Annotated in this window: 94 protein-coding genes, 2 rRNA genes and 2 riboswitches (1 of these 98 running past the window's edge); of the genes, 61 read left to right on the forward strand and 35 right to left on the reverse strand. The window is 39.1% G+C overall.

The window, feature by feature from the left end:
* Positions 1-13: 13 nt before the first annotated feature.
* From rrf (I6F49_RS08045) to I6F49_RS08075, 7 genes are all read left to right on the forward strand, one after another.
* Positions 14-128 (forward strand): 5S ribosomal RNA (gene rrf, locus I6F49_RS08045).
* Positions 129-191: 63 nt separating this feature from the next.
* A 5S ribosomal RNA gene (gene rrf / locus I6F49_RS08050) occupies positions 192-306 on the forward strand.
* Between the two features lie 911 nt (positions 307-1,217).
* Complete coding sequence (gene glsB, locus I6F49_RS08055) at positions 1,218-2,141, forward strand: glutaminase B (RefSeq protein ID WP_197179672.1); 924 nt, start codon at positions 1,218-1,220, stop codon at positions 2,139-2,141.
* Between the two features lie 119 nt (positions 2,142-2,260).
* Complete coding sequence (locus I6F49_RS08060; protein WP_197179674.1) at positions 2,261-3,571, forward strand: IS4 family transposase; 1,311 nt, start codon at positions 2,261-2,263, stop codon at positions 3,569-3,571.
* A gap of 169 nt (positions 3,572-3,740) precedes the next feature.
* The gene (locus I6F49_RS08065; RefSeq protein WP_197179820.1) at positions 3,741-4,385 is read left to right on the forward strand and encodes a chloramphenicol acetyltransferase; all 645 of its coding nucleotides are present in this window, start codon (positions 3,741-3,743) and stop codon (positions 4,383-4,385) included.
* A 160-nt stretch (positions 4,386-4,545) separates the two neighbouring features.
* Positions 4,546-5,370: a M90 family metallopeptidase gene (locus I6F49_RS08070; RefSeq protein ID WP_197179676.1), complete on the forward strand. Its 825-nt coding sequence runs from the start codon at positions 4,546-4,548 to the stop codon at positions 5,368-5,370.
* Between the two features lie 105 nt (positions 5,371-5,475).
* The gene (locus tag I6F49_RS08075) at positions 5,476-8,655 is read left to right on the forward strand and encodes an amidohydrolase family protein (RefSeq protein ID WP_197179678.1); all 3,180 of its coding nucleotides are present in this window, start codon (positions 5,476-5,478) and stop codon (positions 8,653-8,655) included.
* A gap of 40 nt (positions 8,656-8,695) precedes the next feature.
* Here the strand turns inward: I6F49_RS08075 and I6F49_RS08080 are convergent, their stop codons facing one another.
* Entirely contained in the window at positions 8,696-9,268 is a 573-nt protein-coding gene (locus I6F49_RS08080) for a TetR/AcrR family transcriptional regulator (RefSeq protein WP_197179679.1), read from the reverse strand.
* A 104-nt stretch (positions 9,269-9,372) separates the two neighbouring features.
* On the opposite strand from I6F49_RS08080, the gene I6F49_RS08085 reads away from it, so the two are divergent.
* The gene (locus I6F49_RS08085; protein WP_197179681.1) at positions 9,373-9,849 is read left to right on the forward strand and encodes an HPP family protein; all 477 of its coding nucleotides are present in this window, start codon (positions 9,373-9,375) and stop codon (positions 9,847-9,849) included.
* A gap of 31 nt (positions 9,850-9,880) precedes the next feature.
* Here the strand turns inward: I6F49_RS08085 and I6F49_RS08090 are convergent, their stop codons facing one another.
* Positions 9,881-10,225, reverse strand: coding sequence for a hypothetical protein (locus tag I6F49_RS08090; protein ID WP_166420644.1), 345 nt, complete (start codon positions 10,223-10,225; stop codon positions 9,881-9,883).
* A gap of 150 nt (positions 10,226-10,375) precedes the next feature.
* On the opposite strand from I6F49_RS08090, the gene I6F49_RS08095 reads away from it, so the two are divergent.
* The gene (locus tag I6F49_RS08095) at positions 10,376-11,128 is read left to right on the forward strand and encodes a Nif3-like dinuclear metal center hexameric protein (protein WP_166420645.1); all 753 of its coding nucleotides are present in this window, start codon (positions 10,376-10,378) and stop codon (positions 11,126-11,128) included.
* Between the two features lie 24 nt (positions 11,129-11,152).
* Here the strand turns inward: I6F49_RS08095 and I6F49_RS08100 are convergent, their stop codons facing one another.
* From I6F49_RS08100 to I6F49_RS08110, 3 genes are all read right to left on the reverse strand, one after another.
* Positions 11,153-11,917, reverse strand: coding sequence for a YdcF family protein (locus I6F49_RS08100; RefSeq protein WP_197179683.1), 765 nt, complete (start codon positions 11,915-11,917; stop codon positions 11,153-11,155).
* Between the two features lie 54 nt (positions 11,918-11,971).
* Complete coding sequence (locus I6F49_RS08105) at positions 11,972-12,859, reverse strand: LysR family transcriptional regulator (protein ID WP_197179685.1); 888 nt, start codon at positions 12,857-12,859, stop codon at positions 11,972-11,974.
* Between the two features lie 526 nt (positions 12,860-13,385).
* The gene (locus I6F49_RS08110) at positions 13,386-15,755 is read right to left on the reverse strand and encodes an EAL domain-containing protein (protein ID WP_197179687.1); all 2,370 of its coding nucleotides are present in this window, start codon (positions 15,753-15,755) and stop codon (positions 13,386-13,388) included.
* Between the two features lie 292 nt (positions 15,756-16,047).
* Between I6F49_RS08110 and pyrC the strand changes: the two genes are divergently transcribed.
* From pyrC to I6F49_RS08155, 9 genes are all read left to right on the forward strand, one after another.
* Entirely contained in the window at positions 16,048-17,100 is a 1,053-nt protein-coding gene (gene pyrC / locus I6F49_RS08115) for a dihydroorotase (protein WP_197179688.1), read from the forward strand.
* Between the two features lie 440 nt (positions 17,101-17,540).
* The gene (locus I6F49_RS08120) at positions 17,541-17,744 is read left to right on the forward strand and encodes a cold-shock protein (protein ID WP_002961702.1); all 204 of its coding nucleotides are present in this window, start codon (positions 17,541-17,543) and stop codon (positions 17,742-17,744) included.
* A 1,272-nt stretch (positions 17,745-19,016) separates the two neighbouring features.
* Positions 19,017-19,787 carry a DUF3450 domain-containing protein gene (locus tag I6F49_RS08125; RefSeq protein ID WP_024590812.1) on the forward strand — a complete coding sequence of 257 codons (771 nt, stop codon included), beginning with the start codon at positions 19,017-19,019 and terminating at the stop codon, positions 19,785-19,787.
* Between the two features lie 6 nt (positions 19,788-19,793).
* Positions 19,794-21,158: a MotA/TolQ/ExbB proton channel family protein gene (locus I6F49_RS08130; protein ID WP_166420650.1), complete on the forward strand. Its 1,365-nt coding sequence runs from the start codon at positions 19,794-19,796 to the stop codon at positions 21,156-21,158.
* On the forward strand, positions 21,158-21,682 hold the full coding sequence (locus I6F49_RS08135) for a MotA/TolQ/ExbB proton channel family protein (protein ID WP_002961709.1): 525 nt from the start codon (positions 21,158-21,160) through the stop codon (positions 21,680-21,682). The genes I6F49_RS08130 and I6F49_RS08135 overlap by 1 nt, the downstream gene beginning before the upstream one ends.
* A gap of 14 nt (positions 21,683-21,696) precedes the next feature.
* Positions 21,697-22,101, forward strand: a complete 405-nt coding sequence (locus tag I6F49_RS08140; RefSeq protein WP_007583867.1) for an ExbD/TolR family protein — start codon at positions 21,697-21,699, stop codon at positions 22,099-22,101.
* Positions 22,101-22,718 (forward strand): energy transducer TonB, encoded by a 618-nt coding sequence (locus tag I6F49_RS08145; RefSeq protein ID WP_007583869.1) that lies wholly within the window; start codon positions 22,101-22,103, stop codon positions 22,716-22,718. Before I6F49_RS08140 ends, I6F49_RS08145 begins: the two co-directional genes overlap by 1 nt.
* Before the next feature lie 11 nt (positions 22,719-22,729).
* Entirely contained in the window at positions 22,730-23,989 is a 1,260-nt protein-coding gene (locus I6F49_RS08150) for a tetratricopeptide repeat protein (RefSeq protein WP_166420651.1), read from the forward strand.
* Between the two features lie 61 nt (positions 23,990-24,050).
* The gene (locus I6F49_RS08155; RefSeq protein WP_197179690.1) at positions 24,051-25,094 is read left to right on the forward strand and encodes a hypothetical protein; all 1,044 of its coding nucleotides are present in this window, start codon (positions 24,051-24,053) and stop codon (positions 25,092-25,094) included.
* A gap of 16 nt (positions 25,095-25,110) precedes the next feature.
* Here I6F49_RS08155 and I6F49_RS08160 read toward each other — a convergent pair whose 3' ends face one another.
* Together I6F49_RS08160 and I6F49_RS08165 are read right to left on the reverse strand one after the other, a co-directional pair.
* Positions 25,111-25,437, reverse strand: a complete 327-nt coding sequence (locus I6F49_RS08160) for a TraR/DksA family transcriptional regulator (protein ID WP_197179692.1) — start codon at positions 25,435-25,437, stop codon at positions 25,111-25,113.
* A gap of 61 nt (positions 25,438-25,498) precedes the next feature.
* The gene (locus I6F49_RS08165; protein ID WP_197179694.1) at positions 25,499-26,479 is read right to left on the reverse strand and encodes a tRNA-dihydrouridine synthase; all 981 of its coding nucleotides are present in this window, start codon (positions 26,477-26,479) and stop codon (positions 25,499-25,501) included.
* A gap of 226 nt (positions 26,480-26,705) precedes the next feature.
* On the opposite strand from I6F49_RS08165, the gene I6F49_RS08170 reads away from it, so the two are divergent.
* The 12 genes from I6F49_RS08170 (at position 26,706) to adk (ending at position 39,040) form a co-directional block, all read left to right on the forward strand.
* Complete coding sequence (locus tag I6F49_RS08170) at positions 26,706-27,230, forward strand: HvfA family oxazolone/thioamide-modified RiPP metallophore (protein WP_197179696.1); 525 nt, start codon at positions 26,706-26,708, stop codon at positions 27,228-27,230.
* A gap of 67 nt (positions 27,231-27,297) precedes the next feature.
* A complete protein-coding gene (locus I6F49_RS08175) occupies positions 27,298-28,155 on the forward strand; it encodes an HvfB family MNIO-type RiPP peptide maturase (protein ID WP_231615060.1) in 858 nt (285 codons plus the stop codon).
* A 36-nt stretch (positions 28,156-28,191) separates the two neighbouring features.
* On the forward strand, positions 28,192-28,944 hold the full coding sequence (locus I6F49_RS08180; RefSeq protein ID WP_197179703.1) for an HvfC family RiPP maturation protein: 753 nt from the start codon (positions 28,192-28,194) through the stop codon (positions 28,942-28,944).
* A 72-nt stretch (positions 28,945-29,016) separates the two neighbouring features.
* A complete protein-coding gene (locus tag I6F49_RS20485) occupies positions 29,017-29,139 on the forward strand; it encodes a hypothetical protein (RefSeq protein WP_002962301.1) in 123 nt (40 codons plus the stop codon).
* A gap of 172 nt (positions 29,140-29,311) precedes the next feature.
* Positions 29,312-29,857, forward strand: a complete 546-nt coding sequence (gene apt / locus I6F49_RS08185) for an adenine phosphoribosyltransferase (RefSeq protein ID WP_007375861.1) — start codon at positions 29,312-29,314, stop codon at positions 29,855-29,857.
* A gap of 3 nt (positions 29,858-29,860) precedes the next feature.
* Positions 29,861-32,380 (forward strand): DNA polymerase III subunit gamma/tau, encoded by a 2,520-nt coding sequence (gene dnaX, locus I6F49_RS08190; protein WP_197179705.1) that lies wholly within the window; start codon positions 29,861-29,863, stop codon positions 32,378-32,380.
* Positions 32,381-32,440: 60 nt separating this feature from the next.
* Complete coding sequence (locus I6F49_RS08195) at positions 32,441-32,767, forward strand: YbaB/EbfC family nucleoid-associated protein (RefSeq protein ID WP_002962306.1); 327 nt, start codon at positions 32,441-32,443, stop codon at positions 32,765-32,767.
* Positions 32,768-32,774: 7 nt separating this feature from the next.
* On the forward strand, positions 32,775-33,383 hold the full coding sequence (gene recR / locus I6F49_RS08200) for a recombination mediator RecR (protein ID WP_008165968.1): 609 nt from the start codon (positions 32,775-32,777) through the stop codon (positions 33,381-33,383).
* A 140-nt stretch (positions 33,384-33,523) separates the two neighbouring features.
* The gene (locus tag I6F49_RS08205; protein WP_197179706.1) at positions 33,524-35,425 is read left to right on the forward strand and encodes an MFS transporter; all 1,902 of its coding nucleotides are present in this window, start codon (positions 33,524-33,526) and stop codon (positions 35,423-35,425) included.
* A 16-nt stretch (positions 35,426-35,441) separates the two neighbouring features.
* The gene (locus tag I6F49_RS08210; protein ID WP_197179823.1) at positions 35,442-36,176 is read left to right on the forward strand and encodes an RluA family pseudouridine synthase; all 735 of its coding nucleotides are present in this window, start codon (positions 35,442-35,444) and stop codon (positions 36,174-36,176) included.
* Positions 36,177-36,294: 118 nt separating this feature from the next.
* Positions 36,295-38,208 (forward strand): molecular chaperone HtpG, encoded by a 1,914-nt coding sequence (gene htpG / locus I6F49_RS08215; protein WP_197179708.1) that lies wholly within the window; start codon positions 36,295-36,297, stop codon positions 38,206-38,208.
* Between the two features lie 187 nt (positions 38,209-38,395).
* Positions 38,396-39,040 (forward strand): adenylate kinase, encoded by a 645-nt coding sequence (gene adk / locus I6F49_RS08220; protein ID WP_010553395.1) that lies wholly within the window; start codon positions 38,396-38,398, stop codon positions 39,038-39,040.
* 88 nt (positions 39,041-39,128) lie between these two features.
* Here adk and tpx read toward each other — a convergent pair whose 3' ends face one another.
* Positions 39,129-39,710 (reverse strand): thiol peroxidase, encoded by a 582-nt coding sequence (tpx, locus tag I6F49_RS08225; protein WP_197179710.1) that lies wholly within the window; start codon positions 39,708-39,710, stop codon positions 39,129-39,131.
* A 232-nt stretch (positions 39,711-39,942) separates the two neighbouring features.
* Here tpx and I6F49_RS08230 point away from each other — a divergent pair, with 232 nt between their 5' ends.
* On the forward strand, positions 39,943-40,947 hold the full coding sequence (locus tag I6F49_RS08230; protein WP_010553397.1) for a response regulator: 1,005 nt from the start codon (positions 39,943-39,945) through the stop codon (positions 40,945-40,947).
* A gap of 3 nt (positions 40,948-40,950) precedes the next feature.
* Positions 40,951-41,922, forward strand: coding sequence for a sensor domain-containing diguanylate cyclase (locus I6F49_RS08235; protein ID WP_197179718.1), 972 nt, complete (start codon positions 40,951-40,953; stop codon positions 41,920-41,922).
* A 162-nt stretch (positions 41,923-42,084) separates the two neighbouring features.
* Here I6F49_RS08235 and I6F49_RS08240 read toward each other — a convergent pair whose 3' ends face one another.
* The 4 genes from I6F49_RS08240 to I6F49_RS08255 all read right to left on the reverse strand — a co-directional run bounded on the left by I6F49_RS08240 (position 42,085) and on the right by I6F49_RS08255 (position 47,648).
* Positions 42,085-43,599 (reverse strand): SpoVR family protein, encoded by a 1,515-nt coding sequence (locus I6F49_RS08240; protein WP_197179720.1) that lies wholly within the window; start codon positions 43,597-43,599, stop codon positions 42,085-42,087.
* Positions 43,600-43,618: 19 nt separating this feature from the next.
* Positions 43,619-44,902 carry a YeaH/YhbH family protein gene (locus I6F49_RS08245; RefSeq protein ID WP_197179722.1) on the reverse strand — a complete coding sequence of 428 codons (1,284 nt, stop codon included), beginning with the start codon at positions 44,900-44,902 and terminating at the stop codon, positions 43,619-43,621.
* Between the two features lie 31 nt (positions 44,903-44,933).
* Complete coding sequence (locus I6F49_RS08250) at positions 44,934-46,856, reverse strand: PrkA family serine protein kinase (RefSeq protein WP_197179723.1); 1,923 nt, start codon at positions 46,854-46,856, stop codon at positions 44,934-44,936.
* 210 nt (positions 46,857-47,066) lie between these two features.
* Positions 47,067-47,648, reverse strand: coding sequence for a superoxide dismutase (locus tag I6F49_RS08255; protein ID WP_002960323.1), 582 nt, complete (start codon positions 47,646-47,648; stop codon positions 47,067-47,069).
* A 266-nt stretch (positions 47,649-47,914) separates the two neighbouring features.
* Here I6F49_RS08255 and I6F49_RS08260 point away from each other — a divergent pair, with 266 nt between their 5' ends.
* The 4 genes from I6F49_RS08260 to I6F49_RS08275 all read left to right on the forward strand — a co-directional run bounded on the left by I6F49_RS08260 (position 47,915) and on the right by I6F49_RS08275 (position 56,694).
* Positions 47,915-48,253: a Grx4 family monothiol glutaredoxin gene (locus tag I6F49_RS08260; RefSeq protein ID WP_004335359.1), complete on the forward strand. Its 339-nt coding sequence runs from the start codon at positions 47,915-47,917 to the stop codon at positions 48,251-48,253.
* A 1,171-nt stretch (positions 48,254-49,424) separates the two neighbouring features.
* Positions 49,425-53,882, forward strand: coding sequence for a glutamate synthase large subunit (gltB, locus tag I6F49_RS08265; protein ID WP_197179725.1), 4,458 nt, complete (start codon positions 49,425-49,427; stop codon positions 53,880-53,882).
* A gap of 9 nt (positions 53,883-53,891) precedes the next feature.
* On the forward strand, positions 53,892-55,307 hold the full coding sequence (locus I6F49_RS08270; RefSeq protein WP_007584567.1) for an FAD-dependent oxidoreductase: 1,416 nt from the start codon (positions 53,892-53,894) through the stop codon (positions 55,305-55,307).
* Positions 55,308-55,671: 364 nt separating this feature from the next.
* On the forward strand, positions 55,672-56,694 hold the full coding sequence (locus I6F49_RS08275) for a GGDEF domain-containing protein (protein ID WP_331461448.1): 1,023 nt from the start codon (positions 55,672-55,674) through the stop codon (positions 56,692-56,694).
* Positions 56,695-56,706: 12 nt separating this feature from the next.
* Here the strand turns inward: I6F49_RS08275 and I6F49_RS08280 are convergent, their stop codons facing one another.
* The 4 genes from I6F49_RS08280 to nadK form a co-directional block, all read right to left on the reverse strand.
* Complete coding sequence (locus I6F49_RS08280; protein WP_197179729.1) at positions 56,707-57,030, reverse strand: hypothetical protein; 324 nt, start codon at positions 57,028-57,030, stop codon at positions 56,707-56,709.
* Between the two features lie 34 nt (positions 57,031-57,064).
* Positions 57,065-58,738, reverse strand: a complete 1,674-nt coding sequence (gene recN / locus I6F49_RS08285; RefSeq protein WP_197179731.1) for a DNA repair protein RecN — start codon at positions 58,736-58,738, stop codon at positions 57,065-57,067.
* 75 nt (positions 58,739-58,813) lie between these two features.
* The gene (locus I6F49_RS08290) at positions 58,814-59,371 is read right to left on the reverse strand and encodes a hypothetical protein (protein WP_197179733.1); all 558 of its coding nucleotides are present in this window, start codon (positions 59,369-59,371) and stop codon (positions 58,814-58,816) included.
* Positions 59,372-59,448: 77 nt separating this feature from the next.
* Positions 59,449-60,333, reverse strand: a complete 885-nt coding sequence (gene nadK, locus I6F49_RS08295; RefSeq protein WP_197179735.1) for an NAD(+) kinase — start codon at positions 60,331-60,333, stop codon at positions 59,449-59,451.
* Between the two features lie 154 nt (positions 60,334-60,487).
* Here nadK and I6F49_RS08300 point away from each other — a divergent pair, with 154 nt between their 5' ends.
* The gene (locus I6F49_RS08300) at positions 60,488-61,453 is read left to right on the forward strand and encodes an HrcA family transcriptional regulator (RefSeq protein ID WP_197179737.1); all 966 of its coding nucleotides are present in this window, start codon (positions 60,488-60,490) and stop codon (positions 61,451-61,453) included.
* Positions 61,454-61,511: 58 nt separating this feature from the next.
* Entirely contained in the window at positions 61,512-62,111 is a 600-nt protein-coding gene (grpE, locus tag I6F49_RS08305; RefSeq protein WP_197179738.1) for a nucleotide exchange factor GrpE, read from the forward strand.
* 34 nt (positions 62,112-62,145) lie between these two features.
* Here the strand turns inward: grpE and I6F49_RS08310 are convergent, their stop codons facing one another.
* A complete protein-coding gene (locus I6F49_RS08310) occupies positions 62,146-63,348 on the reverse strand; it encodes a Bcr/CflA family efflux MFS transporter (protein WP_010553412.1) in 1,203 nt (400 codons plus the stop codon).
* Between the two features lie 197 nt (positions 63,349-63,545).
* Here I6F49_RS08310 and I6F49_RS08315 point away from each other — a divergent pair, with 197 nt between their 5' ends.
* Entirely contained in the window at positions 63,546-64,343 is a 798-nt protein-coding gene (locus tag I6F49_RS08315) for a M48 family metallopeptidase (protein ID WP_010553413.1), read from the forward strand.
* A 67-nt stretch (positions 64,344-64,410) separates the two neighbouring features.
* On the opposite strand, the gene I6F49_RS08320 is transcribed toward I6F49_RS08315, so the two are convergent.
* From I6F49_RS08320 to I6F49_RS08330, 3 genes are all read right to left on the reverse strand, one after another.
* Positions 64,411-65,427: an alpha/beta fold hydrolase gene (locus I6F49_RS08320; RefSeq protein WP_165741048.1), complete on the reverse strand. Its 1,017-nt coding sequence runs from the start codon at positions 65,425-65,427 to the stop codon at positions 64,411-64,413.
* Positions 65,428-65,588: 161 nt separating this feature from the next.
* On the reverse strand, positions 65,589-66,377 hold the full coding sequence (locus tag I6F49_RS08325) for a nucleoside-binding protein (RefSeq protein ID WP_165741049.1): 789 nt from the start codon (positions 66,375-66,377) through the stop codon (positions 65,589-65,591).
* A gap of 132 nt (positions 66,378-66,509) precedes the next feature.
* On the reverse strand, positions 66,510-67,823 hold the full coding sequence (locus I6F49_RS08330; protein WP_007584540.1) for a Na+/H+ antiporter NhaC family protein: 1,314 nt from the start codon (positions 67,821-67,823) through the stop codon (positions 66,510-66,512).
* A gap of 364 nt (positions 67,824-68,187) precedes the next feature.
* Between I6F49_RS08330 and dapB the strand changes: the two genes are divergently transcribed.
* The 7 genes from dapB to I6F49_RS08365 all read left to right on the forward strand — a co-directional run bounded on the left by dapB (position 68,188) and on the right by I6F49_RS08365 (position 77,383).
* Positions 68,188-68,991: a 4-hydroxy-tetrahydrodipicolinate reductase gene (gene dapB, locus I6F49_RS08335; protein ID WP_197176506.1), complete on the forward strand. Its 804-nt coding sequence runs from the start codon at positions 68,188-68,190 to the stop codon at positions 68,989-68,991.
* 362 nt (positions 68,992-69,353) lie between these two features.
* Complete coding sequence (carA, locus tag I6F49_RS08340) at positions 69,354-70,490, forward strand: glutamine-hydrolyzing carbamoyl-phosphate synthase small subunit (RefSeq protein WP_197140097.1); 1,137 nt, start codon at positions 69,354-69,356, stop codon at positions 70,488-70,490.
* A 16-nt stretch (positions 70,491-70,506) separates the two neighbouring features.
* Complete coding sequence (carB, locus tag I6F49_RS08345) at positions 70,507-73,725, forward strand: carbamoyl-phosphate synthase large subunit (RefSeq protein WP_197118863.1); 3,219 nt, start codon at positions 70,507-70,509, stop codon at positions 73,723-73,725.
* 48 nt (positions 73,726-73,773) lie between these two features.
* On the forward strand, positions 73,774-74,250 hold the full coding sequence (gene greA, locus I6F49_RS08350; protein WP_165741007.1) for a transcription elongation factor GreA: 477 nt from the start codon (positions 73,774-73,776) through the stop codon (positions 74,248-74,250).
* 352 nt (positions 74,251-74,602) lie between these two features.
* Positions 74,603-75,661, forward strand: a complete 1,059-nt coding sequence (locus I6F49_RS08355; RefSeq protein WP_166420692.1) for a S66 family peptidase — start codon at positions 74,603-74,605, stop codon at positions 75,659-75,661.
* A gap of 76 nt (positions 75,662-75,737) precedes the next feature.
* Positions 75,738-75,923, forward strand: a riboswitch (FMN riboswitch).
* 140 nt (positions 75,924-76,063) lie between these two features.
* Positions 76,064-76,717, forward strand: coding sequence for a 3,4-dihydroxy-2-butanone-4-phosphate synthase (ribB, locus tag I6F49_RS08360; RefSeq protein WP_165728274.1), 654 nt, complete (start codon positions 76,064-76,066; stop codon positions 76,715-76,717).
* Between the two features lie 279 nt (positions 76,718-76,996).
* Positions 76,997-77,383, forward strand: a complete 387-nt coding sequence (locus tag I6F49_RS08365) for a hypothetical protein (protein WP_165728247.1) — start codon at positions 76,997-76,999, stop codon at positions 77,381-77,383.
* Between the two features lie 123 nt (positions 77,384-77,506).
* Here the strand turns inward: I6F49_RS08365 and I6F49_RS08370 are convergent, their stop codons facing one another.
* Positions 77,507-78,160, reverse strand: a complete 654-nt coding sequence (locus I6F49_RS08370) for a nitroreductase family protein (RefSeq protein WP_197118862.1) — start codon at positions 78,158-78,160, stop codon at positions 77,507-77,509.
* Positions 78,161-78,335: 175 nt separating this feature from the next.
* Between I6F49_RS08370 and I6F49_RS08375 the strand changes: the two genes are divergently transcribed.
* The 3 genes from I6F49_RS08375 to rhlP are packed head-to-tail and all read left to right on the forward strand — an operon-like array spanning position 78,336 to position 80,472.
* On the forward strand, positions 78,336-79,271 hold the full coding sequence (locus I6F49_RS08375) for a LysR family transcriptional regulator (protein ID WP_197179740.1): 936 nt from the start codon (positions 78,336-78,338) through the stop codon (positions 79,269-79,271).
* A gap of 13 nt (positions 79,272-79,284) precedes the next feature.
* Complete coding sequence (locus tag I6F49_RS08380) at positions 79,285-79,629, forward strand: lactoylglutathione lyase (RefSeq protein ID WP_197179742.1); 345 nt, start codon at positions 79,285-79,287, stop codon at positions 79,627-79,629.
* Positions 79,630-79,677: 48 nt separating this feature from the next.
* Positions 79,678-80,472, forward strand: coding sequence for a rhombotarget lipoprotein (gene rhlP, locus I6F49_RS08385; RefSeq protein ID WP_197179825.1), 795 nt, complete (start codon positions 79,678-79,680; stop codon positions 80,470-80,472).
* Between the two features lie 68 nt (positions 80,473-80,540).
* On the opposite strand, the gene I6F49_RS08390 is transcribed toward rhlP, so the two are convergent.
* The 3 genes from I6F49_RS08390 to I6F49_RS08400 form a co-directional block, all read right to left on the reverse strand.
* Positions 80,541-81,431 (reverse strand): dienelactone hydrolase family protein, encoded by an 891-nt coding sequence (locus I6F49_RS08390; RefSeq protein WP_197179744.1) that lies wholly within the window; start codon positions 81,429-81,431, stop codon positions 80,541-80,543.
* A 229-nt stretch (positions 81,432-81,660) separates the two neighbouring features.
* Positions 81,661-84,810: an efflux RND transporter permease subunit gene (locus tag I6F49_RS08395; RefSeq protein WP_197179745.1), complete on the reverse strand. Its 3,150-nt coding sequence runs from the start codon at positions 84,808-84,810 to the stop codon at positions 81,661-81,663.
* Positions 84,811-84,812: 2 nt separating this feature from the next.
* Positions 84,813-85,991 carry an efflux RND transporter periplasmic adaptor subunit gene (locus I6F49_RS08400; protein ID WP_197179747.1) on the reverse strand — a complete coding sequence of 393 codons (1,179 nt, stop codon included), beginning with the start codon at positions 85,989-85,991 and terminating at the stop codon, positions 84,813-84,815.
* Between the two features lie 170 nt (positions 85,992-86,161).
* Here I6F49_RS08400 and I6F49_RS08405 point away from each other — a divergent pair, with 170 nt between their 5' ends.
* Entirely contained in the window at positions 86,162-86,425 is a 264-nt protein-coding gene (locus I6F49_RS08405; protein ID WP_197179749.1) for a YkgJ family cysteine cluster protein, read from the forward strand.
* A gap of 645 nt (positions 86,426-87,070) precedes the next feature.
* Here the strand turns inward: I6F49_RS08405 and I6F49_RS08410 are convergent.
* Together I6F49_RS08410 and I6F49_RS08415 are read right to left on the reverse strand one after the other, a co-directional pair.
* The gene (locus tag I6F49_RS08410) at positions 87,071-88,054 is read right to left on the reverse strand and encodes an IS110 family transposase (protein WP_197179751.1); all 984 of its coding nucleotides are present in this window, start codon (positions 88,052-88,054) and stop codon (positions 87,071-87,073) included.
* Positions 88,055-88,266: 212 nt separating this feature from the next.
* The gene (locus tag I6F49_RS08415; RefSeq protein ID WP_197179753.1) at positions 88,267-90,141 is read right to left on the reverse strand and encodes a TonB-dependent receptor plug domain-containing protein; all 1,875 of its coding nucleotides are present in this window, start codon (positions 90,139-90,141) and stop codon (positions 88,267-88,269) included.
* Positions 90,142-90,321: 180 nt separating this feature from the next.
* Here I6F49_RS08415 and I6F49_RS08420 point away from each other — a divergent pair, with 180 nt between their 5' ends.
* Positions 90,322-90,810: a peptide-methionine (S)-S-oxide reductase gene (locus I6F49_RS08420; protein ID WP_197179755.1), complete on the forward strand. Its 489-nt coding sequence runs from the start codon at positions 90,322-90,324 to the stop codon at positions 90,808-90,810.
* Positions 90,811-91,544: 734 nt separating this feature from the next.
* On the opposite strand, the gene I6F49_RS08425 is transcribed toward I6F49_RS08420, so the two are convergent.
* The 4 genes from I6F49_RS08425 to I6F49_RS08440 form a co-directional block, all read right to left on the reverse strand.
* Positions 91,545-92,096 (reverse strand): DUF4136 domain-containing protein, encoded by a 552-nt coding sequence (locus I6F49_RS08425; RefSeq protein WP_197179756.1) that lies wholly within the window; start codon positions 92,094-92,096, stop codon positions 91,545-91,547.
* 140 nt (positions 92,097-92,236) lie between these two features.
* On the reverse strand, positions 92,237-95,011 hold the full coding sequence (locus I6F49_RS08430; protein WP_197179758.1) for an ATPase: 2,775 nt from the start codon (positions 95,009-95,011) through the stop codon (positions 92,237-92,239).
* Positions 95,008-95,556: a condensin complex protein MksE gene (locus I6F49_RS08435; RefSeq protein WP_165739882.1), complete on the reverse strand. Its 549-nt coding sequence runs from the start codon at positions 95,554-95,556 to the stop codon at positions 95,008-95,010. Before I6F49_RS08435 ends, I6F49_RS08430 begins: the two co-directional genes overlap by 4 nt.
* Positions 95,557-95,559: 3 nt before the next feature.
* Positions 95,560-96,831 (reverse strand): hypothetical protein, encoded by a 1,272-nt coding sequence (locus I6F49_RS08440; protein ID WP_165739884.1) that lies wholly within the window; start codon positions 96,829-96,831, stop codon positions 95,560-95,562.
* Positions 96,832-97,053: 222 nt separating this feature from the next.
* Between I6F49_RS08440 and nhaD the strand changes: the two genes are divergently transcribed.
* Together nhaD and lysC are read left to right on the forward strand one after the other, a co-directional pair.
* The gene (nhaD, locus tag I6F49_RS08445; RefSeq protein ID WP_165739886.1) at positions 97,054-98,301 is read left to right on the forward strand and encodes a sodium:proton antiporter NhaD; all 1,248 of its coding nucleotides are present in this window, start codon (positions 97,054-97,056) and stop codon (positions 98,299-98,301) included.
* A gap of 101 nt (positions 98,302-98,402) precedes the next feature.
* A riboswitch (Lysine riboswitch) is annotated at positions 98,403-98,575 on the forward strand.
* 75 nt (positions 98,576-98,650) lie between these two features.
* A complete protein-coding gene (lysC, locus tag I6F49_RS08450) occupies positions 98,651-100,054 on the forward strand; it encodes a lysine-sensitive aspartokinase 3 (RefSeq protein WP_197179760.1) in 1,404 nt (467 codons plus the stop codon).
* An 88-nt stretch (positions 100,055-100,142) separates the two neighbouring features.
* On the opposite strand, the gene I6F49_RS08455 is transcribed toward lysC, so the two are convergent.
* A complete protein-coding gene (locus I6F49_RS08455; RefSeq protein ID WP_197176522.1) occupies positions 100,143-100,901 on the reverse strand; it encodes a 4'-phosphopantetheinyl transferase family protein in 759 nt (252 codons plus the stop codon).
* A gap of 141 nt (positions 100,902-101,042) precedes the next feature.
* Between I6F49_RS08455 and I6F49_RS08460 the strand changes: the two genes are divergently transcribed.
* Positions 101,043-102,365, forward strand: coding sequence for a sodium-dependent transporter (locus tag I6F49_RS08460; RefSeq protein ID WP_197179762.1), 1,323 nt, complete (start codon positions 101,043-101,045; stop codon positions 102,363-102,365).
* Between the two features lie 95 nt (positions 102,366-102,460).
* On the opposite strand, the gene I6F49_RS08465 is transcribed toward I6F49_RS08460, so the two are convergent.
* Together I6F49_RS08465 and I6F49_RS08470 are read right to left on the reverse strand one after the other, a co-directional pair.
* Positions 102,461-103,441 carry a 2-hydroxyacid dehydrogenase gene (locus I6F49_RS08465; RefSeq protein ID WP_197179764.1) on the reverse strand — a complete coding sequence of 327 codons (981 nt, stop codon included), beginning with the start codon at positions 103,439-103,441 and terminating at the stop codon, positions 102,461-102,463.
* 98 nt (positions 103,442-103,539) lie between these two features.
* On the reverse strand, positions 103,540-104,112 hold the full coding sequence (locus tag I6F49_RS08470) for a glutathione peroxidase (RefSeq protein WP_197179767.1): 573 nt from the start codon (positions 104,110-104,112) through the stop codon (positions 103,540-103,542).
* A 122-nt stretch (positions 104,113-104,234) separates the two neighbouring features.
* Here I6F49_RS08470 and I6F49_RS08475 point away from each other — a divergent pair, with 122 nt between their 5' ends.
* On the forward strand, positions 104,235-105,116 hold the full coding sequence (locus I6F49_RS08475) for an NAD(P)-dependent oxidoreductase (protein ID WP_197179776.1): 882 nt from the start codon (positions 104,235-104,237) through the stop codon (positions 105,114-105,116).
* A 782-nt stretch (positions 105,117-105,898) separates the two neighbouring features.
* Here the strand turns inward: I6F49_RS08475 and sbcB are convergent.
* Positions 105,899-107,344 carry an exodeoxyribonuclease I gene (gene sbcB / locus I6F49_RS08480; protein ID WP_197179778.1) on the reverse strand — a complete coding sequence of 482 codons (1,446 nt, stop codon included), beginning with the start codon at positions 107,342-107,344 and terminating at the stop codon, positions 105,899-105,901.
* Positions 107,345-107,579: 235 nt separating this feature from the next.
* Here sbcB and I6F49_RS08485 point away from each other — a divergent pair, with 235 nt between their 5' ends.
* The 3 genes from I6F49_RS08485 (at position 107,580) to I6F49_RS08495 (ending at position 110,442) form a co-directional block, all read left to right on the forward strand.
* On the forward strand, positions 107,580-108,275 hold the full coding sequence (locus I6F49_RS08485; RefSeq protein WP_197179780.1) for a hypothetical protein: 696 nt from the start codon (positions 107,580-107,582) through the stop codon (positions 108,273-108,275).
* A 187-nt stretch (positions 108,276-108,462) separates the two neighbouring features.
* Positions 108,463-108,870 carry a hypothetical protein gene (locus I6F49_RS08490; protein WP_101162764.1) on the forward strand — a complete coding sequence of 136 codons (408 nt, stop codon included), beginning with the start codon at positions 108,463-108,465 and terminating at the stop codon, positions 108,868-108,870.
* A 321-nt stretch (positions 108,871-109,191) separates the two neighbouring features.
* Entirely contained in the window at positions 109,192-110,442 is a 1,251-nt protein-coding gene (locus tag I6F49_RS08495) for a cation:proton antiporter (protein WP_197179782.1), read from the forward strand.
* A gap of 130 nt (positions 110,443-110,572) precedes the next feature.
* Here the strand turns inward: I6F49_RS08495 and I6F49_RS08500 are convergent, their stop codons facing one another.
* Positions 110,573-111,121: a hypothetical protein gene (locus I6F49_RS08500; RefSeq protein ID WP_197118814.1), complete on the reverse strand. Its 549-nt coding sequence runs from the start codon at positions 111,119-111,121 to the stop codon at positions 110,573-110,575.
* Between the two features lie 379 nt (positions 111,122-111,500).
* On the opposite strand from I6F49_RS08500, the gene I6F49_RS08505 reads away from it, so the two are divergent.
* The 3 genes from I6F49_RS08505 to I6F49_RS08515 form a co-directional block, all read left to right on the forward strand.
* Entirely contained in the window at positions 111,501-111,905 is a 405-nt protein-coding gene (locus tag I6F49_RS08505) for a hypothetical protein (protein ID WP_165741922.1), read from the forward strand.
* Positions 111,906-112,256: 351 nt separating this feature from the next.
* The gene (locus I6F49_RS08510; RefSeq protein ID WP_010553497.1) at positions 112,257-112,667 is read left to right on the forward strand and encodes a hypothetical protein; all 411 of its coding nucleotides are present in this window, start codon (positions 112,257-112,259) and stop codon (positions 112,665-112,667) included.
* 556 nt (positions 112,668-113,223) lie between these two features.
* Positions 113,224-115,343: the 5' portion of a pilus assembly protein gene (locus tag I6F49_RS08515; protein ID WP_197179784.1), read on the forward strand. Its footprint extends 973 nt past the window's final position; only the first 2,120 of its 3,093 coding nucleotides appear in the window; the start codon lies at positions 113,224-113,226; its stop codon lies off the right edge, out of view.

Below are 115,343 nucleotides of genomic sequence, written 5' to 3' on the forward strand. Positions count from 1 at the left end.
TGCACCTAATTTGCTTGGTGACAATAGCGTTTTGGACCCACCTGATTCCATGCCGAACTCAGTAGTGAAACGAAACAGCGCCGATGATAGTGTAGCATTTGCTATGTGAAAGTAGGACATTGCCAGGCTTCAAATTCAGTCGAAGGACTTTAATCTTAATAATTAAAAATAAGAAAATTGAAAAGAATTTTCTTGGTGACAATAGCGTTTTGGACCCACCTGACTCCATGCCGAACTCAGTAGTGAAACGAAACAGCGCCGATGATAGTGTAGCATTTGCTATGTGAAAGTAGGACATTGCCAGGATTTAATTAAGAGAAACCCGTTACAGCAATGTAACGGGTTTTTTGCTTTTTGAAATTAGTAAAACTTTGCATACTAAGAGACGATACGATTATTAATAGTGTATTATTTGCTATGTGACTCTTTACCGCTGTGGGCACTACGACATCCTACTGCGTAGCGCACCGACTTCATATTGTAGAGCGCCCGAATTTAAGATTCGGGCTTTTTTATGTCTGCAGAAAAGTGAAATACGCACAATTAATACCAATTCCATTAAGTATGTGATCTGAATTTTACGCCGAAAAAAAATTCAGTTCTAGGCGTAAATTGATGTAATACCAACCTGCATAAATCTTTGATCAATTTAACGAATTAAATTGCACTATAACGTCGTTAAAAATTTTTTATTTACGACTGCATGGATGCAGGAGGTAGAGCAATGCAGGGAGCAATTGCCGAGAACAACTAGATACAAAAATTTTTGCCTAGTTCTAGCATAATTTCCTTAACGTTAAATAGACCCCATACATAAGCAGATTGGTATAAATGGTTGCTCCCTTTACGAAATTGACAACAAAGAAATGGGTTGTTTTAGCAAGTAAAATAGATCAGCTATTTATTGGAATTGGTATAACACCCACTCACATCAATATTCATCACGTAGGTCGGGCGAGCGTAGCGACTCCCGACGCTAAAATTATAAAAATCTCCGCTCGACAACGAGTACGTAGCATTTGCACTGTGACTCTCCACCGCAGTGGGCACCATGACATTACCAGGATTTAATTAAGAGAAACCAGATACAGTAATGTGACGTTTTTTTCTATTTAAATTTTGTAAAATCTCACCGTTAAATTCGACAACAAAACTAGGTGCACTTAATAGCGCGTGTTAAAATCCAATTTTTATGAATGACGATATAGAGGTCTAGATTGCCTACAGCTGATTACCAAAAGGTGCTTGATGAAATAGCACATGAAGTGCGTCCTTTATTATCACAGGGGAAAGTAGCTGATTATATACCGGCACTTGCCGAGGTGGATCCAGAGCAATTTTCTATCGCTATTTATACAACTGATGGTGAAACTGTGTGCGCAGGGGATTGTTCTCAACGCTTTACTATTCAATCAGTTTCTAAAGTTATGACACTTACTATGGCACTACAGCGTTATGGTGATGAACTTTGGCATAGAGTTGGTAAAGAGCCTTCAGGTACAGCCTTTAACTCGCTTACACAGCTTGAGTTTGAAAAGGGGATTCCTCGTAACCCATTCATCAATGCAGGCGCAATTGTAACGTGTGATGCGTTATACAGCCGCTTATCTGCGCCAATGCATTCTATGCTCGAAACCTTCAGGTTATTAGCTGGTAATAGAGGCATAGTAATTGATAAAAAAGTCGCTAATTCAGAGTATGAGTTTAGGCATCGAAATGCTGCGATGGCGCATTTGATGAAATCGTTTGGTAATTTTGAAAATGAAGTTGATGATGTTTTGTGGGCTTACTTTAACTTTTGTTCTATTGAGCTTAACTGTATTGAATTAGCCAAAGCTTATAATTTTTTAGCTAATAAAGGTGTTGATAATCGTTCGGGAAATCGTGTTCTAAGTAGCCGTCAAAACAAGCAGCTAAATTCGCTTTTATTTACGAGTGGTTTATATGACGCTGCGGGTGATTTTGGTTACAGAGTAGGTATGCCAGGTAAGTCGGGAGTGTCAGGGACTGTTTTAGCTGTGTTACCAAATAAGTTTACTGTAGCTGTTTATTCGCCGGGGCTTAATTCGTTTGGTAATTCTGTTGCAGGAATCGCAGCGTTGGAGCTGTTATCTAAAAAACTCGATATTTCTATTTTTTAGCTAAACGAAAGGGAGCAGTAATTGCTCTAATGCCGATCATTTAAGAAATAGTTAATAGCACTTGAACGATCTTCTAGGTATGTAAGAATCCGAATTCTTTTGTAGAATTCGGATTTTTTATGCAACTTTCTAATGCTCTCGATATTATCAACAACATCAAACCTAATGAAGTTGAAACACTCGCAGATTTACTCCCTTTATCCCTTATCGAAGAGGCCTATGCGCTGACCGAAACCGTTACACTACGAAAAAGCAAACTAACCCTAGAATCGATGGCTTGGTTGTTGATCGGGATGGTTATTTATAATGACAAATCGATGGCCGATGTCGTTAATATGCTCGATATTGTTGACCGAGAAGGAAAGCCATTTGTTGCGCCAAGTGCTTTAACTCAGCGTCGTAAAAACCTAGGTGAAGCCGCCATGAAAGCCTTATTTGAATGCACCCAAAGACATTGGAATGATGACGCTAATCACCCTCATTGGAATGGGCTTACTTTACTTGGTGTCGATGGTGTTGTTTGGCGTACGGATGACTCCCCCCAAAATAATGAGGCCTTTACAAAACCGGCCAATACACAATACCCTCAGGGCAGAATGGTGTGTCAAATGGAGCTGAGCAGCCATTTAATAACGGGGAGCGCTTTTGATGATTACAAGGTCAATGAAATGGTGCTGGCTGAAAAGCTTATAGAAACCACACCCGATAACAGTCTCACTTTATTCGACAAAGGCTTCTATTCTTTAGGGCTTTTACATAAATGGCAAACGACTGGCAGTGAACGCCATTGGCTAATCCCCCTGAAAAAAAATGTGCAATATGACGTTATTCAAACATTAGGGCGTAATGATAAATTAGTCCAACTTAGCAGTAACCCAAGAGCAAGAAAAATGTGGCCAATGCTGCCTGACACCTTAATAGCGAGGTTAGTGACTCGAAAAATAAAGGGGAAATCATACAGTGTGATGACATCGATGACAGATCCGATGCGATATCCATCAGCCGATATAGGCGATATATACAGTCACCGCTGGGAGATAGAGCTTGGTTATCGCGAACAAAAGCAATATATGCTGGGTAATCGATTAACATTAAGAAGTCGCTTACCAGCGCTTGTAAAGCAAGAGCTGTGGGGAGTGTTACTTACTTATAATATGGTGCGATATCAGATGGTAAAAATGTGCCACACATTAAAAGGTGATTATTTACCATACCAACTCAGTTTCAATGGTAGTTTAGCTCAAATAATGAGGTTGCTTGTTGGATTACCTTATTCAACACCTGGAGCCATACCACGTCAGTTAAAATATTTTTATGCAATGGCAGAAAGCCTCATTCTAGAGCCTCGAAGGGATCGAAGTTTTCCTCGCTCAGTCAAGCCAAGACCGCAGCGGTACGCTAGAAATAAAAAAGCCGCTCACCTTAAGTGAACGGCATTAGTGCAATTGCACACCTTTTGTTTGTCTGTAAGTTAAAGGGTGTTGATCTTTGCAAATTTAACCTTGAAAGATCAACAGACCCTAATGCAATTACTATTGAACAGCGGTACACTTTATTTTTAATTTTGTGCGGCACATTATGACTCCCTCAACTTCTCTCATGCAGCCTATCGATTTAGATAATTGGCCTAGAAAACAACATTTTGAGTTATTTAAAAACTTCTCTCAGCCTTATTTTAATGTGTGCGTACGTTTAGACGCTCAAGCACTTTACGATTATTGCAAAACCAATCAACTTTCTTTTTTTCAAGCGTATGTATATTGCACTTTAAAAGCGTGCCATAAGGTAGATTCAATAATGCTACGTATTATAGATAGTAAGCCATGGCTACTTAGCAGTGTTCGCGCAAGTGTGGTTGAACTATCTGAAAACGATACGTTTGTTTTTAGTTATTTTAATAGCACAAGCGATTTTAAAGAGTTTGCAAGCCATGCAAATGATGTAAGCAAAAAAGCGAAATTACAGCCGTTATTCTCAGATGCCTTTTCCCAAACAGAAGGGCAGGCCGATTTAATTCATATATCTGTTTTGCCGTGGCTAAATTTTAGTGCGTTTTCGCATGCATTTAGTGAAGGGGAGAGTTTAGGCATTCCTAAATTCGTATTTGGACAGTTTGATAAACACACAGGCACAATGCCTTTAGCTATTGATGTACACCACTCATTAATGGATGGTTTGCACGTAGCAAAATTTATAAACACTTTGCAGGGGACCTTTGACACTTTTTGCAGAGGTTCACTTTAAATACATCATTTAGCGGCAGTGCAAAGCAGTAAACAATTTATAAGTAATCTATAAGCAATACGATGTGAATTACTTTATATTCAAATACATAACTTTATATAGTTGAAAAGCACGCGTGCTGGACATACTTATATACCATACCTTAGCTCAGGAAATCCCCATGATAAATGGACTGTTAATCTTTATTTTAATTCTTTTTGTGGTGATTTTCTGGCGTTGGCCATCAATTCAAAATCGACTATGGCGCAGTAAATATAAAGACTTTGCTTTAAATTCACAGCAAAAAGATATTTTATTGCGTTGTATGCCTATCTATAAAAAAATGACCGATGCAGACAGAGAAAAGTTAGAGCGACACATAACGTGGTTTTTAAACGAAAAACGCTTTGTGGGTTGTGATGGCTTAAAACTAACATCCGCAATGAAGCTAATTGTAGCGGCTGATGCGTGTGTATTAGTGCTCAACAAACCGTGGCCGTTATATAAAAATGTAAAAGAAATTTTATTGTACCCAAGTGCTTATTATGCACCGCAATCAACCCGCGATAGTGCAGGACTTGTTAGTTACCATAATACAGTAAGGTTAGGCGAATCATGGCCTGGTGGCACACTTGTACTCAGTTGGCATGATGTGCTTGAGGGTAATCGTTTACCAAGCGATGGACATAATTTAGTTTTTCATGAATTTGCGCATCAACTTGATCAAGAAACAGGTAAAACGACAGGCACACCCATTTTAAAAAGCTCAGCAGATTACGCTGAGTGGGGGCGAATATTTAGCCGCGCGTTTACTCAGTTAAAAAGTCATGTTGCCTATAGCATGCCGCATGTTATTCACAGTTACGGTGCGACTAATGAAGCTGAGTTTTTTGCTGTTATAACCGAAACCTTTCTTGAAAAGCCTGAGGAGCTGCGCCGGTACGATCCTGAAATTTATAGTATGTTGGTTAATTACTATCAATTTGACCCTATTGTTTGGCATTAAACCTATATAAACCGCGCTTTATCATATAACGCTGGCAAGTTGCGTTTGTTTTTGTTGCAATCATGTAAAATAGTTTTTACTGCAACAATAACAAGCGAGAAACGCATGAAAAAAATGCTTCATACAGTATTGGCGCTATCAGTGTCATTAGCGATAGGGCAAGTGAATGCCGCTGAAAAAGAAGAACAAAAATGGCAAGTAGATTCACCTAAAGGGCAATTTGTTGACGCTGCAATAAGTGTTGAGCAAGGTACATGGATGAATATCGATGTAAGCCCAGATGGTAAAACAGTGGTATTTGACTTACTTGGCGATATTTACACTATGCCAATGAGTGGCGGTACAGCAACAAAACTCACCTCTGATATTGCATGGCAAATGCAGCCTCGCTTTAGTCCCAATGGTAAAAGTATTGCGTTTACGTCAGATCAAGGTGGCGGCGATAATATTTGGACAATGGACTTAGATGGCGAAAATCAACACGCTGTTACTGACGAAACCTTCCGATTACTAAATAGTCCTGCATGGAGCCCTGATGGGGATTACTTAGTTGCACGTAAGCACTTTACGGCGAGTCGTTCACTCGGTGCGGGTGAAGTGTGGCTGTACCACAAAGCGGGCGGCAAGGGCGTACAGCTTACAAAACGAGAGAACGATCAAAAAGATTTAGGTGAGCCTATGTTTTCACCTGATGGTCGTTATGTTTATTTTTCGCATGATGCAACACCCGGTAAAACATTTCATTACTCAAAAGATTCTGTAGCGGGTATTTATAAAATTAAGCGCTACGACCGTGAAACAGGTGAAATTGAAACCGTAATCGATACGATGGGCGGTGCTATTAGGCCTACGCCGTCGCCAGATGGAAAAAAATTGGCGTATATAAAGCGTGATGACTTTCAAACAAGCCTCTATTTATATGACTTAACCAGTGGTGAGCACACAAAGCTTTACGATAAGCTTGAGCGAGACATGCAAGAAACATGGGCTATTCATGGTGTATACCCAACCATTGCATGGACACCCGATAACGAAGAATTGGTATTTTGGGCTGGTGGTACAATTCACAAGCTAGATGTTGCCGATAAATCTGTGAAAACCATTCCTTTTAAAGTACAAACTACTAAAAAAATTCAAAAAGCGGTGCGCTTTACACAAAACTTAGATACTGATGAGTTTGATGTAAAAATGCTGCGTAACGTGCAAGTAAGTCCTGATGGCGAAACGGCCATTTTTGAAGCACTTGGGCACATTTATAAACGCGATTTAGAATCGGGTAAAATTAAGCGTTTAACAAAGCAAACTGATCATTATGAATTATTCCCGCAGTACTCTCGCGATGGTAAAAAAATAGTTTACACCACATGGGATGATAACAAGCAAGGCTCAGTGCGTGTGGTGTCTGCGCGCAGTGGTCGTGGCGATACAATTACGAAAGAGCCAGGTAAGTACGTAGAGCCTACGTTTAGTCCAAATGGTAAAACGGTTGTTTATCGAAAAGCCACCGGTGGCAGTATACTAAATCCTAAGTGGTCACTTAACCCCGGTATATATAGCGTAAGTAGTAAAGGCGGGAAAAGTGAGCTAATTTCAAAAAGTGGTTACCAGCCTCAATTTGGTGATGCAAACGATCGCGTTTTTATAATGAGTCCTTGGCCAAAGCCAACGCTAAGTGTGGTTGAGCTTGAAAGTAAAAAAGTTCGCAAATTATACGAGTCAGAGCATGCGACTGAATTTAGAGTATCGCCAGATGGTAAATACCTCGCGTTTGCGGAGCGATTTAAAGTATTTGTAACGCCGTTTGTCCAAAGTGGTAAAACAATTAATATTGGGCCTAAAGATAGTCAATTTCCAATAGAGCAGCTATCGGTACGTGCGGGTGAAAATATTAGCTGGAGTGCTAAAAGCAACACGCTTTATTGGACATTAGGTGCAGAGCTTTATCATGCAAGCCTTGATGGCATGTTTGCTATTAATAAAGCCGAAGATGCCGATTTTAAAGTAAAAAGTGGCGATAACATCGGTTTTAGTAAAAAAATGGCTGAGCCAAAGGGAATGATTGCGCTTACTGGTGCAAAAATAATAACTATGGATGGCGAAAAGGTTATTGAAAATGGTGTAATTATCACTGATGGCAAGCATATTAAAGCAATTGGTACAGCCAGCGATATAAGCATCCCTAAAGGTGCTGAGGTTATTGATGTAACAGGCAAAACAATTATGCCCGGTATTGTTGATGCTCATGCACATGGCTCGCAAGCAAGTGACGAAATTATACCTGAGCAAAACTGGAAAAACTTTGCAGGTTTAGCGCTGGGTGTAACTACAATTCACGATCCATCAAACGATACCTCTGAAATATTTACCGCAAGCGAAATGCAAAAGGCAGGCATGATTGTTGGCCCGCGTATTTTCTCAACCGGTACTATTTTATACGGCGCAAATATGCCAGGTTATACTTCGCATATTGACTCGTTAGACGATGCAAAATTTCATTTAGAGCGCCTTAAAAAAGTAGGTGCGTTTAGTGTTAAATCGTATAACCAGCCTCGCCGTGAGCAGCGCCAACAAGTTATCGAAGCAGGCCGGATGCTTGAAATGATGGTTGTCCCTGAAGGCGGCTCATTATTACAACATAACTTAAGTATGATTGTAGATGGACACACAGGTATTGAGCATTCAATCCCTGTAGAGCACATATACGACGATATAAAGCAGTTATGGTCGCAAAGTGATGTTGGTTATACGCCAACTTTAGTTGTGGCTTATGGTGGCATTTGGGGTGAGAACTACTGGTACGATAAAACTGATGTGTGGAATCACCCGCGTTTAAGTAAATTTGTGCCTAAAAATCAATTATTACCACGCTCAATGCGCCGCATTAAAGCGCCCGATCATCACTATAATCACTTTAATAACGCACGCGTTGCTGCTGAGCTACAAGATTTAGGTGTATTGGTTAACTTAGGTGCTCACGGTCAGCGTGAAGGCTTAGGTGCTCACTGGGAGATGTGGATGTTTGCACAAGGCGGAATGACTCCACTTGAGGCTATACGTGCATCAACAATCGACCCAGCTAAATACTTAGGGCTTGATAAAAACGTAGGCTCGCTTGAAGTGGGCAAACTTGCCGATTTAATGGTTATAGATGGCGATCCGCTTAAAAATATTCGAGATTCGGATAAAGTAGATTACACCATGATCAATGGTCGATTATTCAATGCAGAAACGATGAATGAAGTGGGTAAAAAAGAACGTCAACCGCTTTACTTCGAAAAGCTATAATTTATTTTAACTTTTTAAGAGCGGCTATTAGCCGCTTTTTTTAGCTTTGTATTATGTGTTTTAGCAACGCAGTGCTTGGCATTACGAGTGATTGATTATGCATAACACGCGCTTGGCATATTAACCCTTCTTTTAAAGTAAATAATGTTTGTGCGATATTTTCGGCTTTAACTTTATTATTTCTTAGCTGAGGAGTGGCAAGTAAAGCATTCAATATAATTTTAAGCACAGCGTGTTTATGTGCTTTACACTGTATTGCAATAGAATGTGCTGGAAATGGATATTCAGCTGCTGCATTTATAAAAAAGCACCCATTAAAATCACCCAATTCAGGCACTGCATTATTAAACCAACTCGTTAACCCTGCAAATAATCCACTAGCTACGTCAAAGGCATTTTGTTTTTCACAGGTTTGTTTTAGCCAATTATTAAAATTTTTATCACGCATGGCTAAGCAAGCAAGTATTAGATCATCTTTGCTTAAGAAGTGATTATAAAGCGTTTTCTTAGCGATACCTGAAACGGCTAGAATTTCATTAATACCCACAGCATGTATACCTTTGTTATAAAAGAGATTAAGTGCTGTTGTAATGATTTGCTCTCGTTTATTCATGAAATCCCTTAAATATTAGCCGAAGTATATCTTGACATAAGTAGACAGACTTGTCTATTCTTGCCAGGTAGACAGGTCTGTCTCCCATTATTTAAAGGTGTAACATGAATATTGAAAATATTAAATCAGCCTGTATTGCTGGCTTTTTTTCAGCGCTGGTATTGGGGTTTTTAGCTTGGCTTAATAATATGGGAGACTACGGGCTATGGTTGATGGCACCTTTTGGTGCAACGGCGGTACTTGTGTTTGGTATTCCAAATAGCCCATTAGCACAGCCAAAAAACGTGATTGTTGGCCATCTTCTAACAGCATTTGTAGGGATTGTTTTTGTTACTTATGTTGGTGATGGTAGTGTATCTATTGCATTAGCTGTTGGTGTTGCAATTACACTCATGATGCTCACTAAAACAGTGCATCCTGCGGCGGATGCTAACCCTATTTTGATTATTGTATCAGGGCAAAGTTGGGACTTTTTGATTATGCCAGTATTAGTCGGGACGATGTTTATTGTTATTTGTGGCTTTGCTGCAAAGTGGTTACTGTCTTCTTCGGTAAATAGCGGGCATAAAAAAACCGCTTAACGCGGTTTCTTTTAAAAATCATAAATGTTGATTAAACAACACCGCGCGGTAAGCGACAGTCATGATCTTTACGTGCTAAAATTACAATCCAAAGTTCTTCCGCTGTGTAACCTTCTTCTTCGTTTTCGGTAACAACAGTGAATGGCGCTTTTTTCTGTGCTTTTACAGGCGCAGCTGCTTTTGGTTTTTTCGTTTTAGTTGTTTTGCCAGAGTTTAACTTTTTAGTTAGCTCTGCTACGTCAGCTAGGCGTAAATTTTTACCACCATCAATGCTGTACCAACCAGGTTTGGTTGTGATTTCAGGTTTTTTACCATTGGCAGTTTCGTACGCTGCTTCAAAGGCAGATAACACTTCTGTTTTGTCTAGTTTGCTCATCAGAGACCCTATACGTTGTGAACACAGATAAAGAAGCCGTATTTATACCTATTTTAAAACAGTTTTTCAATTTTTTGCGATTTTCCTTCCATTTTAAGCCTATAAACGCCAAAATTTGCACAAAATTCAGTGTTAAGTAAGGTAAGTTATATGCAGCGTAGAGAATTTAACCAACTCCTAAATGACATTTTAAAACCGCATTTAATTAAAGATTTTTGCCCAAATGGCTTACAAGTCGAAGGTAAAAACGAAATTAAAAAAATTGTGACGGGTGTAACTGCCAGCCAAGCATTAATAGATGCCGCTATTGAGCAACAAGCTGATGCTATTTTGGTTCATCATGGCTTTTTTTGGAAAGGAGAATCTCAGCCAATAACAGGTATGAAAAAGCGTCGTATAGCTGCGTTACTAGCAAATGATATTAATTTATTTGGATATCACTTACCACTCGATATTCATCCAGCAGTTGGCAATAACGCGCAACTTGCAAAGTTATTGGATATTGAAATTGAAGCAGGGCTAGAGCCAACTTCAAATAGCGTAGCAATGAAAGGGCGTTTAAAAACACCATTAAGTGGTGAAGCGTTTGCAGATAAAATTGCAAAAGTGCTTAACCGAAAACCACTTACAAGCCTCGTGCGCTTAGCTAAAATTGAAACCATTGCACTGTGTACTGGTGGTGGGCAAGGCTATATTGACTTAGCTGCAGAGCAAGGCATTGATGCCTACCTAACAGGTGAGGCATCGGAGCAAACTATTCATAGCTCTCGTGAGCAAAATATTGATTTTTTTGCAGCTGGGCATCATGCAACAGAGCGCTATGGCGTAAAAGCTTTGGGTGAGTTGCTTGCTCAAGAACATGGCTTTGACGTCACGTTTATAGATATAGATAACCCTGTTTAGTAGTATTTGTTTCTTAGTGAAAAACTAAAGCGCTTCTGGGTTTGCCCAGCGGCGCACTGTGATCCATGCATTTCCAATTACTTCATGAGCATACTGCGTTACTACCATTAAAGCCTGAGCATTAGGTATAAATTGTTTATACCACGGTAATACAGCAAAGTTATGGTAATCAGTGGCTGCGGTTATTACTTCAATACCTTGAGCATTAAATAAGTCTTTAGCGCGGGGCATGTGCAGCACAGATGTTACTAGCGCAACTTTAAAATCAACTAATTTAGGTGCTAATAGTTTAGCTTCTGCTGCGGTATCCATCGCTTTAGGATTTTGGAGTATACGACTTTTATTAATTCCTAAACTAATTGCCGTTTGATACATAAGCCCGCTATTAGTGGTATTTTGGTAACCTCCTCCTGAAACGATAAGTTCTGCATTAGGGTAGTGCTTTGCTAGTTTTACACCTTCTACTAAGCGCGTTAGCGCACAATTACCTAATTGATTATTTGAACTTAAAGCCGAATTTGGATTTATATCGCAACCGAGTACGACTATTTTGTCTATTTTAGGATGCTTTAAGGCATTAAATGCAAGCGACGTAGGTTCATTATTGTGGATAATTAAATTGGCAATAAAGGGGGTGCTCAATGCAAGCAATACAACTAAGCTTAAAGTTGATAAGAAGAGAGCTGATTTACGACCTTTAAATGCAAGTAGTAGCATCAGGCACGTAAATAAACCAAATAGGGGCAGTGGCATTAGCAAGCCACCAATCAATTTTTTAATAACAAACATAAGAGTTAAACGCTGTAGAGTTAATTACAGCGATATTACTCATTATATTGATGATTATCGACCGTTATTTAACTTACACGTATTTAAAAAGTGACGATAAACAGGGTTGTCTTTCATGTCTTTTTTCATTGCTAAATACATAGGACGAGTAAGGCCAAGAGCGCCCAAAGGAATTGACTTTATTAGGCCTTGGCTCTCGTAAGGTGTAACTAGCCAATCAGGTAAAGCCGCAACGCCCATTCCGGCACTCACTAGTTGAAAAATAAGTAATCCTTGGTCAACCGTTTTTAACGTACCGTCAAAACGAGCATTTTGAATGAAATGCTTAAATATATCTTGGCGTTCACGCGGGATAGGGTATGAAATAATAGTTTCGTTTTTTAAATCAAGCGCTGTTACATACGCTTTTTTAGCAAGTTCATGATCCGGCGCCACAATCAGCTTTAATTTAAAATCAAATAAGTGCGCGTATTCTAATGTATCGGGTTCACGTATGTCTGATGTTAAAACTAAATCGAGCTCGTCATTTAATAAATCAGGAATTGCGTCGTAACTAAAGCCGCGCTCGTAATCAATTTTTATATCAGGCCAAAAGTTATTAAATTCTTTAATAGTAGGCAATAACCAATGAAAACATGCATGGCATTCCACACTCAAACGCAGTTGAGAAATAGGCTGATTTAAGCTTTCTTTCAAACGACATTTAGTCGCTTCCATTTTTGGCAGTATTTCGTGAGCTAACTCAAGTAATAGCATTCCCTGAGGGGTAAAGCGTACAGGTTGAGTTTTACGCTCAAATAATTGGCAATCCAATTTATTCTCTAAATCTTTGATTTGATGAGATAAAGCAGACTGTGTTAAAAATAACTCTCGTGCTGTATTAACCAAAGATCCTGTTTCTTTTAGGGTTGCTATGGTTTTTAAATGTTTAATACCAATCATCTTTAAAAATTCTCATGGGGAAAGTGAGTTCAGCTCAGATTAATCACATACTACGCCTATGCAACAAACGTTTCAACGTCTAGATGGCTAAAGTTGTGCGATTTATTATAGTTTATTGCTATGAATCGCGAAAATATTAGAATTATTAATGATAGAAGTCATTTAAAAACTGGTTTGATGAGTTTTAGATGAGTTTGCTTCATGTTGTATTTTGAAATGTATTAATTGTGATATGTTTAATCTCTGCGTAAATGTCGACTGTATAGATAATTAAGAGGTGAGGGTATTACGGATAAATTAATTTAGATTGTGATTTTAAAGCTAGGGTTGAGAAATAGCAGGGTAAGTACTTAGTTATATGCTTAAAGTAGTAAAAATCACGTGGAAAACTAAAATAGCTTTTACATGATTTAAGTTTAGATCAATAAAAATTATATACGTAATACCTGAGCCAGCGACATACTCGCTGGCTTTTTATAAGGGCTTTTTATAAGGGCTTTTTATAAGGGCTTTTTATAAGGGCTTTTTATAAGGGCTTATTGATAAGTAATATGGCTTCTTTGGCTGTGACCGGTTTTGACTTTAAAAAGCCTTGGCCGTAATCGCATGCGGTCGATTGTAAAATAGCTAATTGCTCAGGTGTTTCTATTCCCTCAGCAACCACTTCAAGCTTTAACGATTGTGCAAGTGATAAAATAGCTTCAACTAGAGGATTCGTGGAGTCTTGTAGGTGATCAATAAAGCTTTTATCTATTTTTAAAATATGAATAGGCAATTGATGTAAGTAGCCGAGTGCCGAGTAACCCGTTCCAAAATCATCAAGGCATAACTTTACTTTTAGAGGTGATAGCCCCTCGATTATTTGGGTGGCGAGCTCTAGATTTTCTATTAAGCCTGACTCGGTAATTTCTAAGCACAAAGAACCTAGAGGTAATTGATACTTATTATAAATAGAGTGTATTTGGGCTACAAAATCGAGACTTGCAAAGTGTCGTGACGATACATTAACCGTTACTTTTAAAAAACGGTGCCCTTGTTTATGCCAATTTGAAATATGCTGGGCTGCTAAATCGAGTAAATGTAGGTCAAGATTTATAATTTGCCCTGTGGTTTCAGCTATTGGTATAAAGTCATTAGGTGGTACAAACCCTTTTGTAGGGTGATGCCAGCGCACAAGTGCTTCAAATCCGATAACTTCACTTGTGGTTATTGTAAAAATGGGTTGAAAATAGAGCTCAAACTCGTTGTGTTCAATACCGTGTTGTAGGTCGTTTTCAATATCGGCATGAGTTTTAAGTTTTTTACGCATCGCGTTGTTAAAAAACTTAACCTGACCACGTCCAGTCGATTTAGCTTCGTACATAGCAGCATCTGCTTGTTGCAGTAATATATAAGCTTTATCATTTATATCATCAGCATAGGCAATGCCGATACTCGTAGAGGCCTGAAGTAAGTGGCTATCTACATTAAGAGGTTTTGCTAATACGTCTTTGATTCTGTTTAAAGCTTCATTAACTTGGTTTTTATGCGTGATATTTTCCATAAAAATAGCAAATTCATCACCGCCTAAACGTGCAAATGTATCAGTGCTTCTTACTGTGCTTTTAATCAGGTCGCATATTTTTATCAGGAAATGATCGCCTACTTCATGCCCAAGCGAATCATTAATACTTTTAAAACGGTCAAAGTCTAGATACAACAATGCATGGCTAGTGCTTTTTTTTGCACGTGTTAAACACAAAATAGCATGTTTTATTCTCTCAATAAGCAATGAGCGATTAGCAAGGCCTGTAAGCTCATCATGTAATGCTTTATGCTCAAGCTCTTGTCGTGCTAACTGCCTATCTATAGCCATACTTATTTGGCGACTCACATAGGTGAGAAGGGTGCTATCGTGTTCGTTGTAGTGCTGCGTTTTATCATAGCTTTGTACGACAATAACACCACTAATACGATCACTTGTTTTAAATGGAACGCCTAACCAAGACTCAGACTGCCTACCCACCATTTTAAAATCACCGTTATTTATATGACTTTGAAACGCGTCTTTATCGAGTAATAAGGTTTGCTCTGTTTGCAGTAAATAATACGAGGCTGTGTCTTTTAGCTGTTCTTTAGATATTTTTTGATGAGTTTTGGAATTTATGCCTTCTTCGACTATATAAACGAGATCGAGTATATCTACTTTTTTGTCGTATAGAGCAATAAAAAAATTATCAGCGAGAAGTAAATTATTGATAATTGAATGAAGGGCTTCAAAAAATGTATCTAAGTCGTTGGCTTTATAGGTTAGATTTGCTATTTGTAATAAGCTATTTTCTAATTTTTGTGCATTATTAAGTTGTTCAACTGTTTTTTGTAAGCTGTTTACCGTATTTACTTGGTTGATTTTTGCACTGAGTAAGTGAGCAACGGTTGTAAGTATTTCAAGATGCGCGTTGGTAAAGTAGCTCTTAATTGGATGTTCGCAATCAATAACACCCAAAACTTGTTCTTTATATATAAGAGGAACACATAGCTCTGATTGAGCTGGGCGTTCATCAGCAATGTAGCGACTATCTTTCGTTACATCATCGATAATCACCGCTTTTCCTGTCGTTGCAACAGCACCAGTAATACCTTCACTAAAGCGTATAACTTTACGCTCTGCTTGATATTTATCGCGCGCGTGAGCAATACCCATCGATGCAACTTGGTTTAATGTATTTGCTTTATTGTCAGCAAGATATATAACACAATCAACAAATCCTAAACGGTTTACAACATGCGTTGTAACATACTCAAATAACTCTTCTAGTGTATCGAGTTGTAATAAGCTAGATGAGAACTGATTTATAATACTCAGTTGATCAGTTTTTATTTCAAGTGCTCTAGTAGCATCAGTTTTGTAAGACATAGGCAATTTATATTATTCTTTTTATTTTTAAATACAGGGTTAAGTTAACCTAATCTCGTATTTTTGTACAAAATAAAGCGATGAGTGGTTTTAATTTTTAGTTAAAAGCCATGATAATTAGCTTTAGGCGATTGTAAATTATTGCAATAAGGTAATACAGTTGAATTAGCTCATTGCGCTTTAATTACATACCTCGGCAGTGTCATCAATATAAAATATTATTTTTAATAAAATCTTTACTCGAAAACATCATATGCCTATGATCGAATAAATTCAGCCGTGGAACAAAGTAATGACTAATACAACTTCAAACTCAGCAACAACATTAACAATAACTCGCCCTGATGATTGGCACGTACATTTACGTGATGGCGATCAATTAAAAGATACTGTACGTGATATTAGTCGTTATATGGGTAGAGCAATAATTATGCCTAATTTGGTGCCGCCTGCAACTTGTACAAATACGGCATTAGCATACAGAGAAAGAATTATGGCTGCTAAACCACAAGGTAGTTTTGAGCCTTTAATGGTGCTATATCTTACAGAACAAACAACGGCGGACGAAATAAAAAAAGCAAAAGCAACGGGCAAAATAGTTGCAGCAAAACTATACCCTGCTGGCGCTACAACAAACTCCGATTCAGGTGTCACGTCAGTAAAAAATATTTACCCTGTTTTAAAAGCAATGCAAGAAGTTGGTATGTTGTTGCTAGTACATGGAGAAGTAACCGATTCATCTATTGATATTTTTGACCGCGAAAAAGTTTTTTTAGAGACTATTTTAGAGGATGTAGTAAATGATTTTCCTGAACTTAAAATTGTACTCGAACATATCACAACCAAAGATGCAGTAGAGTTTGTAGTTAATGCGCCAAGCAATGTAGCTGCAACAATTACAGCTCATCATTTACTTTATAATCGTAATCATATGCTAGCAGGTGGAATTCGCCCACATTATTATTGTTTGCCAATCCTCAAGCGTAATACTCATCAACAAGCGTTGATGGGCGCTGCAATTAGTGGTAATAAAAAGTTCTTTTTAGGAACTGATTCTGCACCACATTATAAAGACAAAAAAGAAGCTGCTTGCGGTTGTGCTGGCGCCTATACGGCTCATGCCGCTATTGAGTTATACGCTGAAGCATTTGAAGATGCGGGAGCTCTGGATATGCTTGAAGGGTTTGCAAGCCACTTTGGACCTGACTTTTATGAGTTGCCGCGTAATACCGATACGATTACATTAGAAAGAAAACCATGGAAAGTACCAGCAAGCTACGCTTTAGGCGACTCTGAGGTTGTACCTATAAAAGCTGAAGATACTATTGATTGGTTTGTTAAATAGTTAATAATATATATTCAAACTAAAAGCCGCTTAATTTTTAATGCGGCTTTTATGTTTGTGTTTTTGATAATATAGGAGTGTAATTTCGGTGATATGGCAGCTGTAGAGGGCTTTAATATGCGTTTTCAGTAATATATATTACAATAATACTTTATAGTTTCTGCTTGTAAATTAGTCAGTTAAAGGCGATTTAAAACAAATATATATTTTTAATAAAAAATTCCCAATTAATAGAGCGAAAAAAAAAATAATGTGTTAATCTTACCTTGCTTTGAGTTTTATGTATTGAATTTACGGATATTGTGCTGCGTTTAAGGTTACCGGTTAGGTTATTACTTGTTCCTGTACTGTACCTCCATATTTTTGAGCATTGACTCAGGGAGGATATTGCCATAATAATATGGCTGAATTTTAATTATTGACTTACAGGAAAATTTAGTATGTCGGTTACTGGTAAAGTAAAGTTTTTCAACGAAGCTAAAGGCTTTGGTTTCATTGAACAAGAAAATGGTCCTGACGTGTTTGTACATTTCAGCGCAATCACTGGTTCTGGTTTTCGCACTCTTAGCGAAGGTCAAGCAGTGACATTCAGCATCAAACAAGGTCAAAAAGGCCCTGAAGCTGAGAACGTAGAAGCAGCATAATTTATTATGTGAACTCTAGTTCATCTTGGTGAAGCAGTTTTCTGTTTCACCATAATTTCCTCTTTCAACATATCCTTTCTTCATCACCCACAAATATCTTAATCTTAAATTCAAAACTATCTATCCATATCTACGTAAATTTCTTATTTTAATGTAAGCTTCCAAAGTATTTATTTATCGAATAATTCAATAACTTCACCACCCTCTAACGCTGTTAAATCATTTTCTATAGTTTATTAAACTAGTATCAAATTATACCAATCTGCTTATATCCGCTCGCTTAATTAAGTGATCTATTTTGAGGCAAGAAAACCGTGTCGATAACAAGATAAAATTTCGTTATTTGGTTGTTCTCGGCAATTGCTCCTGCATTGCTTTACCTCCTGCATCCATGCAGTTGTATATCAGAAGTTTTTAACGCAGTTAGCGTAAGATTTAACCTCTCAAATTGATTAAGTATTATTGCGGGTTGATATTATATATGAGATCTATTTAAGCAGATTGGTACAACTAGAAATGGGGGACTGCTTTTATAGGCCTCTACTGTGTTAGATAATTAGAACTAAGGCTCATTCTCGGTATATTTTTGTACAGTAGAGCGACTTTTTTGAATAGTCTAATTTAGATAAATTTAAGAGAGTTGAAAACTAATTTAAAGCACTAAATAAAGCTAGCCTCATTATCGAGAGTGATTGGCTGGTTTGGGCTTGCTTAAGTGAACTCATTATTAAGATTATTATTACTATTTATGGGAAATACATTTCAAAAAAATCTTTGAGAATGAACCCATAAAGTGGGTGTTTGCAGTATTTGAGGTAATCTAGTGTTGTTTTTTTGTGCGACAAACGGTTTGTTTTCTCAGATGAAGTGTTAGCGAAGAGATAAAATGTGTCGAAATCGTCTAAAAAATAACTTTTGTTATATCTATCTGTATTTTTTTTAGTTTTTTTTCAGTGCGAATTCAGGCTTAGCTAAATGTTGCAATAATGTTGTTTTATGTCAGTGCAATGCGAATAAATACACCCCTTAAAAGGCTTTAATAGAAATATTAAGAGAAAGCTTGGTTGCAATAATGTTAACAATTGTGCGCTGGTACTTTTGTTTAAGCATCAACTTAGCTATTTATTTACTGCGATTAGTAAACATCAAGTTGACAGCGCTAATTGCATTTAGCATTATTGGAAGGTTGATATCTATTAAAAGATATCAGGGTTGTTCTCCTCGGAGGATAATTAAATTATAAAAGTAACATTACTTAATTGGTTGGGAACTATGTCTGTTAAAATCAGAAAGAGTCTTGTAGCAACTGCGTTGGTTGGCGCATTTGCATTTGCAAGCAGCAATGTGATTGCAGATCCTTTGAATGACGTGCAAAAAGCAGGTCAACAAATTCAAAAGGCTGCGGTTAAGTCTCAAACTAAAATTGACAATGTATATGGTCAAACTCAGGAGCTAATCGCTGAGTACCGTAGCGTTGTTGATGAGACTGAACTTATGAAAGTGTATAACGATCACGTGTCGCGCTTGGTTGATAGCCAAAACGCTTCTATTGAGTCGTTTGATCGTCAAATCGCTACGATTGATAACACGAAACAAAACGTTGTGCCTTTGATGTATCGCATGATCGATACGCTTGAGCAATTCATCAAAGCGGACGTTCCATTTAATCTAGAAACGCGTTTAGGACGTGTTGAAAGACTACGTGAAATCATGGTTTCTGCGTCTGTAACGACGTCTGAAAAATTCCGTCAAGTACTTGAAGCTTACACTATTGAAACAGCATACAGCTCTCTTGTATCTGCTTCTCAAGGTACATTAGAAGTTGATGGCAAGAGCATTAACGTTGATATCGGTCAGTTAGGTCGTATCACTTACGTTGCTCAGTCTTTTGACTTGAAACATGCTTGGGTGTGGGATAACAACACTAAACAGTGGAAAGAATTAGGTGAAGAATACCTAAAACCTGTTAAAGAAGTTATTCGTATGGCGCGTAAGCAAGCGACATTAGAACTTGTTAAACTACCTATCTTTGGCGCGGAGTAATCAATAATGAAGAAACTATTTAAAGGTTTTGCTGTTGCCGCAGTACTAACTGTTTCTGCAGGTACCGCGTTAAATGCACATGCAAATACTGGAGCTCTAGATAAAATTCTTGAGCAAGTAAAGCAAGAGCGTATCTCTGAAGGTAAAATCGATAAGAAACGTGAACAAGAGTTCTTATCAGATCGTGCTGACAAGCAATCTTTACTTAATAAAGCTAAAAGCCAACTTGCTTCTGAGAAGTCTCGTGGTGAACGCTTAACTAAGCAATATGCACAAAATGAAAATACGTTAGCAGAAAAAGAAGCAGCTCTTCAAAGTGCCCAAGGTACTTTAGGTGAGATGTTTGGTGTTGTACGTCGTGCAGCTCAAGACGCTATCGGTTCTATCGAAGCATCACTAGTTAGTGCTGAGAAACCAGGCCGTGCTGAAATCTTACGTTCATTAGCTGCTGCTAAAGAACTTCCAACTGTTCGTGAACTTGAAGAACTTTGGATTTCACTTCAAACAGAAATGACTGAATCAGCTAAAGTTTCAACTTTTGAAACTGAAGTTGCTGGTCTTGACGGTAACCCGTCAATGAAAAAAGTAACGCGTATCGGTAACTTTAACTTAGTTACAGACGATGGTTACTTAATTTATTCACCAGAAACTAAGTCTATTCAGCCTCTAGGTAAACAACCTGATAGCTATATTTTAGACGGTATCACTGATCTTGAAAATACATCACCAGATAACTACGCTGGTGTTTATATCGATCCGACTCGTGGTGCTATCTTACGTATCAACACTCAAAAAGCGACACTTATGGAATACTTCCATCAAGGTGGCGTAGTTGGTTATATCATTACAGCTTTACTAGCTTTAGGTATGCTAATTACTCTAATTCGTTTTGTTGACCTTACACTTACTACTAGTAAGATTAAGAGCCAGCTTAAAAATGTTGCTACACCGAATACAAATAACCCACTGGGTCGTATTCTTAAAGTGTACCATGACAACAAGAACCAAGATGTTGAAAACCTTGAGCTTAAACTTGATGAAGCGATTCTACGTGAAACGCCACGTATCGAAGCTGGTATCAATATAATTAAGATTCTTGCTGCAATCGCACCATTACTAGGCCTACTAGGTACAGTAATCGGTATGATCTTAACGTTCCAAACAATCACATTGTTCGGTACGGGTGATCCGAAGATCATGGCAGGTAACATCTCTCTAGCACTTGTAACTACAGCGCTAGGTCTAATTGCTGCATTACCACTAATTCTACTTCATGCTCTAGTAGCTGGTCGTAGTAAGTCGGTATTACACATCCTTGATGAGCAAAGCGCGGGTATCGTTGCTACTCACGCGGAGAAGGAGAAAGCCTAATGCTAGTCCTGATGGAGATATGGGAATCTATCAGGGATTTTGTTGGCACAGGCGGCCAGGTTTTATACGTGGTCGCGATAGCACTCTTTCTGATGTGGGTTTTAATGATTGAGCGCTATTGGTTTCTACTTGCAGAGTTTCCTCGCACAGCGAAAGAAATTGTAGCAAAGTGGGATGCCCGCCAAGACACTACGTCTTGGTACGCACACAGAATCCGTGAAGCATGGATTTCTGAAGCGTCTGAAAAATTAGATCAGCGTATGTTGTTGATTAAGACATTAGTAGCTGTTTGTCCTTTAATAGGCTTACTTGGTACTGTTACTGGTATGATCTCGGTTTTTGAAACCATGGCCAACCAGGGTACGGGTAACGCACGTTTAATGGCATCAGGTATTTCAATGGCAACAATCCCAACAATGGCTGGAATGGTTGCGGCACTATCTGGAGTGTTTTTTAGCTCACGTCTTGAGACAAAAGCTAAAATGGTGAAAGCCAAACTTATTGATAGTATGCCTCATCACTAGAGAGAGAATTAAATATGGCACGTAAACAACGTTTTCGTGAAGAAGAAGAAGCAGCGGTTGATATGACGCCAATGCTTGACATCGTATTTATCATGCTTATTTTCTTTATCGTAACTACATCGTTCGTTAAAGAGGCTGGTATCGAGGTCAATAAACCAAAAGCTGCCCAAGCTACTAAGCAAAAAAATGCTAACATTTTTATTGCTATTCGTAGTAACGGCGAAATCTGGGTTGATAAACAACAAATTGATGTTGAACGTATTTCAGCAAAAATCGAAAGTTTATTAGCAGAACAACCTACTGAAGTTGTGATTATACAAGCTGATAAAGAAGCTAAACATGGCACAGTGGTTAAAGTTATGGACCAGATTAAAGCGACGGGTGACAACCTTAGAATTTCAATAGCTGGAGATCAGTAATGATTCGTTTTCTGTTTTCACTGATTGCAGGTGGGGCAGTTACTTTCGGCTTGTTCTACTTCATGGCCTTCCTCATCTCTGGTGGGGCTGACCGTAATACGGAACAAAAAGAGCAGATCATAGTCGAAATAATGACGAATCCGCCTGAATCTAAGGTGCAGGAGAGGAAGCGTGTACCGCCTCCTCCTCCGCCACCGCCAAAGCAGCCGCCTAAACCGCAGCCGCCACAGCCGGAAAATAATAATCCAAACCCTGGTGCTATGTCATTTAACATGGGTAGCATTGATGTTGGTAGTTCAGCTGGTGGACTAAGTGGTCCTGGTGCATTTGGACGAGATGGTGATGCGACACCTATCGTTCGTATAGAACCAAAATATCCAACGCAAGCAGCACGTGATGGCAAAGAAGGTTGGGTACAACTTTCATTCACAATTGATGAGTTAGGTGGAGTAACTGACGTTGAAGTAATTGACGCAGATCCGAAGCGTATCTTTGACCGTGAAGCTAAACGTGCACTGCGTAAGTGGAAGTACCGTCCTAAGATCATTGACGGAAAACCACAGAAACAACCAGGTTTACAAGTTCAATTAGACTTTAAACTTAACCAAGGCAACTAAGGAGGCGAGTAATGAGAAATTTTTCTAAAGTAACTGCTCTTGCGATTCTTATGTCTGTGACTGGTGCTACTTTAAGTGCATCTGTTTTAGCGGCGCCAGATTACGCAAAGATTGAAGAGCGTAAAAAAGCAAAAACTAAAATCATGGGCGAGCGTACTGGTAAAAAAGTAATTAAAGCATTTGATTTGTACAACGAAGAAAAAGTTGATGAAGCAATTGTTTTGCTTAGAGAGATTGATGCTTCGAATGACTTTGATAAAGCGACCGTTAACCGTTACTTAGGTAGCATGTACGCTCAAAAAGAAAAGTATGATGAAGCGATTAAATATTCTAAACAAGCAGTTGCCCCTGATGTTTTAAACTTTGCTGACCAAGAACAAACACTAAAACTGTTAGGTGATTTATACGCCGGTACTGAAAAGTATCAAGAGGCCAAAAAAGCTTATGTAGCTTGGATGGACTTTACCGGTCAAGAAGACCCTACGGTTTATACACGGATTGCTCAAGCTAACTATCAGTTAGAGCAATTTCGTGATGTTTTTGAACCAGCAGATAAGGCAATTAAACTTCAAAAAGAACCTAATAAAGGTCCTTACCAATTAAAACTGGGTGCATACTTTGAACTTAAAGATTATGCAAACATGGTTAAGATTGGCGAAGAAATTGTTCGTGTATGGCCTGATGATAAAAAAGCTTGGGTTAGCTTAGGTAAATATTACCTACAAACCGAAGACTATCAAAAAGGTTTAGCAACGATGGAAGTTGCTTACAAGAACGGTTACTTTGAAAATGAAGTTGAGTATAAAGTCTTATCTAACTTTTACTCTTTAAACGAGATCCCTTTTAGAGCAGCTGTAACGCTAGAAAAGGCCGTTAAGAGTGAAAAAGTAAAACGTACAAAGCAGAATGTTAGCGCGATTGCTAGTAACTATCACCGCTCTAAAGATTTAGAAAAAGCTGCTAAGTACTACGAAGAAGCTGCTAAATTTGATGACGACGCTGAACTTTACCGCAAAGCTGGTTCGTTACTTTTACAATCTGAGAAATTCAGTGCCGCTGTTGTTCGTTTGAACAAAGCATTAGAGCTTGGCTCTGATAAAAAGGGTACTATTTACTCAGATTTAGCTGAAGCGTATTACTACCAAGGTAAGTATAAGCAAGCATATGCTGCAATTACTAAAGCTATGGATGACCCTCGCACACGCAAGTTTGCAAAAGGTTGGTCTACATATATTAAAGATAAAGCCGCTCGCAACGGTGTTAAAATTTAATTTTAATTAGCTAATGCAACTTATAAAAAGCCCCTCTGGGGCTTTTTTTATTGGAACTACTATGTATAAAAAGCTCTCTTTTTCATTACTACTGTGCCTATTTTTAGCGGCATGCTCAAAGCAGCCTCAACCTTATAAGTCATTTGAAGACGCACAAGTTGCTTTAAAAACTTTAAACATGGCACTTGTACAAGATGATTCTAAAAAAACCGGTAAAATCACTAAAGAACAATTGCTTTTCTCAAATGCATATTTGGCAGAGCGTCATACTATTTATCAGAACTTAATGGATATTGAGCTTAATCTTAATCAAATTGCGCAAGTAAACTATTTGGTTATTGCGGAGCGTTTTCCTGGGCGCTATTTTAATTGGCCAGCTCAAGTAGATGTATTGAAAAACATGCTTGCTTTTGAAGGCTCAAAAAACTCACCAGATAGTATTATTACGTGGCTTAAATCAACCCAAGACACGTTAGACAGTGCTAAACAAAGCAATTTAAAGCTAAATAAGATTGAGCTTACATTATTACAAAGCTATGTATCGAGTGCGATAGACAATAATGATGTTCAGCCAGCGCTTAAAAGTCATATAAGGGCTTTTAACGATTATTTAGTAAGTTATAAGCCCAGAGGTAGTATTGGCTTAAGAGGCCTGCCAAATGGCACAGAGTGGTATCAGAGCAAACTTAATTACTTTAGTGGCGAAGTACATTCTCCGTTGGAATGGGTTACGCTTTTAAATGAAAAAATAAAAGTATTAGATCGTGTTATATTCGATAGTAAAATGTCTACTTCTCATCAAAAATCGTTTTTAGCGCAATATTTATCGAGTGAAAAGCTAATTGAAGGGCTTGATTGGCAGACTGATTATCAAGACTTACCTGCAATGGCGAGCAATATGAACATGTCTGATAAAGGTAAAACATTGATGCTTGCAATGATGGAATCGGATATAGGCATTCATTATCATGCCTGGACTTTACCACAAGCAAAAGTGAATCTTATAAAACGCCTAAAAATGAGTCAAGAAGAGGCTCAGTATTTAGTGGAAGATATAATACTCTACCCAGGGCAATCATTTAGCTTTATACAACAAATTATATAATGATTTTAAAGTGCGCTTATGATGCGCACTTCGTACACCGTTGAGTTGCGGGGTCTAGTTCAAGTGATTTGGCCGATATTTTTTCTTCACAGTCACAGCAGTAACCATATTGGCCAATTTCTATTTGGCTTAGTGCAGCTTCTAGTTCAGTCATGCGGCTAATTAAAAGTGCATATTCAGGCCCAAGCTTCTCGGCGGCACAATCTAACCATTCATTATTTGCTGTATCAGCTAAAATTTGTATTAAATGCTGATGTGCAGGATAGGCTGATTTAGAAAGCATAGTTAATATATTTAATTTAACTTGTGCTATTTCATCGCTTAGTCTTTTTTGATGATGCATTATCAGTACAACCTTATTAAATTGGCTTTACGTTATACTGATATTATCAAGGGGCTTTAAGTTAGCTGTTATGATTTGAATCAAGTTGCGGTGCTTTGGCGTATTTATTTAATACACTGGCCACGTCTTCTTTACTTTTTAAACGCCTAATTTCATCAAATAAATCGATAGCTTGCGGATACTGACGCTTTAGATAGCCAAGCCATTGCTTGGTACGCGAAGCAAAGTACTTTTCATCTTTTGCAGGGTCTTGATGGATCGCAGAGTGAATTAAATGATAAATAATATGCTCCCATTGTAGGCCATCATAGTGTTCGTTATTTACATGAGCTTTAATTTTTTTTGCTAGATCAGGATGTGAAAGGGCGCCGCGACCAAGCATTAAATCAGTGCATTCACTTCGTTTTTGACAAAGCATTGCATCCTCAACTTGCCAAATTTCACCATTGGCAACAACAGCAATATTTTTGTCTTTTATTATTGGTGGAATTTTTTCCCAATAAGCTGGCGGGTTGTAACCATCACGTTTGGTTCTGGCGTGTATTGCCACACTATTTGCGCCTGCGCTTACGACAGCATCTACAATTTCTTGGCTGTTACTGTCGTCATCAAAGCCTAAGCGAATTTTTGCACTTACTTCATGTTCATCATCTACGGCGTCTCGGACTGCTTTAATAATAGTGTACATGTGGTCAGGATCTTTAAGCAGTACAGCACCCCCTCGACTACGATTAACGGTTTTTGCTGGGCAACCAAAGTTAAGGTCGACCCCATGAGATCCTAAAGCAATTGCTCTTATTGCATTTTCGGCTAACGGATTTGCTTCTTGGCCGAGCAATTGAACACGTACTGGAGTGCCTGCTCGCGTAAAACCATTATTATGTAGCTCAGGACAAAATCGATGAAAAACCTTGTCAGGTAAGCATGTCTCAACCACTCTTACAAATTCGGTAACGCACAAATCGAACCCACCAATATCTGTGAGTAATTGGCGCATTTTAAAATCAACGACACCTTCCATAGGCGCTAAAACAAGTTTCATAAGGTGATTAATTCTGATAAAAAACTGGACGCATAGTTTACCTGCAAATCACACATTGATAAATCTGTAATTACCAACCATATTTAATGTAGAAATTGCAAAAGTAAATAATATGAAAATAAATGAAAGTTTTTATTCTTGTACGGGTCTACTTAAGCATACAAGCAATTTAAAAATACATTTTTATTGCTGAGATTTACAATCCTTGATTAAAGAGAGTCATAAAATGAATACAATTAAAAAAAATACAATCGCGTTAACTTTAGGTGCAGTAGTTGTTGGCTCTGCAAGTTTTGTATCTGCTGACGTACAAGCGAACCCATTTGAGTTCCAACAATTAGTAACAGGTTACCAATTAGACGCAACTGAAGGTAAATGCGGCGAAGGTAAATGTGGTGGCGACGCAAAAGATACTAAAGACATGAAAACCAAAGCTGAAGGTAAATGCGGCGAAGGTAAATGTGGTGGCGACGCAAAAGATACTAAAGACATGAAAACCAAAGCTGAAGGCAAATGCGGCGAAGGTAAATGTGGCGGCGACGCAAAAGATGCTAAAGGTATGAAAACTAAAGCTGAAGGCAAATGCGGCGAAGGTAAATGTGGCGGCGACGCAAAAGATGCTAAAGGCATGAAAACTAAAGCTGAAGGTAAATGCGGTGAAGGTAAATGTGGCGGCGACGCAAAAGATGCTAAAGGCATGAAAACTAAAGCTGAAGGCAAGTGCGGCGAAGGTAAATGTGGTGGCCGTTAATTTCTTATTCTAAATAAGTTATGCTAAAAGGGCCTTAAGGCCCTTTTTTGTTAAGTTAGAGGTAGTTATGACACAAACTCAAAATACAGATTTCGGGATGGTGGGACTTGGCCTACGACGAGAAATGCTTGATGAACTACTTGAGCACGTACCTAATCAAGTAGATTTCTTAGAAGTTGCGCCAGAGAACTGGTTAAAGCTAGGGGGGCGTTTTAAAAAACAATTTAAAACATTAACAGATGCAAATAACTTTGTGTGTCATGGTTTGTCATTGTCTATTGGTTCCCCCGAACCCCTTGATGTTGAATTTGTTAAGTCTTTAAAAGGTTTTTTTGAAGAGCACAATATAAAAATTTTTAGTGAGCACTTAAGTTACTGCTCTGGCACCGGGCATATGTATGACTTAATGCCAATTCCGTTTACGCAAGATGCTATTGCGCACGTTGTTTCACGTATTAAGCAAGTACAGGACATACTAGAGCAGCAAATTGCGATAGAAAATGTTTCTTATTATGGCGCTCCTGGGCAGCAATTATCAGAACTAGAATTTACAAATACTATTTTAGAACAAGCCGACTGCAAGCTTTTACTTGATGTGAATAATATTTATGTTAATTCGATTAATCATGGCTATAACGCACAAGAATTTTTAACTAGATTGCCTTCTAACCGTATTGCCTATGGGCACGTCGCCGGGCATTACAATGAGGCTGATGACTTAATAGTGGATACACATGGCGCTGATGTAATCAGTCCTGTGTGGGAGTTACTTGATAAGGCATATGAAGTACATGGCGTATTTCCGACTCTGCTTGAGCGTGATTTTAATATTCCCACTATGGATGTGTTAACCAAAGAATTAGACATAATTCATGAGCTACAAGCTAAATACCTTAATTCGACTATTTCAAAACAACGAGCTTAATATAAGCCTTTATAAACATTAAAAGAGTGCCTAGTTATGAGCTTTATTGAAATACAAAACGAATTTATGGCGCATATTCGAGAGCCTAAAAAAAATAAAAAGCCCAGCGGGATTGAAGATAGACGAATGGCTATTTATCGCGACCTATTTTTTAATAACATTGAAGGCTTTGTATCATCTGGCTTTCCAGTGTTAAAAACACTATATACCGATAAACAATGGCAGGTACTTGTACGCCAGTTTTTTAGTGAATATGATTGCCATTCGCCGTACTTTTTAGATATAGCAGGGGAGTTTATTAATTACTTATCAAGTGATTATAAAATGAAAAAATACGATCCTGTGTTTATGCTAGAACTTGCGCATTATGAATGGATAGAACTTGATGTATCGATTGCACACGAAGATGAGCAAGAACAAAAATTACTAACAACAGCGCTTACTTGTTCTGCTTTGTATTTATCCAAAGCAGCTAGAAATTTAAGTTATCAATTCCCAGTTCAAAATATTAGCAATCACTTTATGCCTAAAGAGCCATCACCTCAGCCTAATTGTTTTGTTGTATATAGAGATGAAGATGATGACGTTCAATTTTTGGCTACAAATGCGATGACTGCTTTACTGTTGTCAATTATAGAGGCAAGTGATGGAGCGACATTTGACGACGTTTGCCAACAGGTATTAGCTCACGCGCCGCAATTTAATGCAGAGCAAATTGCTCAAGGTGCATTGGTTACCCTTAATGCAATGGTTGAACGCGGTGTCATTGTGACAAAAAATCAAGATTAAGGTCTTTATTGATGATTTTACATCGTCTATTATGGCACCCTTATTTGCCGTGCTTAATAAAAGGTTGTACCAATGTCAGATGATAAAGACTTTAAAGATCCGTTCAACGCTACTTATTTTCTTGCTTTCTTAGCTGTATTTGCAGGGATTGGTTGTTTAAATGCAATATTAGGCTGGATCACTAGCTTAACTTAAAATGCATAGCGTTTATTGAGGCTGTTGCTTACTTCAGCCTTGAGTCTCTTTATTTTTAATTACACTCCTTTCATTTAATACTTCTTTTATAATAACGCCAAACTCGCAATTAAAGGTTAGTTAAGGTTATAATCACCTGCTTTGTAATATAAACAATTGAGCAGTTAAAATTATGACTCAAGTAACACCAGCAATTATCAAAAACAGCATAACTACAATTGCTGATTATCCAAAAGCGGGCATCATGTTTCGCGATGTAACTACTTTAATGGCAAATCCAGAAGCCTTTAAAGCAACTATTGACGCTTTTATCGCTGAATATAAAGATCAGGGTTTTACTAAAATAATCGGCACAGAATCACGTGGCTTTATTTTTGGTGCGCCATTGTCTTACGCGTTAGGCATTCCGTTTATTCCAGTACGTAAACCAGGTAAGTTACCACGCGAAGTTATTCGTCAAGACTACTTACTTGAGTATGGTGAAGACACGCTAGAACTGCATGTTGATGCAATTGTACCTGGCGATAAAGTACTATTAGTTGATGACTTATTAGCAACTGGCGGCACAATTGAAGCCACTGCTAAATTAGTTCATAAACTAGGTGGCGAAGCCACAGATGCTGCATTTGTTGTATCACTACCAGAACTTGGTGGCGAGCAGCGCATCAAAAAAATGGGTATTAAAATCCTAAAATTGGTTGAATTCGAAGGCGAGTAATCGATGAGTTATCAGGTTCTAGCGAGAAAATGGCGTCCTCAAACCTTTCATGAATTGGTTGGGCAGTCTCATGTTAAGCAAGCGCTTGTAAATGCGCTTACACAAAATAGACTGCATCACGCTTATTTATTCACTGGAACCCGCGGTGTAGGTAAAACGACCATTGCACGTATTTTTGCTAAAAGCTTAAATTGCGACGAAGGTATATCTGCAAATCCGTGTGGTCAATGTAGCAGCTGTTTAGATATAGAAGCAGGGCGCTACATTGATCTACTCGAAATAGATGCGGCTTCTCGTACCAAAGTAGAAGATACTCGCGAAATACTCGATAACGTTCAATATGCACCAACACGTGGACGTTATAAAGTATACCTAATCGATGAAGTTCACATGCTTTCTAAGCACAGCTTTAATGCGCTTTTAAAAACGCTTGAAGAGCCACCAGAGCATGTGAAATTTTTATTAGCGACCACCGATCCTCAAAAATTACCTGTTACTATTTTATCTCGCTGTTTGCAATTTAACTTAAATGCCTTGTCGCAAAGTGAAATTAAAACACAGCTTGAACACGTACTGACCCAAGAGCAGCTTAGCTTTGATACCGATGCGCTTAGTATTATTTCAAAAGCAGCTGATGGCAGTATGCGTGATGCACTTAGCTTAACCGACCAAGCTATTGCGCAAACAAATGGTGATATTAATAATCAAGCAGTTCAAACTATGCTTGGTTTAATGGATACGCATTACAGTCAAAGCTTGCTTGCAGCATTACTTGCCCAAGATGGCGCTGCGCTAATGGATGAAATTGCTCAAGTGGCAAGCCGTAACCCTAATTATGTAGCGTTACTTGATGACTTAATTGCACTTACGCATTTGACTCAACTAACCCAGTTAGTGCCAGAGGCGGCGGGGCTTGATGAAAAAAATGTAGATTATATTGCTCATGTTGCACAGCATACGAGCCCACAGCAAATTCAAGTTTATTATCAGTTGCTGTTAAATGGTAAAAAAGATTTACAATGGGCACCAGAGCCTCGTTTAGGCTTTGAAATGATCATGCTAAGACTATTAGCATTTAAGCCTACAGACGCTCAACAAACTGTATCTATAGTTAACGAAGAGCCGGCTCAAAATAAGCAAGGCCGAGCAAGTGCACTGCGAGATATACTAAATAAAAATAAAACATCGCAAAATAGCTTATCAAGTGCTAGCCGTGAGCAGGTAACTAATGCCTTGCCGGTTAATAATACCGAGCAAACAAAACCAGTTGAAACAGCGCCAACAATTGCCGCTCAGACATCGAATAATGGCGTCCTACAAAGTAATAATGAGCCAAGCCAAGTCGCAGTAGAGCAACCGGTTCAACAAACAGAAAACACTCCTGAACAACAGGCTTCAGATAATGAGCAACCACTAGCTAATGTTGTTTCGGATGAGCAAGCCCAGCGTCAAAGTGAAGATGAAGCTTATATGCAACACAGCGATGCGGAACAAACGCTAGCCTCGCAGTTTGACGATATAATGAGTAGCGCTGTAGATCAGGGCTTTAACCCTGCAACTAATACAAATTCAGAGCCTTCACCAGAGCTTGCAGCTAATCAAAATGTAAGTACACCAATTGCCGAGCAAGAAGCGCAAGCTCAATCAGCCATTGCTCGTATTTTACGTGACAGAAACATATCGGGTGCGGGTAGATTATCAGGTAAGAATACAAATACATCTGCAAGTAATGTTGCAGCACAGCCAAGCCAAGCGCCTGCTAAAAAGCCAGAACAGCATCCAAGAATGCCTAAAGCTGAAATTGTTGAGCAGAGCAATAGTGCTGCAAACACAAGCGAGCCTAGTAGTACGTCAAGCACTGCATTTAGCGATGCCCCACCTTGGGCTACTGGTAGTGCAGGTGAGAGTGAAAAAAAGCATGAGCTCCCAGTAACAGGGAGCCAAACTCAGGCAAATAGTCACGCTAATACAAAACCAGCGCGTAAGATTGATTTTAAAGAAAAGCACCAAACAATTACCGAAAATTTAGCGCCAGAATTACTTGAGCAAATTAATCCTCAAAAAGCGCCTGAAGTTGTGCCAGAGGAAGTAAGTATTCCTGCACCTGATGATTTTCAAAGTCCAATTAGTGAAATTAGATTTGCGCATCAACAAGATGAATGGGCGTATTTAATTAAACGTATGGGATTAGGCGGTCGTATGCGCCAATTTGCATTGCATTCAATATTTACCAAGCAAGGTAACAGCTTACATATAGACGTTGATGAATCACAAAAGCATTTAGATACCCCTATGCTTCGCCAGCGGTTAGATGCTGCGTTGTCGAGTATTTATGAGCATAACGTGTCATTAAGCATTAATTTTGCAAAAGGAGTCATTGACTCTCCTTATCTTATTCAGCAAAAAATTGATGCAGGTCGTCACCAGCAAGCAATCGATGTGATCACATCAGATGAAAACATAGTACAATTTCAGCAAGTATTTAGCGCCGAAATTGACGAAAACAGTATTCAGGCATTGTAATTACTTACAATCGCCCTTATGTTCATGTTAATTAATGTATTAAAAGAAAGAGAGAAAGTTATGTTTAAAGGTGGAATGGGCAACATGATGAAGCAAGCGCAGCAAATGCAAGATCGCATGCAAAAAGCCCAAGACGAAATCGCAACTTTAGAAGTTGTTGGCGAAGCCGGTGCTGGTTTAGTTAAAGTAACTATGCTTGGTAACCACAACGTACGTCGTGTTCAGCTTGATGAGAGCTTAATGGAAGACGACAAAGACATGATTGAAGATTTACTTGCAGCAGCATGTAACGATGCTGTACGCCGTGTTGCAGAAGAAACACAAGAGCGTATGGGTAAAGTAACTGGCGGTATGCAATTACCACCAGGTATGAAAATGCCGTTTTAAGTAAATAATGCAACTTTCAGATAGTTTAAATCAACTCATTGAAGCACTGCGCTGCCAACCGGGCATTGGTCCAAAGTCAGCGCAACGTATTGCTTTTCACTTGCTAGAGCGCGACCGTAAAGGGGGCACTCAGCTTGGCAATGCATTGACCAAAGCAATGACAGCCATAGGGCATTGCCAGTCTTGTCGTACTTTTTGCGAACAAGCTCAGTGCGACATTTGTTTAAGTACAAAACGCCAAGACAGCGGCATATTATGTGTTGTTGAATCGCCTACTGACGTGCTTGCCATTGAGCAAACAGGTCAGTACTTAGGGCTATACTTTGTTTTAATGGGTCATTTATCGCCAATTGACGGTATTGGCCCTAAAGAAATTGGCTTAGACGTTTTAGAGCAAAAACTTGCTCAAGGCGGTATTAATGAGGTTATTTTAGCGACTAACCCTACCGTTGAAGGCGATACTACAGCTCATTATATTGCTCAGCTTTGTCATAAATATAAAGTAGGTGCTTCGCGTATCGCTCACGGTATTCCTGTGGGGGGCGAGCTTGATTTAGTAGATGGTAGAACGCTTATGCATGCTTTTAGCGGCAGGCGTTTAGTTACACAAGACTAACTCTAAGTCACTATTTGAAAACAAACTGTAAAAGCCTACATGATTAAATTATGTAGGCTTTTTTGTTTTTAAGGTAAGCTTAGAGGTGGCCTGTTATGTTTTACTCTTGTGGGCTATCTATCTAATTAGTAAGGAACACAATGAAAGATAATCAATCCTATCAAGGTGCATTACTGGCCAGTAAGCGTTTTTTACCGCTGTTTATTACGCAGTTTTTCTCAGCGATAAACGATAACGTGTATAAGCAATCAGTGCTTATTTTATTGATATTTCAGGCTGCAACGCTTGCTGATGGCGCACTTTATTCAAATATTGCTGCTGGGTTATTTATTCTGCCTTTCTTTTTATTTTCAGGGGTGGCGGGGCAACTCGCAGAAAAAACAGAAAAATCCAAACTTATCAGAATCGTAAAGCTATGTGAAATCCCTATTATGGTTGTAGGGGCAGTCTCGATTTTAACGCAGTACGTTTGGCTGATGTTAGCCACCGTATTTTTAATGGGGGTACAAAGTACGTTTTTTGGTCCATTAAAATACTCTATTTTACCGCAGCACGTAGCGCCTAACGAATTAACAAAAGCGAACGGCTTGGTAGAATCAGGCACGTTTGTAGCAATTCTAATAGGTACAATCTTTGGTACTTACTATATTACTCAATCAGTAGGGCCCACAGTTATAAGTATCGCAGTATTAGTACTGGCCGTTATGGGCTATGTCAGTAGTCGCTTTATACCGATTAGTGAGGCAAACGAGCCTAATTTAAAATTTACTTATAATATATTTTCATCCACAAAAAACGTATTTTCAGCACTTAATTCGCAAACAGAATCGGTTGGTAAATCGGTACTTGGGATCAGTTGGTTTTGGTTAATTGGTGCGATCGTTTTAACATCACTACCAAATTATGTAAAACATACAATGGGGGGTAATGAACTAGTAGTAACAAGTGCGCTTGTTGTGTTTTCACTGAGTATTGCCATTGGATCGTTATTGTGTGAAAAGCTTTCTCGCTCTCGTATAGAATTAGGGATTGTGCCCTTTGGCGCTATTTTAATTACCTTGTTTTTATACTTACTGAGCCAAGAGAGCGCTATTAGCGCGTATATGCCTCAAAATACTCAATCATTAACACTTGAGCAGGTATTAAAAACAGGCGACATGTTGTGGCATTTTGTATGGATGGCAGGCATTGGTATTGGCGCTGGTTTTTACACTGTACCGTTGTATGCGCTTATTCAACAACGAACTGAAGAATCGAGTCGTTCTCGCGTTATAGCCGCTAACAATGTTTTAAATGCGTTGTTTATGGTGGGCAGTGCTATTTTGAGCATAGTAACACTGTCTGTTTTTCAGTGGAGTATTTCAGAGCTGCTACTGCTACTTGCTGGGCTAAACTTGCTTATCTCTGTTTATATTTATACCAAGGTACCTGAGTTCTTTTTACGGTTTGTTATTTATATTTTGGCTATTTGTATGTACCGAGTGCGTACAAAAGGTGAAAGTAATATTCCCAGCGAAGGCGCTGCGGTTGTAGTGTGTAATCACGTAAGTTTTGTTGATTGGATGTTTATTTTAGCGGCGTCTCCAAGGCCTATCCGATTTATGGTATTTGCCCCTATTTATTATTCGCCAGCCCTACATTGGTTATTTAAAATGGCTAAAGCGATTCCAATTGATAGTGAAAAAACCAACCCAGAGGCATTTAAAAAAGCCTTTGACGATGTTGCTGCTGCGCTTGATAAAGGCGAGCTTGTTGGTATTTTCCCAGAAGGAAAACTAACGAGTGATGGAACCGTGGATATTTTTCGCCGTGGAATAGAGCGTATTATTGAGCGCTCACCCGTGCCGGTTATACCTGTGCATTTAGGAGGGTTGTGGGGAAGTATGTTTAGCCGTAAAGCTAAGTGGCAATTGCCGAGATTAAAATGGTCTTTAGTGTCTGTTACCGTCGGTGAAGCTATTGCTGCTGATAGAGTGGTTGCTGATGACTTACGCGAGCAGGTTTTAGCTTTAAAAGCGCTTCATTCAAAAGATAGTGACTAATTTAATGATTAACTTAATGGTTAACTCATTGGCTAGCTCAACATCGGATGCATCTTCAGAACCACATATTATTGATGACTTTGTAGCGCCTAAATGCGATGGGTTTATTGAAATATTATATCAAGATGATGATATTTTATTGATTAATAAGCCCAGTGGACTATTGAGTTTGTCGGGTAAAAACCCACTAAACTGGGACTCAGTACATTATCGTTTGGTACATGGGCAGGAAGGATTAACAGCCGCATTTGCAGAGGCTAAGTTACCGCATCGGTTAGATTTGGGTACATCGGGTATTATGATTGTTGGATTAAACGCGATTGCGTCAAAGCACCTTAATAAACAGTTCCAGGCACGTATTATTCAAAAGCGTTATGTAGCAATGCTAGAAGGGAGCTTGGCTAGTAATGAAGGGCAAATCACTGCACCAATAGCGAAAGACAAACTGCTTTTTCCGCGTGTTAAAATTTGCCAAACTACTGGCAAAGCTGCGGTGACTGAATACAAGGTGCTTGAAAGACTGCACAGCCCAAATAGAACCTTAGTGCAGTTTACTCCGGTTACTGGGCGAACTCATCAATTAAGAATACACAGCCAGTTTATAGGTCATCCTATTTTAGGTTGTGACTTATATAAAAGTGCGCAAAGTGAACACATGGCAGGGCGCTTACAATTGCATGCCAGTGATTTATGTTTTGAGCACCCAGCAAGCGGCGAGGAAATACATATTAATTGCCCACATCCATTTTAGATAAGCGAGATACTCTGTTTTTTCGTTTCACCTTTTTTTAATTTTTCCCTTGAAGTTCTAACACCTCACCCCATATTAAGTGCATAACGCAGACACTTTGCAAATTGGAGATATATAAATGACTGCAGCACAAAAAGAAACATTAGGCTTTCAAACAGAAGTAAAACAATTATTAAACTTAATGATTCATTCTCTTTATTCTAATAAAGAAATATTCTTACGCGAACTTGTGTCGAACGCATCAGATGCGGCAGACAAGTTACGTTTTTTAGCGCTATCTCAAGGCGACCTTTACCAAGGTGATGCCGATTTACGTGTTCGTATTAGCGCAGATAAAGAAGCTAACACCATTACTATTTCTGATAATGGTATTGGTATGACACGCGATGAAGTAATAAGCTCATTGGGTACTATTGCAAAATCGGGTACTGCTGAGTTTTTCAAAAACTTAACGGGTGATCAAAGTAAAGATTCACAGCTAATTGGCCAATTTGGTGTTGGTTTTTACTCAGCATTTATTGTTGCCGATTTAGTGACTGTTCGTACACGTAAAGCGGGTGAAACAACAGCTTACGAGTGGGAATCTCAAGGTGAAGGCGAATACACGCTTCAAGAAATTGAAAAAGAAGGCCGTGGTACCGACATCATTCTACATCTTCGTGATGAAGAAAAAGAATTTGCTGACGAGTACCGCCTGCGTGGCATTGTTACTAAATACTCAGACCATATTTCTACACCAGTACAAATGTTTAAAGCAGAAGTTCCAGAGTCTGAAGGCGAAGACGGCGAAAAAATCCCAGCAGTACCAGGCGAGTGGGAAAGCATTAACCGTGCTACTGCACTGTGGACGCGTGATAAGTCAGAGCTTTCTGATGAAGAATACAAAGAGTTTTACAAGCACGTAAGCCACGACTGGGAAGATCCACTTAGCTGGGCACATAATAAGGTTGAAGGTAAAACTGAATACACTAGCCTTTTATACATCCCTAAAAAAGCACCTTTCGATTTATGGAACCGTGAACGTCAAAGTGGCTTAAAACTTTACGTACAACGTGTATTTGTAATGGATGATGCTGAGCAGTTTATGCCAAGCTACCTTCGCTTTGTAAAAGGTTTACTAGATTCAAACGATTTACCATTAAACGTATCTCGTGAAATTCTACAAGATAACAAAGTAACGCAAGCTATTCGTAAAGGGTGTACATCGCGCATTATTAAAATGCTTGAGCGTATGGCTAAAAACAAAGCTGACGATTACCAAGTGTTTTGGAATGAGTTTGGCCAAGTAATGAAAGAAGGCCCAGCTGAAGATGCAGCAAATAAAGAAGCTGTGTGTAAGCTATTACGTTTTTCGTCCACTCATACTGATTCAGAAACGCAAGATGTGTCGCTTGAGCAATATGTTGAGCGCATGAACGAAGGTCAAGATAAGATTTACTACGTAGTAGCTGATACATTTACTTCTGCGAAAAACTCACCGCATTTAGAAATTTTCCGCAAAAAAGGCATTGAAGTATTACTATTAAGTGACCGCGTTGATGAGTGGATGATGAGCCACTTAACTGAATTTGCTGATAAGCAACTACAGTCAATCACACGTGGTGACCTAGATTTAGGTAAACTTGACGACGAAGAAACTAAAAAAGCACAAGAAGAGTCTGAAAAAGAAATGGCAGGCCTTGTTGAACGTATTAAAACAGCACTTGGTGAAGATGTTAAAGAAGTACGCTTTACGCATCGCTTAACAGACTCTCCAGCATGTGTTGTAAGCGACGACAATGACATGAGCTCACAAATGCAAAAGCTAATGGAATCTGTTGGTCAAGCTGCGCCAGAAGCTAAACCTGTGTTTGAGCTAAACCCAGAGCATCAACTTGTTAAGCACTTAAATGATGAACAAGATGAAGATAAGTTTTCACAGTGGTCACATGTTTTACTAGACCAAGCATTACTTGCAGAGCGCGGTACACTTAAAGATCCAACAGGATTTGTTACTCGCTTAAACAAGCTTATGCTTGAACTAAGCAAATAGTCAGTTAGCTATTTAGTTAATAAAAGTATAAATTATATACTTTAAATAAAAGGGAACGTGTGTTCCCTTTTTAATGCGCTGTAAATACACCTGCAACTCATCAATTAGTATAAGTTGCTTGAGTATCGGCGGCGCTTGTGGAAGAATTCAGGCTTTAAAATAATTATCCATACTAGGGGACAATAATATGCGCATTATTCTTTTGGGCGCGCCGGGTGCAGGTAAAGGTACTCAAGCTCAGTTTTTAATGGACAAATACGGTATTCCACAAATTTCTACTGGCGATATGTTACGTGCGGCAATTAAAGAAGGCACACCACTAGGCCTAGAAGCAAAAAAAGTAATGGATGCTGGTCAACTAATTTCTGATGATATTATTATTGGTTTAGTAAAAGAGCGTATTACTAAAGCGGATTGTGAGAAGGGCTTTTTACTTGATGGCTTCCCACGCACTATTCCTCAAGCTGATGCAATGAAAGAAAATGGCGTAGTGGTTGATCACGTTATTGAATTTGATGTTGCTGATGAAGTGATTGTTGAGCGCATGGGCGGACGTCGCGTTCATCCTGGTTCTGGTCGTGTTTACCATATTGTTTATAATCCACCAAAAGTGGAAGGTAAAGATAACGAAACTGGCGAGGACTTAATTGTTCGCGCTGATGATACTGAAGAAACAGTACGTAAACGTTTAGGTATTTACCACGAGCAAACTATGCCATTAGTTGATTACTACCAAGCAGAAGCTGCTGCTGGTAATACTCAATACCATAAACTAGATGGTACACAAGCCGTTGAAGCTGTAAGTTCACAGCTTGGTGAGCTTTTAGGTTAATTATAAAAGCACATTAAAAAACCGCCAATTGGCGGTTTTTTGTTTTAAGGCTGCTTAGCATTGCTTAATCAGTGCTATTTAACCGGCTTTAAAGCGTTTTAAGTTTCTCAATTACGCTGTTGTATTCTGGTTCAGTTGAAAGGCTACTAACTAATTGTTTATAAATTATGTTATGGCTTTCATCTAAAATAAGTACAGTTCGCGTTAATAAGCCCATGTCTTTGATTATCAATCCATAATTCTGGCCAAAATCTCGCCAAACAGAATCAGATAGCGTAGTGACTTTATCAATGTTTTCAGCTTTACAAAAATGTTTTTGAGCAAAAGGTAAATCTGCACTAATTGTTAGTATTACAACACTTGGGAATTGTGAGGCTACTTTTTCGTTAAAGTGTTTTGTTTGCAGGCTACAAATACCGGTATCAAGGCTCGGTACTACACTTATCAATACAGCTTGGCCTTTATAATCCTCAAGTGTTACCGGAATGAAGTTGTCATCAACAACTTTAAAATTTGGCGCGCTATCTCCTACTGAGACACCTTTGCCTAATAAAGTGACTGGTTTGCCTTGTGCAGATACTTTTCCTACATCAAGCGTATTTTCTGGATAGTCTGCTGCAATAGCCACAGAGCAAAATGCACTCAAAGCAAAGGCAAGTGAACGTAACATAAGGTATTTCCTTTTAAATTAACGCAATGGGCGTCAGTGTATTATACTGCGCTATGGTAACCAAGTGATTAAACCTGCTAATAGAGTAGGTATTAGCTCTGCGATATAAAAATTGTAACTGGGCTAAACTTTGATTAACATGGAGTTACAAAAGATATCTTTGATAATAAAAATAAAAACCTTTATACAATAATTTTAATGCTCATGACGGGTTTAGAAACAGAGAGATAATATGTCAACATCAGTATTAATATGTGATGACTCAAAATTAGCTAGGCGTCAGTTAGCTCGTTCATTACCTGAAGATTGGGACATTAAAGTTGAATTTGCACTTGACGGCGTTGACTGCATAAAGCAAATAAAATTAATTGAACCAGAGATACTTTTTCTCGATTTAAACATGCCAGAAATGGATGGCTATGAAGTATTAATAGCTATGAAAGAACAAGGGCTTAATATACTCACTGTTGTTGTCTCTGGTGATATACAACCAAGTGCACACCAAAGAGTGCTTGAGCTGGGTGCTATCGATTTTATTCAAAAGCCATGTTCCCCCGAAAAACTAGCCAGCATAATTGAACACCATGGAATTAAAGACAAAGCCATGCGTGAACGTCTCTCTCATTCATTAGGAGAGCAAGTTGACCCTGATGTACGTGACATATACCAAGAGCTCACTAACGTTGCTATGGGCCAAGCAGGGGATTTACTTGCGCGTCTGCTTAATGTGTTTGTAAAGCTTCCAATTCCGAATGTAAATATTTTAGAAGTTAACGAACTCGATATGGCGCTACGCTCTATTGATAATAACGCTGCTACATCGGGGGTGTGCCAAGGCTTTATTGGCGGTGGTATTTCGGGCGAGGCACTATTACTTTTAAATGATTCAAGCTTCAAAGAAATCGCTTCATTGATGAATTATGATGGCGAGTTAAACGACAAGGTTGAACTTGAGCTGCTAATGGATATTAGTAATATTTTGATAGGCGCTATTTTAACAGGCCTTTCAAAACAGCTTGATATGTCATTTAGCCAAGGGCACCCGATTGTACTTGGTCAACACAGAGACGTGTCTGAGCTGGTAAAATCGAATAAATCACGTTGGCAGCGCACGCTTGCTATAGAGATTAGTTACGGTATTGAAAACCATGATATAAATTGTGATCTCATGCTGTTATTTACTGAAGATTCACTTAAAACTTTGAAGTACAAAGTTGCTTACCTATTAGAAGATTAAGTTATGGCTGCTGATTTAGAGATGACTGAGATCCATTGGTTAATGGATATGTTTAATACCGTAGATGTAGGCCTTGTTGTACTAAATAGAGACTATAAAGTGTGTGTATGGAATGGTTTTATGGAAAACCATTCAGGGCTTTTACCAAGCGCAGTAAAAGATAAAGACCTATTTGACTTATTTCCAGCAATAGACGAAAAATGGTTTAGAAGTAAATCTGAGTCGGTTTTTGTTTTAAAAAACCGCTCTTTTACTATTTGGGAACAGCAGCCTTACATTTTTAGGTTCAAAAATTATCGACCTATTACCGGTAAAGCTGATTACATGTATCAAAATGCGACATTTATCCCTCTTACAAATACGATGGGCGAAGTGAGTCATATTTGTATTATTTTGTATGATGTAACAGATGTCGCGGTCAATAAAAAAGAGCTTGAAGAGTTAAACAAAAAATTAGAACAAGTAAGTCAAACAGATAGCTTAACGCAGCTTGCAAACCGCGGGCATTGGGAAGGTACGCTACGCCAAGAGTTTTTAAGAGTTAAGCGAAGTGGTGGTTGTAGTACATTATTAATGTTTGATATTGATCACTTTAAAAAAATTAATGATGAATACGGGCATAGTTGCGGCGATGAAGCGCTCCGTCATCTATCAAACTTATTACGTACTACACTGCGTGAAACTGATATAGCTGGCCGTTATGGTGGTGAAGAGTTTGCAGTGACTTTACTTGATACTGATAAAGCGGGGGCGACTATATTTGCTGAACGTTTAAGAGTACATATAGAGTCAAATCCAGTTAAGTATAAACACTTTGAAATAAAAATGACGGTGAGCATTGGCTTTGCTGGCAATAGTAATGAGTTTAAAAATCATGAGCGCTGGATAGAAGCTGCCGATAAAGCGTTATATCACTCAAAAAATACAGGCCGAAACAAAGTGACAGCCTATACAGATATAAAAAATGACGCTTAAGCGTCATTTTTTATATCTAGAATTTAAGATTAAATAATACTATGTTTGTATATTCTGCTGAGCCAATCCAATCAGTATGAAACCAGTCAGTATGAAAACCAGTCAGTATGAAAACCAATCAGTATGAAAACCAATCAATATGAAAAGCTTTATTGTCCCTTACTATTGTGTTATATGGCGAGAGTCATCGACTGGACACTGACCAATTATAGAGGCTTCACCAGAGCTTGACTCTTGTTCTAGTTTTACTTTAAAGCCCCATAGCCTATAAAGATGCTTGAGTACTTCTTCGTGCGAGTTTGCTAAAGGAATATTGTTATGAGGCACATAGCGTAGGGTTAGCGAACGGTCACCTCTAATATCAACGTCATATACTTGAATGTTAGGTTCATGATTACTTAAATTATACTGCGCTGAGAGTGCTTCTCTTACTGCTTTATAGCCGTTGTCGTTATGTATTGCGCCAATTTCTAAATGGGGGTTATTAGTATGGTCAATAATAGTAAATAATTTAAAATCACGAATTAACTTAGGCGATAAAAACTGGCTAATAAAACTCTCATCTTTAAAGTTTTGCATTGCAAAATGCAGGGTATCTAGCCAATTACTGCCTGCATACTCAGGAAACCAGCGTTTATCTTCCTCCGTTGGATACTCACACATTCTGCGAATATCAACCATCATATTAAAGCCTAACGCATATGGGTTAATACCTGAATAATACTTACTGTTATAAGGTGGCTGATAAACTACGTTGGTGTGGCTTTGTAAAAACTCTAACATGAAAGAGTCGGTGAGCTTCCCCTCATCATATAAGTGATTAAGTATGGTGTAATGCCAAAAAGTTGCCCAACCTTCGTTCATTACTTGAGTTTGCTTTTGTGGATAAAAGTATTGCGAAATTTTACGAACAATACGTATCACTTCACGTTGCCAAGAATCGAGTAATGGGGCATTTTTTTCAATAAAATACAAAATATTTTCTTGGGGTTCAGAAGGGAAATGGCGTACTTTCTTTTTGGTTTCTTGCTGTTGCTCAGGAATAGTTTGCCATAATTCGTTTACTTGCGATTGGAGGTAGTCTTCGCGCTCTTGTTGGCGTTTTTGCTCTTCAAATAGCGATATTTGTTGAGGACGTTTGTAGCGATCGACCCCGTAATTCATTAATGCATGACATGAGTCGAGAAGGGCTTCTACTTGGGTAATACCGTGTTTTTCTTCACAGCGGCTTATGTAGTTTTTAGCAAATACCAAGTAATCAATAATTGAAGCTGCATCTGTCCAGGTTTTAAATAAGTAATTACCTTTAAAAAATGAGTTATGTCCGTAACATGCATGTGCCATTACAAGCGCTTGCATAGGTAAGGTATTTTCTTCCATTAAGTACGCAATACAGGGGTCTGAATTTATCACTATTTCGTAAGCAAGGCCCATTTGTCCGCGCTTATAATTTTGCTCAGTTTGAATAAACTTTTTACCGTAAGACCAATGACTATAGCCAATAGGCATACCAACGCTTGAATAAGCATCCATCATCTGCTCTGCGGTTATCACTTCAATTTGATTAGGGTATGTGCTTAACCTGTAGTGAGCTGCAACACGGGCAATTTCACCTTGATACTCATTTAATAAATCAAAGGTCCAATCTGGGCCATCACTCATTCGTTTATCATTCATAATGCTACCTCGCTTTTGGCTATGCAGAGTTTTGCTGTTGACGACCTTTTTTAAATAGCTCCCTAAAAATTGGGTAAATATCTTCAACGCTTTGAATATGCTGTATGGCGAAATTATTATGACTGTTTGTTATAGATTCATATTCGCACCATAGGCTTTGATGAGCACGAGTGGTTATTTCAATATAAGCAAAATAACGTACTGCGCTTAAAAGCTTATTACGTAAAATTTCACCACACTGCGGGGTGTCGTCCGCCCAGTTGTCGCCATCAGAGGCTTGTGCGGCGTATACATTCCACTCGTTTGCGCGATAACGCTCTTTTATTATTTCGTTCATTAATTTAAGTGCGCTCGAAACAATGGTACCGCCAGTTTCTTGAGAATAAAAAAACTCTTGTTCGTCTACTTCTTTTGCTTGTGTGTGGTGGCGAATATAAACAACTTCTATGTCTTTATAGCTGCGCGTTAAAAACTGATAAAGTAAAATATAAAAACGCTTTGCCATGTCTTTTGTTACCTGATCCATTGAGCCTGACACATCCATAATACAAAACATCACTGCTTTGCTGGTGGGGTGAGGACGCTTTTCGTAATTACGAAAACGTAAATCGTAGTTATCAATAAACGGAACCGATTTAATTTGCACTTTTAATGCTGCAATTTCTTTTTGTAATAAAGCAATTGCCGCTTTATCGTTATGCGGGCCAGCAAGCAGTAAAGTAAGTTGCTCTTCGAGCTCTTTTAAACGGCGTTTTTTACCAGCACTCATGGCAACACGCCGTGCAAGTGAGCCTTGAAGTGAACGAACAATATCAATATTGCTTGGCATACCATCACTACAAAACCCTGCGCGATGGGTTTTCATTTGCACTAACTTATCAAGTTGGTTTTCTTGTAAGTTAGGAAGTTCTAAATCTTCAAATAGTAAATCAAGGTATTCATCTTTTGAAATAGAGAATATAAATTCATCTTGTCCTTCGCCCGAATCGCTGGCGTCACCTTCACCGGCACCGCCGCCTTGTCCGCCTTTAGGGCGCTCAATTTTATCACCGGTAGAAAACTGATCGTTACCTGGATGAATCTGCTCTCTATCACCGCCTTTTCCTTGATGGAAGGTAGGTTCGCTGATATCGCGTTGTGGAATAGAAATACTCTCACCAGAGCTTGAATCGGTAACGTTGCGTTTGTTTATCGCATCTGAAACCGCTTCTTTAATTTGCTTTTTATAGCGCCTAATAAAGCGCTGGCGATTAAGCGTACTTTTATTTTTTCCGTTTAAACGCCTATCAATAAAATGCGCCATTATGACCTCCTATATACTACGACTATGAAGGTTACTGCGATTTTCTAACCCGTAAATACCACTCAGATAACAAGCGAACTTGTTTTTGTGTATAGCCTTTTTCTACCATACGGTTCACAAAGTCTTCGTGCTTTTGCTGATCCTCTGCAGACGTTTTAGTATTAAACGAAATAACAGGGAGTAAATCTTCGGTATTAGAGAACATTTTTTTCTCAATCACCGTGCGTAGCTTTTCGTAGCTTGTCCATAGTGGGTTTTTACCATTGTTGTGCGCACGGGCACGCAGTACAAAGTTCACTATTTCATTACGAAAATCTTTAGGATTAGAAATTCCTGCTGACTTTTCTATTTTTTCAAGTTCGGCATTAAGTGCCTCGCGGTCAAATAGTTGTCCGGTATCAGGGTCGCGATACTCTTGATCTTGAATCCAAAAGTCTGCATAAATAACATAACGGTCAAAAATGTTTTGTCCGTATTCTGAATACGATTCTAAATAGGCGGTTTGCAGTTCTTTACCTATAAAATCAACGTATTGCGGTATTAAATAGCCTTTTAAAAAGCTTAAATAGCGCTCTTCAACTTCGCTACTAAATTGCTCTCGTTCAATTTGTTGCTCTAGTACATAAAATAAATGTACCGGATTTGCAGCAACCTCAGTGGTATCAAAGTTAAACACGCGAGATAAAATCTTAAACGCAAAGCGGGTAGATAGTCCCGTCATGCCTTCATCAACACCTGCGTAATCACGATACTCTTGATACGATTTTGCTTTAGGGTCGGTGTCTTTTAGAGTTTCGCCATCGTATACCCGCATTTTTGAATAGATACTTGAATTTTCTGGCTCTTTTAAGCGTGATAGCGTCGTAAATTGCGCCAATGTTTTAAGTGTACCTGGTGCGCATGGCGCGTTGTATAGCTCGCTGTGCTCAAGTAATTTGTCGTAAATTTTAATTTCTTCGGTTACACGTAAGCAGTAAGGTACTTTTACAATATAAACACGGTCTAAAAATGCTTCGTTGTTTTTATTGTTTTTAAAGGTTTGCCACTCAGACTCATTCGAGTGGGCGAGGATCATGCCATTAAAGGGCAGAGCACTAATGCCTTCTGTTCCGTTGTAGTTACCTTCTTGGGTTGCGGTAAGCAAAGGATGCAGCACTTTAATAGGCGCTTTAAACATTTCTACAAATTCCATAAGCCCTTGGTTAGCTAAACATAAAGAGCCAGAGTAGGCGTATGCATCAGGATCGTTTTGGGCAAAATGCTCAAGCTGGCGAATATCGACCTTACCAACCAGTGCTGAAATATCTTGGTTATTTTCATCTCCAGGTTCGGTTTTGGCAATGCCTATTTGGTTTAAAATAGAAGGGTAGCGTTTAACCACTCTAAACTGGCTAATATCACCATTGAATTCTTTTAAGCGTTTGCCAGCCCAAGGCGACATAATGGTTTTTAAGTAGCGCGGTTTAATACCGTATTCTTGGCTGAGTACGTCGGCGTCATCTATTGGGTCAAATAATGCAAGGGGATGATCGTTAACCGGAGAGCCTTTAATTGAATAAATAGGCACTTGTTGCATTAAATATTTTAGTTTTTCGGCAATGGATGATTTACCGCCACCAACAGGTCCAAGTAGATAAAGCACTTGTTTGCATTCTTCAAGCCCTTGGGCTGCGTGTTTTAAATAAGAGACTATTTGCTCAATGGCGTCTTCCATACCATAAAAATCAGTAAAAGCTGGGTAGCGCGCAACTACTCTATTAGAAAATAACCGGCTTAGTCGTGCATCCGTTGCGGTATCTACCATGTTTGGTTCGCCAATTGCCATGAGTAGGCGTTCTGGTGCGCTGGCGTAGGCAGACTTATCGGTTTTACAAATCTCAAGAAATTCAGCGATACTGTATTCTTCTTCCTTTGCTGCTTCGTATCGTGCTTGGTAATGCTCAAAAATCGTCATAATAACCTCCGAAACCCGCTGTAAAAAGGTGCTTACCTTTTAAAGTCTAGTCACGAATGTGTATTTTTGTGCAATAAAATTAAAAATTTAAGTGAAAAAAGATCATGTTACTAAAAGTGTTTTATTAAATGATGAGGCGCTTGGGTGTGATAAATAAAAAACAAAAAAAGACGCCTAAGCGTCTTTTTTACATTAGCGTTTAAAGGCTAATTAAGCGAAGTTAGCGTTCGCGAATTCCCAGTTAACAAGCGACCAAAAACCTTTAAGGTAATCTGGACGAACGTTACGGTAATCAATGTAGTAAGCGTGTTCCCATAAATCCACTGTAAGGATTGGAGTAACGCCATCATCAGTTAATGGTGTAGCAGCGTTAGATGTATTAACGATGTCTAGTGAACCATCAGCAAGCTTAACTAACCACGTCCAGCTTGAACCAAAGTTATTTACTGCTTTATCATTTAATGCATCTTTAAACGCATCAAAAGAACCCCATTTAGCGTTGATTGCATCAGCAACTGCGCCAGTAGGCTCGCCGCCGCCGTTTGGAGATAAGCTGTTCCAGTAAAAAGTATGGTTCCAGATTTGTGCTGCGTTGTTAAATACGCCGCCTTCTGATGAACATACGATCTCTTCTAGAGATTTATTTTCAAACTCAGTACCAGGGATTAAACCATTAAGCTTAACCACGTAAGTGTTGTGGTGTTTGCCATGGTGAAACTCTAGTGTTTCTTTTGAAATATGTGGCTCAAGTGCGTCGATTGCATATGGTAGTGACGGTAGTTCAAATGCCATTTTTTTATCTCCATCTTCTTTGGTTGATAGTCCATTTGGTAATACGTAATGCCTGTTGGAACAGAGCGCTTACCTATACCAAGCGGTAATATAGTGTTACTATAATTGTTGAGTATTTTACTCAAGTTTAAGCAAACAGCAATGCTATTGCGAAAGACTATTTCAATTGCGGCTTTATTTGCCCATTTTAAGTTATATATTTGTGGTCACGATGAGTTATTTTCAAGACCTAAATATATTTAGCTATCGTTACTTTGAGGTTGTAGATGGAAACCATTGATAAAATTAAACAGCAAATTTCAGAAAACCCAATAATCCTTTTCATGAAAGGGTCACCAAAATTACCAAATTGTGGTTTTTCTTCACAAGCATCACAAGCGCTAATGTCATGTGGTGAACCATTTGCATACGTTGATATTTTACTTAATCCAGACATTCGTGCTGAACTTCCAGCATATGCAAATTGGCCAACTTTCCCACAGCTTTGGGTAGATGGCGAGTTAGTTGGTGGTTGTGACATTATTATTGAAATGTTCCAACGCGGTGAGTTACAGCCGTTAATTACAGAAACTGCTGCTAAATATAAAGAAGCTGACGCAGAGTAATTTATTACTCAACCTGAACTCAGGTTATTAAGCTCTTTAAACACAAAGCCACTTTTTAAGTGGCTTTGTTGTTTTTAATCGTTGAAAATCTACGAGTAGGGAAGACTCGCCTGCACGTTTAACCCCACCTCTTTTTGTTATGTAAACTTATGTGCTATTAATGTTTTTCTGCAATTTATACCAATTCCAATAAATAGCTGATCTATTTTACTTGCTAAAACAACCCATTTCTTTGTTGTCAATTTCGTAAAGGGAACAACCATTTACATCAATTTACGCCTAGAACTGAATTGTTTTTTCGGCGTAAAATTCAGATCACATACTTAATGGAATTGTATTATTTATAAATGGCCATTCCCGAATTACTCCTTGTACTTTTTGTTGAATACAAAGGCACTAAAGCATTCCATTACTTGCTAGCTAGCTGATTTTTTACTGTTGTCGTTTTCATTTATGACAAACGCTTGCGTTACACATTCGACCTAAATGTGTATTTCACTGGTATTGGAATCGACTTGTATGCATTTTAAACAAGTCAATAAGTAGATGCTCTAGCTGAATTTAATCTGCTTGTAATCCAATATGTGAATTTTTTATTTCTTAGCCTCACTACCAATGATCTATTAACTAATTTACTAACTCCGGACTCTGTAATAGGGCAAGTGCATCTGTGGTTCTTACTTTCTAGATCTTTAATTTATGTCTACATCAAACACTGCTTTAAATAAAAATTCACTATTAACGTACAAAAAATGACATGAACTTTCATAACTATACTAATGAGCAGCAATAATCGGGGATGTTAAGCCATTAAAGTAATGAAATAGCATAAAACTATCTAAATGTTAACTGAATAGCCCCTCCAACATTGAATACTTATTCACTCTTGGTTGTGTTTACGTTTACGTAAGCTGTAACGCTTAGGGCTCGTGTTTTTTACAATATGTTAAACTTGACACCAGTGTCATGAAAAAATAGTGGTTAAAATAACGCTAAATGTTAAAAATAATGATAAAAAGAAATCTTGCTATGAAGTGAGAAATATTCAAGAATGTGAATATGTATTCAAAGTGCTATTGACTCTATTTAAGATAGAGGCTAGTTTTGTCCGTCTGTTAGCAAATCGTCGAGCAGTTCATCCACGCTAACAGTGCAGCAAGGGGAGGGGTCTATGTTATACGACTCAAAGTTAGAAAAAGAAAATTGTGGCTTTGGCTTAATAGCCCAAGTTAATGGTCAAGCTAGTCATAGGCTTATTCGTACTGCTATTACGGGGCTTGATCGCATGCAGCACCGTGGCGGTATATCTGCTGATGGTAAAACAGGCGATGGCTGTGGTTTGTTATTACAAAAACCAGATAGCTTTTTCCGTGCTATTGCTAGTGAACATAACTGGCACTTAGGAAAAAACTATGCAGTGGGTATGATATTTTTAAATTCAGATCCCGTATTAGCGCAGGCTGCAAAACAAATACTTAGCGAAGAATTAGAAAAAGAAACGTTAAATATTTTAGGTTGGCGCGTTGTGCCAACTGACCCATCTATGTTGGGTCCTATTGCTGTACAGCAATTACCAGGTTTTGAACAAATTTTTGTTAGCGCGCCAGAAGGTTGGCGTTCTAAAGACTTAGAGCGCCGCTTATATGTAGCGCGTCGTCGCGCTGAAAAGCGCATTGTTGATGACGAAGCTTTCTATATCGCAAGTCTATCTGGTTTGGTAACTATCTATAAAGGCTTAATGATGCCTGCGGATTTACCTAATTTTTACTTAGATTTAGCTGATATTCGTATGACGAGTGCGATTTGTGTTTTCCATCAGCGCTTTTCTACTAATACTCAGCCGCGTTGGCCTTTAGCTCAACCTTTCCGCTATTTAGCACACAATGGTGAAATTAATACTATTGAAGGTAACCGCCAGTGGGCACGCGCACGTTCATATAAGTTTGCGTCACCGCTTATTCCTGATTTACAAAGCGCAGCGCCGTTTGTAAACGAAACCGGTTCTGATTCATCAAGCCTAGATAATATGCTTGAGCTATTTTTAGCCGGTGGAATGGATTTATTCCGTGCTATGCGTATGCTTGTGCCACCTGCATGGCAGAAAAACCGTGCAATGGACGACGATTTACGTGCATTTTACGACTTTAACTCTATGCATATGGAACCATGGGATGGCCCGGCAGGTATTGTAATGTCGGATGGTCGTTTTGCGGCATGTAACCTTGACCGTAATGGACTTCGCCCAGCGCGTTATGTAATTACACAAGATGGTTTTATTACGCTTGCATCAGAAGTCGGTATTTGGGATTACACCGCTGATGAAGTGGTTGAAAAAGGCCGTGTTGGTCCAGGTGAATTATTAGTAATTGATACTAAGCTTGGCAAAATTTGGCACTCAGATGAAATTGATCAAGATTTAAAATCTCGCCATCCTTACAAGTCATGGCTTGAAGAAAACGTTAAACGCCTTACTCCGTTTGAAGAACTTACTGAGCAAGATGCGGGTAATCGTTCGTTCGATGAAGAAACACTGGCTAAATATCAAAAAATGTTTGGTTATACCAACGAAGAGCTTGATAGCGTTATTCGTGTAATGGGTGAAAACGGCCAAGAAGCAACCGGCTCAATGGGTGATGACACGCCATTTGCTGTGCTTAGTGAAGGGCATCGCTCGCTGTATGATTACTTCCGCCAAAAATTTGCACAAGTAACAAATCCACCTATCGATCCACTGCGTGAAAACCATGTAATGTCACTTGCAACCTGTATTGGTAGCGAGCAAAACGTATTTAACGAAACTACAGGCCACGCTAAGCGTCTACAGTTCGATACACCAATTTTAATGTACGCAGACATGCAGCAGCTATTAAATGCTGATGAAGCGCATTACAGCTACTGTAAAATTGATATTACCTACACAGTTGAAGAAGGTTTAGAAAACGCGGTCACGCGTATTTGTGACCAAGCACAAGAAAAAGCAGCCGCTGGCTGTATTATGCTTATTTTAACTGACCGTAACTTTGATGAAGTAAATTTACCAATTCCAGCAGCTATGGCTGTAGGTGCGGTACAAAAACGTTTAGTTGATAACAACCTTCGTTGTGAATCAAACATTATCATTGAAACCGGTAGCGTTCGTGATGCTCATCAGTTTGCTGTGCTATTAGGTTTTGGTGCTACAGCAATTTACCCATACCTAGCGTATGAGTCGCTTGTTGCGATGAGCGACAGCAAAATTATTAATAAATCGTACTGCGAGGTAACTCTTGCTTACCGTAAAGCCATTAATAAAGGCTTATACAAAATCATGTCTAAAATGGGCATAAGTACGGTTGCATCATATCGTTGTTCAATGTTGTTTGAAGCGGTTGGTTTATCTGACGCTATTGTTGATATGTGTTTTAAAGGGGTGGCAAGTCGCATACAAGGCGCATGCTTTACCGACTTTGATGACGATCAGCAAAGTTTGCACAAACTTGCTTTAAGCAAACGTAAATTATTAAGCCACGGTGGTTTATTTAAGTACGTTCACGGTGGTGAGTATCATGCTTATAACCCTGATGTTATTCAAACGCTTCAAAAAGCGGTACGCTCAGGTGACTATAAAGACTACAGTGCTTACGCCGATTTAGTTAATAATCGCCCTATAGCTACTTTGCGCGATATGTTAGCGCTTAAATTACCAGAGCAAGGCATAAGCATCGATGAGGTAGAATCTGCAGAAAACCTATATAAGCGCTTTGATTCAGCAGCGATGAGTATTGGTGCACTATCTCCAGAAGCGCATGAGGCGCTAGCAATTGCAATGAACCGCTTAGGGGGGTGTTCAAACTCAGGTGAAGGCGGCGAAGATAAACTACGTTATGGTACCGAGAAAAACTCGCGTATTAAGCAAGTCGCTTCAGGTCGATTTGGCGTAACGCCTCATTACTTACGTAGTGCTGACGTTATTCAAATTAAAGTAGCGCAAGGTGCAAAACCAGGTGAAGGCGGTCAATTACCGGGTGAAAAAGTAACGCCTTATATTGCTAAACTTCGTTATTCGGTTCCAGGTGTGACGTTAATTTCGCCACCGCCACATCACGATATTTATTCAATTGAAGATTTAGCGCAGCTGATTTTCGATTTAAAACAAGTAAACCCTAAAGCACTTATTTCTGTAAAACTGGTTTCAGAACCAGGCGTAGGAACCATTGCGACAGGTGTTGCTAAAGCGTACGCCGATTTAATTACTATTTCTGGTTATGACGGCGGTACAGGCGCAAGCCCACTGACGTCTGTTAAGTATGCAGGTAGCCCGTGGGAGCTAGGACTTGCTGAAACACAGCAAGCACTTGTTGAAAATGGCCTTCGTCACCGTATTCGCCTACAAACAGACGGTGGTTTAAAAACAGGTTTAGATATTATTAAAGCAGCCATTTTAGGTGCGGAAAGCTTTGGCTTTGGTACTGGCCCAATGGTTGCGCTTGGTTGTAAATACCTTCGTATTTGTCATTTAAATAACTGTGCGACCGGTGTTGCAACACAAGACGAAACACTTCGTCAAAAGCATTACCATGGCTTACCAGAAATGGCGATGAACTACTTTAAGTTTATAGCCCAAGAAGCGCGTGAAATTATGGCAAGCCTCGGCGTTGCTAATTTAACTGACTTAATTGGTCGCTTAGATTTACTTGAAGAAATTGAAGGTAAAACAGCAAAACAGAAAAAAATTGATTTATCGTCTGTTATTGCTCAACCAAATAACCCAACAGGTGAGACTCTTTATTGTAGTGCGCCTAATAGCTCGCATTACTTAGGTGAGTTAAACGAAAGTTTATTAGCTAAAGCACAAGATGCTATCGACACTTCAAGCGGTATTTCGCTAGTGAGTCGAATTTGTAATACCGATCGCTCGGTTGGTGCAATGCTTTCTGGCTATATTGCTGATAAGCATGGCAACCAAGGTATGGCGGCTGACCCTGTAGCAATTGAACTACACGGTACAGCAGGCCAATCATTTGGCGTGTGGAATGCCGGTGGCCTTGAAATGACACTCGTTGGCGATGCTAACGATTATGTAGGCAAAGGCATGGCAGGTGGTAAGTTAGTAATTCGTCCGCCACTTGGTTCGTCGTTCGAAAGTCACAAAGCAACAATTGCCGGAAACACATGTTTATACGGCGCTACAGGCGGAAAACTGTTTGCAGCAGGTTGTGCAGGCGAGCGTTTTGCAGTTCGTAACTCAGGTGTGCAAGCAGTTGTTGAAGGTGTAGGTGACAACGGCTGTGAATACATGACGGGCGGCGTTGTATGTGTACTTGGTAATGTAGGCGTTAACTTTGGCGCGGGTATGACAGGTGGTTTTGCTTATATTTTAGATGAGCGAAATGATTTTGAAAAACGCATTAATCCAGAGCTTGTCGAAATAGTAACACTAGACGAATTAACGTCGCATCAAGAGCATTTGCGCGGCTTAATTGCTGAGCATTTAGAGCTTACGGGTTCGTGCAGAGCAGAAAGTATTTTGGCTAACTTTGAATTGTACTTACCGATGTTCAAATTAGTAAAACCAATATCAAGTGACGTAAAAAGTTTACTCGGGCATCGCGCTCGCAGTAGTGCCGAACTACGTGTTCAGGCGCAATAAGGGGGCAGTATGAGCGAAAATGTATATCAATTTATAGACGTGCAGCGTGTAGACCCACGCAAAAAACCAATCTCGTCACGTAAAAAATCTTTCGTAGAAATTTACGAACCCTTTTCAGAGAATCAAGTTAACTCACAAGCTGACCGTTGTTTAGATTGTGGTAACCCATACTGTGAGTGGAAATGTCCAGTACATAACTACATTCCACAATGGTTAAAGTTAATACGCACGGGCCGTATTATAGAGGCGGCTGAGCTTTCTCATCGTACTAACAGCTTACCAGAGGTTTGTGGGCGTGTTTGCCCACAAGACCGCTTGTGTGAAGGTTCGTGTACGCTCGATGAAGAGTTTGGAGCGGTTACAATTGGTAATATTGAAAAATACATTACTGATGAGGCATTTAAAATGGGCTGGAAGCCTGATATGTCTTATGTAACATGGACTGACAAAAAAGTAGCCATTATTGGTGCAGGTCCTGCAGGTTTGGGGTGTGCTGATATTTTAGTACGTAATGGCGTTAAACCAGTGGTGTTTGACCGTCATCCAGAAATTGGCGGATTACTCACTTTTGGTATTCCTTCTTTTAAACTTGAAAAATCAGTAATGCAAAAGCGCCGTGAAATTTTCACTGAAATGGGCGTTGAGTTTAAGTTAAATGTTGAAGTAGGTGTTGATATTACACTTGATCAAATTTTAGCTGATTATGACGCTGTATTTTTAGGGGTTGGTACGTATCAGAGTATGCGTGCAGGCCTTGAAAACGAAGACGCCGCGGGCGTTCACGATGCATTGCCATTTTTAATTGGTAACACAAACCGTGTAATGGGCTACGACGAGACAAAACAACCGTGTATTGATATGGCTAACCAAAAAGTAGTTGTACTTGGCGGTGGTGATACAGCGATGGACTGTGTGCGTACGTCTATTCGACAAAATGCTGCTAAAGTAACGTGTGCTTATCGTCGTGATAAAGAAAATATGCCTGGATCTAAGCGCGAAGTTAAAAACGCGAAAGAAGAAGGTGTGATATTTACCTACAACGTTCAGCCTAAAGGCATTGTACTGAACGATAAAGGTAAAGTGACCGGCGTTAAAATGGTTAAAACTAAGCTAGGCGAACCTGACGCAAAAGGCAGAAGCCGAGCGGAAGAAGTACCTGGTTCTGAGCATGTTATCGAAGCTGACCAAGTTATTATGGCGTTTGGTTTCCAGCCTCATAAAATGGATTGGTTAGAAAAGTACGATGTAGAAATAAACAACTGGGGCGGCATAAACGCACCAGAGCAAGGTGAGTTTACACATCAAACAACTAATCCTAAAATATTTGCTGGTGGCGATATAGTACGAGGTTCAGATTTAGTAGTAACTGCTATTTTTGAAGGACGTAATGCTGCAGAAGGCATTATGGATTACTTAAAAGTTTAATTGTTTATTTTGTATAAACAATTTTAGAAGCAAGCCATGTGGCTTGCTTTTTTTTTGTTTTATTAGAATGTAATATCAATGTAATGAGTAACAAACGGTACTATATTAATATCATCTGTTGCTTCCATATAGTACCTATCACTCCTAAGTGAATTTTAAACATTTTTGGTTTCTACACCACAAAATCAGTATTTATACAAAACGAGGATAAGAGATGTATAATATGCATACAGTTATCAGCCTAAATAATAATCTTAGTAGTTGATTTAAATATAAAGTAGGTTCATTATCCCATGCTGTTTACGGTTTGCTTACTTTTTATCTATAAGTTGGCTTTTATATACAAATAAAATAAATAGAAATTATGTACGAATACTCAAACAATTCAGAAAGGAAGCTCATTGTTCGATTTTTCTCTTCGACAGGGTTTATAGCTACATTTTCGATGGCTAGCTTGGCATTTATTAACAACAGCTATTTATTAGCATTTACTTTGGTTGTTTCTTCGTTTGTTTACTTATCGGCGTTTAATATAGGCAGAGGTGTAGAAAAATCTGCAACTGTAATTTTATATAACTTGTATGCATTGATGTTTTATCTAGTACTTACAGGAGGAGCACAAGGTACAGGGCCTATATGGATATTTATAGTTTCTCCTGTTACTTACTCAATTCGAGGGCTTAAACGAGGGACGTTTGATATTGTTTTATTTTTATCGGCGATTGTTCTCGGTTTCTATTGCGCTGATACATTTAATATATACGACTATAACCCTGAACAGTTTCCGATTAGAATTATACTCGCTTTTATAATTGTCGCATCGCTGAGTGGTTATTATGAGTTTTCAAGAGAAAAGTACAGCAGTAAATTAATCGCTTTAAGTAAAAAAAATGAATTTCTAGCCACTATAGATCCACTCACAAATCTGCCAAACCGCCGTTATGCTATGAATAAATTGGTTACTTTTAAAACTGAACTAACAAAAAACCATATTCCATTCGTTATTTTATTAGCTGATGTAGATAATTTTAAAAAAATTAATGATCAATTTGGTCATGATTTTGGCGATGAAGCACTTATTCACTTAGCTAAAACGTTTGAGAGAAGTATCCCCAAAGATGCGATTGCTTCACGATGGGGCGGTGAAGAGTTTTTAATTGCTATCCCAAATGCAGCCATTGAAGATGCAGAAGAAATTGCAGAAAAAATCCATCATTCTCTTAAAAGTTCAGCAGTGAAACAGCTTTCACATAGTGTAAAGTTAACAATAAGTATTGGTGCAATTTCAGCGGGCGTTGAGCGTTCTATCGACCTAGATATTAAGTTAGCTGATGAACTACTTTATAAAGCAAAAGAGCAAGGAAAAAACAGAACTTGCTCCTCTTAATTGTTATGCGTATTAGTCCATTGAAAACGAATCAAGGGATGGCTTTATTTTAGCTTTTCTGCGTTTTACGCTCATATAACAAACTACATTACACGTAACTTGCATTGTAATTAAAACCCAATAACTAATACTTAAATCACTTAGCCCATTTACCTTTTCGTTAGAAAAGTAATAGGCCACAACGGCTAGTTGAAAAACTAAAAAGCTATTTAAAAACCTAAATAAACGTTGTTTAAAACAAGTATGTTTATATTTACTAAATATAATTAAACAGGTGCTTAGTACTAATAACAACCAACTTAAAATTATACAAAAATCAACTAAGGTATTGTGCATTATTTAATCCTTGAAGACGTTCTTTACTAACACATTAAGCGTGAGCCATTATTAGTTCTTTAGCATTCGCTTTAGCTGTTTTACTTATATTGTCACCACCAAGTAAACGGGCTATTTCATTAATACGGCCATCTTTATTCAAAGGCAGCATATGAGTAAACGTCTCCCCTTGTGATATTTCTTTAGCTACAAAAAACTGCTGATGCGCACTACTAGCTACTTGTGGTAAATGAGTAACACAAATCACTTGGGTAGATTTACCTAATTGGCGTAATAATTTACCTACGGCAGATGCCGTTGGGCCTGATATACCGACATCAACTTCATCAAAAATAAGCGTTGGAGTTGTTACTTTTTGGGCAATAATTACCTGTATAGCAAGGCTTATACGAGAAAGCTCACCCCCTGATGCTACTTTAGCTAATGGCTGAAGTGGCTGCCCCGGATTAGTTGATACTAAAAACGAGACGTTATCAAAGCCTAAGCTGTTTGGTATACGATTACTCTCTTGAGTTAAGGCTATTTCAAAAACACCGTTTTCCATTGATAAATTAGCCATGCTTTCACTTATTAGTGTGTTAAGTGTATTAGCATACTCACAGCGACTTTTACTTAGTTCATCAGCAGCTTGCTTATAAGTAAGTAACGCGTTTTCTATTTCTGACTCTAGTTGCTCTAAGCGATTGCTATTATTACTTATTGACTCAAGTTCTTGAGCAATCGATTGATGAAACTCAACCAACTGCTGTGGCTTTATATGGTGCTTGCGTGCTAAATCCATCGCACCACTTAATCTATTCTCTACTTCACCTAAGCGGGCAGGGTCTAAATCTGTTTGTTCAGTGTAATTACGTACTTCTCGGCTTGCTTCTTCAACTTGGACTGCGGCTTCGCTAAGCAGTGCAGCCACGCTTGCTAAACTTTCGTCATATTGAGCCAGTTCAGTAAATTGTTGAGCGCTATGCTGTAGTAATGAACAGGCATTTTGCTCATCACTTTCGTATAAGTGTTGTAACTCACGTTGGCACGATTCTAATATCGTTTGGCTATTACTTAGTTTGTAATGCTCAGCCTCAATTAAATCAAACTCATTTTCTTGTAAGGCAAATTCATCAAGCTCAGCAACTTGATACTCTAACAATTGCTTTTGCGCTGCTTGTTGCTGCTGTTGTTGTTCTAAGTGCTTAAATTCTTTTTGTAAGTTAGCAAACTGTTTATAGTTTTTATTTACTGAGTTTACTAAATGATGATGGCCTGCGTAGGCATCTAAAAGCTGTAACTGATGCTCCGCTTTTAATAGGTATTGGTGGGCATGTTGTCCATGAATAGATATTAAATATTGACCAAGCTCTTTTAATTGTGATGCAGTAACTGCACTGCCATTAATATAGCTTTTACTACGGCCATTTTTGCAAACAACACGGCGTAATAAACATTCATTATCGCCATTGTTTAGCATATGTTGCTCTAAAAATGCTTGAGCAAGCGGTAAATTTGTTAAGTCAAATTGTGCGCATACTTCGGCTTTATCAGAGCTTGGGCGCACTGCTGATGCTTCAGCGCGTTCACCCAAACACAGCGATAGGGCGTCTATAGCAATAGACTTACCAGCACCTGTTTCACCTGTGATCGCGGTCATACCGCTGCGCCATTCTGTGCTTAAATTACTTACAATTGCAAAATTTTTAACTTCTAAACCAATTAACATACTGTTTATCCATCCAGTCAATTAACTGTTAATTTATACAGTGTTTTGGTTTTTTGCAAATTAATTTTTTATTATTTACGCAACGCTTACATCTTGATTAAACTGTGTATCAGACGTTTGGGAAGCGGTATTAACTTGATCATCAATAATATCAGTGGCTTGTGCAATGTCTTCAGTTTTAAGCAGGGCAATGAGAGGAGGTAAGGTATTTAGATAAAAGCTCTTATTATATAAAATTCCTTGCTGAGGTAACTCAGATACAAAGTACTGTATATTATCAATCAATGGTTGAATTATATCTGTTTGATTAGTTTTAATTAACTCGCTGGACAATATATTAATTAGTAGGTCGGCGGTGTCTTCAAGCTGTTGCAAGTTTTCGTCTGTATGAGATTGAACAACAAAGAAATTACTGACAATAGCTTGAATACGTGAAATATATTTTGGGCGAATTATTTTAGCGTCAAGTAGCTCATTAAGTTTTGCTTTAAGGCGTATATTTACATGCAAAACACGTTCATTAAATAGTTTTTTTCTAGCTTCAATCGCTTTTTTACGATTACTCTCAATTTTGAGATAACTGTATAAAAGCGTAATTAATAGCAGTAAAGCAAAGAATACTACATAAGTCATTGCTACTCGTTCCTAAATTAGTTGATTGTTATTTTAAGCCGCCATTTTGCTTTATAGTGCTAAATTTGGCAATGAAATTAGTATAAACGACTACCCCAATTAAGTTTTGTACGCAAAACGTTGTAGTACGAGTAATTTTTTGGATGAATTAAGCGCAATTGTTTATCGGCTTTTTTAATGACTACTTCATCGCCGGGCAATACGGCAAGCACGACATGGCTGTCGCAACTTACCTGAAGGCTGTCTGTGTTTTCTAGGCTTAACTTCAAACGTACTTCGTTTTCGGCATCTACCACTAAAGGTCTGCTAGATAAGGTATGAGGAAACATAGGTACTAACGATATTGCATTTAGCTCTGGCGTTAATATTGGCCCGCCACCGGATAGCGAATAGGCTGTAGAGCCTGTAGGGGTTGATACGATTAAACCATCAGATCGCTGAGAGAATACAAAGTCATTATTTATAAAGGCTTCAAACTCAATCATGTGAGCTACTTTATCGGCATGAAGTACCGCTTCGTTAACGGCTGAGTTTGCACTCTTTAATTCGTTGTGGCGATATACTTCTACTTCTAATAAAAAGCGTTTTTCTTCAAGGTATTCACCACTAAGTACTTGCTCTAAGCTTGCTTCAAATCCCTCAGGGTTTAAATCGGTTAAAAATCCAAGATTACCTCTATTTACACCAATTACAGCAATATTAAAGCGTGCAAGCACGCGTGCTGCGCCAAGCATGTTACCGTCACCACCTACAACAATGGCTAAATCGGCTTGTTCACCTAAGTCGACTAATTTAACGAGTTTGTCTGAAGGGATATTGTCTAATTGACTCCCCGTACGTTTTTCTACAATCACTTTAAAGCCAAGCGCAAGTAAAAATGTATGTAGACGCTGCAGTGTAGCCGCTGCTCCCGGGTGATTAGGTTTGCCAATTAGGCCTATGGTGTTAAAAGGAGAGTCCATAATGTACGCATAAAGAGATTTAATAATTGTAGAGTAACTCAAAACAGAAGTGTTTGAAAATACAGATTATAGCAATATTATAAACCATCAGTTTTATTCACTGTGAGTTAGCTGCACGACTTGAAAAACAACTAAACGCCCCGATATCTCTTTCATGCAACAAGATGTAGATACCATGAAACTAAACCCACGAGATCAGCAAATTTTTTCAGCTGTTATGAACATGTACTGTAATGGTGAGGGTTTGCCCGTCCCATCAACAAAAATTGCTAAGCTTAAAGGGATGGCAGTGTGTTCGGCTACGGTACGTAATGCTATGGCTCGCTTAGAAAAAGTGGGCTTATTGTATTCACCTCATACATCCGCTGGGCGAGTACCCACAAATGAAGGGTTTGATTATTGGTTTGACGAATTTTTTGTGCTTGCTGATATTGCTACTTATTGGCAACCACAGCAATCACAACTCGTTGAGCTCGCGCATGCCTTGAGCCAAAAATATCAAGTGTGTTGTTGCGTTGGTTTACCACAAGCCAGCTCACAGCAAGTATTTAGAGTGGAAGTGCTTGATTTTGATTCTACCGACTGGCTTATTTTATTAATAGATAGGGCAGGGCAGAGTCATAATATTTGTATTGATAAACCTCATGATTCGTCAGACTCCGTTCGTTATCAATTTGCGACGTGGTTAAATACGGTATTTAGCCAACAGACCTTAATGGAAGGTTTGTACCGTATGCAAGCAATGGCCAATACAGCCCCTAACAATTGTCATGATTCGCTTAATCAGTGGACGCGACAACTAAGCCAAAAATTAGGCTCAGATAATAGTATTGTTGTTGGTGAAAATTACCTCTACAAACAAATAGACTGCGAACAAAGTTTAAATATTGGTGTTTCGTTTTTAAATTATGTAGAAGATAAACTTGCTTTTAAAAATGGTGTATCGGTACTCAATAGCGAAAAATTACCTTTTACTGAGTGCGATGAATTGATTGTAATAAGCGTGCCGTACTTTCAAAATCAAGAATATCAAAGCCGTTTTTGTATAATTTGCCCTAAATCAGCGCAGATTGAAGAAATAATTCAAGAATTTAAATTAATTGAGACATCTAACTCTTGAATCTTTTTATTCAATCCCCATAATTACCGCAGTTGAAAAGAATTGGAGCACGTATTTTATGTCTGAGCAGACACAAAACCCTGAGCAAGAAGTAGAATTAAACGAAGAAATTTCTAAAATGCAGGCTGATGTAGAAGCAGCTGATCAACATTCAGAGCAAGAGCAAAGCCCTGAAGCAGAAATAGCGATGCTATATGCAGAGCTTGAAGCCGCTAAGCAAACAATTGCCGATCAAAAAGACGGTGTTGTTCGTGCAGCCGCAGACGTAGATAATATTCGTCGTCGTGCAGCACAAGATGTAGAAAAAGCGCATAAATTTGCACTAGAAAAATTTGCTAACGAATTACTACCTGTAATCGATAACCTTGAACGCGCTATTGAGTTTTCTGACAAAGAAAATGAAACATTAAAGCCGTTACTTGAAGGTATCGATATGACGGTTAAGAGCTTTAATGATGCTGTTTCTAAATTTGGTGTTGAAATTGTAAACCCACAAGGTGAGCAATTTAATCCAGATTTTCATCAAGCAATGTCAATTCAACCAAGTAACGATGTAACACCTAATACAGTACTTGCTGTTATGCAAAAAGGTTACACATTGAATGGTCGTTTATTACGCCCTGCAATGGTTATGGTTTCTAAAGCTGCTGACGCTTAATTAATTTAAGGTTATTAGCTTTGATAAAAATGCCTCATATTGAGGCATTTTTTTTGTCTTTTTTATAGTGAATTAGCTGTACGAGCATAGTGAGTAATACAGCACTAAACATTAAACTTGAAAATGGCACTGCGCTTTTTGCGTGCATAATGGCGAGTAGCGGGCCAACTAATGCACCACTACCAAAACGAAGTGTGCCAATTACGGCCGTTGCTGTACCTGTGTTTCTTTCAAACTTCATTAATATTAGCGAATCAGCATTACTTGCAGTGACACCTAAACTCATCATTAATGGCGCAATAGCAGCCACAATATAATAAAGTGATAAGTGCAATAAGCTAAATGTTAACAGCGCAAGCCCCGATACAAACCCACATACAAGCCCAATATAGAGCATTTTTCGAGAGCCCAGCCTTGGTACAATTCGCGTATTTAAAAAGTTACCAAACATAAGCGCCATTACATTAAACGCAAATAACACACCAAATAACTGTTCTGATACTTCATATAAATCTAAATAAATAAATGGTACTGAGGTCAAAAAGCAAAAAAATCCAAACGATACAAACATAGAACTGAGTATATCCGCACGCGCGTCTTTATTACTCAGTACTGTTTTATAGCTATCAAAAAATAGAGCGAGGCCTTTTTTCTCATTTTTATGAATAGGTATATCTATTAAATACACTTGTACAAACGCTAATATTAAAAAGCTATATCCAGCAAGAACCAAAAATATGGTTGACCAAACAGAAAATCCTAAAATAAACGAACCAACAGAGGGGGCTACTAACGGTGCTACCATCATGATCATCGACACATACGACATTCCCTTAGCTGTATTTTGCTGATAAATATGGCGAATAATACCCGGTACGACTACGGTTGCTGCCGCTCCGGTAAATGCTTGCACTGCTCTAAGAGTCCAAAACGCATGGATTTCGGTTGTAAATGCGAGTGCAAGTGAGCTTGCGCCAAATAGGGTTAAGCCAATACGTGCGAGCTTACGGCGGCCAATTTGATCGGCAATAGGGCCAAAAAATAACATCCCCAATGAATAACCCGCTAAGTAAATACTCAACGATATTTGTACATTTGGCATATTAGTTTGTAAATCGCTTGCAATTACCAGCATGGCGGGCAAATACATATCAATAGCCAAAGGAGTAATCGCCACGATACTGGCTAATAAAGGCAATAAAATACGGGTATTAAAAGACGAGGCTGAGGCGTCCATGTGTAAACTCAACAATCACTAAAAACAAGGGCTATAGTGTAACAGGGCATTGTATTTGGATAAACTTAGTTTGCCTGCTAAGTTTATCGTCTTATCGCATCTTTTTAATATAAAGGTATATAAAGCAAATATTTTAAATTGGTACTGTGTTTGCTATTCTACAAGCAATAAAAAATTCATTACTTAAGAGAATTATCATGAAAAAACTAGTACTTGCAGTATTAGCGACAGCCGTTTTAGTCGGTTGTAAAACGTCACCAACTGGACGCACTCAAATAGCGCTTTACTCAGATCAACAAATGAGTGAAATGGGCACTGCTAGTTTTGCAGATATGAAAAAAAGCCAACCAATTAATAAAGATGCAAAAACAAATGCATATGTAAATTGCATTGCTGAAAAAGTAGTCGCTGTATTACCAAAAGAATACGCGTCGCAAAATTGGGAAGTAGTTGTATTTGAAGATGAATCTGCTAACGCTTTTGCACTACCTGGTGGTTACATTGGGGTTCATACGGGCTTATTAAAAATAGCCACCAATCAAGACCAACTAGCAACAGTGCTAGGGCACGAAGTAGGGCACGTAATTGCTGAGCATTCTAATGAACGTGTTTCACAAAGCTCTATTTTAGATACCGGTATGCAACTTGGTAGTGCAGCACTTGAAATGGGTAACATTCAATACCGTAATGAAATTATGCAGGGTCTAGGCTTAGGCGCACAGTATGGTGTTGTTTTGCCATTTAGCCGTTCGCACGAGTCAGAAGCTGATGAAATTGGCTTAGATTTAATGGCTGAAGCAGGCTTTAATCCACAAGAATCAGTAACCCTTTGGCAAAATATGAGTGCAGCAGGTAGTGGTACAACACCTGAGTTTTTATCAACTCACCCAGCGCCAAGCAGTCGTATTAAAGACTTACAAGCACAAATGAGTAAAGCACTTAGTGAGCAAAGTACAGCTAAAGCACAGGGTAAAAACCCACAATGTAAGTTGTAATTTAGCTTCTATAATAAAAACCCTGTAAGTAGTTTACTTACAGGGTTTTTATATTCAGCACTCACTTCTATTTAGTAGTAAGCGCCTTTTGTAATACATTTTTAAAGCGTTCAAAATCTTCAATGTGCGGCAGGTGCCCTAAGTTATCTAGTTCGAATAATTGTGCGTCAGGAATAAGTGTTGCAGCGTGTTTGCCTAATTTATCGTATCGACCAAGCTCGTAATCAACATCCTCTTTTTTCCAGTTACGGCCTGGACCGGTTCTATCGCGTGTACCAATAATTAATTTAACTGGCACAGTTAAATCTTTAAATTCGGTTATTACAGGTTGAGTGAAAATCATATCGTATGTTTTTGCATTCACCCATGCCATTTGTTCTTTATCTGGGCCTTGTATTTGCCCTGTTATAAAGTCAGTTAAGGCTGAATATGTTGTATTCCACTTACCATCGTAGTAATTTTTTTGCTGATAACGTTTAACGCCTTCCGGTGTTTTTGAAAGCTCGTTTTTATAGAAAAAATTAGTATCTTTGTAATCAACATACTGCAAGTAGTTTTCAAGCCCAATAGGGTTTAATAAAATTAGCTTTTTAGTGGCGTTTGGGTACATTAATGCAAAACGACTCGCTAGCATCCCACCCATAGAGTGCCCAATAACAACTGACTCTTTTATATTAAGCGAGTCCATTAATGCGCGCGTATGATGAGCAAGCGTCGCAAACGAATACTGGTAATTAGTTGGCTTAGACGACTTGCCAAAACCAATTTGATCAGGGATTAATACCCCATAACCTAAAGATTGCAGGTATTGCGCAGTGGTAGTCCAGTAGTCAGCATTAAAATTTTTGCCATGCATAAGTGTAACTGTAGGCATATCGGCTTTAGTTGGCTTTAAGTAAATATAAGCCATTTTTAATGATTGTTTTTGCGACTCAAGTGCAAAGTAATTTACCTTAAAATCGTATTCGTAATTGCTTAATAGTGCATCATAAGAAAGGGCGGATGTATCTTGAGAAGTGCCAGCTAAGGCATTGTTTGTTAGTACTAATAAAGTAGAGAAACAAATCACTTTAATCGACGACATTCAGTTACTCCTATTAAAGGCGAGCGCTTGGCTTAAAAAGAAGTACAACAATAACTAAGTATTTAAACCTGTTCAATTAAATGTTTTACGTGGACGAAAAAAAGCGAAGCTAAAATAGTGCTTCGCTTATTATTACTGAGTAAAGAGCTGATTGTTGAAGCTTAAAATGTCCACTCAATATGGATTTGTGGTACCGATTCAGTGACTTCAGTACCTAATTTGTTGTGCCAGTATTGTAATTCCATTCCCAGCAGTAGTGTGTTTTCTTTCATTTGAAGGGCGTGACCCATATCCCACACTAAAATAGGCTGTGCTAGTATCCAAGCTTCTACATCGTTACCAAATTCATCTTCACGCTCTGCGATGTATTCAGCGTGGCCTTTAAAGCTAAACTTTTGTGAGCCAATAGTGAAAGGATATTCAAAAGCTACATCAAGCATCCAACTATTAGTTTCAATAGGTGCGCCGCCTTTTGCTACACCTTCACTATCGTCAATGTAGGCTGTGAACAGCGTTTGAAAAAAGTTAAACCCAGGTACATCCCAGCTTAATTTAACACCTGGTAGATACTTCATTACTTTTGCATCACCAGCAACGTTAATACCGCCCGTTAGGCCAACATCTAATAATGCGCCAGAGCCAATTTGCTTACCAGTGATGGCAGATAAGCTAACCGTTGAGTACCACTCACCATAAAAATCAGCATCTTGGTAACCGTCATCTATATCGTCTTTACTGTAATCAATAAAAAAGAAATTATCGCCGTAGTCATAGCCCGATGCATGTTGAAGCGAGTAAACAGTGGTGTCTGACTCTTGCTCAGTGAATGGATTTTTTTGGCTGCCATTATTTATATGTACTGCTGTACTGCTCCAATTGGCAGCGAAAGCCGACGATGATAAAGCGAGAGAAGTAAGGGTAATAAAAGGGAGTAATTTTTTAAATTTCATAACTGTTTATAACTATAATTTTAGTGACACGCGGAAGCGGCAATTATAGCAGAAGAGATTGATTTGTTGATCGCTAATTTAACACATGTTGCAGCCTACTTAATAAGCTGCAACATGTAATGACTCAATTTATTACGCTTTATTACGGCGTAAACAAATAATAGTAATTGCAGTAAAGGCTAAAATAAAGCAGTAATAAGAAGACGTTGATACTTCCCACGGGCTAATTTTAAACGTAGCGCCTAACAGTAGCGCTTGTGCGCCATAAGGAAGTGAGCCTTGCGTTACACAAGCAAATATATCAAGCAAACTTGCAGAGCGTTTACCGCTTATTTCACCATCATCTGCCAGCTTTTTAGCAATAGGGCCAGCAACAATAATAGATACGGTATTATTAGCAATACACATATTACTTGTCATAACCAATGCTGCAATACCTAATTGATCGGCCACTTTACGGTGCCATTTTGCGATGATTTTAGTTATGGCTTGAATTTTTTGGGCAATGAAATCAAGGCCACCGTTAATACGAATAAATTCAGATAAGCCACCAATAAACATTGATAGTAAAAATATTTCCTGCATATCGGTAAAGCCTTTGTAAATATCTTTTACAAAGCTTGCGCCTTCATAACTTCCTGTAAAGCCCATTAATGCAGCAAAAATAATACCGCTAAACAACACTACAAATACGTTCAAGCCAGCAACGGCTAACACTAAAATAAAAGCATAAGGAAGTACTAACCAAATATCGTAATCTTTGGTCTCAACTACTTGTGCTGCAGGTGTTAAGTAAAACAACAAGCCAATAGTTAGTATTGCAGCAGGGACTGCAATTTTAAGATTCTCTTTAAACTTGTCTTTCATTTCACAGCCCTGCGTTCGTGTGGCTGCAATAGTGGTGTCGGAAATAATTGATAGGTTATCGCCAAACATAGCGCCAGATACAATCGTACCTGCCATTAATGCTGGATCTATACCGGTTTTAATTGATACCGCATAAGCAATAGGCCCAATAGCACCGATTGTTCCCATTGACGTCCCCATAGCTGTTGATACAACCGCTGCAATTAAAAATAAGCCAGGGAGCAATAACGAAGGTGGAATAAGTGATAAGCCAGCATTTACTACCGCATCTACACCACCAGTTGCACTGGCAACGGCAGAAAAAGCACCTGCAAGTAAGTAAATTAAACACATGGTAATAATATTGTTGTGTCCGGCACCTTTAATAAAGGTCTCTACACATTCGTTTACTGTGCCTTTATTTAAAATAAACGCAAGCATAATAGCGGGTAATATAGCCACTGGAGCAGGAAGTTGATAAAAAGCGTAATCAACCCCTTGCGATTGCAAGTACAAACCAGAGCCTAAAAATAGTGCTACAAAGGTCAGTAGGGGAAGTAAAGAAAGTATAGCTTTGTTTTTATTAAATGATGGCTGCATCATATTCCTCGTAAACAGTTTAGTAATACAACAGCCAAAAACTCCTCTTTTAGCTGAATTTAGCGAGTCACTCTTATTTTATTAATTAAGAAGACCGCAGCGCCCGCAAGCCAAAGACCAAATCGACGCGAAAGAGAAGTTTAAATGTATAGATGGCTAAAGTAAACTGGTATTGTTATTATTATTAAATTAAAAGGTCACCTGACTATTGCATGACTTTTAGATAATATCTACAAAGTAACGCTATTTTCAGCGATTAATATTTGTCCAGTTGCATAAAAATGCCCAAGTGCGTATTTGCAATCCTCCGGATATATACTCAGATTAGTAAAAAACGGATTCAAATTTAAATTAGGTAAAAACAATGACTACAAATCGAATAGGCGTTTTTGGTGCTAATGGCAGAATGGGCTTAGCTCTATTAGAAGCAGCGACAATTAAAGAGCAAACACAACTTACAGGTGCATACGTTCGTAGTAGTTCATCGTTATTAGGTATTAATGTAAACCAAGTAAATAGCGCAGCCGACAACAGTGTTAGCTTTAGCGAAGAAACCACAATAGATAATGTAGATATTTTAATCGACTTTACGCTTCCTGCAGGTATGAAAAATCATTTAAAAACCGCTGTAGCACAAAAAATTCCTATGGTTATTGGTACAACGGGTTTAACAACCGAGGATATGGCGCTACTACACGATGCAGCCAAACATATTCCAATTGTATTTGCCCGAAACTACAGTGTTGGCGTAAATGTACTATTAAACCTAGTACAAACAGCGGCAACTAAGTTTGGTGACGATTTAGATATTGAAATATTTGAAGCGCATCATCGTCATAAAATCGATGCGCCATCGGGCACAGCATTAGCCATTGGCGAATCAATTGCACAGGCTAAAGGCTGGGACCACGACGAGGTTGCTGTATATGACCGCAGCCAAGTGGAGACAGCTAAATCGCAAAATGAAATTGGTTATTCGGTACTAAGAGGGGGCGATATAGTAGGTGAACACACCGCATACTTCGCTACAATGGGCGAAAGGCTTGAATTAACCCATAAAGCAAGTTCAAGAATGACGTTCGCTCTAGGTGCTGTAAGGGCTGCAAGCTGGTTGAAAAACAAACCTGCAGGACTTTATGATATGCAAGATGTGCTAGATCTTAAGTAGTTTAGTTACTTTTTTAACTGTTTGGGTCTAATTTCACCTACAGTGACTTGTTTGTAACAATTTACTAAAAAGTGTTAGACCTAAATAGCAACTTCATGTAATATGCAGCCAATTTGCCAAAAATTACTAAATGCGTGTTTCCAATTATACCCAAATGGCTAGTAAATCCTGGGTTTCAGTGGGAATAAAAATAGTTTTAGGCAAGAAAAAATGATTGAAGGTTTAGCGTTTTATATCGGCATCATTTAAGACTGCGTAAAACTATTTAAGCTCACGAAAATCTAGTTTTGACGATCCCTCTGGGTATTGGCGGGGTGTTAAGCAATTGCTTACTCCCGTTTTTTACTGTTAGGAGGTTTAACTTGACTAAATCCGCTCTGTTAGTCCTAGAAGACGGCACAGTGTTTCGCGGTACTGCAATCGGCGCTGACGGCATGTCAGTCGGTGAAGTAGTATTCAATACGTCTATGACTGGTTATCAAGAAATTTTGACTGATCCATCATACGCGGAACAAATCGTAACTTTGACGTACCCACATATCGGTAATACGGGTACCAACAGCGAAGACGAAGAAGCGAATCAAATTTGGGCTAAAGGCCTAGTGATCCGTGATTTGCCACTGCTAGCAAGTAATTTTCGTAACGAGCAATCGTTAGATGATTACTTAAAAGAACGTAATATTTTAGGTATTGCGGACATCGACACCAGAAAGTTAACTCGAATTTTGCGTGATAAAGGCGCACAAAACGGGTGTATTATTGCTGGCGACGAGCTAGACGAAAGTAAAGCGCTACAAGCCGCGCAAGCCTTCCCAGGCTTAAAAGGTATGGATTTAGCAAAAGTTGTCTCAACCAAGGAAAATTTTGAGTGGCGCGAATCAAGCTGGACATTAGGCGAAGGATTTAAAACTCTTGATGCTGCTGATGAAAAGTTTCATGTTGTTGCCTACGACTTCGGTGTAAAGCGTAATATTTTACGTATGCTTGTAGACCGTGGTTGTAAACTTACAGTAGTACCAGCGCAAACCTCTGCCGCTGACGTACTGGCTTTAAACCCTGATGGTATCTTCCTATCTAATGGCCCTGGCGATCCTGAGCCATGTACTTACGCTATTGATGCAATTAAAACCTTTTTAGAAACCGACACACCAATTTTTGGTATCTGTTTAGGTCATCAGTTATTAGCCCTTGCCTCAGGTGCTAAAACAGAAAAAATGAAATTTGGCCACCACGGCGCTAACCACCCAGTTAAAGACCTAGACCGCGATGTAGTTATGATCACAGCTCAAAACCATGGTTTTGCTGCGCAAGAGTCAAGCCTGCCAAGTACGCTTCGTGCCACGCACAAATCGTTATTTGACGGAACGCTTCAAGGTATTCATCGTACAGATAAACCTGCGTTTAGCTTCCAGGGTCACCCTGAAGCAAGCCCTGGTCCGCACGATGCAGCCCCATTATTTGACCACTTCATCGATTTGATGCAAGCGCGTAAACACTAATTTAACTGGAGTAATAATGCCAAAACGTACCGACATAAAAAGCATTCTTATCTTAGGCGCAGGCCCAATTGTAATTGGTCAAGCGTGTGAATTTGACTACTCTGGTGCTCAAGCGTGTAAAGCACTTAGAGAAGAAGGCTACAGAGTTATATTAGTTAACTCAAACCCTGCAACTATCATGACAGACCCTGATATGGCCGATGCAACATACATCGAACCCATTCATTGGGAAGTGGTAGAAAAAATCATTGAAAAAGAAAAGCCTGATGCAATACTGCCTACAATGGGTGGTCAAACAGCATTAAACTGTGCACTTGAACTAGACAAGCACGGTGTATTGGCTAAGCACGGCGTTGAACTTATTGGTGCAACGGCTGATGCAATCGACAAAGCAGAAAACCGCGAACGCTTTGACGTAGCAATGAAAAATATTGGTCTTGAATGTCCACGTGCTGAGATTGCTCATTCTATGGATGAAGCCAAAGACATCATAACGCGCATTGGTTTGCCATGTATTATCAGGCCTTCTTTTACTATGGGCGGCACCGGCGGCGGTGTGGCGTATAACTTAGAAGAGTTTGAAGAAATTTGTGAACGCGGCTTAGATTTATCGCCTACTAGCGAATTATTGATTGATGAATCACTAATTGGTTGGAAAGAGTACGAAACAGAAGTTGTACGTGATAAAAACGACAACTGTATTATTGTTTGTACCATTGAAAACTTTGACCCGATGGGTGTTCACACTGGCGATTCAATCACTGTTGCACCAGCGCAAACGCTAACTGACAAAGAATACCAAATTATGCGTAACGCCTCTATGGCAGTATTACGTGAAATTGGTGTAGAAACCGGTGGTTCGAACGTACAGTTTGGTATTAATCCAGAAGATGGCCGTATGGTTATCATTGAGATGAACCCACGTGTATCACGTTCATCTGCACTAGCATCAAAAGCAACGGGTTTCCCAATTGCTAAAATTGCTGCAAAATTAGCTGTAGGTTACACGCTTGATGAACTTCAAAACGACATTACTGGTGGCAAAACACCTGCGTCTTTTGAGCCTTCAATCGATTACGTTGTTACAAAAATTCCTCGCTTTAACTTTGAAAAATTTGCCGGTGCAAACGACCGTTTAACTACGCAAATGAAATCAGTTGGCGAAGTAATGGCAATTGGTCGTAATCAACAAGAGTCACTACACAAAGCATTACGGGGTCTTGAAGTAGGCGCTACAGGTTTTAACCCAATAGTGGCACTTGATGACCCTAAAGCAAAAGAAAAAATCATCCGCGAACTACGCGAGCCAGGCGCTGAGCGTATTTGGTACATTGCCGATGCAATGCGCCATGGCATGAGCGTTGATGATGTTTACGAGCTGACTAAAGTAAACCGTTGGTTCTTAGTACAAATAGAAGACATTTTAAAAGACGAAGCAAAAATAGCGAAAGTAGGCATGGCGGGTTTAAATGCTGACTTCCTACGTAAACTTAAGCGCAAAGGCTTTGCAGATCCGCGTATAGCAGAAATTGCAGGTGTATCTGAAGCTGAAATTCGTAAAAAGCGTCATTTATTAAACATAGTGCCAGTATACAAACGTGTTGATACGTGTGCTGCAGAATTTAGCTCAGACACAGCTTACATGTACTCAACTTACGATGAAGAGTGTGAAGCTAACCCAACTGATCGTGATAAAATCATGGTTATTGGTGGTGGTCCAAACCGTATCGGTCAAGGTATTGAGTTTGATTACTGTTGTGTACATGCCTCGCTTGCGCTTCGTGAAGACGGCTATGAAACCATCATGGTTAACTGTAACCCTGAAACGGTATCTACCGATTATGATACTTCGGATCGTTTATACTTTGAACCAATTACGCTTGAAGACGTACTCGAAATCGTACGTGTTGAAAAGCCAAAAGGCGTTATCGTACAATACGGTGGTCAAACACCACTTAAGCTAGCGCGTGAGCTTGAAGCTAATGGTGTGCCAGTCATTGGTACTTCACCAGATGCGATTGACCGTGCAGAAGACCGCGAACGTTTCCAACAACTTGTTGAGCGTTTAAACTTACTTCAGCCAGAAAACGCAACAGTAACTTCAACTGAAGAAGCCTTACTTAAGTCAGTTGAAATTGGCTTCCCACTCGTTGTTCGCCCGTCGTACGTACTAGGTGGTCGTGCAATGGAAATTGTATACGACGAAGATGATTTACGTCGCTACATGACCGAAGCTGTACAAGCATCAAACGAAGCACCTGTATTACTGGACCGTTTCTTAGATAACGCGATTGAAGTTGACGTTGACGCAATTTGTGACGGCGAGCAAGTAATCATCGGCGGTATCATGGAGCACATTGAGCAAGCGGGTGTTCACTCGGGTGACTCAGCCTGTTCATTACCAGCACATTCTTTATCACAAGAAGTGCAAGACGTAATGCGCAAGCAAGTAACCGACATGGCGCTTGAACTTGGTGTTGTTGGCTTGATGAATACACAGTTTGCAGTAAAAGAAGACAAAGTGTACTTAATCGAAGTCAACCCTCGTGCTGCACGTACTGTACCGTTTGTATCAAAAGCTACGGGTGTAGCGCTTGCAAAAGTAGCTGCACGTTGTATGGCTGGTCAGTCTTTAGCAAGCCAAGGTATTACTAAAGAAGTGATTCCTCCTTACTACAGCGTTAAAGAAGTTGTACTGCCGTTTGCTAAGTTTCAAGGTGTGGATCCAATCCGTGGTCCTGAGATGCGTTCAACAGGTGAAGTGATGGGTGTTGGCGATACTTTCGCCGAAGCATTCGCAAAAGCACAATTAGGTGCAAGCAATACTTTACCACGCGGTGGTCGCGCGTTATTATCTGTTCGTAATAGCGATAAGCCACGTATTGTTGAATTAGCCAAAATCATGACCGACTTAGGTTTTGAACTTGACGCAACTGGTGGCACGGCAGAAGCTCTTGAAGAAGCTGGCATTGAAGTACGACGTGTAAACAAAGTATATGAAGGCCGCCCGCATATTCTTGATTATATTAAGAATAAAGAGTACAGCTATATTGTTAATACCACCGAAGGTCGCCAAGCGATCGAAGATTCGAAGGTGTTACGTCGTGGTGCATTGCAAAATAAAACCAACTATACGACAACCTTGAACGCGGCATTCGCTAACTGTACTGCTAACAAAGCAGATGACCGCAGTAAAGTGACGTCAGTTCAAGAGCTACACCTGCGATTGAACTAAGGAAATGTGCCAAGGCCAACTAGGGCCTTGGTGTTAAGTGAGAAAAGTATGCAATCAATTCCGATGACAGTTCGTGGCGCAGATTTACTGCGTAAAGAGCTTAACGAATTAAAAACAGTTACCCGTCCTAAAATCGTAAGTGATATTGCGGTTGCACGTGAACATGGTGACTTAAAAGAAAACGCTGAGTATCATGCTGCACGTGAGCAACAGGGTTTTTGCGAAGGTCGTATTCAAGAAATTGAAGCTAAGCTTTCAAATGTTCAAATTATCGACGTAACTAAAATGCCAAATACCGGTAGAGTTATTTTTGGTACAACGGTGACTATTGTAAATGTAGAAACCGATGCTGAAGTAAAATACCGTATTGTAGGCGATGATGAAGCAAATATTAAAAATAACTTAATATCTGTTAACTCACCTATAGCGCGTGGCTTAATTGGTAAACAAATGGACGACTCAGTGTCTATTCAAACACCAAAAGGTATTGTTGAGTTCGAAATCATTGAAGTTGAGTATCTTTAACGTATAACTCACTTTAACGTTTTAAATAAAAACCGATGTAATTACATCGGTTTTTTTATGCCTGAAATTTAATATTAAAACTTATACCAATTCCAATAAATAGCTGATCTATTTTACTTGCTAAAATAACCCATTTATTTGTTGTTAATTTCGTAAAGGGAACAACCATTTACATCAATTTACGCCTAGAACTGAATTGTTTTTTCGGCGTAAAATTCAGATCACATACTTAATGGAATTGGTATTATTATTTTGCTGACCTCAAAGCATTAGCTCATTTATACATTCATATTGTATAAAGAGTGTACGTGTTGATATAGGTACATAATCACTTTATTAAAAAGGAACACCCATGGCTAATATTCTTTACCCAGCGCCTTTAAAAGTAGGCTCTAAAATTGCAATTTGCTCGCTGTCATCAGGCCTAAAAGAAAAATACCACGGGCGATTAGATATTGTGATAGAGGGATTAAAGCACCGTGGCTATGAGGTTGTAGAGGGGGAGTTTTTACGCCAAAACAGACCACGTAATGAGCTTAATGCTAAAGCCCATGCCGAGCAACTAATGGGTTTATTACTAGATGATGAAATAGATGCCATTATGCCGCCAATGGGTGGTGAGCTGGCAATGGAGGTATTGCCACTACTTGATTTTAACGCGATTAAACAAGCCAAACCTAAATGGCTAGTTGGGTTTTCTGATGTGAGCACGATTGCATGTGCACTCACCGCTAAGTGCCAATGGGCAACACTTCACAGCGCTAACCTTATGCAGCTCCATCCAGATGAAAAAAACGCGTATAGCCTACAAATATTCGAAACTCTTACTTACGAAGCCGGTAGTAAATTTGAGCAAGGGCCTTCTTCTTTATATCAAAAAAACAAGCCTAATTACGCACAAAACCCGAATGAATTACTAAGCCCTAGTGAGCCCACAAAATGGCAATGTTTAAACTATACAGATAAACGCACCATAGAAATGTCAGGCCGCTTATTTGGTGGATGTTTAGATACAGTCGGCTTATTGCTCGACTCACCATTTTTAGCACTGCATGAATTTAAAAAGGACAGTGCACCCGAAGGGCTTATTTTATACCTCGAAAACTCAGAGCTAACGCCTACCACGGTTGCACGATTTTTACTGTCATTAAAATTAGCGGGCATATTTGACGACATCAATGGCTTGGTTTTAGGGCGAAGTGAAATTACACAAAGTCATTATGATGCCTTTGACTATCGTCATGCGCTTGATGTTGCATTAGGCGGGTGTTTATTTCCCGTTATTTTTGATGCTGACATAGGGCACGTTCAACCTAACTTAAATTTAGTTAACGGTGCTATGTGTTCGCTTATTGCTGATATAAATGAAGGTATAGTAAACAGTGCATCGGTAAACATTCAACTTTCGTAGTATTTATGGCATTTAGTTTTGAAAAACAAGTAAATACAGGCGTATAATATGCTTGCAGTAAGTGCTAACGCTTACTGTTAATTCTCAGGGCGGGGTGAAATTCCCCACCGGCGGTATGTTTAATGTTATTTGTAACTTAAATGAGCCCGCGAGCGCTTTATTTAACTTGTTTTTACAGTGTTTAAATAGGTTAAGTAAAGGTCAAGCAGATCTGGTGAGATGCCAGAGCCGACGGTTAGAGTCCGGATGAAAGAGAATATAGCTTATTTATGTACACCAAAACGTAGCTTTTTGGTGAGCATTTTTAATGCTGTTTTGGTTTAATCCATACGATTTTATTTGTATGGCTTTGCCATGCCTTTCTGTGTCCTGAATCTATTATTTTTTATTTGGAATATAATGATGATTCAGTCTCTACTTACTCAATTCGGCGAAAGCCATATCCGTGTACAAAGCGCAATTGCTGCATTACAGCAAGGGCAAGGCGTACTTGTTGTTGATGACGAAAACCGCGAAAACGAAGGCGACTTTGTTTTTTCAGCTGAGCATTTAACGGCCCCACAAATGGCCGAAATGATCCGCGAAGGCAGTGGTATTGTATGCCTATGCATGGGAGAGGAGCGTATTAAACAGCTCGACCTACCGCAAATGGTAACCAATAACACCAGTCAAAATAACACCGCTTATACTGTCACTATTGAAGCTAAGCACGGTGTTACAACCGGCGTATCTGCCGTTGATAGAGTGACTACTATTAAAGCTGCTACAGCCGATAATGCAAAACCAAGTGATTTATCGCGCCCTGGCCATGTATTTGGTTTAAAAGCACAAACTGGCGGTGTGCTAGTTCGCCGTGGTCATACCGAAGCATCGGTTGATTTAATGCAACTTGCAGGCTTAAAACCATTTGGTGTAATTTGCGAACTTACCAACCCCGATGGTTCAATGGCACGTTTACCTGAAGTGAGTGATTATGCTAATAAGCATAATATGACCGTGGTTTCTATTGAAGATCTCGTGCAATACATTCAAGCTGCGCAGCTTAAAGTAGGTTAAATTACTATTTTGTCAGCCTTAGATATATTATAAAGCACGCATCTGTTGCGTGTTTTTTTATGGGTCTAACTTGCACTTGAAATGTAATAGTCACTTGTTTTTATTGACGTTATTTAAGAAGGTTAGCGAAGGAATTGCACTTTCTGTAGCCGCTATAAACAGTACTCTATAAGGAATTACCCCATTAAAATAGATTATTCTAACTATACACTTGAAGAATTGTTCGATGTAAAAGCTAATATAGATAAAGATAAATACACTGAGAATTTCAATGCATTAATGGCTGAATTTTTAAAAAGAGAAAACGAATTAAAACACTATAATGATGCGATAGAAAAAGAGGCTGAGGCTAAAAAAATATTACGAATGACCAGCTGCTCTAATAAAAGAATAGCGGGTGTGTTTTTATTTGGTTTGTGTATCAGTTTACCCTTAATGTTGTTCGCTGAACTGTCGATTTTAAGCACGATTAATCAATTTTACAGCGTGGTACTTTTACTTATGGTGGGGTTGCCTTTATTGCATTCTTTTCGTTATGGCTGGACACTATCTAGATACGGTATAGTGACTGTAACCGACGATGTGTTTTCCTTCACTGTAATGCAATTGTTTTATAGCTGTATTTTTTGTTTAATACTTTTTCTTACCATATTAAGGTGGCCTTAACAGTTATTGCAGCACATTAGTACAGAGTAATATGCTTAGATCCTTGACTGAATATGATTTGTATTTATAAATGTATAAGCGAAAAATAACAGCTGACATACACCAGCTGCTTGGTTTGAAAAATTATAAAACCTGAATAACTTGCTCTTTTGCTAAGCGAGATTTAGGTAATTTAGCATTATAATCCTCAGCGTCATCATGGTAGCCAAGTACTAATGCTACATCACAAATGTAACCATCTAGCTCTTTTTCAAAAACTTCACCAATAAGCTGTGCATCAACGCCTTCCATAGGAGTTGAATCAATACCTAAGCGTGCTGCTGCATGCATTGTGTTACCAAGCGCTATGTAAGTTTGCGCTTTAGTCCACGTTGCGTTATTGCCTTGCTCATCAGTATTCATATCAACAAACGCGAAAGCACCAAATGATTGTTCGCGGTTTTCTGCTTTAGTACGACCGTTTTTAATGTCTGCATCAATTACTTGTGCGTAATCGTCACGTGTATATTTAGGGTTGTAAGCAAATAAAATAACGTGCGACGCTGTTTTAATATGAGGCTGATTAAATTGAAACTTATTAGCAAAGGTAGTATGCATACGTTCTTTTGCTTCATCAGATTCAATTACAACAAACTTCCAAGGCTGCGAGTTAATTGATGAAGGAGAAAGACGCATAGCTTCATATACTACGTCTAGGTCATCTTGAGGAATACGCTTAGTTGTGTAACGTTTAGTTGTGTAGCGTTTTTCTAAATCACTAATAATTGGGTGAGTCATTATTTTTCCAAATAAATAAATTGAGCGAGTTGTTATTAATTGGTTTGAATTTAAATAATTCAATAGTGACCAATCAGTTTTAAATAAGAAGATTTTACGGATTTGATAATAGCGCTTGCTTTGCATTTAATAAACATCATAATCATTGAAACATTATCAAATATATATAGATAATATGAACATAGAAGATTTAAAACTTATTCTAAAAGTAGCTGAGTTTAGAAGTATTACGCTTGCAGCTGCTAAATTAGATATGCGCACAGCAACTGCGAGCGCGGTAATTAAGCGTGTTGAATTAGCACTGGGCAGTGAACTTTTTGTACGTACTACACGTCATTTAAGGTTATCAGCCGCTGGGGAGCGCTATATACCTCAGTGCGAACAAGCTTTAGCAATACTTGAGCAAGCAAAGCATAACCTCAAAGGTGAGCATGACGAAATTGAAGGCGAATTACGTGTTGCGCTTTCATCTGACTTAGGGCGAAATTTAGTTATCCCATGGATTGATGAGCTGATGGATAATTATCCTAAGTTGAGCCTCCGAGCGCATATAAGTGACAGTAATATTGATTTTTATCGTGATTCAGTTGATATAGCACTTCGTTATGGCTCGCCAAGTGACGCTAGCGTTTACGGTTTTAAAATTTGCAACGTACCGCGCTTATTATGTGCAACTGACGAATATTTATTACAAAATGGCTCTCCTGAACATCCAGACGACTTAGCTAATCACCAAGGCTTATTTTATCAACTACAAGATATTATAAATAACACATGGGAGTTCACCGATGGCGAGACAAAATATAAAGTTAAAATGGATGGCCGGCGCGCGTCTAACGATGGTGACCTAGTGAGGCGATGGTGTGTTGCGGGTAAAGGCTTAGCGGTAAAGTCAGCACTCGATATAGCCGACGATTTACTCAATGATAGAGTGGTTACTACTTTGCCAGGTTATCAACACACTAATGGTGAACTTTGGCTTATTTGCCCAAGTAGGCAGTCAATAACGCCTGCGGTACGTTTACTACGTGATGCATGCAGAGCAAAATCCCAAACTATTCTGCAGCAGTTGGTAAATAAAGGAATTATTGATAAAAGTGTACTGAGCTAATTAAGGAAGAGTTATGCAAGTTGATGATATTAGAATTTTCATTCCCTGTAAAAATTATGAGCAATCTCAGCGTTTTTATAAAGCGCTTGGATTTAAGATTGAAGATGCCTCAAATGATTTATGTGTGTGCACCTTTGGCGAATGTACGTTCTTTTTACAGCGTTATTATAATAAAACGTTTGCTGAAAACTTAATGCTGCAACTTTGTGTGTTAAATATAGATGAAGCATATGACCTTATTAGCAATTTAAGCGGTTTCGACATCCGTTTTGAGGGTATAAAACAAGAACCTTGGGGTAGCGTTATTTACTTATGGGGACCATCGGGTGAGCTTTGGCATGTAACTGAATTAAATTAAAAATAAAAAGGAATAAATGTGAGATTTAATAAATATATAATCATTTTGATGGCGGCTTTACTTGCTTCTTGTAGCTCGTTTATGAGTAACAATACAGGCAAAAATACACAATCTAGTAGCTTAATGGACTTCTTATATCCTGATCAACAAAGCCGTGCTACCTATAAACCTGAAATACCTGTTTTAAAACTCCCTGTTACCGTTGGAATTGCATTTGTACCGTCTAAAAACTGGCAACCAGACGGCTTAGAGAGCCAAAACCAAGTCGAATTGCTCGAAAAAGTAAAAAAGTCATTTTTACAATATGATTATATTGACCGCATTGAAGTTATACCAAGTACCTATTTAAAAGGAGGTGAAGGTTTTGCAACACTCGAGCAAGTCGGGAGGCTTTACGATGTAGATGTAATGGCACTGGTTTCATATGATCAAGTTACACAATCTTATGAAAATAATGCCGCCTTACTTTATTGGACGATAGTGGGTATGTACGTTATTCCGGGAAATGAAAATACAATTCAAACCTTTGTTGATACGGCCGTTTTTGACATAAAAAGTAGAAAAATGCTATTTAGAGCACCTGGTATAAGTAAGCTTGAAAAAAGAACAACAGCAATAGGTATTGATGAAACGTTATCTGAAAAGTCGGCAGAAGGGTTCGATCTCGCTGTTACAGATATGAGTACTAATTTAGATGCAGAGCTAGCAAGGTTTAAAACACGTGTTAAAGAAGAAAAAATTGCAAAAGTCGAAAATAAAGATGGCTCTAGCAGCGGAGGCTCTTTGAGTATTTATTTGCTCGTTTTGTTGTCGTTATTAGTTATGCGTAGCAAAAAAGCGTAAAGCAAAAATAACTAAGCACTTTTTAATAATGCCACCTACTTTGAGCAGGTGGCATTATTGTTTATTCGTTAACTTAGCTTTTTATTAAAAAACTCAATAGTACGCTGCCATGCAAGCTCAGCATTGTCTTTATCATAACGGCCTGTAGAGTCGTTATGAAAACCATGATTTGCCCCTTTATACATATGCATAGTGTATTCAACGTTATTGGCTTTTAAATCTTGCTCGTACTGTGGCCACGACGCGTTTACACGTTTATCAAGCTCACCTAATTGAATCATTAACGGCGCTTTAATATTTTTACGTAGACTCTCACTTGCAGGAGTGCCGTAAAAAGGCACGCCGGCGCTGAGTAAGTTGCTATCTACTGCGGCTAAGTAATTAACAATGTAGCCACCAAAGCAAAACCCAACAGCGCCTAGCTTACCGTTGCTGTTAGCATGCGATTTTAAAAAGTGTGCAGCGGCTACAAAATCGTTTTGAATTTTAGCGCGATCCATTGTTTTTTGCATAGCACGACCCTCATCGTCGTTACCAGGATAGCCACCTAGTGGAAACAACGCATCGGGTGCAAACGCAATAAAGCCTACCTTAGCTAAGCGCCTTGCTACATCTTTTACGTACGGGTTTAATCCACGGTTTTCGTGTACCACTAGCACAACAGGGAGCTTTCCTTCTACGTTTTTAGGTACGGCTAAATATCCCTTGCCCTTACCATATCCATCTGGTGAATCGAATTCTTCGTACGTTGCCGTAATATCGTCATCATTAAACGAGACTTGCTCAGCAAACGCGTAATTAGGTAATAGCGCTGATGTAAGTACAGCCATCGAAAAACCAAGCGCAGCTAAACCACCGAGTTTTTTCATAAACGTACGGCGGTCCATTAAACCGTGTGCGTATTCGTCATACCAATCAAAGGCTTCTTGAGGGATGTGATCAGAGGGAGATGTATTCATGGCTGTTCCTTAACTTTATTATGTATATTTATTATTTAAATACCATAACGTATTAGGGATAAAAAACGAGCAATATTTCTCTCAATTATTAGGACTGTTGATGGAGTCTATGTGTTAAAAAATGAGTAGTAGAAGTAATATTAGTGAATAGTTGAATATTATTTTTAAGATAAAAATAAAAAGCTCGGCATAGAGTATGCCGAGCTTTTTTGGTTGGGATATTACTTATTTAGCTGTGAGTAGGCGCTGGTTGGGCATCTACTAGTGGTGGCTTGCCACGCATTTTACGTACTAATCGTTTAGCATCTTCTAGTGCAACATACTGGCACGGTATAAGTATCAGTGTAATTACGGTGGCAAATAACACACCAAAGGCAAGTGATACAGCCATTGGGATAACTATTTTAGCTTGTAAACTCGTTTCAAAAATAATTGGCATTACACCAATAAAGGTTGTGATTGAGGTGAGTAGTATCGCTCTAAAGCGACGTGCACCGGCTTGCATTACAGCGTCTTTAGTTGCGACACCTTCAGCGCGTGCTTTGTTTACAAAATCAACCATAACGAGGGAGTCATTTACAACCACACCCGCTACAGCAATAATCCCAAACATAGATAAGCTACTCATGGTCATACCTAAAATCATATGCCCAAACATAGCGCCAACTACACCAAACGGAATAACCGACATAATAATAAGTGGCTGCGAGTAAGAGCGAAGTGGAATCGCTAATAACGCAAATATAATCATCATTGATATACCAAAATCACGAAGCTGCTCTGAGGCGCTGTCCATCTCTTCTTGAATGCGCCCAGCTACATCACTTGTAACGCCGGGGTAGCTTTTAAGTAATGATGGTAAGTATTCATCACGAATTTCCTCAGCAATTGCAAAGGGTTCGGCTTTGTCGGTATTTACCGCAGCCCATACGTTTACAGTACGTTTAGAGTTTTCGCGGCGAATACGGTTTACACCGTCAACCAATTTAACTTCGGCTATTTCACTTAGCGGTACTTCAGCGCCAGTAGGTGTAATAATACGCACACTTGCGATGTCACTTATTGAATTACGTTCGTCTTCTGGGTAGCGGATCATGACTTTAATTTCTTCGCCTTCACGCAATATTCGCTGCGCTTCTAAGCCGTAGTAACTAAAGCTTACTTGCGATGCGACATCAGCAAGCGTTAAACCCATGCTGTAAGCCAGTGGTTTTAAATCTAGCTGTACTTCGTCAGTGGCGCTTTGCATTGAGTCGTTTACGTCGCCAACACCTTCCATTGTTTGTAATTTGGCTTTTAATTTACCTGCCACTTCTTTTAGTTCGTCAGCATTTTTGCCTTCAAGTTTAAAGCTAACGTCGCCATCATCTCGACCGCCATTCATTATACTGTCTTGAATGGTCATGGTTTTAACGCCAGGTAAAGCGGGCATTTGTTCGCGCCATAATGCACTTAGGGCAAAGGTGTCGATAGGACGTAAATCAGGCTCTACTAAAATGGCCATAATGTTTGCTTGCGTTCGTCCGCGCAGGCTTACCGATAAATCGCGGATCATCGGTTTACCGTATTGTTCTTTTAGTTGTTGATCGACCTTTAACAACACGCTTTCTATTTTACGTGCGGTTTCAAGCGTTGCTTGCTCAGACGAAGCAAGGTTCATTTCTATATCAATACGCGGAAAGTCGTGTGGTATTTTAGGGTTTGGTACAAACTTAACCAAACCACCTGCAAACATACCTGCGCTTACAATAAGCAAACACATAAAGCCAACAATTACGGTATAGCGATAGTGAATACAGCGGCTAACAAAAGGAAGGTAGTAGTTATTCACAAAGCCTTTTAAACCACTATCAATCACCATACGTAAGCGATGTAATAGGTTTTTAGAGTTTGGTTTACGTGGGTTCATTGCTGCAATATGCGCAGGTAAAATTAGTTTTGATTCAATGAGTGAAAAAATCAAACATAAAATAATAACGCCACCAATTGCCTTAGAAAAAGCAGCGCCAGGGCCAGTTGCGAGTGTTTGTGGTAAAAATGCCGCAATAGTTGTTAGCACACCAAAGGTTGCTGGCATCGCAACACGTTTTACGCCGCGTACTACGTTATCAAGTGTGTGGCCGTATTTTTCTATTTCGGCACTGGCTGACTCGCCCACAACTATGGCGTCATCCACTACAATCCCAAGTACGAGTATAAAGGCAAATAGCGAGGCTAGGTTAATTGTTACATCTAAAAAGCCAATAGGCATAAACAAAAAGGCGCCTAAAAACGAAACCGGTAAACCCATCATTACCCAAAATGCTAAGCGTAGCGGTAAAAACAATGCTAGTACTATCATTACTAACAAGCCACCCCAAATCATGTTATCGACCATCATATCGAGTCGACCTTCAAGGTAGTAAGTTAAATCAACAATAGGGGAGAGCTTAACGCCTGCAGGTAAAAGTGGCTCTTTAGTGGCCATGTAGCTTTTAAGGACTTTTGCTACATCGGTAATGTCTTGATCTTTTGATGCGTTGACTTCAAACGAGAGTGAGTTTTTACCATTATATTTAGAATACTGTAAGCCTTCTTCAAAGCCATCGTTAATGGTTGCTACATCGCCTAAATAAATTTGTGCGCCATCAGCAAGAGTAATAAGTGGCAGTTTTTCAAACTCAAAACCACGGTAGGCTTGTTTTTCAACACGCATCGAAATATAACCGTTTTCAGAGCGTATTTGTCCCGCCGACATATTTGCCGAAAAGCTTTGCACAGCGCCTGCAATATCTCTAAATGTTAAGCCGTATTCGCGCAGTTTATCGGGGCTGACTTCAATACCAATTTCGTACTCTAAACCGCCATTAAAATTAACCAGGTTAACGTGAGGCAGAGCTTGTAACTCATCTTTTATATCGTTGCCAAGCTCTTTTAACTGGTAGTTACTCATGTCGCCATAAAGCGCGAGTATCATTACCTCTTGCTCAAACTTATCACGGCGAACAACAGGGCGTTCCATTCCAGCAGGAAAGGTGTTTATTGAATCAACTTGTACTTTAATTTCATCAAGTACTTCTTGTGGATTGTATTGCTCTTCTATTTCAATCCACGCTTGAGAAAAACCACGGTTAGAGTAGGTAATTAGGCGTTTAATGCCTTCAAGACCTTCAAGGTTTTCTTCAACTTTTATGGTTATGCCTTCTTCAACCTCTTGCGGGGCAGCCCCAGGATAAATTGCTTGTACGCTTATCCAGTTGCTTTCAAATTGTGGGAACATTTGTTTGCGAATGGTCATCGCCATTAAAAGACCGCCCACTAATATAAATATCATTAGCAGGTTCGCAGCAACGGGATTTCGGGCAAACCATGCTATTAACCCTGTTTCACGAGTGTTCATGGCTATTCCTCTTTCAGCGCAAGTTGAGTAATGTCAGTTTTATCAGGCGCAATATCTTCAATTTTTACTGCCATGCCTTCAGTTGGATATTCAAGCGCTGAGGTAACAATTTGCTCGCCGTTTTTTAAGCCTTGGCTGGCTATAATCATGCCGTTTTGTTCGCGTATAATATTTAGCGTTTTAAATGACAAGGTTAAATCTTCGTTTAAAATCACAATTTTATTATCTTTAACTAAGTGGTGCGCAACAATAATCGCGTTATCAAGCGGGCGACCTTCAATGGTAGCGTTAATGTACGAACCAAAACGTAGTGGGCGTGTTTTATCGCCGTAAGGTGTTGCAAGTTGTGCTACCAAATAGCTCATGCGGCTTGTATGATCTACCACGCCTTCAGTGCGAATTACTTTGGCTTGCCACATTGTTTGCTTACCCGCGTATTCTGCGTTAAATGTAACGTTTGAACCTACGCCGCCATTTTTTAAATATTGCAGTTCTTGATCGGCAACCGGTAAACGAACCTCTGCAACCGAGGTTGCGCTCAGTGCACCAAAGCTATTACCTGGGTTTACTACTGAACCTAAGCTAATTGTACGCTCATTAATAATGGCATCATAAGGGGCTTTAATATAAGTACGTTCAAGATTGCGGCTAGCACGTTTAACACTTGCTTGAGCAGAGCGGTAACGCGCGAGCTTTTCGGCCAATTGTGGTTTGCGTAAATAAAGCTCTGATGCAATAGCGTCGCTTGAGTCAGATTTAATACGCTCCCACTCAGCTTTTGCTACATGTGCTTGTGCGCGTTCTATTTCAAGTGCTGAGCTTGCTTGAGCTAAACCTGCTTGCGCTTCAATAAAGTCTGCCTCGTAATCATTTGCATCAATTCGTGCTAAAATATCGCCTTGCTTTACAAATGCGCCTTCAACAAATTGATCTGACACCAAAATAACTTGCCCACTTACTTGTGCTATTAATTCGGTACGATCTTTTGGTTTTACTATGCCGTACGATTTAACATCGAGCGTTATAGAATCTAAGAGTATGCTTTGGGTCGCAACTAAAGGGCGAATGTCTTGCTCAGGCTTTTCTTCCGGTGGCTTTTTCATGGCCATAAAGGCGAAAGCTAAAGCAATACCGCCTGCTAAAACTGCAATTGGGAGTATTATTTGTTTTGTAGTAGCCACAAGGCATTCCTTCATAATTGGTGGTGACAGAGCAATAATACGCAATAAAGTGTTTACAAGGCGTTTTAAGATGTAACAAAGCATTACATATGTGTATTGCAACTTCGCGTGTGGGCTAATTACGTTCCTAAAAAGGAATAAAAGTAAGTGTTTTTTATACAGAGGATATTATGAAAACCGAATCAATGACTTGCAGATTAGGCTGCGGTGCATGCTGTATTGCGCCAAGTATTAGCTCTCCAATACCAGGGATGCCAAACGGTAAAAAAGCCGGAGAGCGCTGTATTCAGCTGGATGAGCGTAATTTATGTAAGTTATTTGGTGATGAAAGTCGGCCTAAAGTGTGTAGCGATTTTAGCGCCACGTTTGATGTGTGCGGCTCAACAAATGCGCAAGCTCTAGCGCTTATTACCGAGCTCGAAGAGCTAACTTAATCCTCGTTTTTAATACACAGACATTTACATTTATTTATAACTGAGTAGTTATTTTAAATAATTAAAAGTTTCGCTTTTCGCGTCAGTAAGCTGAAAGCCTACCGGCAAAGTGCAGAAATGCGATTGTTTTGTAGACGTGAAGCTTGCTTACGTGACAGGCAAAGCCTGTAAAAGTGATTTATTCACAAAGAGGATTTGAGAAGCAGGGCCTAAAGTAATTTAAAGCTACGCTTTTCGCGTCAGCAAGTTGAAAGCCTACCGCTAAAGTGCAGGTAGGCGGTTATTTTGTAGACGTGAAGCTTGCTTACGTGACAGGCAAAGCCTGTAAAGTGATTTATTCACAAAGGGGATTTGAGACGCTGGGCCTAAAGTAATTAAAAACTGCGCTTTTCACGCAAGCAAGCTTCGCGTCTACCGCTAAAGTGTAGGCTTGTGGTTATTTTGTAGACGTGAAGCTTGCTTACGTAACAGGCAAAGCCTGTAAATAGGGTTCATAAAGACGGTAAAAGGTAATAAGAGTCTCTGGGCTTCCAGTAATTAAAAGCTGCGCTTTTCACGTGAGTAAGCTCTACGTCTACCGCCAAAGTGTAGAGTTGCGTCTATTTTTGTAGATACCATCTCTCATTTTAAGCTTCAAGGTCGTATTTAACTTTCTTGGAGCTTAAACGCTTCTTGGTTTTTTATTACACCAAAACATATATGAATGAGCTTTCGCATATTTGCACACACAGCTTGCATCGGTGTTTTACCATTATTTATTAACGTTAACTTGTGTCGTTTTATTGTTTTATTCCATTGCCCAGCGACAATGGCCGCCATATAAAGTTTACATCGAATTCTGGCTGGCCCAAGTTTACTGATTGATGTTCGCCCTTTTAATTTACCCGATTCATTGTGCCGTGGGATTAATCCACAATAAGCCGCCGCTTCTTTGGCTTTATTAAATTTCTTAGCCGCAAATAAATACGTCAGCTCTCTCGATAATACGGGCCCAATGCCAGGGATAGACTCTAGTAGTTTCCTGTTTCTTTTTAAATCAGGTTCATTATCTATGTGGTTATCAATGTCAGATTTAAGCTGTTTAATTTCGTCATCTAAAAACGCGATAGTCACTTTTATCGATTGGCAAACACGCGCGGAAACGTTGCTGAATTCACTTGCTTCTAATCGGTTGGCTTCTCGTTGCCGGTTACTCTCAAGCGCATCTAAACGACGGATAAGGGCTTTAAGCTCTCTAACTTCTAATGCATCAGGCTGCCAATAATTAACGACTGCATGCTTAGCACAGCCGTAATGGGCAAGCATCGTTGCATCAGATTTGTCTGTTTTATGAATTATGTTTAAAGCGTCAGCATACTTTTTAGCTTTACCGGGATTCGCTAAAATAATATTAAAGCCTTGCTCGTATAAAAAATACATCAGTGCTTCATGATAAACACCCGTTGGTTCGAGGGTGATAACGAGCTCATTAGCAGCGCTTTTAGTTGTATTTAAAAGCCATTTTTCTATTGCTAAAAAGTCTTGACGCTTGTTTTTAAAGACTTTTGTTTTAATTTTGTTTGTAAGCTGGTCTCTCAACCACGATAAATCAATCTTCTCTTTACTAATATCAATGCCGATAAACATCATCTCTACTTACTCCCCTTGTACATACAGCATCTACTTAAAAAAAGTGTGCTTGGATACCATTCAGTTTCTGAGAATAGAAAGTCAGGGCCTTATCTACGGAGCAGTATTAAATACTAGACGCACAGGCAAGCTCACTGACTTCGATGTGATAAATGATAGCTAATCATTTATCAATGAGAGATACAAGACGTGAAGCTTGCTTGTGTTAATGGTTACCAGCTATACGTTGCACTTAATGTGTATTGCTCACCGCGCCCTGGTGTCCCTGGTATTTCCTCGAACGATTCATCCCATAGGTTATCCGCAGCAAAGGTAATAAATAAGTTCTTTAGTATCGGCGGGGTGATTTTAAGCGTTAGTTGAGTAAATAAAGCGTTATTATCACCGTTTCTAAGTGCGTTTTCGTGCTGTGTACGCCACTCATTATCGACTCTAAATTCTAAAATATCAGTTGGATTCCAAACCGCGCCAAGTGTAAGGCGGTGATCAGGAAAGTTTAAAGCATAAAAGCTGGCATCTATATCGGCAGCACCGTAGTTTTCTGATTTGTGCAAATAAGTGTAACTGGCTATCAGTTTTGCGGTATCAAAGTGTTTAGTGGCTAAAAACTCTATGCCGGTAGTATTTATATCTACCGGGTTTGCAAAACGCGCAGAGCTTGAATCAAAGTTAAAGGTCCAATCGGTTAAGTTATCGTCTTTACGATAAAAAATAGCCGAGTTTAGCTGCCAGCTTTGCTCTTCCATTAATAAACCTAGCTCTAAGTTTTTAGTGGTTTCGCGCTCAAGGTTGTAATTGCTTCTAAATAAGCCACTCGAATCACTGCCGCCAATTGCTGTATAACCGGCTACTTGGCTTGCCTGCGCATACGATAAATAAAACGTGCGCTCAAAACCTTTACTGTTTTGTGTATTGAGCGTTACATCACCAATAAGTGACAGTTCAGAGTCGTCTCTATTTGTATCGTCAAACGCAGCACCTAAGCGAAATGTAAGTTGTTTATTACCCTCAAGTGCCATTTTATACTCTGGCAATACACTCACTTTATAATAGTTACGCGAGGTGAAATTGTTTTCAAGTGTGGTCGATTCAATTGAATCGTCAATAAACTGCGCTGAGTAATTTACAGCAAATACATCACTTTGAGCATGGCGACCTGATAACCCTAACGACTTAACTTCACTTTTATGAAATGCTTCAAATGCACTGGGGTTTTCGCGAGAGTAAATATAGTGATCGTTGTGCTTACGGTAATAAGCCGATACTTCAATATTACTATCCTGTGCATAATTTTGCTTATGGTTTAGCATTAATAAGCGCGTTTCTAGGTCTTCAGTTTCGTTAACACCAAATGGGGTGTACAAATTTGGCCAACCAAAAAACTTGTCTTGGGCACCAAAAAATAAATCTGTTTGGGATTGTGAGCCTAATAATTGTACACGACCTGCTGTACGCGTAAAATCGTGATCGCCAAAATCTATTGTTCCATCACTTTGCGAATGAGAATACTCCCCCTCAAAACCAAGCGTGTAGTTATTTAAGTTATTTAAGCTATCTAACTTAGTGATCTTTGCGCCATGAATGCTTTGTAAATTAAAGTCATTAGTGCCAGTACCAAGCGATATGCTGCCACCGGTAACAATTGGCTTCCAACCAAACGACACTGTGCCCACAGAGCTATTCATACCGTAAAGTGCGTTGTCAGCACCTGTTAAAATAGCGGGGCCGGTAAGCATTTGCGGGGCAATAGGAATTTCAGCAAAGTAATGGCCAGATTGTGGGTCAAGTAGGGTAGCGCTTCCGACTCTAAAGCCGGTGTTTTCGAAAATACCGCCGCGTATAGTTACATCGGCTTGCGCTTCAGCCATATTACGTGATTGCAAATCAACACGCGGGTCGTACTCTAAATTAGATATTGGAGAGTCAAATGTACCTACAGGGAGTTTATTTGCAGTGGGCGATGCCTCAACGGTTATTTGTTCGATTGCCGGTGATGCTTCAATTTTATCAGTTACAGCTTCGCCGTAGGCAAAACTGCTCGCGCTGCATAGCAGTGCAGGGAGTATAAAGTGGGGGATACGTTTCATGTTGTGTGTCTCATCTTTTTATATGCAGTTACGGTAACAATTAAACGCTAAACACATTTTTAAGGCGTGATAAAATAGCTAAATTGAACAACTGCGATTTTGAGCGCGATTGTACATTAATATCTTAAAAACTGCATTTGATACTCATTCGCAACGTTAACTAATTTGGTAAAATTTATTATGAATATAGAACAACAAGATACTATTTACTTTGCTGGTGGCTGCCTGTGGGGCGTACAAGAGTTTTTAAAGCATTTACCGGGTGTAATTAACACCGAAGCTGGGCGTGCCAATGGTACAAGTACCGATACGCAAGGTGAGTACGATGGTTATGCAGAGTGTGTAAAAGTCACGTTTGATTCTGAGACTGTTAGCCTTAATATGCTTTTTGACTACTTTTTTGAAATTATCGACCCATATAGCATTAACAAGCAAGGCGACGATGTAGGCCCTAAGTATCGCACCGCTATTTATAGTAAACAACAAAGTGATTTAGCAGCTGCCAGCAATTACATAAGCCAGCGAAGTGATGCCGATAAAATTGTGGTAGGGGTAGAGCTGCTAACTAATTACGTACCAAGCGATGCAGAGCATCAAGACCGCTTAACTAATCACCCAGATGACTATTGCCACATACCGCTTGAGTTATTGCATAAGTATAAATCGTAAATTTAACACGGTGTTTTTGTAGACGTGTAGCTTGCTGACGTGGCGAGCGTAGCTCGTAATTTAGATTGGAGTGAGCGCATACAGATAAGTAATTAGAAGCTGCGCTTCTCGCGCAAGCAAGTTTGTCGCCTACCGGTAAAGTTTAACACGGTGTTTTTGTAGACGTGCAGCTTGCTGACGTGACGAGCGTAGCTCGTAATTTAGAGTGGAGTAAGCAGATAATGATAAGTAATTAGAAGCTATCGCTTCTCGCGCAAGCAAGCTTAGCGCCTACCGGTAAAGTTTAACGCGGTGTTTTTTTGTAGACGTGCAGCTTGCTGACGTGACGAGCGTAGCTCGTAATTTAAGGTTGTATATAGCGTTAGGTAAAGGTAAGTAATTAGAAGCTGCGCTTCTCGCGCAAGCAAGCTTAGCGCCTACAGATAGAATAAAGCTCAGCGTTTACAGGTAAAGATTGATCGGTGTTTTTTGTAGACGTGTAGCTTGCTGACGTGACGAGCGAAGCTCGTAATTTAGAGTTAAATAAGCGCATAAAGATAAGTAATTAGAAGCTATCGCTTCTCGCGCAAGCAAGCTTAGCGCCTACCGGTAAAATTTAACGTGGTGTTTTTTGTAGACGTGCAGCTTGCTGACGTGACGAGCGAAGCTAATAATTACTTAAGTCTGTAAGTCCCAAAAACAAGCACCCACAAAAAAGCTCACATAACGTGAGCTTTTTAAAAACGAGCTAAAACTTACTGCTGCTTTTGCGGCGGGAAGTTACTTAAAATTTCGCTCACTGTTTTATTAATTGATGCTTCACGTTGTTCTGGCGATTGATTTTTCTTTAATCGACCTTCTTTCGCGCCGCGCCATACTAGCTGGTTTGATTCGCGGTCTACAATATCAATAATGAGTGTACCCACTTCGTATTCACGCGCAGTTGTATCACGTTGAAAACCAGTACCCCAATAACCCCAATGCGGGCGGTAGTTTACATTAAATGTATCTACTTCAAGCTCTTTATCTACCGATGCATGATAGTTAACAAGTACATCAGCTTGTGCTGCATCAACTAAGCTCATACCTAGTGTTTGGCTCAGCTCTGCGTTAACGGCAGTGCGAACACGTTTTTCCATTAGGCCATTAATTTGATAGTTGGTTGTGTCTTTAGTTAAGCTCGCGTTTTCTACCCAAGCAAATGTTTTAAAATTACTAAAGTTGGCTGATTTATCGTAATCCCAATCAGGGGTTTGTGTACAGGCTGTAAGTAGTGCTAGCGCTGCAACAATAAGTATATTTTTCATTACGTTTGCTCCAATAAAATGCATTAATTTAAAATAACACACATAGTTTAAATGTGTATTATTTAAACGTCCTAAATATTAGTCTAATTGTTAGGGCTGAACGACTAATTAACCTCTGTTAATTAGTCATCAGTAAATCTTTAATGTTCAACTTCAATCCAATCTTTTTCATCCACCCAGTTTTGTGCACCGTCTTTTACTGAGCGAATAGGCACAATATAGTCACAACTTATTTGCGGCTTAACTGAGGCAAATATAGGCACAAAACCAAAGCTTAGTGCGGTTTCTATAATTGCTTTTTGGTTTTGTGGGTCAATGTCGGCCGCTTCATCTATATAAATAGGTATACGGTATAGGTTTTGTTCTTGGTCACTCAATAAGTAACGAATAAACAACATGCCACACAATAACTTAATAGTAATACGTGTGCCGTTTGAGCCCGCAGAATCTATTTTTTCAAAGTGTTCTGTCTCACCTGCGCGGTTAACCACTTCAAATCGAATATCAAATAAATCAGTCAGCGTTAAACCTGCTTTGTCTGAGGCGAGTTTAATTAAGTGATCTTTCGCTTCGTTTACTGCGCTTTCGCTGTACGGTTCTTGGCTCAGTAAATCAAGCGTGTCGCCTTGCTCAAACTGATGCGACGTGCTGATAATGGTATCTATACTATCAACCAGCATTTTGCGCGGTATTACGTTAATTTTAAACGCTTGCAGGTTTGAAATTCGGTGCTGGCTTATGCCTTTATTAAAGCTGTTCATTTCGCGGCGAAGTCGGTCTAAATCTTCTCGCAAGCCTTTTATAGTGGCGGCCACCTCGGTAAGCGCAACGCGTGCTTGGCGCTCAACAGCATCGCGTTCGTTATCAATGTTATGAAAGGCGCTTATGAGTTTTTGGTATTTAGTAAACTCGTCGTTTTCGTTGTCAAATTTAGTAATGCCTGCGTTATACACATGCAAATAGGTGTTGCGCACGTTTATGTCAAAATTACGCAGCTCTTGGCAGTCTTTATTAAAGTGATGAACAAGGTCGCTTAAGTTATCAAAGTCGACTGTTATATCAATCATGTATGGAGTTACTTTACCGCTGTATAAATCAAGGGTGTGATCAATTCGCTCGCTCTTAACTTGGCGCAGGCGCTCTGTTTGGCGATTAATTTGCTCTTGTTTTGATTTAATTAACGAGCGACGATCGGCAATTGATCCACTATTTTTTTGAATATCTTGTAAGTAGTCGTCAACTTGATCGCGCTCAGCTAATAATTGCTCTTTTAGCATGGCTTGTGCTTCGACCGACTGCTGCATTACATCAAACTGTTCTAAGCGTTTTAGTGCGCCCTCTGCACTCATAAGCTCATCGTATAGCGCGTCTTTTTCTTTTTGCTTGTCGGCAACGTTTGCTGCAACGTCGCGTTGTTGCTTAAACTCTTTAAGTGAATGCTCAAGTGCACTTAGCTGAGCGGTTAATTGCTCTTTGTTTTCGCCGCTTTGCATTTGCACTGGGGATAGCTTTTTAAGCTTAATGCTCGCACCTGGTAGCGTTAATACACCGCCTTTAACGTTTTCACTTAACAGCGATAAAAATTCCCCAAACGCATCTTCGTCATCAATGGTTATATCGCCATTGGTGGTGGTCGCAAACGAAAGAATATCTGGGTTTAATATGCGCGATATTTCTTCTACTTCTTTTAACGAGAGGTCTTCGCGCATACGGGTAAACAAATTAAACTCAAGATTTTTAAGCTGTAGCTTTAGGCTCTTAATTTGTTTTTGTGTTTCGCTAATGCGGTAGTCAAGCGTGTGAAGGCTTTGCCCTTGTGCGCTGGTTATAGAGTGCGAAAGCGACTCGTAATCTTGCTTTAATTGAGTCAGGCTGGTTTTAAGCGTGGCTTTATTTATCAGTTCAAATTCGCTTTTAAGCGCATCGTAATCTAAAAACCACTGCTCAATTTGAGTTTGTCTGCGCTCTATGTCGCGCGATTGCTGTACGTATAGGCTTTGCTTTTGCTCAAACTCGTGTTTTTCGTGCTCTATATCTTCAAGCGCAATGCCCAATTCATTAAGTTGCGACTCTTGATAGGTATCAAAATCAATCAGTGCTTGGTCAATTTTAGGCGCGTACGCCGCTAATTTACCTTTTAGTACCGTTTGGTTTTCAAGCATTGATTCAAGCGCTGCTATTGGCTCTTGCATTGACTCAAGGGCTTTTAATTCGCGTTTTGAGCGGTTTACTTTATCAAACGAGCGGCGCCATACTTCATAAAAGTCGACCTTAGAGTTCGACATATGGCGTTCAAACACGCGTAGCATAAAGCGTTTTACGTCGCTTGCGCCTAATTTGTGTAAGTTAAGAATGCGGCGGAATATTTCTTTATAAATAGAGGAGTCTTGCACATTATTAAGCGGGATCATTTTTAAGTTAATGTCGCCGTCAAACGGGGTTGCGCCACCAGTCAATAGCGCGTTTAGCTCTTGTGCTTTAAGCTCAATAGGGTTGTAATTAAGCGATTTTAAATGGTTGAACAGCTTGGTAAATTTAATAATTGTTTTACCTTGCGTGTACTGCTCTAAATCAAGTTTACCTTGATAACAAAAGTACTGATGCGCGTAACCGGCAATTTTACCAAGCCCCGCAACGCCAATCACTACCGAGCCATGAGGTAAGTTCGCTTCGAGTAAAATGTACGACTGATCGGATGAAAAATAAAACTTACGGGTTTCATCTAAATCGTGTCCGTCCCATTCTGTTAAGCGCAAATCGTTAATAAGCGGAAACTGCAGTGCGTTAATAACCGAGCTTTTACCTGTGTTATTTGGCGCACAAATAGAGCTGCTTTTATCAAGCGGGATCACACATTTTGCATAGCCTGCGGTGTTAAGTAGGGCGAGTTTACTTAGTCCGTATAGATTTTTCATTCCTCGTCCTCTGTAATGTAGGTTTCTTCGTTTACTTCCATGAGTGCATCTATGTAGCGGTGAATTGGCGCTTGTAGCATAAAGCCGCCTTCTACTTCACGGGCTAAACCTAAGCGCACCATGCGCAGGTAAACATCTTTGCGCAAATCAGATCCCGAAAATATCTCAAGCTGATCAAACAAGTGTTTGTTAATTTGCACCAGCGTTTGCATGAGTTCTAAATCGTTTACGTCGTCAAACAATGCGCGCATTGGGTCTTTACCCGTATTGGCGTAGTGTTCAATTAAAATGTAAATAGTGAGCGCGATAGCGCGAGATATCTTGCCCATATTTGGCGTGCTTTCGTCGCTACCAAAATAATAAAAGCCACGGCTGTCGTGTTTTAAATCGTTGCCTAGGGCTGTAAATAAGGCGCTGTAGCTTTCTATGTGTTGGTCAAGCTCTTGCCACATTACGTTATCTTGCTCGCAAATGTGATAACCCGCTACTAATTTTTTATTAATGGCTTGTAGATGGGTTAGCTCGTCTAAGTTTATGTGTGTCATGGTTTATTTACCTGCCTTTGAATCTGGCTGAGGCTCTGAATTAAATGGATATAAAGAAAAGTGCTGACCGGCAATTTTTACGCGGGCTTTTTCATCGCTTTGAATTATTTTAATATCGCTGTCGCTGACTAATTTTTGATACAAAAATAGCATTTCGTCGGCATCGAGATTTGGGTAGCTTTCGTCTAAAAATTGCAGCAAGGGCTGCGGCTTTTTGCGTTTTTTATTAAAGCGCTTAGCAAAGCTGATTTTAACATCGTTGTAGTCAGGAATATTAGGCGTAACAAATGCAGGCACGTCTTGTTGATCTGGCAATTGGTATTCTTCGTGTTCAAATTCAACCAAGCTTGCCATGTAAGCCACAATATGACGTTGCTGACCAAGCGAATATCGCTGTGCGTCGCTCACAAAATGTGGCTGTACAGCACTTAGCATGTTGTCTACGCCATTTTTGCGCACAAGCCCAAGTACTTTGGCTGCTTGGCGAGTAATTAAGTTATTACGGCGTAACTCTTCGCGCAGCGGCATAAGCATATCGGCACTTTTACGTAAGCTTTCTCGACCCACTAAATGCATTTCGAGTATACGAGTACGTAATTGCTCCAGCATGCGTTTGTCGTTGTACGCTTTACCTGAGCGCTCAATATGAATAATTTGCTTACTTATTTGCTCTTCAATGAGGGTAAAACACGCATGAAATTCACCGCGAATATCAACCATTTCAAGCATGGGCTCTATGTATTCGTCAAACGCTTCTATTACCGCTTTATAACGCTTTTGCAGCGATTGCACCGCATTATTAGATTTAGCTTGTTCAACAATATTTAAAATAGCGTTTTCGTTATGTGCGTATAGCTTCATTATTTTACGCACCCGATCATCCATAATGCGGCTGTAGCGGCGTAAATCGTCAAAGTCTTCTATTTCGCCAGCGTTATCTAGGCGGTTACCTAAGCGTGCTAGGTCGTCTACTAATACGCTAATTTCTTGCGCTAAACCTAAATGCTCTTCTTGCAGTAAAAACGTAGCAAAGTCGGCAATAGCACGATTTATTTCAAGCTGCGATGATTTAGCCAGTGGAATTAAAATATCTTGGTTTAACAAACGATTTGTTTCTTTATAAATACGCTCGTTTGACCAAGTAGGCTGTTTTTGTTTAATGGCGTTTTGTACGTCTTTCAGGCTAAAGTCAGCCATTTTAAAACGTTTAAATAATAGCTCTAGTACACCCCAATGTTCAGTTATGGTGTTTAGTAGCTTTTTAGCTGGGATCATAAGAGGTTACAACATCCTAGTATTTTATTATTGAGTTCTTTTAGAAGACTCATTATTACGTATTTTTAATTAACCTTGTCTGTATATAGTATTCGTTTTTAGGACCATTTAATAATAGTTTTTGCATAGAGGCAGTGCTAAAATTCGCGCCGTAAATAGGCACATGAAATGGAATGTTATTTGTGTGTTCTTTAAAACTATATCAAAGGTTGTTTAACTACCATGGTTTCCTCGATTATTCTAACCCTGATAGCGATTGCATTTTTACTGATCGTTATAGAAGATATAATCCATGTTAATAAAGCTAAAACCACGCTGTTTTTTGGTACGCTTTGCTGGATTCTTCTTTTTATATACCCACTTCACGGGCAAAGCCCCGATACAATTCAACACCTCCTAAACGAAAATATTTTAGAAATTGCCTCTCTATGGTTATTTTTAATGGCTGCAATGACCTTTGTCGCGTATTTAAATTCAAAGGGGTTTATAGAAAATATTGTGCACCGCGTTATGCCAAAAAGTATTAGCGAAAGAAAGCTGATGTTTTTGGTAGGTGGTTTTGCATTCTTGTTTTCGTCGATTTCAGACAACGTAACAGCCACGCTTATATCGCTTGCGGTTGTTATGTCGTTAAAACTTGAACCTAAAAAACTCATTAAATACGCCACGCTTATTGTGTTTGGGGTTAACTCAGGCGGGGTATCGTTAATAACCGGTGACGTAACCACACTGATGATATTTTTAGATGGCAAAGTAACCATAGCTCATTTATTGCTGCTTATAGCGCCAGCACTTGCAAGCGTTATGCTGTTAGCTGCGCTACTGTCTATCGGTATGAAAGGGCGAGTTGAATTTGCCGGTGCGGGTAAAACCCGCATTGAAAAAACCGACATTACCATTGCTGTTATATTTTTATCTACCGTAATTAGCACACTTACGCTTAGCGTAATTTACAGCGTACCGCCTTTACTCACCTTTTTGTTTGGCTTATCAGTTATGTTTTTAGTGGCGCAATTTTTAATGCGCAAAAAAGATATTAACAAAGACATAATCGATTTTGTTCGCGATATAGAATACGACACATTATTGTTTTTTGTAGGTGTACTTTTACTTGTAGGTGCATTAAAAGAAATTGGCATGTTGAGTAAATTTACCGACCTATACACGGTAATGGCGCCAGAGTACGCAAACTACTTAATGGGCATATTATCAGCAGGGGTCGATAACGTACCACTTACTGCTGCATTATTAAAAGCCGATATAGTAATGAGTCAACAACATTGGTTGTCGTTTACTTATGCAACGGGCGTGGGCGGTTCAATGCTTATTATTGGGTCGGCTGCGGGTATTATTGCCATGAGTAAAGTTAAAGCGCTTACCTTTATGAGCTACTTGCGTTTATCGCTGCATTTATTAATTTGTTACACGGTTGGATATGCGGGCTCGTATTACATGGGCAGTTTTATTTAACTCATAAATTATTAAATGCTTGACAGCTAGACGTCTAAACGATAACTTTCAATGCCCCGCTACTTAGTGGGGTTTTGTTTTATTAGCCACTGGTTAATAAAGCATTCAGAAGAGGTGCGATACTTAGGTACTTAATGTTAGGCGACGAAAGCCGATGATCATTAAAGAGGGAAGTACTCGCCGAGGAAAATAATGATACGTCGTCATTGTTTTTCGGTTTATGGGGCTGAATCCTCAAAACTGTCACCAATATAGGTGGAGAGCTTCTGGCAGTGGACTTATCTTCAAGCATTCCTTTGCCAAGTTCTTCTTGTTTTATTGCGATTTGGATATCGCGAAAGGAGACTAAATGACTACCCAATCAGCGCCACAAACAGTGCCTCAAACAGAGTTAAGCGCAAAATCAGATTACATCGTTGCCAAATTTGGCGGAACAAGTGTTGCCAATTTTGAAGCGATGAGTCGCTGTAGCGAAATTATTGTTGCAGATAAAAGCGTACGTATTGTTGCCGTGAGCGCTAGTGCCGGCGTAACTAACCACTTAGTTGCACTGTGTAAATCAAGTATTACCTCAAGTGAGCGCCAAGAACACATAAACGGTGTGCTTGCTATTCAACAAACTATTTTAGATGAGTTATCGCTTGATGCCGATTTAGCGGTTGGCTTTAACGAAACTCTAAAAGCATTTCAAACACTGGCTCAAGAGTCACTAACAACCGATCAGCAACACGATGAGCTACTGAGCTTTGGTGAGCGTTTATCGTCGTATTTGTTTGCTCAGGTGCTGCGTTTAAACGGTTTAAATGCCGATCGATTTGATGTACGCAAGGTGCTTAAAACCGACAGCCAATTTGGTAAAGCAACGCCCAATGTTGCAGCTACAGCGCAAGCTGCTAAAGAACATTTAATCCCGCTGTTAGATGAGCAGGTAATTGTGACTCAGGGCTTTGTTGGCAGCGACGAATACGGTCAAACCACAACGCTAGGACGTGGTGGTTCTGACTACAGCGCTGCATTATTAGCGGAAGCAATTAACGCTAAAAGCGTGCATATTTGGACCGACGTAGTGGGTATTTTTAGCACCGACCCGCGTTTGTGCGCAAAAGCGACGCCTATTGCACGTTTAAGTTTTGACGAAGCCGCTGAAATGGCAACCTTTGGCGCAAAAGTATTACACCCAGCAACTATTTTACCAGCAAGCCGTAGTCACATTAACGTATTTGTGGGTTCTAGTCGCGAGCCTGAGCGTGGCGGTACGTGGATTGAGCGCGAAAAATCGCAGCAACCTGGTATACGCGCAGTAACGCAACGTAAAAACCAAATATTGCTTACGCTTAAAAGCCCAGAAATGCTATTGGCTAGTGGCTTTTTAGCACGCGTATTTACACTATTAAGTGAATACAATATATCGGTAGATTTGGTAACCACATCAGAAATCAGCGTAGCTATAACCCTTGATAACGCGCAAAACGCCTCGCGGCCAGAGCTTGATCAAGAATGCCTAGATAAGCTTGCAGAATTTTGCCATGTGTCGGTAGAAAACAACCTAACATTGGTGGCACTTATTGGCTCTGAGATTCAATTACGCCAACACGAAATGAACTTAATGAGTGTACTAAAAGACTTTAACATTCGATTAATTTGTCACGGTGCTAGTAAGCACAACCTGTGCTTTTTAGTAGAGCAAACTGAGTCAGATAACGTAGTACAGTCTATTCATAGCCGTTTATTAGAAAACGATTTTGCTGCTTAAATAATTTTACTATTAAGAAGCGGTTATTCAGGAAAGCGATTTATTAAAGTTAACTAGTAAAATCAGTTAATAAAGTTACTTAACAAAATCAGTTAATAAAATCATTTAATAAAAAGCATCGCCAGTCGATGCTTTTTTTATGCACCACACTCACATCAAAACAAACATTGCTGTCACTGCTATCAGCTACAGTAACGTGATTGCTGCAAGCACTCAGCTTTGCATTATGTAATTCGTCAAACACATTGGGGCTAAGTAGTTTTGCAATAGGGCGGCTGGTGGCTTTAGCAAGTGACTCTTTTAATGTCCAAATTCTAAAAAACGTATCTGCTTGGGCTTGGGTATTAGTAGGCTTGGTGATAAGTGTAATTTCATCATTATGATAAAAATGCTTAGCAAGCTTTTCAAACGGGCGCTTTAGGCTTACTTTTTCAATATCAAACCCAAACTCGCTTTTATCAAAATTAAGCGCGACGCCAACCAAACCATGCGAGTGCGAAATGCAGGTATTAATAACATCACCACTTACATGTATTTGCAGCTTTGAGCTTGCCTCGTCAAATTCGGTACTCATTTTATTAAGCGCTACGTTCGCATGTTGCGGCTGCGTTATTTTAATAAGGTGTTTTAACAATAACCGCGTCGCTAAATATTCTTGCTTAGCTTGAGGGCTTTTGCGGCGGTTTATAATGGTTAACTCAAATGGGCTTAAGCAATCGGGTAAATTAAAGTCACTAAGCTCAAGTGTTTTAGCATTAAATAATAAAATACTGTTACTCGCTAAAGACAAATTTGCCAATTGAGTTGAAGTAATACTCAAAGCGTTTTTAAAATAGTGTTCAGTCATAAAAGCCCTAAAGCAAAAGAAGTCGCTGATATTGTGAGCGGTTAACGCCACTAATAAAGGCTGGGTACAATTTTATTACTCAGCTGGCATGAAATATGGTTTAATTCACAATAATCAAAATAATAACAGATTTGTAGATGTATGGCACAAGTGCGTGATGGGTTTCAAAGCCGACTTGGTTTTGTTTTAGCCGCTGCTGGCGCAGCAGTGGGTTTAGGTAATATTTGGGGTTTTCCTACGCAAGCGGCCAACCATGGCGGCGGTGCATTTTTATTGGTTTATTTTATTGTTATATTTTTACTTGCGCTTCCTGCGCTGTATACCGAACTTTATTTAGGTCACAAAGCACAAGCTAATCCTGTAAAAGCATTGGGCGATGCATGGCAAAACACTAACCGTAAAGTTGGTGCTGCGGCAGGTTATATTGGCCTTGCAGGCGCAGTTGTTATGCTAAGTTTTTACTCAATAGTGGCAGGGTGGATGCTCTCGTACGCTATTGAACCTATAACCACCTTTTTTGGATTTACAGGCGCAAGCGAGTTTTTACATAGCGACTCAGTGCTGCGTAATTTTGTATTTACGCCGCTTATGCTTATTTTAACTGCCAGTATTATTTTAAAAGGGGTTAAATCGGGAATCGAAACCTGGTCGCGCCGTTTAATGCCACTGCTACTCATATTGCTTGTTGGTTTAATTGCCTACATTGCTACACTTGATGGCGCAAGCGAAGGCTTTGCCGCGTATTTAATTCCTGATTTTAGCCAAATACTCGACCCTAATTTAATTATTGCCGCAATGGGGCAAGCGTTCTTTTCGCTCTCACTAGGTGTAGGCTGTATGATGATTTACGGCTCGTACTTACAACCAGATGCTAATTTACCAAAGCTCACCGCAGGTGTTGCTTTACTTGATACCAGTGTGGCGTTTTTAGCGGGGTTACTTATTATTCCTGCTATTTATGTTGCGCAGCACAACGGTGTTGAAGTATTTAGTGGCGGAAAGCTTATTGGCGAAGGGCAACTTATTTTTGCTATTTTACCTGCGCTATTTAGCACTATGGGCGAAATTGGCTTATTAGTCGGTTTATTGTTTTTTGTATTAATGTCTATCGCATCGGTTACGTCAACTATATCGACCACCGAAATTCCGGTCGCGTTTTTAGTCGAAAACCATAACGTTAGCCGCACCAAAGCAACATGGGCAGTTAGCGCCGTTGTACTTGTGTGTGCAAGCGCCATTATATTAAATTTTGATTGGTTATTTGGCTTAGTCATTATGCTATTTACCCAATACCAATTACCGCTTATGGGCTTGTTTTACTTTATTACGGTAGGTTGGATGTGGCAGCGTGGTAATAAATTACATCAAGCAACAACCGGCTTACATTACTGGTTTGCTCAGTATATTCGTTTTGTTTGCCCAATATTAATGACCTTGGTATTTGCAAACGTCGCCTTTGGTTAATTTTATCTAAACCCTAAAAGTAGATTAATAAAGCGAAGTGAGTTTAAAACGCACTTCGCTTTTTTGTGCGTGTTGTTTAGGTAAAGCCTAGGTCTTTATAAAACCTCATTAGTTAAAGATTTACCTTCATTTACTTCCAGCGCGTTAAGTAGGGTTGTGTTTGCTATTTCGGTAAGTGCTTCTTGGGTAAAAAAGCCCTGATGCCCCGTTACTAAAACATTTTTAAAGCTCACTAAGCGCGAAAATATATCGTCTTGGTTTATTTCGTCACTGTGATTTTTAAAAAATAGCTCCGACTCTTGCTCGTATACGTCGAGCCCCAAGTAGCCTAGTTTTTTAGTTTTAAGCGCGCTAATACACGCGTTACTATCAAGCAGTGCTCCGCGAGAGGTGTTAATAAGCATAACGCCGGTTTTCATTTTGCTAAACGCCTCGTCATTTATTAAATGATGAGTTTGCTCGGTAAGTGGGCAATGCAAAGAAATCACATCGCTTTGGCTAAGCAAGGTGTTTATATCGGTAATAGTATAATTGCCAGGTTGTGCGTAGGGGTCGCACACTAATACTTTAGTGCCAAAGCCATTTAAAATGTTACACAGCGCAAGGCCAATTTTACCGCAGCCCACAATACCCACGGTTTTATTGTGCAAGTTAAAACCGAGTAATCCGTTTAAATCAAAATTATCTTCGCGAACGCGGTTATACGCTTTATGGGTTTTACGGCTAAGCGTTAGCATAAGTGCTATGCAGTGCTCAGCTACTGCTTCTGGGCTGTATGCTGGTACGCGTAATACCTTTAATTTATGTGCTTTTGCTGCAGGTAAATCAACGTTATTAAACCCTGCACAACGCAGCAAAATAGTGTTTATGCCTTGGCTTGCCAGTTGCTCAATAACAGCGGCGTTTACGGTGTCGTTAACAAACACGCATATGGCATCAAACCCGCTTGCTAAAATAGCGGTTTGTTCGCTCAGAGCTTGCTCAAAATACGTTATTTTTATATCGCACTGATCGCGTGTACTTTGTTCAAAAAAAGGCAGTTCGTACTTTTGAGTACTAAAAAAAGCAATGTTCATGGTAATAGCCTCGACGCTTAAGGAGTATTATTTATTACTAATACAATAAACTACTTTATAAACCTGTGCTTTAGTAGTACGCATTTTATTGATTTAAATTAAGCCTTAAGCGGAGCCTTACTTGAGGTAAACAAAGGTATTTTTGAAGATGCCTTTTTACCATCTTTAGCTGCGCTTAACTTTGCGGCTTGCAGTAAGTTGCTTTCTATTACTTGTATAAGTGTTTCGGGCTTAGTGCGCGGAGCATAACGTGCAACAAGTTGCCCTTGTGAGTTAATTAAAAACTTAGTGAAATTCCACTTAATAGCACGGTTTTGCGAAATACCCCGCGTATGCGACTTTAAATAATTAAACAACGGGTGTGTTTCTGGCCCGTTTACCATTACCTTACCAAATACCTCAAACGACACATTAAATTGCTCTTGGTAAAAGTCTTTAATGGCTAAGTTATCAAGCGGCTCATTTTGACCAAACTGGTTACATGGAAACGCAAGCACAGTAAAACCATGGCCTTTGTATTGCTGATAGAGCTTTTCGAGCGCGTTTAATTGCACCGAAAAATTACACTTACACGCTGTATTAACAATAAGTACGGTTTTTCCCTGTAAGTTGCTAAGAGAAAAATTTTCGCTGTTATAAAGTGGTGCATTAAATTGATAAATACTGTCCATAGGTTACCTACTTACCTTTCCCGCTTAAGGAAATTTTATAAAGATTTTCATTCGCTTTTTTATCGACCGGTTGACATAATCGAGGTCTAGTTTCTAAGTTATCAGTTTAATAGGTCATTTTTATGTCAATGAAAGTCGCATTTATAGGTTTAGGCGTAATGGGTTACCCAATGGCGGGGCATTTAGCAAAAGCAGGGCACAGCGTATGCGTTTATAACCGTACTCAAGCTAAAGCACAGGCGTGGACTGCAGAACATTCAGGAAGCTTTGCACCAACCCCGCGCGAAGCTGCTAGCAATGCCGACATCGTATTTATGTGTGTTGGTAACGATGACGATTTACGCTCAGTGGTCTACGGCGATGACGGCGTATTAGCTGGCATGTTACCGCACACTATTTTGGTTGATCACACCACAACCTCTGCCGAAGTAGCCCGCGAAGTTGCAGCAAAAGCGGCATTACAAAATATCGACTTTATAGATGCTCCCGTATCGGGCGGACAAGCTGGCGCCGAAAATGGTGTATTAACAGTAATGGCGGGTGGCAGTGAAGCCGTATTTGCTAAAGTGCAGCCAGTTATGGCGGCGTTTAGTCGTTTTAGCCAATTGTTAGGCGGCGTTGGCTCGGGGCAGCTATGTAAAATGGTTAATCAAATTTGTATTGCTGGTGCAGTGCAAGGGTTAGCCGAAGGCTTACATTTTGCCAAGCAAGCTGGGCTTGATGGTGAAAAAGTTATAGAAACCATTTCTAAAGGTGCAGCCGGTTCGTGGCAAATGGAAAACCGCTATAAAACAATGTGGGCGGGTGAATATGAGTTTGGTTTTGCCGTAGATTGGATGCGTAAAGATTTAGGCATTGCACTCGATGAAGCTAAAAACAACGGCGCTACTTTACCAATGACCGCAACGGTCGATCAATACTACGCCGATGTACAAGCACTCGGCGGCGGCAGATACGACACCTCAAGTTTACTAGCACGCATTGAAGCGCTGCATAAAAAGTAACGCTGTAGACGCGAAGCTTGCTTGCGTGACGGGCAAAGCCCGTAAAGTAATTTATTCACAAAGAGGTTTAGAGGCGCTGCGCTTTTAGAGGCAGTAATAAGTCTAAAGCGGTTGTTGTTTTTATGTCTTCTCATTTACTCCTCATTCGCTTCTCTTTGTGAATAGAGTTTTATTTAAGCAATTAAAAGCTGCGCTTTTCACGTGAGCAAGCTCGACGTCTACCGCCAAAGTGTAGATATGAGTTTTACTTGTAGACGCGAAGCTTGCTTGCGTGACGGGCAAAGCCCGTAAAGTGATTTATTCACAAAGAGGTTATGAGGCGCTGCGCTTTTAGAAGAAGTAATAGATCTAAAAAATTATTGTTTTTACGTCTTCTCATTTACTCCTCATTCGCTTCTCTTTGTGAATAGTGTTTTATTTAAGCAATTTAAAGCTGTGCTTTTCACGTGAGCAAGCTCAACGTCTACGTCAAAGTGTAGATATCAGTTTTACTTTGTAGACGCGAAGCTTGCTTGCGTAACGGGCAAAGCCCGTAAAATGACTTATTCACAAAGAGGTTATGAGGCGCTGCGCTTTTAGAGGAAGTGATTAAGTTAAAGCTATTATTGGCTTATGTCTTCTCATTTACTCCTCATTCGTTTCTCTTTGTGAAATATATTTTTCTTTTTTGAAGTGGTACAGATATTTATAAACAAAAAACGCGACGCTTTATTACTAAAACGTCGCGTTTTTCATGTGTTATACATACTAACTAATCTAAACAAACCTAAACCTAAACCAAATTACATGCTTTGTGCGTAGTTATACAGCGCCTTTAAAATTGTAAGGTTTTTTTCGCTGTCGTCATGCTCATGCGCTAGGTTCTCAAGGGTGATCATAAAATCTTGCGCATTAATCGACGGTTGATCTTCCCCGTGCATTAACTTGTTTTGGCAATACTGGCGCCATTGGTCAAGCTCTTGCTGGTTTAGCGTTTCAGGCCAATTACGAGCGCGGTATCTAAACAACAACGTATTAAACTTTTTATCTTCAAAGTCTAAATTCAACCCAGCCAATTCATCTGGTTTTGCATCACGAATAATCGCAAATTTAGCTTTATCAGCATGGCTTGTAAACCCATCGTAAAGTAAGTAGTCAACGTTAGTAGTGGCGCTGTAATCGCCTTGCTCGTTAAACACCTCAGTTACTTTATCGCGAAGGTTGGTATTGGCTTTTAAAATAGCTAAGTTAGCTAAGCACTGCTCGCGGTCAATTCCTAAACGAGCGGCGTTTTCAGGCAATAACGTTTTAGCAGGCGCTAAAATAGGGCACTTGTTTAAATGCACCAGTTTTAAGCCAACGGGTAAATCGCCCTCTGCCAAATCTAAGCGTTTGGTGTATAAACGTTTGCGTAACTCTTCAACATTTAAATCAATAAGTACTTGCGGGCTTTGAGTTAAATCAAAACAAATAACCGCGTTTTTATTTACCGGATGAAAGCTCATTGGCGCAACCCAGCTTGTACAGCCTTGCGTTGCAGGTATGCGTGATGTGGTATGCACCAGCGGCGTCATGTTAAATACATCAACCAACTCAGCAAGCGCTTTTTTACCACGCAAACCAAAAAAGAAGTTATACAGCTTTGGCTGTTTTTCTTTTATAAGCTTAGCCAGTGCAATAGTGGCGGTTACATCGCTTAGAGCGTCGTGCGCTGCGGCGTGTTCAATACCATTAGCTACCGTTAAATGCTCTAGCTTAAAGCTTGGGCTGCCGTCTTCTTTTAACGGCCATTCAATGCCTTCAGGACGCAGCGCGTAACAAGCTCGTACTAAATCAATAATATCCCATCGGCTATTATTGTTTTTATATTCGCGCTCGTAGGGGTCGTAAAAATTACGGTAAAAACTATAGCGGCTTACTTCGTCATCAAACCGAATACTGTTATAACCGGCAACACAAGTATTTGGCACACTAAATTCGGCATGAATTTTTGCTATAAATTCCGCTTCAACCAAGCCTTTTTTCATCGCCACTTGTGGCGTAATACCGGTAATTAAACACGCCTCAGGGTGAGGCAAGTAATCCGCTTGCGGCTTACAATATTCAATAAGCGGCTCGCCAATAATATTTAAATCAAGATCGGTACGAACACCCGCAAACTGGCTCGGCTTATCCTTCTGAGGGCTCGCTCCCCAAGTCTCGTAGTCGTGCCAATAGATTGTTGCTTGATTTTGCTCTTGATATGCCATGCTGAAAACCCTGAGTAGTTAACTTAAAAGCGCCTAAATACGCGCCAAGTTACTAAAATAATGAATTATTTAGATTATGGCATATGGGCGAGGGAGTTTATAGATATGACTGCAGTAAATAATTTATGTATAGATATGTAATTCTATTAATTGTTAACTTTTTTCACTCAAATACAGTATATTATTGTGAATATTTACTATTAGAATTAAAGTACGTAAGTTAAAAGGGATGTACATGAAATTACTAGGATTTTTTATTGTTTTCCTAATATTCACTATAAGCTATTTAATTAGTACTAATTGGTATGAGTTTTATACTGCATTAGGAGCTTTATTAGGAGGTATCTCTGCAACTATAGCTTTGATTTATTCATATAGTCAGTACTCTAGATTAAATGGCTTAGATGAAAGAGCAAGTTTATCATGCGTTCTATTGCCTAAAGTTTCTTTAGAATACGGAAGAGTGTTAGGTAATAGTATCAGTGGATATCTCTATACTATCAGTACTCTTAATAGAGAATACTCAGAAAGAAATATTCACGTAAAAATTAATAAAAAGCATAATTTGCGAGTTCGCGACTTAAATGCAATATTAGAAATAAGTACTGAGTTTGAGCGCACATACCAGGTATTGATATTCAAACAACCAAAGTTAAAATTAAAATGTGCACATGAGTATGAAGAGTTATTAAGAATAAAGAAATATGCAATTTACCTTACTCAAGTTTTAGTGCAGATATCATCAAATAAAAATGAGTTACAGCAAAAAGAAATTTTAAATTCCCTTATTTATAGAAAAAGTTTAAATCCGGAAGATGAAATTTTAAGGCAAGTACTAAGGGAAGAATTTACGGATAAGGAGAAAGCATATGATTTTAAAAATCAGATTAAACATATATGCGATGCTCTAGCAAAAAAGATATCTTTGTGATCTGTAATTTCATAATCGTTTTTTCAAGTATTTACTTCTGTAAATTAATCATTTGGCATTAGACTAAAGTCTATAAGTTAGATTTATTCACTTATTAGGTTTGTTTTACTCGTTTGTAGATTTTGTGTTAATTCTCTAAAGTTCAGTTGTCGGCAACAAGTACGACTTAACCAACAGGACTACGACCATGAAACTTACTCTTATCAAAACTATCGCTCTTAGCTCGCTACTTACATGTTCAGCTGCTGCAATGGCTGAGCAAAGTGATTACAAATTAATGGTTATTGAAACTGCAACAGCGCCACAGCCACTTGAGCAATCATTTAATAGCTGCGCACTGAATGTTAAGTCAAAAAATTACGCTGAAGCTGAAGCAATTTGTACTAAAGCAATCGCACTTTTAAAAGACGCAGATGGCCCTAAATTTAAAGTACGCCAACTTACGTCATTTGCATTAAGCAACCGTGGTGTTGCACGTTTAAAAGCGAATAACGACACGGCTGGCCTTGCTGATTTATACGAAGCTAACCAAATGTCTACAAGTACAATGGTATCGCACAACTTAACTCGCGCTAAAGAAGAGCTTTCTTTATAAGCACTTTATAAACGCTTTTATAAAGTGCTTACCAAAAGCATGTTATAAAATAGCGAGAGTAAAAAAGCCCATGTTAGGTTAATTCCTAACATGGGCTTTTTTGTGTGTTTTGTTTTGATATAAACTGAATTTAAGAAATATTAATGCGATACATCAGTATTTTAGGTACACTTGTTTTCGCTATATTTGCAATACATTAGTTCTAAAAAAAGTATTAATACAAAACTTAATACAATATTTAATATAAAAACTTTTTATAAAACATTCTTCTGCTTTGCTTGTGTAAGCAAGGCGCAACTACATATTTACTGAGACTAAACCATGGTACCTGCAACCAGCCTAACTGTGCTTGAAATAAGCGCTATATTTTTATCGATTACTGCGCTACTAAGTTATGTGAACCATCGTTTTATTGGTTTACCAACCACCATTGGCGTGATGGTTATTTCAATGCTTTTATCTATTGGCGCTATATTTTTAGGCTTTTTAGGGTTTGATGAAGTAATAGATTACGAAGTGAGTTTGCTCGATCAGTTAGATTTTACCGAAGTACTGCTCGATGGCATGCTCTCTATGTTGCTGTTTGCTGGTGCGCTGCACGTAAATGTTGGTGACTTAAAACGCTATAAATTGCCGATTGGTATTTTGGCTTGTGTGGGTACGCTGTTATCGACCGTTATTATTGCTGCCGCGCTTTATTTTGTAATGCCTTTACTTGGGTTTAACTTGTCGTTTATTTGGTGTTTACTGTTTGGCGCATTAATTTCGCCAACTGATCCGATTGCGGTTATGGGTATTTTACAATCAGCGGGTGCACCAAAAAGTATTGAAACTGTTATAGCAGGAGAGTCGTTATTTAACGATGGTATTGGCGTGGTGATTTTTGTGCTTTTACTGGGTATTTTATCTAGTGGCGATATTCCTACCACGTATTATGTGGCGCATACACTGGCGGTTGAAGCCGGTGGTGGTATTGTTTTTGGTTTGGTGCTGGGTGGTATTTTATATTACTTACTTAAAAGTATTGATAGTTACCAAGAAGAAGTACTACTTACTTTAGCGGGCGTTATTGGTGGTTATGCACTTGCAAGCCATTGGCATTTGTCGGGCCCACTTGCCATGGTAATGATGGGCTTAATGGTGGGTAACCACGGCCGAAGCTGGGCCATGAGCGACAAAACACGTCAGTATGTTGATTTGTTTTGGGAACTGATTGACGAAATTTTAAATGCTATTTTGTTTGTTTTAATCGGGCTTGAAGTTGTGATGATTGCCTACTCAGGTAACTTATTTATAGCGGCCGGTTTAACTATTATTATTGCGTTGCTAGCACGTCTTATGGTTGTTGGTATAACTACAACTACTTTTGGTAAACAGCTTGAGCTACCTTCAGGCGCGTGGAAAGTATTAACCTGGGGCGGTTTGCGCGGTGGTATTTCGGTAGCGCTAGTGCTGCAATTACCCGATGGCACTGAACGCGATATTCTATTGGCACTGACTTATGCTGTAGTGGTGTTTTCTATTTTGGTGCAAGGTTTAAGTATTGGTAAGGTTGCTAAAAGCATTCGCTAAATATAAATAGATTAACTATAAATTGAGTTAAATATAATTCATTTAAAAAGTCCGTGAAATAGTTCTATTTCACGGGCTTTTACTGTTCTGAGCAATCAATAATAAAGATGAGCGAAGATTACAAGTACCATTAAAAAGTAAGTGACAACTGAACACCGCTGTAAATATGTTCTTGTGCTTCCCAGTAGTCGCCATCTATTTGGCGTGCTCGAGTAAATACTTCTATTTTAAATGGCTTAAAGTGATAACCCGCGCCTATACCTGCATAGCCGTCTATATCGTTGTCCGATTTATCTATTTGATAGATGTTATCGCCTCTGTCGTTTTTAAAGGCGAGTTCGAACAGATCTAAGCCAAGCTCGGCGTATATAAAAAAGTCATTAAAATAGCCAAGCTTCATTCCATTATCCCAGGTAATAAACTCTTCTTGCTCGCCTTGTTTATTATCGACTACTGCCGCGCCAATTGCGCTTGTAAAAATAACACCAAAGTGACTGTTATTTTGTTTGACCATCATTTCGACACCAACAGATGTAATGCTGCTATCGCCATTAAATTCTGATTTTATAAACATACCGGTGTTAGGCGTATTATTACCAAGTAAAAGCCTTGCATCAGCATTTTGGCTAAATGCTAAAAGCGTGCTTAATAAAACAAAAAGGGGGAGTGTGTGTTTCAAAAAAGTGAACCCATTAATGATGAAAAGTTACCAGAGCCGTAATTATAAATACATGACTTAGTATTGCATGTAATTAAATGTGTAAATTTGTTTGATTGTTATTCAGCTATGCCAAAGCAAGGTGCTTAAAATAAAACCGACTAAATAAAAGCATAAATAATTATATGTATTTTGAAATGCAAAGTAGCGATTTTAGGCACGTAAGATAGTGCGTAAGTTATTTAAATATATAGAAAAAGTTCAAACGCATTAGACTAAGGTCTATAGGTTAATTTTTCTCACTTATTAGGTTTGTTTTAATCGTTTGTCGGGGTTGTGTTAATTCACTAAAGTTCAGTTGTCGGCAACAAGCACGGCTTAACTAATCAGGAATATAATCATGAAAACACTTATCAAAACTATCGCTCTTAGCTCACTATTAACATGTTCAGCTGCTGCAATGGCTGATCAAAGTGACTACAAATTAATGGTTATTGAAACTGCAACAGCGCCACAGCCACTTGAGCAATCATTTAATAGCTGCGCACTGAATGTTAAGTCAAAAAATTATGCACAAGCGGAAGAAATTTGTACTAAAGCAATCGCACTTTTAAAAGACGCAGATGGCCCTAAATTTAAAGTACGCCAACTTACGTCATTCGCATTAAGCAACCGTGGTGTTGCACGTTTAAAAGCGCATAACGATACTGCTGCACTTGCTGATTTATACGAAGCATCAAAATTGTCTAACAGCACAATGGTATCGCACAATTTAACTCGCGCTAAAGAAGAGTTATCGTTATAAAAAACGTTTATAACGTGTTTTATAAAGTGCTTACTAAAGCATGATATAAAATAGCGAGAGTAAAAAAGCCGATGTTGGGTTAAACCCCAACATCGGCTTTTTCGTGTTTATTAACTTTGTATTGTGTTATTAAAAAATAAAAAAACTGTATTCTGCTATTTATTGTTTAGTGATTTGCATGGTTTTTAACTAATTGTAATTACTAAGTATTTTTATAGATGTTAGACTAAAGTCTATAGGTTAGATTTATTCACTTATTAGGTTTGTTTTTATCGTTTGTGGTAATTGAGCTAACACTCTAAAGTTTATTTGTCGGCAACAAGTACGACTTAACTAATTAGGAATATAATCATGAAATTTACACTTTTAAAAACCATCGCTCTTGGCTCATTATTAACTTGCTCAGCTGCTGCAATGGCTAATCAAGGTGATTATAAATTAATGGTTATTGAAGACTCTGTAACTGCAGCCCCAGCATTTGAAAAATCATTTAATAGCTGTGCTTTAACTGTTGAATCAAAAAACTACGAAGAAGCAGAAGCTATTTGTACACAAGCAATTGCATTGCTTAAGCAAAGCCATGGTCCGCGTTTAAAAGTACGTGAGCTTACATCGTTTGCATTAAGTAACCGTGGTGTAGCGCGTATTAAGGCTCAAAAAGACACTGCGGGTATTTCTGATTTATATGAAGCGGTTCAAATTTCTAAAAACTCACTTGTAACGCATAACTTAACTCGCGCTAAAAAAGAGTTATCTTTATAAGAATGCTTGCATAAAGCGCTTATAATTTAGCGAGAGTATAAAAGCCCATATTAGGTAGCACCTAATATGGGCTTTTTTGTATGTTTGCATAACCGTAGTTACCTATTAAATACACTCCTTTTAATAAAACAGCTTTACTGAATAATAGTACTCTTAAGAGTGATTTTTATAGCCTTACGTTACTAATTTATATTGGTAAGTACTTGTTAGCTAAAACATAGATCTATAAATATAGAAACATAGGTAAAAATATTATTTTTTGACGTGACTAAACTGTACAGTAAAACGGGATTGTTTTATTTAAGTTGTTGTTTTTAATTGATAATAAAACCTAATGTCTTTGACTTTAGTCTGTTTTTATTTAAAATCGAAGTAATATATATTTTATAGCATTGACGACACGTGGATGCTAATCACTGTTTTGTGATAAATAGCTAGATATTATCTTGGTTTTAATTTTTAGTCCCACCTCCATATTACTAAAAATTAAACAAGGAATAGAGTAGTTATTAACTTGTGCAATAAAAATAAAAAGCGCAAATAAAGGGATTTAAAAATGCAATTCAAACTAAAAAAAATAGCTGCCTTGTTATTCGGGGTGGGTATTAGCCTTTCTGTATTTGCCGAAGATATAGAGCTATACGTAAACCATAATGTTGAAACCGATGAAAACCCTCGCGTGCTTATTGTGTTTGATACTTCAGGAAGTATGAAGACTAAGTTGCCTAATGGGGGCCCTAGAAAAATCGATGCTGGTATAAGCGCTATGACCCAATTAGTAAATGATAACAGCTCGATTGATTTTGGTTTAATGCGTTTTAATGGCAATGATGGTGGTTATGTTATGGCTGGCCTAGGCTCCTCACATGATAAAATATTGGATCAAATAAAAAAGCTGCCTGCTAGCGGGAATACACCTATTACTGAGACCTTATGGGAAGCTTACCTATATATGACGGGGCAGACGGTTTGGTATGGGCAAAATACGGACAAACGCGATACTACGATTGAGAGAGAGCAAAGTGGTAGTGATATACCTCGTTATGTTTCTCCTTTTCAACAGGCTGTTGGTGCAGATGAGCGTTGTGATAACTCAATTAGCTTAATATTAATGACTGATGGTGATCCGACACAAGATATTACCCGAAATGATGATATAAGAGCTTTATACAAATCTACTTTTGGTTCATATCCTAGTACTACAAGTAATAGCTATTTAGCCGCTTTAGCTCAGATAATACATGGTACAAGAGATGTTGAGGTGGATTTGTACGACACTACGTCAAAGGTTGCTGATACCGGGCGAGTTTTTACTATCGGTTTTGGTAGTGGCATGAGTACAAATGGTAAAAAGTTATTAGAAAAAACCGCTTTATTGGGGGGCGGCGAATACTTACATGCAGATACCTCAACTGAACTCTCTGAAGCGCTTAACAACACAATATCGAAAATACGTGAAGTTAACGATAGTTTTTCATCTCCTACGGTAGCTAGTAATAATGTTGACCAAACACGTAGCCGAGAGTCAATTTACTTTGCAATGTTTTATCCAGAAACAGGTGCACGTTGGAGCGGAAATTTAAAAAAGCTTAAAGTGTCGGGCGCTAATATAGTAGATTCAACGGATAAAATTGCTTTAGATGACAATGGGTTAATAGATGAAAAAGCGCGAACATTTTGGCTACCAACTAATAAGCCTGCAGATGGGAATTTAGTAGCTCAGGGTGGCGTGAATTTACTTTTATCAACTTTAGACCCTGATAACCGTAAAATCTATATAGATAAAACGGGGAGTATTATTGATTTTACTTTTGATAAAGTAAAAGGCATTTTAAATTTAGCGACAAGTACGGTTACCGATTTAGCCCCTGATTTAATCCCTAATATAGGTTTAACTTTAGTGGAAGATGATATTAGCTGGGCACGAGGGGTTGATGTTGATAATGAAGATGGTGATGACTCATCAGTAGATCAACGAAGCAATATTTTTGGCGACCCTTTGCATTCTAAACCGGTATCTATAGATTATGGCGATGGAAGTATTTATATACTTGTTGGCACTAACGCCGGCTTTTTACATATGTTTGAAGACAAAGGCAATACCGTTGAAGAAAAGTGGGCTTTTACACCTGCGGCCTTATTAAAAAACATTCCGGCTTTACGTAGTAATCTTGCAAATACTAAAGTGTATGGCATGGATGGGCCTATAAGTGTGTTCTTTAATAATAAAGGCTCAAACAGCGAAGGTTTAAATGATGGTGTTATTAGAGCAAGTGATAACGATGAAGTGTGGGCATTTGCAGGAATGCGTCGAGGCGGTAAAAATTACTACGCCCTGGATATAAGCGACCCAGATAAACCGAAAAAATTATGGAATAAGCCAATAGTTGGTGGCTCTGAAGAGTTTAAATATTTAGCGCAAACATGGTCTAAACCTCAAATTGCTTATATTAAAGCGTTTGGTGAGGATCCACTGCTGATATTTGGCGCAGGCTACGATACAAACAAAGATAAGGCGATTAGAACGACTGATGAAACTGGGCTAGGTATTTACATTGTTAATGCTAAAACTGGCGAAAAGGTATGGGCACTAACGCCGGAAGAACATGGTTTTACCGGGGAGCACAGTATTGCAGCAGATGTAACTACGCTTGACTCAGATTACGACGGGTATAT

Origin of the sequence: Pseudoalteromonas sp. SWN166, from assembly GCF_015864485.1 — a bacterium.
Lineage (GTDB): Bacteria > Pseudomonadota > Gammaproteobacteria > Enterobacterales > Alteromonadaceae > Pseudoalteromonas.

What these genes read in the sequence shown, in the direction of transcription:
- I6F49_RS08060 (WP_197179674.1), top strand. Translation starts at nt 2,261, where the DNA reads ATGCAACTTTCTAATGCTCTCGATATTATCAACAACATCAAACCTAAT.
- I6F49_RS08065 (WP_197179820.1), top strand. Translation starts at nt 3,741, where the DNA reads ATGCAGCCTATCGATTTAGATAATTGGCCTAGAAAACAACATTTTGAG.
- I6F49_RS08070 (WP_197179676.1), top strand. Translation starts at nt 4,546, where the DNA reads ATGATAAATGGACTGTTAATCTTTATTTTAATTCTTTTTGTGGTGATT.
- I6F49_RS08075 (WP_197179678.1), top strand. Translation starts at nt 5,476, where the DNA reads ATGAAAAAAATGCTTCATACAGTATTGGCGCTATCAGTGTCATTAGCG.
- I6F49_RS08080 (WP_197179679.1), bottom strand. Translation starts at nt 9,268, where the DNA reads ATGAATAAACGAGAGCAAATCATTACAACAGCACTTAATCTCTTTTAT.
- I6F49_RS08085 (WP_197179681.1), top strand. Translation starts at nt 9,373, where the DNA reads ATGAATATTGAAAATATTAAATCAGCCTGTATTGCTGGCTTTTTTTCA.
- I6F49_RS08090 (WP_166420644.1), bottom strand. Translation starts at nt 10,225, where the DNA reads ATGAGCAAACTAGACAAAACAGAAGTGTTATCTGCCTTTGAAGCAGCG.
- I6F49_RS08095 (WP_166420645.1), top strand. Translation starts at nt 10,376, where the DNA reads ATGCAGCGTAGAGAATTTAACCAACTCCTAAATGACATTTTAAAACCG.
- I6F49_RS08100 (WP_197179683.1), bottom strand. Translation starts at nt 11,917, where the DNA reads ATGTTTGTTATTAAAAAATTGATTGGTGGCTTGCTAATGCCACTGCCC.
- I6F49_RS08105 (WP_197179685.1), bottom strand. Translation starts at nt 12,859, where the DNA reads ATGATTGGTATTAAACATTTAAAAACCATAGCAACCCTAAAAGAAACA.
- I6F49_RS08110 (WP_197179687.1), bottom strand. Translation starts at nt 15,755, where the DNA reads ATGTCTTACAAAACTGATGCTACTAGAGCACTTGAAATAAAAACTGAT.
- pyrC (WP_197179688.1), top strand. Translation starts at nt 16,048, where the DNA reads ATGACTAATACAACTTCAAACTCAGCAACAACATTAACAATAACTCGC.
- I6F49_RS08120 (WP_002961702.1), top strand. Translation starts at nt 17,541, where the DNA reads ATGTCGGTTACTGGTAAAGTAAAGTTTTTCAACGAAGCTAAAGGCTTT.
- I6F49_RS08125 (WP_024590812.1), top strand. Translation starts at nt 19,017, where the DNA reads ATGTCTGTTAAAATCAGAAAGAGTCTTGTAGCAACTGCGTTGGTTGGC.
- I6F49_RS08130 (WP_166420650.1), top strand. Translation starts at nt 19,794, where the DNA reads ATGAAGAAACTATTTAAAGGTTTTGCTGTTGCCGCAGTACTAACTGTT.
- I6F49_RS08135 (WP_002961709.1), top strand. Translation starts at nt 21,158, where the DNA reads ATGCTAGTCCTGATGGAGATATGGGAATCTATCAGGGATTTTGTTGGC.
- I6F49_RS08140 (WP_007583867.1), top strand. Translation starts at nt 21,697, where the DNA reads ATGGCACGTAAACAACGTTTTCGTGAAGAAGAAGAAGCAGCGGTTGAT.
- I6F49_RS08145 (WP_007583869.1), top strand. Translation starts at nt 22,101, where the DNA reads ATGATTCGTTTTCTGTTTTCACTGATTGCAGGTGGGGCAGTTACTTTC.
- I6F49_RS08150 (WP_166420651.1), top strand. Translation starts at nt 22,730, where the DNA reads ATGAGAAATTTTTCTAAAGTAACTGCTCTTGCGATTCTTATGTCTGTG.
- I6F49_RS08155 (WP_197179690.1), top strand. Translation starts at nt 24,051, where the DNA reads ATGTATAAAAAGCTCTCTTTTTCATTACTACTGTGCCTATTTTTAGCG.
- I6F49_RS08160 (WP_197179692.1), bottom strand. Translation starts at nt 25,437, where the DNA reads ATGCATCATCAAAAAAGACTAAGCGATGAAATAGCACAAGTTAAATTA.
- I6F49_RS08165 (WP_197179694.1), bottom strand. Translation starts at nt 26,479, where the DNA reads ATGAAACTTGTTTTAGCGCCTATGGAAGGTGTCGTTGATTTTAAAATG.
- I6F49_RS08170 (WP_197179696.1), top strand. Translation starts at nt 26,706, where the DNA reads ATGAATACAATTAAAAAAAATACAATCGCGTTAACTTTAGGTGCAGTA.
- I6F49_RS08175 (WP_231615060.1), top strand. Translation starts at nt 27,298, where the DNA reads ATGACACAAACTCAAAATACAGATTTCGGGATGGTGGGACTTGGCCTA.
- I6F49_RS08180 (WP_197179703.1), top strand. Translation starts at nt 28,192, where the DNA reads ATGAGCTTTATTGAAATACAAAACGAATTTATGGCGCATATTCGAGAG.
- I6F49_RS20485 (WP_002962301.1), top strand. Translation starts at nt 29,017, where the DNA reads ATGTCAGATGATAAAGACTTTAAAGATCCGTTCAACGCTACTTATTTT.
- apt (WP_007375861.1), top strand. Translation starts at nt 29,312, where the DNA reads ATGACTCAAGTAACACCAGCAATTATCAAAAACAGCATAACTACAATT.
- dnaX (WP_197179705.1), top strand. Translation starts at nt 29,861, where the DNA reads ATGAGTTATCAGGTTCTAGCGAGAAAATGGCGTCCTCAAACCTTTCAT.
- I6F49_RS08195 (WP_002962306.1), top strand. Translation starts at nt 32,441, where the DNA reads ATGTTTAAAGGTGGAATGGGCAACATGATGAAGCAAGCGCAGCAAATG.
- recR (WP_008165968.1), top strand. Translation starts at nt 32,775, where the DNA reads ATGCAACTTTCAGATAGTTTAAATCAACTCATTGAAGCACTGCGCTGC.
- I6F49_RS08205 (WP_197179706.1), top strand. Translation starts at nt 33,524, where the DNA reads ATGAAAGATAATCAATCCTATCAAGGTGCATTACTGGCCAGTAAGCGT.
- I6F49_RS08210 (WP_197179823.1), top strand. Translation starts at nt 35,442, where the DNA reads ATGGTTAACTCATTGGCTAGCTCAACATCGGATGCATCTTCAGAACCA.
- htpG (WP_197179708.1), top strand. Translation starts at nt 36,295, where the DNA reads ATGACTGCAGCACAAAAAGAAACATTAGGCTTTCAAACAGAAGTAAAA.
- adk (WP_010553395.1), top strand. Translation starts at nt 38,396, where the DNA reads ATGCGCATTATTCTTTTGGGCGCGCCGGGTGCAGGTAAAGGTACTCAA.
- tpx (WP_197179710.1), bottom strand. Translation starts at nt 39,710, where the DNA reads ATGTTACGTTCACTTGCCTTTGCTTTGAGTGCATTTTGCTCTGTGGCT.
- I6F49_RS08230 (WP_010553397.1), top strand. Translation starts at nt 39,943, where the DNA reads ATGTCAACATCAGTATTAATATGTGATGACTCAAAATTAGCTAGGCGT.
- I6F49_RS08235 (WP_197179718.1), top strand. Translation starts at nt 40,951, where the DNA reads ATGGCTGCTGATTTAGAGATGACTGAGATCCATTGGTTAATGGATATG.
- I6F49_RS08240 (WP_197179720.1), bottom strand. Translation starts at nt 43,599, where the DNA reads ATGAATGATAAACGAATGAGTGATGGCCCAGATTGGACCTTTGATTTA.
- I6F49_RS08245 (WP_197179722.1), bottom strand. Translation starts at nt 44,902, where the DNA reads ATGGCGCATTTTATTGATAGGCGTTTAAACGGAAAAAATAAAAGTACG.
- I6F49_RS08250 (WP_197179723.1), bottom strand. Translation starts at nt 46,856, where the DNA reads ATGACGATTTTTGAGCATTACCAAGCACGATACGAAGCAGCAAAGGAA.
- I6F49_RS08255 (WP_002960323.1), bottom strand. Translation starts at nt 47,648, where the DNA reads ATGGCATTTGAACTACCGTCACTACCATATGCAATCGACGCACTTGAG.
- I6F49_RS08260 (WP_004335359.1), top strand. Translation starts at nt 47,915, where the DNA reads ATGGAAACCATTGATAAAATTAAACAGCAAATTTCAGAAAACCCAATA.
- gltB (WP_197179725.1), top strand. Translation starts at nt 49,425, where the DNA reads ATGTTATACGACTCAAAGTTAGAAAAAGAAAATTGTGGCTTTGGCTTA.
- I6F49_RS08270 (WP_007584567.1), top strand. Translation starts at nt 53,892, where the DNA reads ATGAGCGAAAATGTATATCAATTTATAGACGTGCAGCGTGTAGACCCA.
- I6F49_RS08275 (WP_331461448.1), top strand. Translation starts at nt 55,672, where the DNA reads ATGTACGAATACTCAAACAATTCAGAAAGGAAGCTCATTGTTCGATTT.
- I6F49_RS08280 (WP_197179729.1), bottom strand. Translation starts at nt 57,030, where the DNA reads ATGCACAATACCTTAGTTGATTTTTGTATAATTTTAAGTTGGTTGTTA.
- recN (WP_197179731.1), bottom strand. Translation starts at nt 58,738, where the DNA reads ATGTTAATTGGTTTAGAAGTTAAAAATTTTGCAATTGTAAGTAATTTA.
- I6F49_RS08290 (WP_197179733.1), bottom strand. Translation starts at nt 59,371, where the DNA reads ATGACTTATGTAGTATTCTTTGCTTTACTGCTATTAATTACGCTTTTA.
- nadK (WP_197179735.1), bottom strand. Translation starts at nt 60,333, where the DNA reads ATGGACTCTCCTTTTAACACCATAGGCCTAATTGGCAAACCTAATCAC.
- I6F49_RS08300 (WP_197179737.1), top strand. Translation starts at nt 60,488, where the DNA reads ATGCAACAAGATGTAGATACCATGAAACTAAACCCACGAGATCAGCAA.
- grpE (WP_197179738.1), top strand. Translation starts at nt 61,512, where the DNA reads ATGTCTGAGCAGACACAAAACCCTGAGCAAGAAGTAGAATTAAACGAA.
- I6F49_RS08310 (WP_010553412.1), bottom strand. Translation starts at nt 63,348, where the DNA reads ATGGACGCCTCAGCCTCGTCTTTTAATACCCGTATTTTATTGCCTTTA.
- I6F49_RS08315 (WP_010553413.1), top strand. Translation starts at nt 63,546, where the DNA reads ATGAAAAAACTAGTACTTGCAGTATTAGCGACAGCCGTTTTAGTCGGT.
- I6F49_RS08320 (WP_165741048.1), bottom strand. Translation starts at nt 65,427, where the DNA reads ATGTCGTCGATTAAAGTGATTTGTTTCTCTACTTTATTAGTACTAACA.
- I6F49_RS08325 (WP_165741049.1), bottom strand. Translation starts at nt 66,377, where the DNA reads ATGAAATTTAAAAAATTACTCCCTTTTATTACCCTTACTTCTCTCGCT.
- I6F49_RS08330 (WP_007584540.1), bottom strand. Translation starts at nt 67,823, where the DNA reads ATGCAGCCATCATTTAATAAAAACAAAGCTATACTTTCTTTACTTCCC.
- dapB (WP_197176506.1), top strand. Translation starts at nt 68,188, where the DNA reads ATGACTACAAATCGAATAGGCGTTTTTGGTGCTAATGGCAGAATGGGC.
- carB (WP_197118863.1), top strand. Translation starts at nt 70,507, where the DNA reads ATGCCAAAACGTACCGACATAAAAAGCATTCTTATCTTAGGCGCAGGC.
- greA (WP_165741007.1), top strand. Translation starts at nt 73,774, where the DNA reads ATGCAATCAATTCCGATGACAGTTCGTGGCGCAGATTTACTGCGTAAA.
- I6F49_RS08355 (WP_166420692.1), top strand. Translation starts at nt 74,603, where the DNA reads ATGGCTAATATTCTTTACCCAGCGCCTTTAAAAGTAGGCTCTAAAATT.
- ribB (WP_165728274.1), top strand. Translation starts at nt 76,064, where the DNA reads ATGATTCAGTCTCTACTTACTCAATTCGGCGAAAGCCATATCCGTGTA.
- I6F49_RS08365 (WP_165728247.1), top strand. Translation starts at nt 76,997, where the DNA reads ATGGCTGAATTTTTAAAAAGAGAAAACGAATTAAAACACTATAATGAT.
- I6F49_RS08370 (WP_197118862.1), bottom strand. Translation starts at nt 78,160, where the DNA reads ATGACTCACCCAATTATTAGTGATTTAGAAAAACGCTACACAACTAAA.
- I6F49_RS08375 (WP_197179740.1), top strand. Translation starts at nt 78,336, where the DNA reads ATGAACATAGAAGATTTAAAACTTATTCTAAAAGTAGCTGAGTTTAGA.
- I6F49_RS08380 (WP_197179742.1), top strand. Translation starts at nt 79,285, where the DNA reads ATGCAAGTTGATGATATTAGAATTTTCATTCCCTGTAAAAATTATGAG.
- rhlP (WP_197179825.1), top strand. Translation starts at nt 79,678, where the DNA reads ATGGCGGCTTTACTTGCTTCTTGTAGCTCGTTTATGAGTAACAATACA.
- I6F49_RS08390 (WP_197179744.1), bottom strand. Translation starts at nt 81,431, where the DNA reads ATGAATACATCTCCCTCTGATCACATCCCTCAAGAAGCCTTTGATTGG.
- I6F49_RS08395 (WP_197179745.1), bottom strand. Translation starts at nt 84,810, where the DNA reads ATGAACACTCGTGAAACAGGGTTAATAGCATGGTTTGCCCGAAATCCC.
- I6F49_RS08405 (WP_197179749.1), top strand. Translation starts at nt 86,162, where the DNA reads ATGAAAACCGAATCAATGACTTGCAGATTAGGCTGCGGTGCATGCTGT.
- I6F49_RS08410 (WP_197179751.1), bottom strand. Translation starts at nt 88,054, where the DNA reads ATGATGTTTATCGGCATTGATATTAGTAAAGAGAAGATTGATTTATCG.
- I6F49_RS08415 (WP_197179753.1), bottom strand. Translation starts at nt 90,141, where the DNA reads ATGAAACGTATCCCCCACTTTATACTCCCTGCACTGCTATGCAGCGCG.
- I6F49_RS08420 (WP_197179755.1), top strand. Translation starts at nt 90,322, where the DNA reads ATGAATATAGAACAACAAGATACTATTTACTTTGCTGGTGGCTGCCTG.
- I6F49_RS08425 (WP_197179756.1), bottom strand. Translation starts at nt 92,096, where the DNA reads ATGAAAAATATACTTATTGTTGCAGCGCTAGCACTACTTACAGCCTGT.
- I6F49_RS08430 (WP_197179758.1), bottom strand. Translation starts at nt 95,011, where the DNA reads ATGAAAAATCTATACGGACTAAGTAAACTCGCCCTACTTAACACCGCA.
- I6F49_RS08435 (WP_165739882.1), bottom strand. Translation starts at nt 95,556, where the DNA reads ATGACACACATAAACTTAGACGAGCTAACCCATCTACAAGCCATTAAT.
- I6F49_RS08440 (WP_165739884.1), bottom strand. Translation starts at nt 96,831, where the DNA reads ATGATCCCAGCTAAAAAGCTACTAAACACCATAACTGAACATTGGGGT.
- nhaD (WP_165739886.1), top strand. Translation starts at nt 97,054, where the DNA reads ATGGTTTCCTCGATTATTCTAACCCTGATAGCGATTGCATTTTTACTG.
- lysC (WP_197179760.1), top strand. Translation starts at nt 98,651, where the DNA reads ATGACTACCCAATCAGCGCCACAAACAGTGCCTCAAACAGAGTTAAGC.
- I6F49_RS08455 (WP_197176522.1), bottom strand. Translation starts at nt 100,901, where the DNA reads ATGACTGAACACTATTTTAAAAACGCTTTGAGTATTACTTCAACTCAA.
- I6F49_RS08460 (WP_197179762.1), top strand. Translation starts at nt 101,043, where the DNA reads ATGGCACAAGTGCGTGATGGGTTTCAAAGCCGACTTGGTTTTGTTTTA.
- I6F49_RS08465 (WP_197179764.1), bottom strand. Translation starts at nt 103,441, where the DNA reads ATGAACATTGCTTTTTTTAGTACTCAAAAGTACGAACTGCCTTTTTTT.
- I6F49_RS08470 (WP_197179767.1), bottom strand. Translation starts at nt 104,112, where the DNA reads ATGGACAGTATTTATCAATTTAATGCACCACTTTATAACAGCGAAAAT.
- I6F49_RS08475 (WP_197179776.1), top strand. Translation starts at nt 104,235, where the DNA reads ATGTCAATGAAAGTCGCATTTATAGGTTTAGGCGTAATGGGTTACCCA.
- sbcB (WP_197179778.1), bottom strand. Translation starts at nt 107,344, where the DNA reads ATGGCATATCAAGAGCAAAATCAAGCAACAATCTATTGGCACGACTAC.
- I6F49_RS08485 (WP_197179780.1), top strand. Translation starts at nt 107,580, where the DNA reads ATGAAATTACTAGGATTTTTTATTGTTTTCCTAATATTCACTATAAGC.
- I6F49_RS08490 (WP_101162764.1), top strand. Translation starts at nt 108,463, where the DNA reads ATGAAACTTACTCTTATCAAAACTATCGCTCTTAGCTCGCTACTTACA.
- I6F49_RS08495 (WP_197179782.1), top strand. Translation starts at nt 109,192, where the DNA reads ATGGTACCTGCAACCAGCCTAACTGTGCTTGAAATAAGCGCTATATTT.
- I6F49_RS08505 (WP_165741922.1), top strand. Translation starts at nt 111,501, where the DNA reads ATGAAAACACTTATCAAAACTATCGCTCTTAGCTCACTATTAACATGT.
- I6F49_RS08510 (WP_010553497.1), top strand. Translation starts at nt 112,257, where the DNA reads ATGAAATTTACACTTTTAAAAACCATCGCTCTTGGCTCATTATTAACT.